We start from the raw sequence: 114131 nt of genomic DNA on the forward strand, positions 1-114131 counted from the left end.
AATAATGAAACGCCGGTGCAGGCGATGAAGAAATGGCAGGCGGAAAAGCCGGAATTATTCGTTAAACGCGTTTATAACCAAGCGGGTCTTGACAGTTAAATTCCCATAGCCGCCTGCACACTTTCTGAATCCGCCAGAGTCGACAAGTGTCAAAATATCGTCTCCTTCCTCACCTCCTTCTATTCCAATAGCGTGATGAACAAGATCGCTTCCAGCTCCTGCACTCAATCTGTGCATATACACACGCCCAGCGCCAGTAACTGAAAAAATATCGTTACTCCATGCACTCGATCCGGTGTCGTATGCTCTCAGATGCAGTTTGTAGCCCTCTTTTACCAAAGAGCCATTCGCAGCTGAGGATAGAAACCCGAAGCACCCCTCATAAGCTCGCCCCTCAATACCTCCCACACCCAAGCGCAAGACTTCTTTAGCAACTCCTGGTGCGGATTCATTTAACTTTGCCCCAGCGCTCAGGAGCGAATCGCTAATCCTTCCATTGCCAACACCGATTCCTTTATTAAATAGCGCGGCAATGCTGCTATCGCCATGTCCTCGCCAGCGCGGGGCAATATATGAAGATTGCCCCGGCACGGCTGACGTGTCGAATACCACAGTACCTTCCGGCCCCAGACCACTTACCGGTTCTGGTGTGGCATACGTCGCCACATTTACCCCGGCAAGATCAAATGATGCATTTGCAAAATCATCAAGAAAGGCATAGACGCCATAAGTCAGATCAGGGTGCTGATAGACTATGATGCGAGCATTCCCTCGTGGCACACCTTCGAGATGCCAATCCACATACAATCCATTCCTTACACCCATCAGTAGAGTAATCGCCGACGTTTGTGCTGAAAGCCATCCATCATTTAAGGTACCGCGTATGAGAAGGTTCTCTTGAGTTCCTGCATCATCCTGCGCAAAGGCTGCGAGTTTGTACCAGTTGCGGTACCCAACAGAGCTTGTAAATTGATAGCCGTACTTGGCCGTCGACCCCGAACAAATCCTGGCGTTTGATTGAATCGGCAAGTTTGGATCCAGCCAGGCTGGCGTAATGCATCCATTCGCCCCACCCAACGGCGACATGCCCATCTTGGGTGTAGTCGACGCCACTACCGCACCGCGCCCTGCCAGCTCGTTCAGGCGCTGGATCGTGTCCTTCTGGCCATAGTAAAAAAATTCACTCATTACAGCTCCTCTACTTCAATGTTGGTGGCATAGGCCTGGAAAGATGGGGTGGTGATGGCGGCCAAATTAGCCAGGCGCCCGTACACCTGGTGCGCCTGCTCCAGTTCGACGTCGTCGCTGTCCGGGTACAGGCTGACGAAAAGCGGACGCGACAGACCGCTGCCGTGCACGATGCGCCACAGTTCTGCACGGTCCAGCGGCGTCATATGATCGAGCGACAGCGACAGCTTGCGATACACGGTGCCCCGCACCACTTTTTGCCCGCCGGCGTCGCTGCGGTATTGGCTGCTGGTATCGACCGGCGTAACACCAGCGCCGTACGAGGCATTCTGCTCCGGGCTCCAGTAAGCGCCAGCCACCAGGCGTGTCGCTTCGATGCAAGCCGCAGGATTGCCAGAATCCGCCAGGTCGATCACGAGCTTCTTGATACTGCGCATGGGGACCCAGCAGCGGGCGTAGGTGCCGCCGCCATAGCTGAAGGCATTCACACCCAGCGAAATCGCGCCCCAGTCCCACATGCCCAGGCGCGCGTATTCGCACGCTGGCACGATGCCGCTGTCGAAGGCAGGTGCCGTATCGAATGGCTCGATGTAGCCGCGCACGCGCATCAGTGCCAATGGCGTCAGGTTGCAAAATGGCAGCGCCACGCCGCCGATGATTTCTGGTGTAGGCCAGACGGCGGTGATAGTCAAATCCGTGCCAACGGAGCGCAGCAGCGACGATTTCCCGTCGCGCTGCAAGTTGGCCGGCCCCAGCGCGCCAGCCTGGCTCGATGCGCTCAGCACCGCGCGGTCGGCCGCGTTGTCGTAAATGATGCGTAGGTTGGGCATGTGCTCCTCTGAGTATTCGCTGTCAAAAGACAGGTTCGATAGTGCGGCAGCGGATGTGGGATCTCAGGCTCCGCCGCCAACACTACCTGGCCTACCGCATATTGCTGAAATAAAAAAAAACCGCCGAAGCGGGTTGATAGATGGTGCCGTCAACTCGGGATCAGGCAGCCGCCTCCAGTGTCGTCAGCCGGGCCTCCTGGCCAGCCGCAATAAACATGGCCAGTTCGTCGTAGCGGAAGGCGTAACGGTCGCCGGCTTCCAGGGTCACTTCTGTGTAGGCTGCGCGCGCTTCGATGGCAGGGTAGCCTGCGCTGGCGGGCTGGGCTGGCGTCACGACATTGCCAAGCGCATCCACCACCTCCGGTAGTGCCTCGGTCGCCGGCACGGCCGGCCGCGCCTCAACGGCCGCATGCTCGATGGCCTCCCGCGCCCACTCGTCGTAGCAAATAAAACCGTAATTAAAAGGATCCAGGCCGTGCGAGCGCATGATCTCGATGGCGCGTTGCACGGTCGGCCCGATGTGCTCGCGCGCGTCCGCCCCCTTGCTATGGACCGCATCACGCCAGCGATAGACACCGATGGCGCGGGCCAAGTCCTTGGCAGCAGCTATCTCTGCAGCGTTCAGATCACGGAAATTACACTTCAGGCGGACATCGGAAGTGTTGATGGCACCGGTGCGGGCATACACTACGTTATACGCCAGCGGCGCAGAGCCGAGAGAATATGCGTTATCCGTGCGTGGGAGCAGGTTTCTTGCCGTGCTCACCTTTTCCCCATCGATCAGGAACGCGGAAGTGAATCCGCCCCCACCTCCACTGTAAAATTTTATGGAATTGTTCACTGAGTCGAGTACCAAATCGTTCGCATTTCCACCTCGTAGGCCGCTCTCGTTACCAATGAAATACGTTTGAACATCCCCACGATAGCCCAATATTGCCGTCCCGTACGAGGGAACATTGGAACCTAACAGCGCTAATATTGCAGTTCCCGAACGTTGGTCAATCGTCAATTGCCCAGTGATTGTTCCGCCCACCAACGGCAGCGCGTTATACGGGCCGGCAGCGAACGCGCTATATAGCTGATTCAGCCGCTCATTAACATTGGGCATGCCGTCATAAAAATAGTCTGCCATTTAAATTCCCTCGATCTGTAGTGGTGCTGAATAGGTTTCAAAGTACGGCGTAGCCACCGCGTCGATATTGCTGGCCTTGCCATACAGCATGTGGTCCTGCTCCAGCAACGGGTCGGCATTTTCTGGAAATAGGCTGAACAGCATGGCCTTGCCCTTGCCGTTTTCACGCAGGATGCGCATCAAGCGCGCGCGGTCCATCGGCGTCAGGTGGGACAAGTTGATGCTCAGCTTGTCGCTGGTGCTGCCCCTGGCAGTTTTCAGGTCGCCAGCAGCCGTGCGGTAGTCTTCGCTGCTGTCCTGCAACAGCAATTGGGCGCCGTAGTCGGCGTTGTATTCGGGCGACCAGTAATTGCCGGCCACCAGGCGCGATATCTCCAGGTAGCCTTCAGGGCTTTGCGGGGACCATACATCAATCACCAGCTTGCGCACGCGCACCGGGGCAAACCAGGCCACGCCATCGGCGCCGCCGCCACGCCCCCAGGTATTCACGCCACCGGCCTGGTAGGCATTCCAGCCCAATGGCAGTACCCCCCACGGAAAGGAGCCGTGCACGGCGGCGCGGCAAGGGAAGACGTTGCCGGTATCGAGCACAGGATTGGTGTCGCCAGGCTGGGCATAGCCGCGCACCCGCATACGGGCGCTGCTGGTCATATTGGTGAAGATCAGCGCCACGCAGGAAATCGACTCCTGTGTCGGCCAAGTGGCGGTGATGGTTTGCGCCGTGCCGGTCGCGCGCAGCACGGCCGACTTGCCGTCGTGCTGCAGCTTGGCTGGACCAAGCGTACCGGCCTGGCTTGATGCTGTCAGTGCGGCACGGTCGGCTGCGTTGTCGTAGAGGATGCGGAGATTATTCATGCCACCTCCGACGCTGGCCATTGGATGGCGTCTGCCTGCTCAATACTAACCGTCGCAGCAATCTTCTCGCGCAAGTCACGGGCGATGGCAAACGCAACACTGAGGTGCTCGGCAAGTGCCGCGCCCACGGCGATCATGGCGGCAGCATCGAGTGTCACGACGGTGTTATCAGACAAGGTCCAGTCAATTGAATACGGCTTACCTGCGGTCTGCGCCTGCAAAGCCAGTTGCGCGGCGCAGCTAATGTTTTCCTTATTGGCCTGATAAACGCCACCATTGCAGATAAAGTCGGAGCACTCGGCCTCGGTACGCGCTTGCTTGATGCGTTCCCAGGTACTGGCCTTGACGCTAGCCAAGGTTTTCATATCAATCCAGAGATCAGCCTTGGCATCATATATGTGATGCACACTCGGCTGAGGCAGCACAATCTTTCCTGTCCGCTCATTTGTGTGGGTACCATCGCTATTACTAATGATTGTTTCCATTAAAAATTCCTTGCGATCACAATTGCCTGGCATTGTTTGACATAAAGCCTACCCATATCGGCAGCTCTTAAATATTGATTGGTACCGGAAACGCCGAACTGGATCGTCCCGCCGGGACTAATGTTCTGGGTAAGCCCGAAGCACGTGGCCGCAGGCCCATCCCCTCCCTGCCGCTCCTCAACACCGCTCATCCACACCCATGCCCCGCCGTTGAGGCGGTACCAGATGCTCAACTGGTCATCGACCACCGCAGTGCAATTGATAGAAAAGAACACAGGACCGGAACGAATACGACGCGCAGCAGGCCATGCAGGATCGTTATGTTTGAAAAGTACCTCGTTGGACGAAAACACAGTTGCTGAACTGAACGTACCCGGTTCAACATATACCCCAGCAGCGGAAGACTGCAGCGAGACAGCAGGATAATCAGGCTCAAAAAATACTGTTGCTTCCGATGAAGTACCGACAGATACGCGTGCGGCACGCAAGTCGCCCGAAAATTTCCCCCAGGCAGCTTTTAACTCTCCCGAAAATGACCCGGAGGCAGCTTTCAATTCACCAGAAAATGATCCATAAGCGGCTACCAGCTCTCCTGAAAATGTGGCTTTACCCTTTTCAATTGTGAGTCCAGGTGCATAAATATTGCCATTATCCGAAATTTGTATATAGCTGCCTGTCGAATAATTACCCAGTAACAGACCGTATGGGCCAAGGTAGTACCCGCCGCCGCCATCTGTCGGCCATGCCCAGCCGGTAATACCCCCACCCGTAATCTGGCCGCGCGCCTGAAGATTATTCACTTCCATATTACCGGCCCTGTTCAGGCGCCAACCAGCCTGTCCGGCAACGTAATTGCTGGACCAGATGTCGCCGCCTATCTTGGCGTTCGTGACCGAGGCATTCTGGATAAAGGCATTGGCGATATACACGCCGATAGGGATGGTGACGCCCTCAATCACCGTTTCCGTCGTGCGCACGATAAAGGGCACAGCCGGAGCGATACCGCTGCCTGTCGGCGCCGCGATGGAAAATGCGTTGGCGCGAACGCCAAAATTTATTTGTCCACCTCCAGCCAAAAACTCAAACCCGCCCGCGACGCCATCCGTGTCGACCTGAACGCCGTATTTTCTGGCGAGTGTGCCATCAAGTTGCAGGCCGCTGATCTGCTTAGTAAGTACTTGTAGCAGGTGTTCGACTTCAGCGTCGGAAGCGCCCAACGTACCGGTGCTATCGTTGTACGCGCCGGGAATGGCAGCACGCGACACATGGCGTATCCAGTAATAACGTACGGCCCCTGGTCCCACAGGATCAGTATATTCACTGCCCTCGGCGCGGCCAATCAAGGCTGCCTTGCTGAAATCATTCACCGGCGCGCACCATATTTCCGTATGCGACAGATTGTTGTAATTGGCGGGCGTGGCATTCCAGCGCAGCACGATGGTGCTCGGCGTGCCAGTAGTAGCCAGTCCAGTGGGAGCAGGCGGCGGCCGGAAGTCAAGCGCCTGCTGCTTGGCCACCGTCTGGCGGGCAAGGTAGGTCAGGCCATCGATCACCGTGGAGGCTGAAATCGTGACAATGCCGACATTCATGTCAGCGAATTTCAGTACCGCGTCACCGTTCGCAACAGTCAGCGGCACCGGCGGATCGCTGGAAAATACGATGTTGCCCACAGCGCCCAGCATCAGCGCTGAAAACGTGATGGCTTCCGGCGTGGGCGCACCTGCCGCCGACACTTCAAACATCGTGGCACTGGCCGTCAGCAGCAGCGCACGGTCGATGGGTGCCGCATAGCGCGGCACCGTGTTCATGATGAGCGTATCGCGCTCGCCAATCACGGCACTCATACCATCACCCCCACCGTAACACGCCCCGTCAGCCAGAAACGCGACAGCAGCACCACCACACCCGGCACGCCGTCCTGCAGGCCGAAGCGTTCATTGCGCAGCCGCACGGGCTGCCCCAGTTCCAGCATCATCATCTCGGGCTCTCCATCAAATTCATAAATCGTGCGCGGCACTTGGTTCAAGGCCAGGCGCCGCGCCGCTTCCGCCCTGGCGTCGGCACGCCTCTTGAGGCAGGTCTCGACCGGCACCGGGTCCACGTTCAAGCGGTGACGCACACGTACGGCCTCATCGACCACTGTTTCGGTCAGCCATTCGGTGGCGTACAAATCCGCATGCGCTGGCGGAATGCTGGTCGTCAAACCAGCTTGTACGGTCCAGTTGCGGTCAAAGGCGATTTTCACGGCGGCCACCACCGGCAGGCGCGCGCTCGGATGCAGCGAACGCTCCTTCATCTGCTCGGGGCCGATTTCCACCGGCACGCCGGGGGCCGGCAGCGCGATCTGCACCAGGCGCAGCTTGCCGGTGCGCGACATCAGCGCCTGCGCACCCACGCTAGCCGCCAGTTGCTGAATGGCTTGCGCCTGATTCGTACGGTCCGCAACATACAAGCCCACCGGCTGCGGGTGGGCGGCATCGAACGCCGCCAGGTTGGCCAGATCCAGATCCGCTTCCGAAAAGCGGTCTTCAAGCTTGCCGTAAGCGGTGGCGATGCGCCGCACCAGCGGTGCAATCCGCGGTGCATAAGCTCCTCCCTTATCCCCCTGCACGCTGGCCGTGATCGTGGTGGAAAACGGGTCCGTAGTGAGATTGAAACGGCCCGCCTGCTCATTCAACGCCACGGCAATCGGCTTGCCGTTGGTGCGCACCTCGAAAACCGATTCCACCGCCCCCAGAAAACCATATTCCAGCGTGACCGGATTGGTCAGCAGCGGCGCCACGTTGTGGCATTCGCCAAACGGAATCGGCAAGATCGCATCCTTGTTTTGCGTCGCGCCCCCCAGCTTTGCTTCGCTGATCGGCGTATTCAGGCGCTGCAGCTTGTCGCGCAATACCAGGTTGACCGACTCGCGCCCGGAACTGGCCACGTCGGCAATCACGCCATCGAAAACCAGCTGGAAGTCCATGCGCGGCCAAGCCGGGTCGCCCACCCAGACATGGATGGGCCGGTTCATCCAGACATCGTCCAGCCAGCCATCGAGCGCGCCGTCGGCATTATCGAGTTCGATATCGCCGCCCGACAGGCCCGCCTCGCCCGTCAGGCTGACCTGCTCGGTGAAGGCCAGGCCGCCGGTGGCCAGCGGCAGGTACTCGGTATTGGCTGGCACCTCCTGCGCGCCAGTGACATACGGCCGCGAAGCGATATAGCGCGTCACCTCGCTACCGGCCACATTCACCTGGGCCTCGATCAGCACCATGCGGATGGCCGACGCGCTTTGCAGCCATGAGATCCATTGCTCATCGCTCATGCGTATTCTCCTTTCACTGTATTGGCCCAGGCCGAAGCCCTGGCCGATTGATCGACGCCATCGACCACCATGCGCGCGGCATTGGCAGTCGATTCGACGGTGGCCTGGATGGTGGCGCCCGTCTGCGCCCGCTGATCGGCACGCAAGCCTTCCAGCTCTTCGCGCATGGCCTGGTTGTCCTGGCGCAGGCCGCGAATCTCGGTGACCAGGGCGTCGGAACCCAGGTTGGCCGCCGCCGAGTAGCGCCCGGCATCGAACGCCACCGGTGTGGCAGGACCGGCCAAGGCGGCAAGCGCCGAACCGGCAGGCGGGTTACTGAACTGCACACCCAGACCGGCCGCGCCGCCCATTGCTGCCTGCAGGTTGGCGATGGCCTGGGCCACCGTCAGCACACTGTCGTTGACAGTGATCAGCCCCGATACCTGAGCTTCCAATGCATTCAGGCTGGCCTGCTGCACGTCGACCTGCGCCGCCGCCCATTTCAAGGCATCCTGATTGGCCGCCATCACGCGGGCATAATCGGCCGCGTACCTGGCGTCCGATGCATTGACCACTTGCGACGCCGTCAGGAAGGCCTGCTCGGCGGCGGACAAGCCCGATTGCGCCGTCGTATCGCCCGCATTGGCAGCGGCCAGGGTCTTCTCGAACTGCGCACGCGCTTCAGCGTATTTCTGTTCCGGCGTCAACGTGGACTGCGCGCCCAGGACCATGCTGGCGTTCAGGCCATTCAGGGTCGTGACCCAGGATTTGGATTTTTCCAGCGCCGACCTGGCGGCCGCCGCTTCGGTCTCGTAGGCTTTGGACAGCGCGTCCTTGGCACTAGTGACCGCCTTGGCCGCCTGGACCTGGTCGAACAGGGACTTGTTGACGTCGGCAATACCCGCACGCTGGCTAGCCAGCAGCTCGGCCGAACTCTTCGTCAATTCGTTCAACTGCTGTTGCAGATCCTTGTGCTCGCTGGCGATTTCACTGGCAGTTTTGCTGACTGCAGCCAGCTCGCCCGTGGCGGCGGCCAATTGCGCCGCATAATCGGCTGCCGTCTTGAACGGTTCGGCCAGCGCCAGCAACGATGCGTACAATTCCGCCGCGCCTTCCCTGCCTGTCGCCACGCCATCGGCAGCAGACAATACAGCCGCCTTGAAGCCGTCCATGGTCGTCACGCCACCCAGCTCCAACTTGCCCATGGCATCGTGGACGGACTTGCTGATCGGCCCCATGCGTTCGGCTTCGGTGAGGAAGTTCTGCACGAAAAAGCCGGTACCACTAGTCAGCTTGTCAACGCCGCCAGCCACTTCAATCAGGTGTTCGCTCAACTTCACCGCACCCAGGCCCGTCGTATTGAACGACTTGCCCAATACCGCCAGCACGTCCGTCACCTGCATATAGTTGTTGGCAACGCGGGCCAGCGTTTCCAGATAGCCTTCGCCCACCTTCTGATACTTTTCCAGGCCGCCCACGCCAAACTTGGCCATGTCATCGCCCAGTTTTGAGAACGCGGCTTCCAGCGCTTTCTGGATTTCGTCACCCTTCAAATCTTTCAGCGAGATCTTGCCCAGGTCGACTACGAAGGTCTTCAACCGCGCATTGAATGCATCGCCGCCCAAGCCCAGCATGCCAGCCGCCGCGCTAACGGTATCGGACAGGCCAAGTATGACCTTGGTGAACTGGTCGTTCGCCTCGCGGTCAAGACCATTCAAGCCCGTTCTGTACTTATCTTTGGAGAACCAGCCGCCGGATGTCTTGGTATCCGTATATTGGCTGGCCAATACGCCACCGGTCTCAATACCACCCAGCGTAGCCTTGTTCAATAACAGGCCGGTATCGATGGTCGACGTTTTGCCACCAAAAATGGAGCCCAACACGCCGCCGGTGATTTTCCCGATCAAACCGCCAGTCAACTTATCGATTGCCAGACCGATGACGCCACCGGCGACTGCAACAACCAGCGCAGAAGAGCCAAATGTCGCCGCACCGCCTTTGCTGTCAGGAGCCGTGGCACCGGTCACACCGGAATTACGCACCAGCAGTCCACCCAAGCCACCAATGCCGGCCACCACCTGGCGCAGCGAATTGGCCATGGAAGCGGAGTAAGCCAGGCCCAGGCCGGAATTTTTCTCCATGATTTCCAGCGAATTCGAGATCGAATTGCTCTTGGCATTCGAGTCGCCCAGCACCGTGCCGGTGCCGGTGGCAGCCTGGCGATCCTTGGCGGTGGTATCGGCGCCACCACCGCCACCGGAAACAGCGACACCGATGGCCAACAGCATGCCGGCCACCATCGCAAACGCACCGATATTGGCGGGGAACGGGGCGGCCAGGGCCGATGCCAGGGCTGACACACCATAGGCGCCGGACTTGGCCGTTTCTGCGGCAGTGACTGGTCCGACCGATGCCACCGCGCCTGCAACCTCTGTCGTTGTCGCGGCCGTTTTCGCCGTCGTCACCAAAGTGATATTCGTCAGCTTTTCAAACAGGGACTTGGCATTCATGGCGAATTCGTATGCGCGAAATCCCCTTTCCACCTTTTCCATCAGCTCATAGCCGGTGGAATGCGCGGTGAAAAAGCCTTTTGCCGCCGTGGCCATGTCGTGGTATTGCTTGACCGTCGACATATGCCTTTTATCTTCTGCCTTCTTCTTGGCATCTGGATCATCCTTTGCATCCACCATATCCTTGGCAAAAGTAAAATCGATATCTTCCTGCGTCTTGCGGAAACCCAGCAAGGCCGTGGTCATTTTTCCGATGGTGCTGCCGACATTGCCGAATGCCCGCTCAAGCTTCTTGCCAAATAAGACGGCAAACTCACCCGCCTCCTTCCATTCCGCTTCGCTGTACTTGCGCTTGGGCGCTGCCGGCGCGGCTTTTTCCTTGGCCTTAGCGTCTGCTGCCGCTTTACCCGCCGTCTCAAGATTGGCATCGCTCTGCTCTTCCGATGCAAAAGAGCCATACTTTGCTGCCGCACCACCTGCAGCGAGGGCGGTGGGAGCGCCGGCGGCGCGCAGGGCCGCGAGCCGCGTGTAAGCATTTCCCAGGCCGCTGACCAGCTTGAAGGCGTCGGCCATCGACTTCGCCTCGTTTGCATTGAATGCACCGAGCGCTTTTGCGGCAGCAGTCGCATCGCGCGCCTGCTCAGCCTGGGCGCGCAACAGCAGTGCCGACGATTCCGCCTCCGTATTGGCGGCCTTGAGGCTCTCGGCGGCAACCAGACTGGCCTCACTGAGTGCCTTCAGCACTTGTACCGCGTCGACTCCCTTGCTCAAGTCGAGGCTAAGTTTTAATTCTGTTATCTCTGGCATGGTTGGCCCATAAAAAAAGCCGCGCATGGCGGCCTGGTTGGAAGATGCCAGCGTGGACGCTGGCCGCGTGCGCTAGGCTTTGGCATGCTGGTGCGACAAAAACAGCGCGTCGAGCCGGTCCAGCAGCTGGTGCTCGAAGGGCTCGATGGCGATGCCGTGGCGCGCCTGCCAGGCGAGGATTTCGGTGCTGGCGATGGGATTGACGGCCATGCCGTTCTGGCGCTTGCCATTGAGCTGCGCAAACCATTCCCATACATGGGCCAGTTCGAACGGCAGCGATGGCGCCGCCTCTTCGGGCGGCGCGCGGAACAAAGGATGGCGCCGGGCGGCATCGAGATGCTCGCCCTTGGCATGGCCGTCGGCCGCGCGCGCGCCGCGCTCGAACTGGTAGCCAGCGTAGCGCAGCAGGCTGGCCGTCAGAGTTTCAAAAAAATCGACTCGTTTTCCAGCGCATTGGTGACTTTTTCCTGCCAGGTCGGGTATTTTTCAAAGGCCGCTTCCAGCAGCGTGGCATCGAGTGGCACGGCAGCGCCGTTGCTGGTAAAGCCATACCAGCCCGTCACCACGGCCAGCGCCAGCCGTTTCTGGTTGCCGTCGATGGCTTGCACCAGCAATTCAGCGCCTTCGTCAGTCGAGGCATCGATGGCCGTCTTGCGGCGCGCCGACTTTTTGTAGCCTTCGGCGCGCACGGCATTGTTCGCCACACGGTATTGTTCGCTGTTCTTGCCGACGATGGTCAGGCCGGCAACCGCTTCGCCATCGGCGTCGAAAATGACGGGGACGTCGAAGGTGACGGGAGCGGCCACCGCGTTGATGTTGCCGATATCGAAACCTGCCTGGATTTTTTGTGCGTTGTTCATTGGTGTGATGCTTTCTGATTGAGTGAAAATAAAAAGGCCGCCACGCGGGCGGCCCTGGAGCCAAGCGTTAGATGCTTACAGGGCGCTGTCCTGGATGGTCAAGGTGGTCGCTTCGTGCTGTGCATCGATGCCCTGGTAACGCAACACATCAAAGGCGCAGGTGACGATCTTGTTTTTCTCGCCGTCGTCGATCTTGGCCGAAGTGATCTTGATGCGGCCCATGGCCAGCGCCAGTACGTCGGCGTTAGTCGCCGTGCCCGACGCCATGGCGTAAGCCAGCGGGATTTCCGTCTCGGCCTTGAAGTAGTCAAGATAGGTGGCGTCCTGCAGCAGCACCGTGAACTGGCCCGAGCCCAGCACCTTGCCGCGCGAGGCGGCCGTGGCGTACTTGGAGCCGATCACCGGATCGACCTTGACCTGGCCGTCCAGCGACACCGACATGCCGGTGCAAATCTGCGATGGAATGCCATTGACCGACAGCAGCGAGGTGGCGCCCGAGAATTTGCCGGCGCCAGGTGCGGCCACCGGCGTGGGGAAATACGGCACGGCCGTGGTCGGGCCTTCCGCCTTGCCTATCAGGGTGAAGTCCACGCTGGTGATGCCGTTCGGCTGCACCGCGATATCCATCTTGCTGACCAGCTGGTCGACGAAGCTGCGGTGTACGCCAACGCCGGGGTCCTGCACTTCGACGGTGAACCAGTCGGTGGTATGGCCTTTCAACGGGGTGAAGCTGCGCTTGCCGACAGCAGCCACGCCGACCGAATCACCGGCCGCCTTGACCACAATGGCCGAACCGTCCATGAACTGGCCATTCAGGTTGGTGGCCGTGACGGAAGTGACGAAAAAGTTCTTCGCGTTATTGACGGTGGCCGGCGCCGCCAAGCCGCTGAAACGCACCACGCTGCCGGCGCGGAAGCCGTCGGCCAGCCAGGAGCCGGCGCTGCGGGTCAGGCCGGTAGCGCCGGCGGCGATGGTGGTTTGCGCGGCAGTGACGCCGCCCGCCGTGAAGTCGCGGCGCAGCAGCGCAGCCATCAGCGGTGCGTAGGTGCCGCAAGCCGCTTCGGCCTTGATGGCGCCCGAGGTGCGGAAGTTACCCAGGCGGGTATCGCCCTGCTGCTGGCTGGCGTCGATTTCGGCGCTCGCATATTTATCTGCTTCGGTGTCGAAGGTGGCCGTGACGCGGGGATAAATCTGGCCGCCGCCGGCAGCGGCCTTGCTGCCTTCTGCTGCCTGTTTGCTGATAACGATCAAGCTGTCGATGCCGTTTGCTGTCGATGCCATAGGTAGTGCCTTTCATGGGATGAAAAAAAAGACCGCCGGGGCGGTCTTGGGATGGAACTGAAAAATAGGAAGTAAAACGAAAAAGCCCGCGCACGGTGAGGCGGCGGGCTGAAGTCTGGTCCAAGGGCGTAAGAACGCCCTATGGGACTATTTGCTGGATCAGGTTCTCCTATCGGTGTCGCGCCGGAAGCGCGTCTATTACGAGTGGAGAAGCATGTGGTGTTGCTGTGCTGCTGCGTTACTGAGACTTCATTATGGGGCTGTTTTTTTTCCTGTCCAGGCATATTGCAAAAACTTTTTCAGCGTCCCAACCGGCGCATGGCACGGGCGCCGTGGGACTGGAAGATGCTTTCCAGTTCACTGACCATATCCTTGATACGTTCCAGCTCAAAACCGCCGGAACAGTTGATGGCGGCCTCGCCGCTGCCACTGCAGGCCTTGCAGATGGCGTGCACGCCAGCGGCTTCAACACCGGTGCCGTGGCAAGTTTTACATTTGCTGTCCAGCCAATGCGCCAGCGACGCTTCGGCCACGCGGCGGTACAGGGTGTTGGCCGCCTGCGCATCCCAGGCGGTATTGGCCTTGACCCAGCGCCGCGCGCGGCCTTTTTCGGTGACAGCTGCGGTCCAGGCGCGCAGCAGCTGCGCCAGGTTGCCCGCATTGCCCTCGAACAGACGGCTGATGCTGCCATCCGCATATTTGACGCGGCACAGCAAGGCGCCCATGTCGCCGGCCAGCGCGGCCGCCGCGAGCACGTCCAGGCTGTGGTGGTGGGCATCGCCGCGCAGATTTTGCGATGACAGCGATGCGATATAGTGTTCAGCAAACCCCATGATTTCTCCTCGTTGATACTTGATTCTGCTACTAGCCGTTGCGTTTTTGCGCCGGTCCGAACAGCGCTTCCACCAGCGGATCGCGGCCCGCCGCGCCAGGCGCCCAGTTCGACGTATGGCGCACCTGGGGCGGCAGTTCGGCCCAACCGTCGCCTTCGTCGTCCAGCGCGCCCGGTCCGTACAGGGCCGGCCGCTGGCGCCCCGGTTCGGTGCAATGGCGCTGCGCCAGGTGGATCATGCCGCTGCCGCACATATGGCGCAGGTAGCGGCTCATGGTGCCCGCGTCCAGCGACAGCAAGCTGGCCAGCTGGGCGGCGCTGGCCTGGCCGTGTTCGGCGATGTATTGCACGATGCGTGCGATATGCAGCTGTGACTTCTTGCTGCGGCCTTTCAATTCGCGCGGTCCCTGTGGCGCGCTGCTCGTCCGCTTTACCCGGCTTATACTCGTAATCAACATGCTAGACCTCCCCCTTGTGCTTGCCCGGCGTGAGACGCTGTTGTGCGAATTTGCGACAGGCAACAAGTGGACTTTATCAATCGCTAATGTTAAAGTCAAGCATTTGGTAATTTATCAAACGGTAAATTTAAGGTCTAATATGGAGATGAATATGTATCAATACAGACGCGATCGCCTCCTGATGCTGATCGGGGAACGCTACGACAACACGCGCAAGAAAATTTCCGACGCCAGCGGCTGGAGCGAGGCACGCATCTCGCAAATCCTCTCGCCCACTTATCGCGACGGGCGCGCCTTCAGCGAAAAGATCGCGCGCAAACTGGAAGCCGATCTGCAGCTAGCCAGCATGTACTTCGACCAGGGCGCCGCGCCCGACCAGGCAAGCCTGGCGGCGCGTGCACTGGCCGGTGGGCAGGCGGTGGTGGTGGCTGGCGGCGCAGACGAGGAAGATGAACGCTTTTACGCCATCCGCAAGGTGAAACTGCGCCTGTCGGCCGGCATCACGGGCTTTGCCATCGAACCGGAAACGCATGATGGCAGCACCATCAGCGTGCCGCGCGGCTGGGTCGAACGCAATGGCTATCACCCGGACAAACTGGTGGCCATCAAGGTCAAGGGCGAGAGCATGGAGCCGGCCCTGTACGAGGACGATGTGGTGATCATCAACACGGCCGACAGCCGGCCCGTCGATGGCGTGGTATTTGCCGTCAACTATGAAGGTGAACCGGTGGTCAAGCGGCTGGCGCGCGATATCGGCGAGTGGTGGCTGACGTCGGATAATCCCGACCAGCGCAAATACCACCGCAAAATGTGCCGTGGCAATGAATGTCTGATCGTCGGCCGGGTCGTGCGCAAGGAAAGCGAGCGGATTTGAAGATGGAGTTTATCGAACGATAAACTCCGTTTAAACATTTTTTAAACTGCGCTACAAGACATCGCCCGGTATGCGCACCGTGCCTTCCATCAACACGCGCGCGCTGCGGCTCATGATGGCTTTGGTCACGCTCCAGTTTCCGTCGACTTGCGCCGCTTCCGCGCCCACCATCAAGGTGCCTGACGGATGGCCGAAGCGCACTGTATTGCGCGCACCGCCGCCCGCCGCCAGGTTGACCAGGGTGCCGGGAATGGCCGCCGCCGTGCCGATGGCCACCGCCGCCGTGCCCATCATGGCGTGATGCAGCTTGCCCATGGACATGGCGCGCACCAGCAAGTCGATATCGCCCGATGCCACCGGCTTGCCGCTGGACGACACATAACTGGCCGGCGGGGCGACAAACGCCACCTTCGGCGTATGCTGGCGCGTGGCTGCCTGCTCCAGATTCGTGATCAGGCCCATGCGCAGGGCGCCATGCGCGCGTATGGTTTCAAAGCGGGCCAGCGCCTGCGGGTCGCTATTGATCGCGTCCTGCAGCTCCGTGCCCGTGTAGCCGATGGCGCTTGCCTCGACAAAGATGGTCGGAATGCCGGCATTGATCAGCGTGACTTTCAGGGTGCCGATGCCGGGCACTTCCAGTTCGTCGACCAGATTCCCGGTCGGGAACATGGAACCGCCTGCGCCCTCCTCTTCGGCTGCCGGATCAAGAAATTCCAGCTTGACTTCGGCGGCCGGAAAGGTCACGCCATCGAGTTCAAAGTCGCCCGTTTCCTGCACTTCACCGTTCGTAATCGGCATGTGGGCGATGATGGTCTTGCCGATATTGGCTTGCCAGATGCGCACGGTGGCCACGCCATTGTGCGGAATGCGCCCGGCGTCCAGCAGGCCGCTGCTGATTGCAAACGAGCCGACGGCCGCCGACAGATTGCCGCAATTGCCGCTCCAGTCGACAAAGGGCTGGTCGATGGAAACCTGGCCAAACAGATAATCGACATCGTGGCCGGGCCGGCTGCTTTTGGACAGGATCACCGTCTTGCTGGTGCTGGACGTGGCCGCGCCCATGCCGTCGATCTGCTTGCCATATGGGTCGGGACTGCCGATCACGCGCAGCAGCAGCGCATCGCGCGCCGCGCCAGGAACTTGCGCACTGGCCGGCAGATCCTGCAGGCGAAAGAAGACGCCCTTGCTGGTGCCGCCACGCATATAGGTGGCGGAGATTTTGATTTGGGGGGTATGGGTCATGGAAATTCCTGACTTGAATGGCTGATTAAGCCCAACGGCGAAATACCGGGGTCGGACCCTGAGGGTCCGACCCCAGATCTTGCCTTTGGGGGAAATTGAAGTTATGCCACTGCCTTGGCCGACTTAAGGAAGTCTTGAGCAAATCGCTGAAGCACCCCTCCCGCCTCGTAGATCGACACCTCTTCCGCCGTGTCAAGGCGGCAGGTGACGGGCACTTCGACCGTCTCGCCGCTCTTGCGATGGATCAGCAGGGTCAAAGTAGAACGCGGCGTGCGCTCGCCCACCACGTCATAGGTTTCGCTGCCGTCCAGGTTCAAGGTCTTGCGATCCACACCCGGTAAAAACTCCAGTGGCAAGACGCCCATGCCCACCAGGTTGGTGCGGTGGATGCGCTCGAAACCTTCGGCCACGATGGCTTCCACGCCGGCCAGGCGCACGCCCTTGGCGGCCCAGTCGCGCGACGAACCCTGGCCATAGTCGGCGCCGGCGATGATGATCAAGGGCTGCTTGCGCTCCATATAAATCTCGATGGCTTCCCACATGCGCGAGATCGTGCCTTCCGGTTCGATACGTGTGAGCGAACCCGCTTTCACTTTGCCGTCCTCGATGACCATTTCGTTTTTCAGGGTCGGGTTGGCAAAGGTGGCGCGCTGCGCGGTCAAATGGTCGCCCCGGTGGGTAGCGTAGGAATTGAAGTCTTCCTCGGGCAAGCCCATTTTGGCGAGGTATTCGCCGGCCGCGCTATCAAGCATGATGGCGTTCGATGGCGACAGATGATCGGTGGTGATGTTATCCCCCAGGACCGCCAGCGGACGCATGCCTTTCAAGGGGCGCGCGCCAGCCAGCGCGCCTTCCCAGTACGGCGGGCGGCGGATATAGGTCGTCTGCGGACGCCAGTCATACAGCGGGCTGACCTTGATGCCATCATCGGGCTGCGCGGCAAACATGGGGATATACACCTTGCGGTACTGCTCCGGCTTGACGCTGGACGCAACGATGGCGTCGATTTCTTCGTCCGATGGCCAGATATCCTTCAGCTGGATAGGCTTGCCGTACGGGTCGTGGCCCAGCACGTCTTTTTCAATATCAAAACGGATGGTGCCGGCAATCGCATACGCCACCACCAGCGGTGGCGAAGCAAGAAAAGCCTGCTTCGCGTACGGGTGGATGCGGCCGTCGAAGTTGCGGTTACCCGACAAAACGGCCGTGGCGTACAGGTCGCGCGACACGACTTCGTCCTGGATCACCGGGTCGAGCGCGCCCGACATGCCGTTGCACGAGGTGCAGGCGAAAGCCACCACACCAAAGCCCAGTTGTTCCAGTTCCGGCATCAGGCCCGCTTCCTGCAGATACAGTTCCACCGTTTTCGAGCCGGGCGCCAGGGATGATTTCACCCACGGCTTGCGCGTCAAACCGAGGCGGTTTGCATTGCGGGCAATCAGGCCGGCGGCGATCATGTTGCGCGGATTGTTGGTGTTGGTGCAGCTGGTAATGGCGGCGATGATGACGGCGCCGTCCGGCATCTTGCCCGGCTCGTTTTCCACTACGCCGGAAATGCCGCGCGCGGCCAGTTCCGACGTCGGCACGCGGTTGTGCGGATTCGACGGACCGGCGATATTGCGCACCACGGACGACAGGTCGAAGTGCAAGACGCGCTCATACTCCGCGTCTTTCAGGCTGTCGGCCCACAAGCCCGTTTCCTTCGCATACAGTTCGACCAGTTTGACCAGTTCATCATCGCGCCCCGTCAGTTTCAGATACTTGACGGTTTGTTCGTCGATGTAGAACATGGCGGCCGTGGCGCCAAATTCCGGCGCCATATTGGAAATCGTCGCGCGGTCGCCCAGAGTCAGGTGTGAAGCGCCTTCGCCAAAGAATTCCAGGTAGGACGAGACGACTTTCTGCTTGCGCAAAAATTCCGTCAGCGCCAGCACCGTGTCGGTCGCCGTAATGCCAGGCTGCGGCTTACCGGTCAGCTTGACGCCAATGATGTCGGGCAAACGCATCCACGAGGCGCGGCCCAGCATCACGCTTTCCGCTTCCAGGCCACCGACGCCGATGGCGATCACGCCCAGCGCATCGACCATCGGCGTATGCGAATCGGTGCCGACCAGGGTGTCGGGATAAGCCACGCCGTTTTGCACCTGGATCACGGGCGACATGCGCTCAAGGTTGATCTGGTGCAAGATGCCATTGCCCGGCGGGATCACGTCAACGTTCTTGAACGCCTTCTTGGTCCAGTCGATGAAGTCGAAACGGTCTTCGTTACGGCGGTCTTCAATGGCGCGGTTCTTGGCAAAGGCGTCGGGGTCGAAACCGCCGCATTCGACGGCCAGCGAATGGTCGACCACCAGCTGGGTCGGCACGACAGGGTTGACCAGGGCCGGGTCGCCGCCCTGGGCGGCGATGGCGTCGCGCAAGCCAGCCAGGTCGACCAGGGCCGTCTGGCCCAGAATGTCGTGGCAGACCACGCGCGCCGGGAACCACGGAAAATCGAGGTCGCGGCGGCGTTCGATGAACTGGCTCAGCGAGGCGTTCAAGGTCGCAGGATCGCAGCGGCGCACCAGGTTTTCAGCCAGCACGCGCGAGGTGTAGGGCAAGGTGGCGTAGGCGCCTGGCTGGATGGCATCGACGGCGGCACGCGTGTCGAAGTAGTCTAGCTGGGTGCCAGGTAATGATTTGCGGTGCAAGGTATTCATAGTGATACTCATTAGGTACGGTCTTTGATCGGCACGAATGCCAGGTCTTCCGGGCCGACGTAATTGGCGCTCGGGCGGATGATCTTGTTGTCGATGCGCTGCTCGATGATGTGGGCAGCCCAACCCGAGGTGCGCGAAATGACGAACAGCGGTGTAAACATCGCTGTCGGCACACCCATCATGTGATACGACACGGCCGAGAACCAGTCCAGGTTCGGGAACATGTTCTTGATTTCCCACATGACCGATTCCAGGCGCTCGGCAATGTCGAACATCTTGGTGGAACCTGCTTCCAGCGACAGATTGCGCGCCACTTCCTTGATCACCACGTTGCGCGGGTCCGAGATCGTGTAGACCGGGTGGCCGAAACCGATCACCACTTCCTTGTTGGCGACGCGCTCACGGATATCCGCTTCGGCTTCGTCGGGATTGTCGTAGCGTTTTTGAATCTCCAGCGCCACTTCGTTGGCGCCGCCGTGTTTCGGGCCGCGCAGCGCGCCGATGGCGCCCGTGATGGCTGAATGGATGTCCGAACCCGTGCCGGCGATCACGCGGCTGGTAAAGGTGGAGGCGTTAAATTCGTGTTCCGCGTACAGGATCAAGGACGTGTGCATGGCTTTTTCCCACGATGCCGATGGCTTTACACCATGCAGCAGGTGCAGAAAGTGGCCGCCGATCGAGTCGTCGTCCGTTTCCACTTCGATGCGCTTGCCGTTATGGCTGTAGTGGTACCAGTACAGCAGCATGGAGCCGAACGAGGCCATCAAGCGGTCGGCGATATCGCGCGCGCCCGGTGCATTATGGTCGTCTTTTTCCGGCAGGGTGCAGCCGAGGACAGAGACGCCAGTACGCATCACGTCCATCGGATGGGCGCCAGCCGGCAGCGCTTCGAGCGCCTGCTTGACGGCGGACGGCAAGCCGCGCAGGGATTTCAGCTTGGCCTTGTAGCCTTTCAGTTCAGCGGCGGTCGGCAGCTTGCCATGCACCAGCAGGTAGGCGATTTCTTCAAACTCGCAGCTGTCGGCCACGTCCAGGATGTCATAGCCGCGGTAGTGCAAATCGTTGCCGGTCTTGCCGACCGAGCACAGGGCCGTGTTACCGGCGGTGACGCCGGACAGGGCGACGGATTTTTTAGGCTTGAAAGTGGCGGCTTGTGGTGCGGTCATGGTCTTCTCCAAAATAGTGTAATTATTTCTTCTGCGCGGCGAACAGCGCGTCGAGCTTTTGCTCGAATTCGTGGTAGTTGATCGACTCATACAGCTCCATGCGCGTCTGCATGGTATCGAGCACGTTCTTTTGCGTGCCATCGCGGCGCAGCGAGGTGTAGACGTTTTCTGCCGCCTTGTTCATGGCGCGGAAAGCCGACAAAGGATACAGCGCCAGGCCCACGTGGGCGCTGCGCAGTTCGTCCAGCGTGAACAGCGGCGTGGCGCCAAATTCGGTGATATTGGCCAGAATCGGCACGTTGACGGCCTTGGCGAAGGTGGCATACATATCGAGGTCGGTGATCGCTTCCGGGAAGATCATGTCGGCGCCCGCTTCGACGCAGGCGACGGCGCGTTCCAGCGCGGCGTCCAGGCCATCGACAGCCAGCGCATCGGTGCGCGCCATGATGACGAAGTTCGGGTCGGTGCGCGCATCGACGGCGGCCTTGATACGGTCGACCATTTCTTCCTTGCTCACGATTTCCTTGCCGGGGCGATGACCGCAGCGCTTGGCGCCCACCTGGTCTTCGATATGCAGGGCGGCCGCGCCGAACTTGATCATCGATTTCACCGTGCGCGCCACATTGAAGGCGGACGAACCGAAGCCCGTGTCGGCGTCGACCAGCAGCGGCAAGTCGCACACGTCGGTGATGCGGCGGATATCGGTCAGCACGTCGTCCAGGCTGGAAATGCCCAGGTCGGGCAAGCCCAGCGAGCCGGCCGCAACGCCGCCGCCGGACAAATAGATAGCCTTGAAGCCGGCGCGCTTGGCCAGCAAGGCGTGGTTGGCGTTGATGGCGCCGACCACTTGCAATGGGGATTCTTCCTGGACGGCCTTGCGGAACGCTGCACCTGCGGAGTATAGACTCATGTGTTCACCTATGGAATGTCGAATGTTTCATGGACTTGCTATATGGAACAGTAGTGCAATTGCCGTGCCAGCTGGCTACCGATGGGCAGACGATTGGTGCCATAGAGGGAGAATAGCGCCAACGCAGGCAAATACAAGGGCTGAGAGGCGCCATGACGGCATATCGGCCATGTGACAATTACACCTTGATATGCTTCAAAAACGTTTCATATTGAAACATTGAAACAGTCTGAAACATCGCTTGAAATAAAACAGGGAACGCAGAAAACAGCGCGGCCAGCATCGCTGCTGGCCGCGTGGCAGGACAGGCAAGCGGCAGGCGCCGCTTGCCCTGGGGTCATTGAAACCGGATCAGGCCAGCCGCACCAGCGGATTGGCGATGATATTGTCGACCTGGCGTATCGCCTCGTCGCAAGCGGCGGCGATGGCCTCGTCTTCGTCGTCGCGCACGAATTGCATGGTCGAGCCTTCGAATACTTCCACTCCGTCGGCGCCAGCGCGTTCGATGTCGCAACTGGCCGACCATTTGCCATCACCGGTCGGCACGGCCAAAGGAACGATCTCCCAGCCTTTATAGTGAATTTTGGAACTGTTGCTCATGGGGGCCTCCTTGCGGGTGAGTGACATAAACTGGCTGATTTAGCGGATAGGGGAAATCCTAGCATGAAGCACGGCCTGCCGCGATGTGTTTCAACGGGACCGTGCCATCGGGCTAAACAATTTACGCGCGTTCAAGGGCGCAGCAGATTATCCACTTCGATTTTCGCCACTTCAAAGCCGGCCACGTAGGCCGATTCCGGGTCGATATGACCGCCCAGGGTGCGGCTGCGGCTCACTTCCAGCCCATCGGACTGCCCGTCGCGCTGCAGGCGGTAGCTGAAATCCCATAAATCGTCATTGTCCTTTTGCGGCGTCACCGAAATCGTAAAACCGCGGTACTGTTCGCTGCGTGCTGTGCTGTCTGACATGGCTTTCCTCTTTCTCTTAATCTGGTACAGACGAGATTAGCACGCAGCGCACATCAGGGTGCGCACGACAGCTATCTGCCTCCTTATTTGATTTCCGCATATCAAGTGCACGTTTTTAGCATTTTCTTATCCGGCTCTGGCGATATAATGACCATCCCTGTCACGGACCCAGCTTCGCCCTGCCGCCACGATGAATCCACAAATCCAAGCTTTCTTTGATCCTGCCACCGCCACCGTGACCTATGTCGTGTATGCGGCCGATGGCGGGGAATGCGCCGTCATCGATTCCGTGCTCGACTACGACCCAAAAGCGGGCCGCACCTCGACCACCTCGGCCGACAAGGTGGTCGCCTTCGTGCGCGCACATGGCTTGCAATGCCGCTGGCTGCTGGAAACCCATGCACATGCCGACCACCTGTCGGCGGCGCCTTATCTGCAGCAGCAACTGGGCGGCGACGTGGCCATCGGCGCGGCTATCCAGACGGTGCAGCAGGCGTTCGCCCAGGTCTATCACCAGGATGGCGCGCAGGCCGACGGCTCGCAATTTGATCAATTATTTGCGCCCGATCAGGTGTTCAATATCGGCCCGCTGGAAGTACGCGCGCTGCACGTGCCTGGCCATACGCCGGCCGATCTGGCTTACCAGATCGGCGACGCCGTCTTCGTCGGCGACACCCTGTTCATGCCCGACGTGGGCTCGGCCCGCTGCGATTTTCCCGGCGGTTCGGCCACCCTGCTCTACCGCTCCGTGCAGCGCTTGCTGTCGCTGCCGCCGCAAACGCGGCTCTTCATGTGCCACGACTATCCGCCCAACGGCCGCCCGCCGCGCTGGGAAGTGACGGTGGCCGAACAGCGCGCCCACAATATCCATTTGCATGACGGTGTCACGGAAGAGCAGTTCGTGACCATGCGCACAAGCCGCGACCAGACGCTGGACATGCCGACCCTGATCCTGCCCGCCATCCAGGTCAATATCAATGCGGGCAAGCTGCCCGAGCCGGAAGAAAACGGCGTGCGCTATCTGAAGATACCGCTGAACGCGATCTGATTTTGCGGCTTCTGCCCTCTCCGCCACACTGCCCTTCTTGATTCCCCGCAATTCCCACTCCAGGCAATCCGCATACAGTGCAGATTGCCTGGGTACGCTCTGGCGCAGCTTTTCCCTGCTATCCCTTGATGGAGCGCCTGCATGTGGACAGACTACAAACCTGAGGCCGATTGCATCTTGCTGGCCGAACCGGAAGGCACGACGCTGTTCAGCCACAGCCTGCTCGATGCGGTAAAACGCTTGCCGCGCCCCGGCATCATCATCTTCGCGCATGGCGTGAACTCCGATGGCGAGTGGTACGAGCAGGCCGAACAGGGATTGTGCGCAGGACTCAATACCCGCCTCAAGCGCCGCGACGAGGATCTGAAAATCCCCGGCCCCGCAGCCGGGCAGATGAAAGCGGCGTCTTACGAGCGCGAGCTCACCGATGACGGTTTCCTCAATCCCAAACGCAACGCCGCCACTTTTTTACTGGCAGACGACGCCAATTCACCCGTGATCCGTTTTCGCTGGGGCTACAAGGCCAACGGTGAAGAGTTGCAGGAATTCGGCGAGGGCATTTATCTGAACGAAAAAAACTATTGGGGGCGGCGGCCCGTTTGCCAATGGCTGCAGCGCCTTGCCCGATTTATGGGGCAATGGCTTGTCGGAAGAGCTATTCCTGTGGATGCACATCCAGCACATGAACCCGACCAATGACCGGCAAGTGTACGCCGGCCCGCCGCGCCCGTATTTTGTGTTCGCCGCCTGGCGCCTGGCGCCTGGCGCGGCTGGTGCAATCCATACGCGCTTGCCAGAAGGACGCGCCCGTCACCATCGTTTGCCATAGCCAGGGCAATATGGTCTCCATGGCCGCCGCCTTTTTGGGAGAAACCCTGGGGCCGTCCGCCGTGGCGGACAGCTATGTGCTGTGCAATCCGCCGTACAGCCTGCTGGACAGGAATTTTACGGAAAACTGGGTCAGTGGCAATCTGAAAGACGAACATGGCAATACGGGCCGGCAAAAATATACGGCGCGCACGCAAACCCTGAAGGCCTTCTTTGACATCCTGCGCACGCGCCTAGCCTTGCAGCAAAACGCCGCCTTTGTCGACGAATTCTCCGCCAATCAAAAACCTGACCCCAAGCACAGTTACACGGCGGCGCTGGACCGCGCAGCGTACGGCTTGCATGGTTCCAGCTATGGGCGGGTCACCTTGTATTTCAATCCGCACGACCAGGTGATTTCCGCCACGCCCGTGCAAGGCATAGGCTGGCGCGGCATGTCGGCCCAGGAAATTGCGGATACGGGCGGCGACGGCGTGTTTACCCAGCGCGTGTTTGCGCAAAACCACGACGTGGGGCAAAAAAATGAAGCGGACTACGATATCTGGCAGCGCAATGGCCAACCCTTGACGCCTGGCAGCCTGGATTTCTGGCTTCCGCTGTCGCAGGTGGCCGAATATTTTATCCAGAAGGGTTTGCGGGCCAGCAAAGGTTTCGGCCGCAAGATCCTGACCTTTCTGTTCGCGCCCATCGTGATCGTCGGCAGCAAACTTGCAGGCACGCGCATCAACGCCCTGCCACCCAAGGATTGGAAGCTGCCGATGAAGGCGCCCGAACTGCCCGAGAAATTCTCGCCGCAATCGCAGCGCTTTGGCAATATCAGTGAGCAGTTTGACGAAGGCTGCGACTCGCCAGCCGACTCCCTGCACAGCGCGCGCGCTTTTGATGCCGATGATGTGTATGCGCCCTACCGTGCCCAGGGCAAAGGCAGTGCACAGGACGAAGCCGCCCTGCGTTACGAACTGAACGGCATGCTGCGCATGCAAGCCAGGCGCGATGAACTGGCGGAAAAAGACGGCTCTGTGACCGGGGTGGACAAGCCGGAAGCGGCGTCAGACAAATTCAAGGCCTGGCGCACGAAAGAGATACACAACTACCTGGCCGCCAATGTCGACACCCACGCCACTGACCACTCGACCATCATGAGCAACGCCATGCATGCGGAAAAGGCGCTGGCGTATGACGTGGCGGTGGGGGTGTGCACGATCAGGCAGGAGGAGTTGCGCAAATTAAGAGTTGTGGCGGACTGGTGCTTATTAAAGAGATTGGATGACACTGAAGACAGCAAAGAATTTTTTGAGTATTACGACAAAGGAAAATTCAAACGTGTACCACTATACGAGTGGGCAAATAATAAAGACAGTCCAGCCAAGAAACCTCAAAAAATAATGGATGAACGTCAGAATGTGGTGGTGCGTGCGGCACCGACTGGCATCTCTGCATTGGGGACTGACGATGCGTGATTTGAGCTCGCAACCAGGCAAACGCCTTCTATTTAGTCTGATCTTTGCCTTATTAGTCCTAGCCCTGCTTTGGCTGATATGGAATCCCGAGAATGGGCACGCCGATACCTTATCGAATGGAGGCATCATGAAACGCTTTATTGCTATCCCAGTGTTTGCCGGTGTGGCATTTTTCGCCTTCCTGACAGCATGCACAACGACGGACTCACGTAATGCGGTAACAGCCACGCCGCCAGCAAGCAGTCCCCAACCCGCATTCATGGCGCAAGTGGTCGGCTTGCAATGGCTTAATCCCCTTCAGCGGCGCGACTATCCAACCGAATGGCAGCTGTTATGGACTTTGGGGCTGGCAAACCCCAATAAGAACGACGATATGGTGAGAACAGATCCCCGAGGCTTCAGTACCTTGCAAGCGGTGTCACCGATTGCCTTTGATCTTGAAGGCAAGGAAACCTTTAAAGGCTATCATCGTAAATATTTGCAAGAATTGATGACCAATTTTCACGACATCTATTTTTCCAGCCCCACTTACTTTTACCACGTCTATCCCCGTGACGATAAGAAAAACTGGCGCGAGCTGGCCGGCATACGCGTGGAATATGCTCTGCCTGAAAGCAAATTCGATGCCGTGGCTGTGCACCAGACTATACAACAGGAAATTATCGATAATTTCGACATCGGCAATACGCATTTCCCCACCCTCTGGACCCGCGCTACCCCGCCCGACGTGCGCATCACCATGGGTGGCAATAACGCCGGTTTCGTTTCTTTAAAGGCGGCGCTCGGCTACCTGGAAGCGCATCCGAATGAAACCGTGTGGGTCATGAACTGGGATGCTCCCAGCCGGCCCAAAGACATGCAGATCAATGAAAACCTGGTGCTGCTGGTGCTGGCCGGCCCGCACTACAAGACCGAACGGGCGGCGCTGGCGTGGATAGGCTATCCGGCTACCCAAAATATCGGCGACTTTGAGCTGGCCAAGGGCAAGCCGCCACGCGCCGTGCAGGCATGGCAAGCGGCATTTGCGCAAGCGGCGCGCAATGGGGGCAAGACGGAAACCGATATCAGTTATGTCATCCATGACGCCAACAAGACCTTGCCCACCTCGTCGGACCGCCTGGCCCACCTGGCCCACGCGCTGACGCTGGAAGTGCCGGAATTCGACTTTATACCGCAAAGCTTCAATACGCCGGCGCTGCTGGGCGAAATGGGCGCCGGCACGGCCTTGACCAATGTGGCGCTAGCCATCGCGCAGGCGAACCATTTTGGCAAACAGGTACTGGTGGCGGGCACCAGCGACGCCCTCAGCGTCACCGGCGTGCTGGTGTCGCCACCGGCCAGGGTACGTCCCATCGACCACGACAAACCGTGGTTCCGTGCGCGCGGCGAAAATCACGCTTACCTGCCCTGGTGGGGTATCCGCCATGATGCGGCCGATGATATGCAGGGCTACTCGAAATAGTGCAGCCCTGCCCGTACAAGTTACTCCGATTGCACCGGCGCGCGGCCGATTTCGCCATCGATATTGGCCAGGAACCAGGCCAGCGAAGACATCAGCGCCACGTTGCGTTTCAGGTTATCGGGGTCGACCTTGTCCAGCGTGTCGGCTGGCGTGTGGTGGTAATTGAAATAACTGTGGCTGTCGACCAGCGGCTCGAAGCTCGGTACGCCGCCCGTTTCCAGGTGGTGCAAATCGCCCGTTTCCAGCGCATCGCGGCGCGTAAAGGCGTTGGCGCCCATCGGTTGCAAGGAGGCCAGCAAAGGCGCGAACAGTTTTTCAGCTTTCGGGCCCACGCTGGCCTTGATGCCGAACGGACGACCCGCGCCGCTATCCATTTCGATGGCCGCATATTGTTTACCGAGCGCCTGCTTGTGGGCTTCATAGTAGGCCTGGCCGCCGCGGCCGCCGTTTTCCTCGTTCATCCAGGCGATCACGCGGATGGTGCGGCGTGGATGGTAATCGAGTTTTTTCAGGGTTTCCAGTACGCCCATGGCAGACATGATGCCGGCGCCATCATCATTGGCGCCGGTGGCCAGGTCCCAGGAATCGAGGTGGCCCGACACGACCACCACTTCATCGGCCTTGTCCGTGCCTGGCCAGTCGGCGATCACGTTGTAGCTGTCGGCGTCGGGCAAGGTTTGCGGCGTCAGGGTCAGGTGCATTTTCATGGGGCCGCGCGCAGCCAGGCGGCCGATCAGCAAGGCGTCTTCGACGGTGACGGCGGCAGCCGGAATGCGCTTGCCGTCTTCCAGCCCGGTGGCGCCAGTGTGCGGAATGCGGAAGTTGGCGCCGCCGATGGAGCGCACCAGCGCGGCGGCGGCGCCCAGTTCAGCGGCCGCTTTCGGACCATTGAAGCGGAAGCGCGAACCCTGGCCATAGCTGACGCCAGCCAGTCCCCGTTCCGCCATTTCCTGGTCGAACGGCGTATCGATCAGGACGATGGCGCCCTTCACTTCGGCCGCGCGCGCCTTGAGTTCCTCGAAGCTTTTTACGATCAGCAGCGGCGCCGTCAGCCCGGCGGCTGGCGTGGCGCCCGAACCACCGAGGGCCGTCAAGACCACGCGCTGGCTGAGGCCTTGCGGACGGCCGGCGTAGTCGACGATTTCAGCTGTTTCCACGCCGCGCACCCAGTGCGGCACCTTGACCGGCTGCAGGGTAACGGTGGCGCCCAGCTTGCGCATGGTGTCCGCCACTTGCTGCACCGCGGCGGCAGCGCCGGCGGAACCGGACAGGCGCGGGCCAATCAGGTCCGTCAGGTCGGTCAAATGGGTGTAGGCCCAGTCGCTTTGCAAGGCGGTGTCGCGGATTTTCGCCAGCGCTTGCGAGTCATTGCCCGGCGCTGCGGCAAAGGCGCTGGCGCTGACCATGCAGCCGAGGACGATGGAGGAAATAGAACGGGACAGGATGGAGCGCGGCGCGCCAGACAGGACGGTATGCATAGAGATAGGGTTCCAGTATCGAAGGGGAAACAATTGCGGTGCAGCCTGCCACGATAGCGTATTTATTCTGTCATTGCAGCAACTTTTAGCCTGCATCGCCATTGCTTGCAACATCTTGTTTGGATTACCATGAAGTTCGTCTTCGCCACCGGAAACAGCCATGCTCAAGGGAACACTTTGCACCGTCCGGCATCTGCTTGCAGCCGACCTCAATGACTATATTGCGAAGGTCAATGACCTGCCCTCGCGCGGGGAGTTCTTTTCCATGCAGTTCAAGTCGCCCGAAGCGATGCGGCGCGATTTCATGCAAACGGGCTTTGTCAGCGAAGACAGCGAGCTGTTTCTGATCGAGGACTTGCACCAGAACATCATCGGCACCATCACCCACTTTAAAAGCCGCACACCGGCCGGGCGCGAAATCGGCTACCGCCTGTTCGACCAGCAAAGGAGCGGACGCGGCTACACCACTGAAGCGACGCGCTTGCTGGTCAATTATCTGTTCATGGCCTATCCCTACCATAGGCTGGAATTGCTGATGGATCCGTTCAACACGGCGTCCGAACGCATCGCGCAAAAATGCGGTTTTACGCAGGAAGGCCTGATGCGGCAGGCGTTCTTCATCAACGGCGCCATGCACGATGTCAAAATGTACAGCCTGCTGCGCCATGAGTGGCAGGCTAATTTGGCTGCGCTTCAAAGCTGAGATGTTACAAGCTTGCCTAGTATGTAATAAGTTGTATTAGACGTGGAACAAGCACGTGCGTGCGGATATAGTCCAACTCATGCAGATCACTGTGATCTCGCCGAAATGGAAGGAAATGCCATGTTGAACAAGAAACTCCTGGGTGCAGTAATGGTAGCGGCAGTGGCTGTTTCGTCGGCCGCAGTAGCCGATGACCGCGACTTCAATACTGTTGCAGGCGCCGTAGTCGGAGCGGCCATCGGCCACAGCACTGGCGGCCGTAACGGCGCGATCGTGGGTGGCGTCATTGGCGCCGCCGTCGGCAACAGCATCAGAACGAATGACGGTTACTACAACGGTGGCGGCTACCGTGGCAGCTATTACCAGCCAGCACCGCAGCCTGTGTATTACCAGCAGGCGCCGCAACCGGTTTATTACCAGCCTGCGCCGCAGCCCGTGTATTACGCGCCGGCCCCACGCTACTACGGCCCGCCAGCCGTGATTTACGTGCAGCCACGCGGCTACTACCATGATCGCGGCCGCTGGGAAGGCCGTGGCGGCTACGGCTGGCGCCGTTAATCAGGTCCCCGTCTTCAGAAAAACCTGCGCAGCCTGGCTGCCGCAGGTTTTTTTTCATCCAGATACAGTTGCTTTTACTATATCGCCTGCGGGCAATATCGGCTAAGCTCTCCCCATGATCAATAGTGATGCCCATGCATTTAATTCATGTATTTAATTAAGGATGGCCTGGATTTCGGCCCCTGGGTCGATGCTGCTGCTGGCAGCAGCATCGGTGCAGGCCCGGCACCGCGACGAGAAAACCAGGATAACTTGCTGCTGATCGACGGTAGCGGCAATGCCGTGTACCTGTCGCAGCAAGCACCGCTACGCTGCCGGGTAGACAACTGGCCAGCCGGCCATGTGCGGGCAGCCGTGCTCGATGGCATGGGCGGTCATGGGCATGGCCGTGAAGCAGCCGAAGCAGCCGTGCACGGCTTGTTGCAGCTACCCGCCTGCCGTGATGTGGCCACCCTGGCGTCCAGCCTTGATGCTCTGCATACCCGCCTGCAAACCAGTTTCGAGCTACCGCCGCTGGTGGTGGCTCGCCCGCCCGGCACCACCCTGACCCTGCTGGAAATCGCGCCGGGCCAGGCGCCGCTGCTGTATCACGTGGGCGATTCTCGGCTCTACGAAGTCATTGCAGGAAACGAAGACGCCGATGGCACCGTGCATAGCCTTACTGTGGACCACGTGCCAGCCACCGTGCACGCCATGCACGGCAGGCTGAACGAAGCGCAGTGGCGCTTGCGCGTGCATGGCGAGCACCATCCGCAAATCTCGCAAGCCTTTATATTGGGCAACGCCATCGGCGACACGCAGCAGCTCGACAAACCTTTGCGCGCGCTAGACGCCGGCAATTTGCCGCCCTTCCTTGCCCATCTGCCCGACCGCCGGGTGCTGCAGGTGCGCAGCGATGCGCTATACCTGCTGGCCAGCGATGGTTTCTGGGCCTGCGCCGATCCGCTGGCCGCCGTGGGCCGCTGGCCAGGCTTGTGCGCAGGCAAAACCGCCGTGCAAGCGCTCGCCGCCGTGTTCGACGACTTTCTGGCCCAGCCGCCCTTGGGCATGCACAGCGATAACCTGACCATGCTGGCCCTGCGTTTTACACCACCACCGGGCTCAACTGCCTGAGCCCGGTGCAGCCTTCAGCCGGCTGGCCGCCAGCCATGCGGCCACAGCGCTGATACCAGACAACACGGCGCCCCAGGCAATATCGATCAAGGTCAAGGGGAGCGGCCATCCTTGCAAGGTAGAGTAATTGCTCAAGTCGTAAGTGCCATAGGCCACCAGTCCCAGCAGCGCAGCCAGCCGCGCCACCATGCGCCAGTTGCCTGCCCGCAAACCCGGCACGATGGCAAACACCAGCAAGCCCAGGGCATACAAGAGGTAGAACAGGATCGCCGGCAACCAGCGAGGCTGCTCCAGCAGCAGATCGCCCAGATAGCGGGCGTACATCGGGCCCATCAGCAAACCCAGCCATAAACCATCGACCAGCAGCAGCACGCACAGCGCGCTGCAATAGGCGACGGCCAGCTGGGGCAAGCGGATGGCAGGCGGAATATTCGGCATCATGGTTTTCCCAAGCAAGAAAATCGGAGGCGTACGGATGTCAGGCCAGCATACACCGGCTTGCCCGCGCTTGCCGTCTTGCTGGCGTTCTGCGGAGGATCGAGCAGACAAGCACGAAGTTGTTTAAAATAGGTATCTGTAAATCCACAATATATGATTTAAAGCAATAGTTTCCGAGATGGTACAAGGCAGGGCGAAATTCGCTGACGTTTTTATCCACAAAACAGGGCGCGGCTTGCTGTGCTGGTTGCCAAGCGCGCCCAAAAGCGCGTAAGCTCTCAGGTATAACAGAGGGCGTCATGCCCCCACTCGGTTCGAGTCAGAATGTCATGAAAAAATGCAGTAATCCGGAGCACCCGCACTGTACGTTCTGGGTCTTGCCTGGTGACAGCGTCTGCGCGGGTAATCACCCGCAAACAGCCGCTCCCGTCAGCAGCTATGACTTGTTGAACGCAGCGCGCAGCGCCCGTTCCGAGCAATCGGCAACGGCGCCTGTCCGTGCGCCCGTACCGGACATGACGCCAGCAATCACAGCGGCGCAAACTACGCTCCTCCCCTCTGCTACGCCTGCCAAAGTGGCTTACCAGCCGGTGCAAGCCCATTTGCATATCAGCGGTTTCGACCCGCGTGCCGCTGGCGGCCGGCAAACCCTGAAAATGGAATTGCGCGGCATGGCGGCCAACTGCGCGCCGCAACTGACCTTGCGCCTGCGCTCGGACCTGATCCCGCGTGGTCAAGTGCAACATGATTTCGTGCGCACCACGCGCGGCGACTGGCGCCCCGTCTTCGTCGAGTTCTCTTCCCGCAACAAGGAGCACGGGCAATACCAGATCGAGGTGGAAGTACAGAGCCACCTCGATGGCGCCGCCGCCCAAAAATGGGTGTGCACCTTTGTCATCCTGGTGCCGCGCCGCGACGCCACTCTGACGGAAATCCACCAGATCTTCCTCAGCACGCATAAAAATGTGCGCGTGATGGCCGATGACGCATCGATTGCCCGCGTGCGCGGCGGCGATGGCTACAATCTCGATGTGACCGCCCGCAATGCCGGCATCGCTCACGTGGACTTGACCGCGCCGCAAGGCAAGATCGACATGGGCTTTACCACCATTGCCTGGGATGAAGAACTGATCGAAGTCGACTTGCCCACCGACAGCCATGTCCACCCGCATCCCAGCGATGCAGCCTGCCTGGTCAACGCGGCGCCGGAAGCGGGCGCACAGCGCCAGATACGTTTGTTTGCACTGGAAGCATGCACCCTGGGCCGTTTTGAGCTGGTCGATCCGGAAGCCGATGTGCTGCTCAGCCATTTCAGTCTTGATGGCCAGGACAACAATGGCTTGACGCGCCGCCTGTCCGGGCGCCACGCTGTTATCCGGCGCGGCCAGCAAGGCTTTGAAATCGAGGATGTCTCGCGTTATGGCTTGCTGCTCGACGGCGTCTGGCCCGGCAAGCACAAGCCCGTGCCGCTGCGCCTGGGCATGCGCATCGAAATGAGCGCCAGCATCAAGGGTATCGTGGTGCTCAGCGTGACCGCCATGCTGCATCACGGCGTGATTCTGCACCGCATCGACCAGGGTGCGCATGCGGAATGTTTTTACCTGCTGACACCGGAAACGCAGCCTGTTTCGCTGCCGCAGGCTAACGCCGCCGCACCGAACGCGGCCGCCCTGCCCGTCCTATTCCACCGCGATGGCGGCTTCTGGCATCTGGACCCTGCCAGCGGCAAGGAAACGCCCTTGGCGCCCACCACGGCGCTCGACAAGCTCAGTGGTTTTGCCAGGCATAACCGTTTCGCCAGCGAACCGTATCCGGAATGCTGGATCATCCGCACCGAAGGCGCCGGCCTGTGCGACAGCAGCAACGCCCTGTTGACGGCATAGACACACCTCTCTGCTGGCATGCCTAGCGCGGCGCCAGTATCAAAAACACCAGTGACAGGCCAATAATAAAGACCGCTTCCAGCGAAAAAACGATGGCCGGTATCTGCAATTCGCGCGGGATTTTCATGATGTCCCCCTTACACTCAGAATAGACCTTCAGTATAGGACGCGGCACGAAAAATAAATCGATATTTTAATCAATGCCGATACATGGAACCAGGCACAGTCCACATATCGGCACTATCGACGACAGGTTTTATTAATTTAATACGTATGACTTAGTACATGTGGCTTAGTACATGTGACTTAGTACATGTGACGATTAAAAATTGTATTGCACACCCAGCAGATAGGTATTGACTTTCGTCTTGGTAAAACGCGTGGCTTCCAGATTAATGCTCCAGGCAGGACTGAATGCATAACGCACACCCAGACCCAGCGAGGGATCCGTCTCGCTATAGTCCTTTTTCGCTTTGCGGCCAGACTTCATTTCGGTGCGTCCAACACCCAGGCGGCCATAAAGGCTGAAATCATTGGACAGCGGAATAGTTCCCAGGACGGCCACGCCTACGTGGGTGTCGGGGTAATAGCTGCTGTCACCGGCAAGACCATCGAACAGGCGAAAACTCAGGCTGCGCGCGAAGACTTCAGCAGAAAAATTCTGGTTAAAGCGATAGCCGACGTCGACATTCAGGGATGGATCATTATCGCTATCGACGGCGTGCGAAGAAACTGAGGAGCTACCAACACCAGCACCGACATAAACGCCACTGCCATTCTGCGCATAAGCGGCATGCGCACACAACAAGGAAAATCCAATACCGGCAATCAGTTTTTTATGCAAAGTCATAGCTAACTACTTTCAATTCATAATTGTTAAAATAACGGGGTTTTTATATTGCCAGAATTGATTACACATAAGCAGAAAATATTCATTAATGACAATATTTTCAGCGCCAATGCAACAAACCACTGTTATCAAAAAATTCAAGCAGGATTTTTTGGTGCATCCATCGCATGCTGATCCACTCCCCTGCCTGATGATCTATCCCTCACGGGCTCTTTCTGCAAACCCGAATGACGGCTGCCACCTCAAAAAAACGGGCAGCAGCGCATTCCCCAGCGATGCGACCGCCCCATCGGCAAGACACATAATTTAACAATTCTCTTGCATATACTATCGCATTATGCCCCACGATACTGTATATTCATCCAGCTTATCTCCCCGACGTTTTACAATACGCCAGTCTGGCGTTTTACATTTCTATGGCTTCCAATAAAGCGCATCACGCGACTGGCTGGGCTGCCGGCGTGATTGCCGCAGCCGTGGTCGCGCACGCTGGCGCTGGCGGCCCTTATCAAGTACTGAGCGTGCTTGCTTTTCTGATGGGCGCACTGGGCGGTACGGCGCCCGACTGGATGGAAGTGGCCTGGTGGGCGCGCACGCACAAACTGTGGATCACGCACCGCACCTGGACCCACTGGGGCCTGGCCTGGATCGCCCTGCTCGCCTACAGCTACCTGCAATTAGCGCACCATCCGTGGGCGCCGCCCCTGTTCGGCTTTGCCGCCGGCGGCATCATGCATTTGCTGGCCGACTGGCCCAATCCGCTGGGCGTGCCATGGATCTTCCGCCGCCATTCGCTGCGCTGGTGGAAAAGCGGCCGCCACGACCTGATCGTCATCATCGCCGCCTGGCTGGCTGCCACCGTGGTGGCCGACCACGTCTTTTTCGATGGCATCCACCTGCACTACGCCACCGGCGCCCTGGACAGCCTGTTGCATGGCGCCAAATCCGCGCTGCATGAGGGCTGGGCATATCTGCAACAGTGGCTGCTGGATTGGCGCCAGGGCGCCTGAGGTCAATTGACGCGCCAGCCTGGTCAATGTGATAATGAGTATCATTCTCACATATCATCTTAACCTGCCCAGCCAGCCGGCACGCCACGTTCCGTCAGCCCAGCTATCCACCTATCTGGAGAACGCAGTGAGCACCGTCAGCCACGTCCATGCCGCGCACCTGAAGACTTTGTATAGCGAACACCACGGCTGGCTGTATGGCTGGCTGCGCGGCAAGCTCGGTAACACGGGCGACGCGGCCGACCTGGCGCAAGACACCTTTGTGCGCCTCTTGGGCAAGCGTGATGCAGCGCCCCTGCGCGAACCACGCGGCTACCTGGCGACCATCGCGCGCGGCTTGCTGGTCGACCGCTACCGCCGCCAGGCGCTGGAACAAGCCTACCTGGAAGCGCTGGCCCAACAAGCGGAGCCGCAATCGATTTCCGCTGAAACGCACGCCATCATCATCGAAACCCTGCTGGCCATCGACCGCCTGCTCGACAGCCTGGGGGCGCGCACACGTGCCATCTTCTTGCTGGCGCAAATCGAGGAACTGAGCTACGTGGACATCAGCACACGCCTCGGTGTATCGCTGCCCACCGTCAAAAAACACCTGGTGCGCGCCTACACGGAATGCCTGGTGCTGGCTGCCGCCTGATGTTTGCCCAGCGCGCCAGCCTTCCCCGCATCGACCGGGCCATCCTGGCCGCCGCCGCGCACTGGCATGTGGAATGCAAAAGCGGCACGGCCGACCCGGCCGCCTTGCAAACCTGGCTGGCCGCCAGCGCCGAACACGCACGCGCCTGGGCGCTGCTGCAGCGCATGGATGGCCAACTGGGCGAGATTCCCGCCACCTTGGCCCTGCCCGCGCTACAGGCAGCCCAGGTGCGCCGCCGCGCCGCCGCCAAAGTGCTGGCGCTGCTGGTGACAGCCGGCGGTGGCGTCTGGCTGGGCCAGGCCGGCCTGCATTCGACGCCGTGGCAAAGCTGGAATGCAGCGCTGCGTACGGCGCCCGGCCAGCGCCGCCATGTGCGTCTGGCCGATGGCGGCAGCATGGAACTCAATACCGGCAGCGCCGCCGACATCGATTACACGGCCAGCAGTCGCCGCATCCGCCTGCACGAAGGCGAAATCATGCTGGCGACGGCGCCCGATCCGCGCCCCTTCCTGGTCGAGACCAGACACGGCGTGATCCGCGCGCTGGGCACGCGCTTTGGCGTGCGCTGCGATGGCGCCAGCAGCACCGTCAGCGTGTTCGACCATGCGGTGGAAGTACGCTGCGCCGCCTCAAGCACTGCGGTGAGCCGCGTCGAAGCAGGCCAGCAGCTGCGTTTCTTCGCCAGCGGCGCGCAGGGTGTCGCGACCCTGCCTGTCCACCAGGATAGCTGGCTGCAAGGCATGCTGGTAGCTGTCGACTGGCCCTTGCAGCGCCTGCTCGATGAACTGTCGCGCTACCGGCGCGGCCACCTGGCCTGCGACCCTGGCGTGGCGCAGCGGCCCGTGACGGGCACGTATCGCCTGGACGATATCGACGCCGCTCTGCAAAGCCTGTGCGCCTCGCACGGCCTGCAAGTGCAGTATTTCACGCGCTACTGGGCCACCGTGTCCGCCAGGCGAGCATAATTTTTTGAGTTTTTTTGCATTCGGGGTTGGTGTTTCGGCGCCCTGCTTCGGCTTACACAATAAGAAGCCGACATCAAGAAGCCGAAATACTTCGCCATACCACCACCGAGAACAGAAAGACCGACCATGCACCTGAACTACCCCGTCCTGTCCGCCATCGCCGTGGCTTGCGCCGCCGTCACCGCCGCGCCCGTGCTGGCGCAAAGCCAGGCTGCCACCATCCATACCTATGCCATCAACGCCGGCCCGCTGGCGAGCGCCCTGAACGACTTCGCTATCGCCGCCGGCGTCAACCTGTCGACCGACCCGGCGCAAACGCGGGGCTTGCAATCACATGGCTTGCGCGGCCCCTACTCCGTGCCACAGGGTTTCGCCCTGCTGCTGGCCGGCAGCGGCCTGGAAGCGCTGCAATTGCCGAACGGCGCTTATGTGCTGCGCCAGGCGACAGCGCCGCAGGCGAGCGGTGAAAAAATCATGGCGCCCGTGCTGGTCAGCGCCAGCATGGAGCGCGATCCCGTCAGTGAACACAGCAACTCGTATGCGGCGCGCGCCGTCACCGTCGGCAAGGGCGTGCAAACCCTGCGCGAAATTGCGCAATCGGTCAGCGTCATCACGCGCCAGAAAATGGACGATCAAAACCTCAATACCATCGACGCGGTGCTGGCCAACACCACCGGCATCACCATGTATGACAGCCCGATGGGCGGGCGCTATGTGTATTCGCGCGGCTTCATGGTCGACACTTACCAGTTCGACGGCGTCAACCGCGCCATGTATTACCCGCAGGCGAACAGCTTTACCAGCAACACGGCGATACTGGACCGGGTGGAAGTGGTGCGCGGCGCCACCGGTCTGCTGCAGGGCACCGGTGCGCCAGGCGCCGCCGTCAACATGGTGCGCAAACGCCCGCTGGCGGAAAAGCAGTTGCTGCTGTCCGCCAGTGCCGGTCGCTGGAAGGACATGCGCGGCGAGATCGACGTCACCGGCCCCTTGAACGAATCGGGCAGCATCCGTGGCCGCGCCGTGGCCGCACACGAACAGCGCGATTATTTTTATGACGTGGCCGACAGCCGCACCGACGTGCTGTATGGCGTGCTGGAATTCGACCTGGCGCCTGGCAGCAAGCTGACGACCGGCGCCAGCCATGAAAAACTGCAATCGACACCCTTCTTCTCGGGCCTGCCCCTGTACAGCGACGGCAGCGATCCGCATTTGCCGCGTTCGACCTTCATCGGCGCCAACTGGAACCGCTGGAACAGCCGGCAGACGGCTGTCTTCGCCGAATTCGAGCACCGCTTCGACGCCGACTGGTCGCTGAAAGCCACGGCCAACTATACCCACGAGCGGCATGACGTGAAATACATGTTCAACCTGGGCGCGATCAACCCCGTCACTCTGGCCGGCATGATGCGTTATGACGGCGTGTTCGATTACGGCACCACCAACAAGGGCATCGACATTTCGCTCGATGGCAAATTCAATGCCTTGGGCCGGCGCCATGGCTTCAGCGCAGGCGTGAACACCAACCGCATGGAAAGCGATAGTGACTTCAGCCTGGCCATGCTCAAGCAGGGTATCAACCCCTGGCAGCCCGACCACGGCGTGGCCGAACCGAGCGACGCCTGGCTGCGCGAACATAGCTACCGCGGCGCCCCCAGCCTGACCAGCATGCGGCAAACAGGCGCCTATGGCGTGGCCCGCTTCAGCGTCAGCGACTCGCTCACGGTGGTGGCCGGTGCCCGCGTCACGAATTACCAATCGAGCAGCATCTACCGCGACACGGGCGCGCCATACAGCGATCCGTATCGCGAAAACGGCGTGGTCACACCGTATGGTGGCCTGATCTATGCGCTGGACCGGCAGTGGTCTGCTTACGCCAGCGTGTCCGATATCTTCCAGCCACAAAGCCTGCGCGACGCCGCTGGCGCCCTGATCGACCCACTGAAAGGCCGCAACCTGGAAACGGGGATCAAGGGCGAACTGTTCGACGGCAAGGTCAATGCCTCGCTGGCGCTGTTCCGCATCGAGCAAAGCAACCGCGCGGAACTCGACATGGTGAATGTCTGCTCATCGGGTTCGGAGTGTTATATCTCGACGGGCAAGGTGCGCAGCGAGGGTATCGATGCGGAAATCAGCGGCGAAGTGGCCCGCGGCTGGCAGCTGTTCGCCGGCTACACGCTGAACAATTTTAAGTACCTGGACCAGACTTCGAACGCGGGCGTGCAGTTTGCCAGCACCTTTTCACCGCGCAACATGCTGCGCGCGTGGAGCGATTACCGCCTGCCAGGCGCCTTGCAGGCGTGGAGCGTAGGCGGCGGCGTGAACTTCCAGACCGAGAGCTCGCGCGTAACGCAAGCCATCACGGTGGCGCAAAAATCGTATGCGCTGTGGACGGCGCGCGCCGCCTACCAGATCGACCGTAACTGGACCGCCTCGGTCAATGTGACAAACCTGTTCGACAAGCGCTACTACCAGACGGTGGGCGCGCCATCGTGGGGCAATTTTTATGGCGAGCCGCGCAAGGCCAGCCTGACCCTGCGCGCGCGTTTCTAGCCGCCTAGGCGGGACGGATAGCTGCCTTCGGCAGTGGAATAAACTCCGTCTCGCCCGGCACCTGCCCCATGCGCTGGGCGCTCCAGTCATCGGCTGCCTGCGACAGGCGCTCCTTGCTGGACGAGACGAAATTCCAGAACAGGAAACGGTGGCCGTCGAGCGGCTCGCCGCCGATCACCACGAACTGCACCGGCCAGCTGCCCGCCGTCACGACGGGTACAGTGCCCGTTTCCAGCAAGGCCATGGTGTGCGGCGCCAGGGCCACGCCATCGACCAGCACGTCTCCGCTGACCGGGTAAATCGCCGCTTCGGCCGGCAAGCCGTCCAGGCGCAAAGTGCTCCCCGATTGCAGCGCCACGTCGAAATACACCGTCTCCATATAGGTGCGCACAGGCGAAGTCTGGCCGAAGGCCGTGCCGATCAAGACCTTCACCACGGCGCCATCGAGCGATACGACAGGAATATCGGCTTGCGGCGTGTGCGTAAAACTCGGTTCATCCTCTTCATGCGCCTTCGGCAGCGCAGCCCACAGCTGCAAGCCATGCGTGCGGTGCGGCTGGCCCACCAGGTCGGGCGGCGTGCGCTCGGAATGCACGATGCCACGCCCGGCCGTCATCCAGTTGATGGCGCCCGGTGCGATACGTTGATACGAGCCGATGCTGTCGCGATGGTCAATCGCGCCTTCGAACAGATAAGTGACGGTGGCCAGGCCGATATGCGGGTGGGGACGCACATCATGGTTGGCGTCGGGCGCCACGTCGATGGGGCCGAAGTGGTCAAAGAAAATGAAGGGACCCACGGCCTGCTTGGCGGCCGATGGCAGCAAGCGCCGCACGACAAAGCCGCCGCCCAGGTCTTTTTCGTGGCTTTTCAGGATGGCCGCGCTCATGCCAGCACCGTCGTCACTTCGGTCGTCACGCTGGTCATCAGCTTGTGCAGCGGGCATTTGCCAGCCGCCGCCAGTAACTCCTGGCGCTGGGCCTCGCTCAAGTCGCCCGTCAGATGCAAGGTGGCGGCCAGGCGATACACACCCTTGCGCTCTTCGCTGGCGTCGCGCTCGGTCGACACTTCCACGTGCTGCAGCGGGATACCCTTGTGTTTGGCATACCACAGCACCGTCAGCGCCTTGCAGGCTGACAGGGCTGCGTCATACAGGTCATGCGGCGAGGGGCCGGAGTCGCCGCCGCCCTCTTCGACCGAAGCATCGGCCGAGAGGATGTGATCGCGGATGTGCACGATGTGGCGCATAGGCTGCGACTGGTCGCGGATGGCGGTGATGGTCATGGCTGTCCCTGGGGTGTTTTAAAAGCCACAATTTACACCGTTTGTTCGCTTTGCGCAGCTACGCGCCTGTTGCCGCAACCGTGTTATTTGATGCGAAACAGCGCATCGACCGATAACAAGCCGTATCCGGAAACAAGATACTAATCCAGGCTGCGCGCCACGCGAAAGCCCACGATATCATTCGACAGCACGATGGAAAAACCGTTGCGCAGGGCCGAGCGCAGGTAGCGCGGGTGGTACAGCCATGAACCGCCGCGCAAGATGCGCCGGCCGGTGTCGCCGCCCTCTTCCCAGGCGCTGCCATCGACGGGCGCGCCCTCGTAATTGTCGTGCACGATGTCCTGCACCCACTCCCATACATTGCCATGCATGTCGTACAAGCCCCAGGCATTCGGCGCAAATGCGCCCTGCGGGCTGGTGCCGCCCCGGTAGCTGCCGCGCGGGCCGCCGTTGTAGACATACAGGCCATCGTAATTGGCTTGCTCGGTGCTGATGGTGTCGCCCACATTGAAGGGCGTGCGCGTGCCGGCGCGGCAGGCGTATTCCCATTCCGCTTCGCTGGGCAAGCGATATGCCTGGCCGGTTTTTTCCGTCAGCCAGGCGATATACAGCTGTGCATCCTTCCAGCTGACGCCCACCACCGGGTGCAAATCGGTTTGCACGAAACCCGGATTGTCCCAGTCCGTTTCGGCGCCGCCTTCCCAGCCGGTCGCCTTGACGAAAGCGCGCCATTCGCCCACGCTGACCGGATGGCGGGCCAGTGCGAACGGCTGCGTGATACCCACCCAGTGCTGCGGCGTTTCGCGTTCCAGCCAGGTCTTTTGCGAGCCCGCCTTGATGGCCACCTGGTGTTCGGTCTCGTGCGCGCCCATCTGGAAACGGCCGCTGGGTATGCTCACCAGTTCCGGCCCCTGGCCCGAGCCATCGAGAAAATCATCGCGCAGCATGCCTTCGGCATTGACCAACGGCTCCACCACGGCGCCTTGCGGCGGCGGCGCTTCGCTGGCAGCAGGATTGACTGGCTTGGCTTGCTCCTTGCGGGCCCGTTCCTGCTCGGCGCGGTACGCCGCTTCCGCTTTCGCCTGGATCGCCTTGCGCTGCAATTCCTGGTGCGCCTGCAGGGCGGTGGCCGCATCGGCTTCGCGCCGCGCACGCAACTGGCCACGCAGCGCTTCCTTGCGCAGCTTGCGCGCTTCTTCCGCCTCGATTGCCCGCTGCGCTTCCTGTTCGCGGCGCAGCTTGTCGTGGCGCTGCTTTTCCACGGCCGCTGCCTGGGCTTCCACCTTGCGGCGCTGCTCCAGTTCTTCTTCGCGCCGGCGCGCTTCTTTGCGTGCTTCCTCGGCTGCCAGCGCGGCCTGTTTTTGCTGCGCCACCAGGCGCGACTGCTCCTGGCGCGCCAGTTCGGCCAGTTCTTCGGGCGATGGTCCGGCTGCCCGCTCCAGCGATTCCAGCAAGGCTTGCACCGATTGCGGGCGCAGTTCCGGCGTCAGCGAAAACCCATTCTGCAGCACTTGCCATTGCGCCGCGTTGAGCGCCTGCGGTGCCGACGGCAAATGGCCATCGGCGCGCGCATCGTCAAACGGCATGCGCCCTTCGAGCATCTGGTAAATCATCACCGCCACTGCATACACGTCCAGGCGCGGGCTGGGCTGGCGCTGGTGCGTGCCCGCCTCGGGCGGGCGATAACCTTGCGTACCCGCGTTCGGCGTTTCCAGTCCCAGGCTGCTGCCCGCATTGCGCACGCGCGAAGCGATGCCGTAATCGAGCAGCTTGACGTCGCCCCTGGCGGTCAGGAAGACATTCCCCGGCTTGATATCGCGGTGCACCAGCTTGTGTTTTTCCCAGGCATACGACAGGGCGTCGGCCACCGGATGCAGCAGTTCCTGCACGGTCGCCAGCGGCAGCCGTCCCTCGCGCGCCAGATAATGCTCCAGGTCTTCGCCGTCCAGGCATTCCATGATGATGAAATAACTGGCCGTGGCCGGGTCCTGCGCCCATTCATACACGCGCACGATGTTTTCATGCGCGAGTTTTCTTGCCTGCGTGGCTTCCTCGATCAGCAGCCGGGCGTGCGTGGCGCTCTGCGTCAGTTGCGGCGGCAAAATCTTCAGGGCCACCATTTCACTGCTGCCCAGTTCCGCATGCGTGGCCAGGTCGGTTGCCTGCCACACCTGCCCCATGCCGCCCGTGGCGATCAGCCTTTCAAGCCGGTAGCGGCGGTTTTGCGGGCCGATTTCCTGGCCTGTCATGAAGCCCAGCTCCGTGCCCAGGCGCACAGGTACAGACGCGGCCGCGCCACCCGGCGGCGCGTACTCGGCGTCGAGAATGGCGTTCTTGCGGTGTTCAAATTCCTGCTCGCTGAGCAGCCCATCGTCGTGCAGGGCGCGCAGTTCTCGCAGTTTGTCTCGTGCTTTTTGCATCATCTCAGGTGAAAGGCTTCCTTCAAGGCTGCAGGGCTACGCCGCAGCTGGCGCAAAATTTGTCTTCCGGGTGGCCGGTCCGCTGCGCATGGCCGTTCTTGCAGCGCGCCGTGATTGCGGCCACGTCCGGCAACGGGCGCCGTTCGCGCTCGGCCTGGCCGTCACGATAGGCGCGCTCCTGGGCCACGCTGTCTTGCACCATGCGCATGGCGTCCAGCGGCGCGACACTGTTCTCGGCCGCCGCCAGCGCCGCCAGCGCGTGGATCTGCTCGGCGCTCATGCCCGCCTGCAGCTGCGCCTTGAGCACCTGCGCCAGCGCGCTCGCATTCGGCCCGGCCGCCATCGCCACCTTGCCCGTGTCGCTCAGGGTGCCGATTTTTTCAATCCGGTCGATGTCGATGCGCGCCAGTTCGGCGGCATGCGCCTGCTGCGCCAGCAAGGCTTCGTATTCCCCCTTCCAGCGCGCATAATCGCTGTCGCGCTGCTGCGCCATGCCCAGCAGTTCACGCTGCCATTGCGCTTCGTGTTCCAGCTGGCGCAATTGCTGGCGCTGTTCTTCGACGGCCAGCGCGTCGAGCTGCGCCAGGTGCGCCTGCTGCTGCAGCTGGCGCGCATGCACGCCGTCCGCCTCGATAGTACGCAGCAGTTTTTCCTGCTGCGCGATGGCTTCCTCGCGCGCGCCGCCACGGCGCAGGGCTGCGACTTTTTCCGCCACTTCGGCCGCCTGCACCTGGGCCGCTTCATCCTTGTGCGCTTCGGCGCGCAGCAGTTCGCGCTGGCGCGCCAGCTGCATCTGCTCTTCCCATTCCTGCACCCGCTGCGCTTCGCGCTGGCGCGCCGCGTTGGCCAGAACGGCGCCTTGCCAGACGGCCTTGTGCTGCTCTGCCTCCAGCTGCGCTTCGCGCTGGGCGGCGTCCGCCTCGGCCTGGCGCAAGCGCGCCAGTTGCGCGCGGCGGCCCGCCTCGTCATCGATCAGCAGCGCGCTTTCCACCTGCTGCGCGATCGACTGCAAATGCACCTGGTGCGTAAAACGCTGCTGCGCCAGCTGGATCTGCTCACGCCCGTTCAGCTGCGACAATTCCAGTTCGCTGCACATCTTGATGGCGGCCAGCGCGCGCACATGTTCCCAGTGCGCCGCCTCGTCGGCGCGCTGCGCGCCCTTTTTCGCCAAGGCCTGTTCCAGCTCGCCCAGCGTTTCTGCTGCGCCATGGTCGAGCGCATGGCGCCGCGATTTGGCTTCCAGGATGCGGCCATACAGGTCGATCTGACGCCCGCGCAGCGCTTGCAGGCGCTCCGCCTGCTGGTGCGCCAGCTCGGCCGCTTCCACGCTCGCGTCCTGCCGCAGTTCGGCGCGGCGGTGCGCATGGCGCGCCTTTTGTTCTTCGCTGCGGATATGCTGCCATTCCTGTTCGTCGTACAGCTGGCCGGCCCGCTGCATCTCTTCCACGCTGTGCCCGGGCGCACCACCCAGCCACAAGGTGCCGATGGTGGCAGCGCCATCATTGCTGCCAGCGCGTTTGTCGTGGCGCAAAGCCAGCGTTTCCACGCGCGCCACGGCCAGGCCCGACTGGGCCAGGCGCTGCGTCAATGACGATTGCAGGCGTTCACTCAATTGCGGGCGCAGGTCGGCGTTGGCATCCATCTCGCCCAGTGCGCGGCTGGCCGTGAATTCCAGCGCGATCTGGCGCACGGACGGCAGCAGCAAGGCGTGCAAATGGGCGCGCGTGACGGCGCCCGGCGCGCGCATGAACTGGCGCGCGAACGCGTCGGGCTGGCCCAGCGTGATATCGATACGCAAGCTGGCGGCAATGCTCAGCAGTTCCGTGCTGGCCAGGTCCGGCAAGTCGAATTCGAGCGGCAAGGCATCCGCGCGCGCGATCAGCACTTCGGCCGGGCGCGCCGGCAGCAGGGCCGGCAGGCGCGCAAAAAAGGCCGCGCTGTCGTAGTCACCAGCGGGTATCAAGCTAAAAGCGTCGGACTGCACGATCCAGGCGCGCGATTCGGCAGGCACTTGCAAGCGCTTGGCCGCAGCGCCAAACAGCGAAGACAATTCGCGCACGCCGAAAAACAGCGCCAGCTGATCGTCTGCCAGGCGCCACTGGTTGGCGTGCAGCACGGCCTCGCTGCCGGGCGCGCCCAGCGACAAACCGCATTGCGCGCAATAACCGGCGGCAGCGCCGTTCTTGTGTTCGCAGCGCGGACAGCGGGCGCCGCCAAAACCAAACAGTTGGAACATGTGTGACTCCCGAAGATATTGTGACGCCCACCTGACCAGGCTGCCATGCCGATTCTAGCAGGCTGGCCGGTCAAACACCGCCTTGCACCTTTGACATGCAGCTTTAAATAATGCCATACAGCAATTGCATTCATATGTACGGATACAGGGCTATTTAGCCCTCAATTCGGACGGTGGCGCCACTTGTCAGCCTTGCAAGCGTTTCAACGCCGTTTTTTTGCAGGCTATCCCGCCAAAACCACGGCTGGTCACAAGTCCATGGCGCCACGGGCGGCACTGGCCTACAGTGCATCCATACCCACCCGCCACCCGCAAGGAGCGATCATGAAAACCCTGAAAAACGCCCTGAAAAACATGGAAATCATCTTCACCGTCGCCGTGGCCATCGCCTGCTCGGCCAGTTACGTGAGTTTCATGCAGCCGCAAGCAGCCAGCCCTGCGAATATTGCCCAGGCCGCTTCCCCTGCCGCCATGCCTGTCGTCACCATCAGCGCCAGGCGCATGACAGCGCAGGAAAAACACATCTCGCTGATGCAGGAACGCCAGGCGCTGCTGGCCAAGCCCGCTGTGCACACGCTGTAAGACTTTTTGTATCGGCAACGGATACATCGCTGGCAAGCATTGTGTCAGATGTAATAAGTTGCTTCAAAGACGAAATTACGGCGGGCAAATCGCTATAGTCCATTTCATGCCACCACCGAAATGGAGTAAATGATGAAAAGCCTCACGCAACCCCTCGCCGTCTACGCAGCAGCTGTACTTGCCATCAGCGCTTGCGCCTTCCTGCCTGCGCAAGCCATGGCGCAAAGCCGGGTTGACGTCAGCATCGTCGTCAATAACGCCCCTCCTCCGCCACGCTTCGAAAGCGTGCCGGCGCCGCGCCGCGGTTATGTCTGGGCGCCCGGCTACTGGAACTGGGATGGCCACCACCATGTCTGGAACGGCGGCGTATGGGTGCGCGAACGGGGTGGCAACCAATACCGCAGCCCCGTCTGGGTACAGCAAGGCAATGGCTGGCGCCTGGACCGTGGCGGCTGGGTGACGGTACAGCCGCAACCTGTCGTCTACGAAGAAATCGCCGTCGCCCCGCCACCGCCGCGCTTTGAGCGCACACCGCATCCGCGCTATGGCTATGTGTGGGCGCCAGGCCACTGGGAATGGCGTGCCCGCAGCTACGCCTGGTCGCCAGGCGTATGGATCGCCGAACGCCCCGGCTATGTGTATGCGGCGCCGGTGTGGAACCAGCGCGGCGGACACTGGCGCATGGAAGAAGGTCGCTGGTCGCCACGCGGCTGACAGTAGTGCGTACTCTTCGGTCGGACCAGCTTGCCAAGCTTGCCCGACCCTGCCTCTATCTGCAAGGCTTCGCTCAAGATCCGCCAAACCAGTTATAGCCCTGGTTTTCCCAGTAACCACCGGGGTAGTCATTCGTCACGCTGATCGCCACGATATGCTTGGGATTCTTGTAGCCGAGTTTGGTTGGGATGCGTAATTTCATGGGAAAACCATATCTGGACGGCAATACCTCACCGTCATAGCTGAGTGCCAGCAAGGTCTGCGCATGCAGTGCCGTGGGCATATCGATGCTGGTCCAGTAATTGTCTGCGCAGTGCAGCGCCACGTACTTTGCGCTCATGTCGGCGCCCGCATACTGCAGGAAATCGGCAAAGCGCACGCCGCCCCAACTGCCGATCGCGCTCCACCCTTCGATGCAGATATGGCGCGTGATTTGATTTTGCTGTGGTAGCGCCCGCAGCTCTTCCAGTGTCCAGACCCGTTTGCCGCTTAGCCGGCCACTCATCCGCAAACGGTAATTGCCGGCATCGATGTCGGGCACCTCATCAATGCCGTAAAACGCGTTGAAGGGAAACGGCCGCGTGATCATCGCAGCGGGATAAACAGGCGCCATCTGCCGGGCATCAAATAACAGGGCTTGCGCCTGGTCATTGAAGGCCGACATCTTGCGCAACATGCTATTGACAGATTGATCATTGGATAAATCGCAGCCCGACAGCATGGCCAGTCCGCCCAGGCTCAAGATTTGCTTGCCCAGCAGCCGGCGCGCCGGATCTTTCAATTGCTTGCGTGCATCCTGGATAATGCCGGCGGCATGTGTGGACATCGGCGTGCCGGGGAGCAGGATTTTTTGATGAGGCATGATGTTTACCGTCCCCGTATCATCAACAGCAGCGACCTGGGCACCAATGCCACCATGATCACATGCACGGTAAAAAATGCCAGCAAGACACTCATGGCCACAAAATGCACTATGCACGCCTGCTTATAACCACCCAGCAGGCTGCGCAGCAGCGGCAGTTGCACCGATTTCCATATCGCCAGACCCGACAGGATCAGCAATGCGGTATCCATGATGGCGATGAGATAAGCCACTTTTTGCAGCGCATTGTAGCTACTGAGGTCTGCATGCTCCAGCCTGCCGCGCAGCGCGGCGCGCATATCGCTGGAAAATGACTGCAAGCTGAGCGGCAACAGTTTGCGCCGCAGGCGCCCGGAAATGACATTGAGTCCGATGTAGAGCATGAAATTTGCCGTCAATACCCACATCACGGCAAAATGCCATTGCAAGGCGCCGCCCAGCCAGCCGCCCAGACTGATGGCGGGAGAAAAATGCAGCGCCGGAAAAATCGGCGATGCATCATAAATCTGCCAGCCGCTACTTGCCATCAAACCGACAGCGCAGGCATTCATCCAGTGCGTCATGCGGACCCAGCCGGGCTGTATGATTGTATGCTTCAAGGCGGCCTCGCGATGGGAATCAGAACTGCGGCACGACGCCGTCTTTTTCAACGAACAGCACCTGCGCCTCATAGGCGTTTTTTGCTACTGGCGTGGCCACCACAAACACTTTTTTACCCACCGTCAAATCTGTCTTGCTGGCCGGCACTGGCGTCACGACAGGCACGTTTTCGGGCACGGTCACCTTGCTGCTGCCGCCCTTGTAGGACAGATTGAGTTCATGGCCATGGGCGCCTGTCACCATCGAGACGATGCTGGCGTTTGTCATCGTACTCTGAGGCCCGAAATCATAGGCAAAATGCCCTTCGGCAGTACCGCGCGCCGCTTCGGGAAAGACGATCATCGAAGTCGCAGTCAACTTCCCATCGCTGCCCGTCATCGCCGGCGTGCCCACGTAAGTGCCGACTTTTGCATCGGACATCTTGGCCGGTATGAAAGCGGACACGCCCAACGCAGGTTTCAGATGCACCGTCACGGTGTCCCCGCTCTTCCTGTGTACGGTTAATGTATCGCCCTTGAACGACACAATATCGCCCCGTACGCGCTCTACCTTGGCTTCAGGCATTTGCGCAAAGGACACACTCGAAAACACCATGGCGGCGCACAAAGCGCCCAGTTTGTAATAAGTCGACACGAGTTACTCCATTTATATCAAGACAATTGAACAGGGATGCCGCCTTGTAGCGGCAATATTGCTAAATGACACAGGCACGGCTGTATCAGGCCAGTTGATTCTTCATGGCGAGAACATCAAGGGCTTCAATAGAAGGCGGCTGCAGCAGCAGCTCTTCGACGCGCGCCATCAGGGCTGCCGCCATGCTGCCGTGCAGATGCGCCTGACGATCTTCCTCGCTGGCAAAAGCATCAAATACGCCAAACGTCGTCGCCGACAACTTAAGCGCGAACCAGACAGGCGTACCGGCTTCCCGATTCGTCAGTTCCAGGCCAGCGCGCAGGAAGTCTGCCACTGCCTGCTCTTTTCCCGGTTTCGCTTCCAGACGGACAAATAAAGCATGCTTGATCATCATTGTTCTCCTTTGTGTGCATGTGGATACATGCGGTAGGGAGCACTATACGAACAGTTCGCGCTGCGGTATATTGTCGCAATCGACAATTATGGTATTGATCCAGCCATGCGCATTTTTATTCTTGCACTCGAAGGCGTATTCGACACAGGTCTGACCACGGTGTTCGATAGCTTGAGCATGGCAAACGGCCTGGCCAGCACGCTGGGCATTGCTGCAGAGACATTCGACATACGCATAGTGGGCGTGCGGCCGCAAGTACGTACAGCGATGGGCATGCAAGTGCCCGTCTGCGAGATACACGATGGCCCTGCGCCTGATTGGGTAGTCGTGCCGGCACTCAACCATATGAATGCCGAAGCCTTGCTGCCGGTGCTGGGGCGTGACGATGTGATCGACGCCATGGCTGCCTTGCGTACCTGGCACAACGCCGGCGCCAGCGTTGCCGCAGCCTGTACCGGTACCTTTGTACTGGCGGAAAGCGGCTTGCTGAACGGCCATGCAGCCACCACCACCTGGTGGCTCTCGGCGCTATTTCGCCAGCGTTATCCGCAAGTGCATCTCGACGCCCATCGCATCATCGTTCCCAGCGGCGGCGCACTGACGGCAGGTGCGGCACTGAGCCACCTCGACCTTGCGCTATGCCTGATACGCAACAGCAATCCCGAACTGGCCACGCTGGTTGCCCAATACCTGGTCTACGATACGCGGCTGTCGCAATCCGTATATGCCATCTCGGACCACATTGCCCATGCCGACCCGCTGGTCGAGCGCTTCGACCGCTGGGTGCGTGAACACCTGGGCATGCCGATTTCGCTCGATGACGCGGCCGATGCCCTGGCCACCAGCAAGCGCACACTGACGCGCCGGCTCAATGCTGTCTTCGGCAAAACGCCGGTTGAATATATCCAGGATTTACGAGTGGAACGGGCGGTGCACCTGCTGCGTACCAGCAAACTGGCCGTTGACCGCATCGCAGAGCAAGTTGGTTATGCCGATGGCGTTACCTTGCGTACCTTGCTGCGGCGGCGCATAGGCAAGGGCATACGGGAATTACGGGCCGCGTAATTAACAATCAACACTGGTATTCACTTGAAATCACCCACATTAATAACATGGTGTAACGACTGATTATCCTCTGTCTGTATTTATTCCACCGCTACTCCAGCGTACAGTAAGCCTGACCGATCCATGGAGATCGAATTGAGGCAATCACTTACTCTGGAGTTCAATATGTCACAGCAGCAAAAAACCATCATCGTTACTGGCGCATCGCAAGGCATAGGTGCAGGCGTCGTCGAAGCCTTCCTTGCGCGCGGCTATCAGGTCGTGGCCACTTCGCGCAGCATCAGCAAGAGCGCCGCGTTTGTACCATCGGAACGGCTGGCGCTGGTCGATGGCGATATCGCCGACATGGCAACGGCTGCCACGGTGGTGCAGACGGCGATACAAAAATTTGGCGGCATCGATGGCCTGGTCAACAACGCCGGCATCTTTATCGCCAAATCCTTCCTGGACTATAGCAAGGACGATTTCGCTGCCCTGGTGCGTACCAACCTGGAAGGCTATCTCTACATCAGCCAGCTGGTCATCAGGCAAATGCTGGTCCAGCAGCGCGGCGGCAGCATCGTCGGCATCAGCAGCACCCTGGTGGAAGCACCGAACAGCGCTCTGACTGCGGCCGTGCCGATGTTCACCAAGGGTGGCATCGAAGCCATCAGCCGTAGCCTGGCATCGGAATTTGCCAAGGATGGCATCCGCGTCAACGTGGTCGCGCCAGGCTCGGTCGACACGCCGCTGCTGCATGGCGTACCGCAAGATTTCCTGAAGTCCTTGCACCCCATGGGTACGATTTCCAGCGTGGCCGACATCGCCGACGCCGTGCTCTATCTGACGGAAGCGAAACAAGTCACCGGTGAAGTATTGCGCGTCGACGGTGGCGCACATAACGGCAAATGGTAATCAAGCAGGCAAGGTAGAAAGCAAAGTACTAGCCAGAAACCCGTGTGCGTTGCAGTAATACACACGGGCCATCCGGTCAGTACGGTACATCAATCACCGAGGAAGTCGAGCATGAGCAGCAGCGCCAGCAGTCCTCTGGCAAAAACGGACAGTCATAGTTATGCCCAACGCAACGCAGCTTATTGGCGGCGCAATCTGGCCATCTGCGTGTTTGGCTCGTTTACCACCCTGGTCAGCCTGACCTTGCTACTGCCCTTTTTGCCGATTTATGTGGAGCAATTGGGCGTGCACGACAAGGCCGCCATCGTGGTCTGGTCCGGCATTGCCTTTGGCGCAACATTCCTCGGCACGGGCCTGACAGCGCCATTATGGGGTTATCTGAGCGACCGCTACGGGCGCCGGCCCATGCTGATACGGGCAGCCGTCGGCATGGCCTTGCTGATGCCATTGATAGGACTGGCCCACAATGTGTGGCAATTGGTGTTGCTGCGCCTGGCGGCAGGCTTGATTGGCGGCTACGCGTCTTCCGCGACCGTGCTGGTGGCAACCCAGACGCCGCGCGAACAGGCCGGCTGGGCACTGGGCATACTGTCGACCGGCTCTCTGTCTGGCGGCCTGATCGGTCCCTTGATCGGTGGACTGTTACCGGGCCTGATAGGCATACGCCAGACTTTTTTCCTCGGCGGCGGCGTGATCGCGCTGGCTGCACTGGTCACTATCGTGTTTGTCCGCGAAGACTTCCAGGCCGCGCCGGCAAGCGCAAGGCGCGCCGAACCGGTAAGGCTGGGCAGTGCCTTGTGGCTGGTGGTTGCCCCCATGTTCGCTACCGCGATGCTGGTGCTGTTTTCGAATATGTCGATCGAACCCATCATCACTGTCTACCTGGCTGAAATCGGCGTAGGCCGCAGCCAGGTAGTGCTGTTCGCTGGCATCGTGATGGCCGCGTCTGCCCTGGGCAGCTTGCTGATGGCGGCACGTCTTGGACGCCTGGCGGACCGTATCGGCGGCGGGAAAGTGATTATTTATTGCTTGCTGGCAGCCGGGGGCTTGCTGATACCACAAGCTTTCGTCACGCAATGGTGGCAACTGGTGGGCTTGCGTTTCCTGATGGGCATGGCCCTGGCTGGCTTGCTACCGTCGATCGCCAAAGTCATCCGTCTATCAGTACCGGAAAAAGCGCTGGGCAAGGTACTCGGTTATGCGCAATCGTCGCAATACGCAGGCCAGGTGCTGGGCCCACTACTCGGTGGCGCCCTGGGCGGCACCAGCGGCATGCGTTCCGTATTTTTTCTCACCAGTGCGCTGCTGCTGGCAGGTGCTGGCTTGAATTATCTGTTGATGAACAAAGCCCGGGCGGCTTTGCATCCCTTGCAATAAATCTGGGAGTATCTGTATGCAAAAGCAACACAACGATGGATCGCGCACCTGGCTGATCACCGGTGTCAGCTCGGGCCTGGGCCTGGCGTTTGCCCGCGCCGCCCTGGCAGCCGGCCATACCGTGATCGGTACCGTGCGCCAGGATAGTGACGGTGCGCAATTTGAAAAACTGGGCGCCGGACGTGCCCATGCCCTGCTGCTCGATATCAGCGACTTGGCGGCTATCGGGCCAGCGCTAGCGCAAGCGGAGCAGGCACTGGGCCCGATTGATGTGCTGGTCAACAATGCCGGTTACGGCCATGAAGGCACGCTGGAAGAATCGCCATTGGAAGAGTTGCAGCATCAGTTTGCAGTCAATGTATACGGTCCGGTAGCGATGATCAAGGCCGTCTTGCCGCAAATGCGGCAGCGCCGTAGCGGCTGCATCGTCAATGTTACGTCAATGGCGGGCCTGGCTGCGCTGCCGGGCATCGCTTACTACAGTGGCAGCAAGTTTGCGCTGGAAGGCATCAGCGCCTCGCTGGCGCAGGAAGTCGCGCCATTCGGCATCCGGGTCATTGCGCTGGCGCCGGGCTCCTTCCGTACTGACTGGGCCGGACGCTCCATGGTGCGGACCCAGCGCCAGATTAGCGACTATGACGATTTGTTCGAGCCCATCCGCAATGCGCGCAAGGCAAAAAGCGGCATCCAGGCTGGCGACCCCGAAAAAGCGGCCCAAGTCTTGCTAGCTATTGTGGCGGCAGAGCAGGCCCCACGCCAGTTGCTGCTGGGCAGTGACGCCTTGACACTGGTACGTGCCCGCATCAAGGCGCTCAGTGCCGAGCTGGATCAATGGGAGGCACTGACACAAGCGACGGATTATTTGCCTCCCGCAGACCAGATCTGAGGTGCATGGCTGTTCGTTGCCCTGCTCGCCCGCGATTGTGACAAGGCCGCCACACTGGGCGGCCTTGTCATTTTCCTGTCATCTGGCTGTCATATAATTGCTGCAAGAACGCTTTGCGCAGAAAGTCAATCACGATGGCGATGGAAACTGCCGGTTTTACCTACGGCTCCGATACCTCAGGCCTGGTCTGGGGTTTTTTGTTTGGCCGGACGGCGCAGCCGCTGGCGCTCGATTCAAACGCGGCGCAAGCCTGGCTGGACAACAACGCGAGCCACCCGCCCCAGGAATTCGTCTGGCTGCATTTCAACCTGTCGCATGCGGCCTGCGAGCGCTGGCTGCAAACGCATACCAGCCTGGCCGCGGAATTCTATGAAACCCTGCACCAGGGTTCACGCTCGACGCGCATCGAGCAGGCTGAAAACACCCTGATCGCGGTGGTCAACGATGTGGTGCACAATTTTTCCTTCGAGGTCTCCGACATCGCCACCATGTGGTCCAGCGTGGCGCAAAACCTGGTCATCACGGCGCGCCGCGCACCGCTGCAATCGATAGAGCGCTTGCGCCAGGCCGTGCTCAAGAATCACGAGCCGATACGCTCGTCGGTGGAATTGCTGATCCATCTGCTGCGCGACCAGGCCGATGTGCTGGTCAATATCGTGCGCGACGCGGTGGCCCGCGTCGACGATATCGAAGACCATTTATTGTCTGGCCGTTTGACGCCCAAACGCAGCGACCTGGGCGCCATGCGGCGGGTGCTGGTGCGGCTGCAGCGCCTGCTGGCGCCTGAACCGGCCGCCCTGTTTCGCCTGCTGCAACGGCCGCCTTCATGGATTTCGGAACTCGATAGCCTGGAATTGCGCCAATCGACAGAGGAATTTTCGGTGGTGCTGAGCGATATGTCATCGCTGCAGGAGCGCATCAAGCTGCTGCAGGAAGAAATCGCCGCCAGCGTCAACGAGGGCAATAACCGCAGCCTGTTCGTGCTGACCATCGTCACGGTGCTGGCCCTGCCGATCAACATCATCGCCGGCATGCTGGGCATGAACGTGGGCGGCATCCCGCTGGCCCAGCATCCGCAAGGCTTCTGGATCATCGTCGCCATCATCGTGACATTCACGGTGGCGGCGGGATGGCTGGTCGCCCACGTACAAAAGAATAATTGAGCATGCGGCGAACGGCAAACGCCGTTCGCCCTTCTTGCTTAACGGTGGAATTCGCCAGCGCGCTCGGGCTGGTAGACGATTTCCTCGATCTTCACCTTGACCACGCCGCCCGGCATCGGCCAGGCGATGCTGTCGCCCACCGATAATCCCAACAATGCGCTGCCAACTGGCGCCAGCACGGAGATGCGGTCGGCCTGGCCATCGACGTCTTTCGGGTACACCAGGGTCAGGCAAAACTCTTCCCTGTTTTCCACCGTGAAGCGCACGGTCGAATTCATCGTCACCACGGTCGGCGGAATCTCTTGCGGCTCCAGCACGTCGGCACGCCCCAGCTCATCGAGCAAGGCGGCCTTGTCGGGCGACAAGTTATTTCCCAAGGCATACAACAATGTTTCCAGTCGTTCCACGTCTTGTGACGACAACGTTATTTTTGGTTTCTTTTCCAAGATATCCTCACTAATCAATATTTACACCGCGATGTAGCCGCGATTCAAAGACAATTCAAGCGGCGTCCGGTTTTGCGGGCGTCAAGGCGCACACGGCAAAACAATGGGTATCAGAACGCCCATTGTCGAAGGATTATGGACGAACTCGCCGGGCAAGGCCATAGTGTTTGCCTATTCATTCTTAATATTTATTAGAATCAATGACTTGCATGATGCGATTGACACAGAAAATGAAAATAAAGCCGGAGTATGCGGCCCGAGGCGCTATTTCCCTGACGCTAGCTGCCGATTTTATTTACTGGAGGCATGTCTTGACACAAGAAAAAACAGGCAAAACAAAAGAGATTAGAATTGCCAGTGAATATTATTTAAAAGATATGTCTAAAATTTTTGTGCCGTGGTGACAGAAACTTGAGGCCTCACGACGGTGACACCAAACTGGAATGACAACATGGCAGGGCAAGCCCATATCGAACCAGGCGGCGGCACGCCGTCCCGAGAAGGTCACGACAGGATGGCGCCGTGGCGTGGCGACCGGGTCGCCAGACAAAACCTGCTGCTCGCCGGCGCCACGCTGCTGGCCGCCAGCCTGTCGCTGATACTGTTCCAGGCCGTGGCGCTGCACGCGGAGCTGCGGCGCGAGCTGACGGTGCAAGCCGACATGCTGGCGCCTGCCGCCAGCCAGGCGCTGCGCCAGTCCAGCCACCTGGGCGCCGAACAGGTGCTGGCGCCGCTGGCCGCCGCGCCCGACATCGAACAGGCGCTGATTTACAGCCAGAATGGCCTGCCCTACGCCCGCTACGCGCGCAGCAGCGCCGAGGCCACGCCCGCAGCACCGCAAGCCGGCATGCACACGGATGGGCTGGCCGGCAGCGCGAGCATGTTGAAGCCGCTGCCGGGCGGCGGCGCACTGCTGCTGCGAACCAGCCTGGCGCCGCTCTACCGCAGCCTGGCGCAATTTGCCGCCTTCACGCTGGCCATCGGCCTGTGCGCATTCGGCATCACCTTGCTGATGGTGCGCCGCACGCGCGCCGCCGCCGAACAGGCGGAAAACCATTTTCACTACCTGGCCCATGTCGATCCCGTCACCGCGCTACCAAACCGGCATGAATTCAACGATGCGCTGGCGTATGCGCTGGCACGCGCCGACCGCCAGGACAGCAGCGTGGGCTTGCTGCTGCTGGACCTGGATAACTTCAAGGTCGTCAACGACACCCTCGGCCACCATCACGGCGACCAGCTGCTCAAACTGGTGGCCGGGCGCCTGGTCCACATCCTGCGCACCACCGACATCATCTGCCGCATGGGCGGCGACGAATTCGTGGTCATCATCGAACCGGCCGACGACGCCCTGGAGCTGGCCAGCGTGGCGCGCAAGATCCTGTCCATGCTGGCCACGCCGTTCACGCTCGATGGCCACCAGTCATACCTGGGCGCCAGCATCGGGGTCAGCCTGTATCCATTCGACGCGCGCGATGCGGCGACCCTGACGCGCAACGCCGATACGGCCATGTATCACGCCAAGCAACGGGGCAAGAACCGCTACGCCATCTTCCAGTCCGACATGGCACTGCGCGCCCAGCGCCGCCTGCGCGTGGAAGCGAACCTGCGCAAGGCCTTGCAGGACGGCGACCTGTTCTTGCATTACCAGCCGCAAATCGATTTGCGCAGCGGCCGCATCGTCGGCGTGGAAGCGCTGATACGCTGGCGCTGCAGCGAAATGGGCGATGTCAGTCCCGGCGAATTCATCCCCGTCGCCGAGGAAAGCGGCATCATCGTCGAACTGGGCCGCTGGGTGCTGCACAGCGCCTGCCGGCAAGCAGCCGCCTGGCACAAGGCGGGCTTGCTCGACACCCTGGAACACGTGGCCGTCAACCTGTCCGCCTGCCAGGCGCGCGATGCAGAACTGATGAACGACATCCGCGCCATCCTGCACGAAACGCAGCTGCCGCATGGCTTGCTGGAGCTGGAAATCACGGAAGGCGTCATGATGGACAATGTGCAGACCAATGTGGAACTGATGCAGCGGCTGCAGGAAACCGGCATCCACCTGTCGATCGACGATTTCGGCACCGGCTATTCCTCGATGTCTTACCTGAAGCGCCTGCCGATCGACCAGCTGAAAATCGACCGCAGCTTCGTGCACGACCTGCCCGGCGACGGCGAAGCCATCGTCACGGCCATCATCGCCATGGCGCACAGCCTGAAGTTGAAAGTGGTGGCCGAAGGCGTGGAAACCCTGCGGCAAGTGGAGTTTTTAAGAAAGGCCGGCTGCGACAATGCGCAGGGCTTTTTCTTCGCGCGCCCGATGACGGCGGCGCAGTTGACGGCGCTGCTGCTGGAGCGGCGCGACTGGAGCAGCCGCACCGCTTTGCAGGCCTAGAATCAGGCTAACTTGGCCGAGTGTTCACGCGTGGCGTGGAACTTCAGCTTGGGCCAGCGCTCTTCCGTCAAACGCAGGTTCACGCCCGACGTGGCCAGGTAAGCCATGTTGCCGGCCGCATCGTAGGCCACGTTGTGGCCCAGCGCGTTTTCGAAGTCCTGCAGGATGCGCTTGTCGTCGCAGCTGACCCAGCGGGCGCTGCTGATGCTGGTGCCTTCGAACACGGCGTCGACGCCATATTCGTTGAGCAGACGGCTGGCGACTACTTCAAACTGCAGCACACCGACGGCGCCCAGTACCAGCTCGCCACCCAGCACCGGCTTGAAGACCTGTACCGCGCCCTCTTCGCCCAACTGCTGCAAGCCTTTGTGCAATTGCTTGATTTTCAAGGGGTTACGGATGCGCACCGAACGGAAGAAGTCTGGCGCAAAGTACGGGATGCCGGTAAACGTCAGCATCTCGCCTTCGGAAAAACTGTCGCCGATCTGCATGTTACCGTGGTTGGGCAAGCCGATGATGTCGCCTGCGTACGCTTCTTCCACCTGTTCGCGCGAGGACGCCATGAAGGTCACCACGTTCGACACCTTGATCTCGCGGCCCAGGCGCAAATGCTTGACCTTCATGCCGCGCTCGAAACGTCCCGAACACACGCGCAAGAAGGCGATGCGGTCGCGGTGGGCCGGGTCCATATTCGCCTGGATCTTGAACACGAAGCCGGTGAACGGCTGTTCGGCCGGCGCCACGGCGCGCACGGTGGCATCGCGTTCACGCGGCGCAGGCGCCCAGTCGACCAGCGCCGACAGAATCTCGCGCACGCCAAAGTTGTTGATGGCCGAACCGAAAAACACCGGCGTCTGCACGCCGGACAGGAATTCTTCCAGCTTGAATGGATGCGAAGCGCCATGCACCAGTTCGACTTCCATGCGCAATTGATCCATCTCCAGCGGGAACATCTCTTGCAGGCGCGGGTTGTCGATACCCTTGATGATTTCAAAAGCGCCGTCGGCTTTTTCTTCGCCGGCCTTGAACAGCATGATCTCGTCGTTGATCAGGTGATACACGCCGCGGAAGTTCTTGCCCATGCCGATAGGCCAGGTGACAGGCGCGCACTGGATCTTCAGCACCGATTCGAGTTCGTCGAGCAGTTCCAGCGGATCGCGCGTCTCGCGGTCCATCTTGTTCATGAAGGTGACGATGGGCGTATTGCGCATGCGGCACACCGCCAGCAGCTTGATCGTCTGCGCTTCCACGCCCTTAGCCGCATCGATCACCATCAGCGCCGAGTCGACAGCCGTCAGCACGCGGTAGGTATCTTCCGAGAAGTCCTGGTGGCCTGGCGTGTCGAGCAGGTTGACGACGTGGTCGCGAAATTCGAACTGCATCACCGAGGAAGCCACGGAAATGCCGCGCTGCTTCTCGATCTCCATCCAGTCCGAGGTCGCGTGGCGGCCCGATTTACGCGCCTTGACGGTACCGGCCATCTGGATCGCGCCCGAGAACAGCAGCAGTTTTTCCGTCAGGGTGGTCTTGCCCGCATCCGGGTGGGAAATGATGCCGAAAGTGCGGCGGCGCTGTACTTCACGCGCGATCACGGCGGGCGCCTTGCTGCTGGTCGCCGCTGCCGGTGACTGTTCATTATCGATGGTATCGTCGGATGTCATGTCGTTCTCGTTGGCCATATTGGTGACCATGATATGGCCCTCGCAAAAAACCCTCGATTTTACAGACTCCCGGGCATTCCGTGTGAACTGTTCCACTCTTGCGCCCTGGCAGCCTTGCCTTTGCGACATTGTTAAATCAGTACTTCATCAAGGTGTCACAATTCACAGGCAACATTGCAATGCAGAAACATTGTGACCCTTCCTGGAAATCTGATGAAAATCCTTTTGACGCCTGCCATCCGACTCATGCAGCAATTGCGCCTGCTGCCCAAATTCATGCTCGTCTGCCTGGTCTTCCTGCTGCCGCTGGCGCTGGTGACGAGCTTGCTGATTGCCGAGCTGGGCAAGTCATTGTCGCAGGCACAGCAGGCGCAGCGGGGCGTCAGTTATGTGCAGCAGTTGCAGGAAACCACGCATTTGCTGCAGCGCCGGCGCGGCGAAGAACATTTGCGCCTGAGCATAAAGCGCGCAGTCGATGGCCCAGCGACGGCGCTCAACGCGAAGATCAGCACCGCCTTGCAAACCCTGCAAGCATCGCCCTCGGGGGCCGGCCTGCCGCAGGTGGCTGAGCTGCTCAAGCAATGGCAGGCGCTGCTGGCGGGCCAGGCCAGCCTGGGCGCCAAGGAAAGTTATAGCACCCACACGGCGCTGATACGCCAGGCCGGCAAGCTGGTGCAACTGGTGGCCGACCGCTCGCACCTGGGCCTCGATGGCGAAGCGGGCGCGGGCCACTTGAGCAATGTCATCATCGGCACCCTGCCCGACCTGGCCGAAAGCCTGTCCGACATCGCCGGCCGGGGCGGCGCCTATATCGACACGGGCTTGTTTGAAGCCAACGAAGACCAGCTGGTCAACGCCACCGCCCAGATCGCCCGCCATGAACTGGAACGCTTGCCGGCCCGCTACGATGAAATCAGCAGCAGCCAGCCCACGCTGCGCGCGCCGCTGGAACCGGCGCTGAAAGCGCTGCCGGTGGCGCTGGCCTTTTTGGAGCGCACGAAAAATGAAGTCACCAATTCCTACGACCAGAGCTCGGGGCCGGCCTTCCACAAGGCGGGCATGCAAGCCATCGATGGCCTGTACGCGCTGGCGACGGCTTCGGGCAATGCGCTGCAAGCCGTGCTGGCCGAACGCATCGCCCGCGACCAGGCCAGGCGCGCGCTGATCCTGGCCGCCATGCTGCTGGTGCTGGCGATTGCCGCTTATCTATGCGCCGGCTTCTACGCCTCGTTCTCCCGCGACGTGGCGCAATTGCGCCTGGCCGTGGGCGCGGCAGCAGCCGGTGATTTGTCGCAGCGCATCGATAGCGCTGCACGCGATGAAATCGGCGACCTGGTGCGCGACTTTGGCGCCATGACGCGTAGCCTGGCCACCCTGGTACAGGAAATCCGCAGCGGCGCCGCCGTCATCGCGGCCGCTGGCGCCGACATGGCGCAAGGCAACCAGGCTTTGTCCGGCCACACCGCCACCCAGTCCGAGGCGCTGGGCGCTACCGTGGACTCGATGCGCGAACTGACGGCGACCGTAGGCCGCAACGAAGCCCACCTCGCCCAGGGCAGCACCTTGGTCGCCTCGGCTGCCGACGTGGCGCGGTGCGGCGGCGAGACCGTCACCGCCGTGGTCGACACCATGGCCTCGATCAAGGCCAGCTCGCACAAGATCGTCGACATCATCGGCGTCATCAACGGCATCGCCTTCCAGACCAATATCCTGGCCCTGAATGCCGCCGTGGAGGCGGCGCGGGCCGGCGAGCAGGGACGCGGTTTCGCCGTGGTAGCGGCCGAAGTACGCAGCCTGGCGCAGCGCTCGAACGAGGCGGCGCTGGAAATCAAGCGCCTGATCGGCGATTCGGTGGCCACGGTGGACGCGGGTGGCGAGCTGGTGAACGCGGCCGGCAGCACCATGCGGCAAGTAGTCGAGGCGGTGCAGCAGGTGGCGCTGGTGATCGCCCGCATCAGCAGCGCCGGCGCCGAACAGAATGGCGAAATCACCCAGATCAATGGCGCGCTGGCGCAGATCGACGACATGACGCGCCAGAACGCGGCCCTGGTCGAAGAAGCGCGCATCGGTTCGCAGCGCCTGCATGAAGAGGGCGACGCGCTGACGCAGGCCGTCAGCCGCTTCCGCCTGGAAGAGGCAGCGCAAGCCGAGTCCACCGCCCCGCGCGCCAGCTTGCCCAGCGTGCGCCAGGCCGGTTCCTGGAGCGCCAACAAGCCGCGCGTCATATCACAAAACCACGTACAACGGCGCAAGGCTTGATGTCTATAGAACCAACGTAGGACTGGGACTACAATTCTGCCTCAATAGAGACTACAAAATGGCGACTGCTAATCTTATGTTCGCCAATGACATAAGCTTTTAAAGTAACTACATCGTGATCTGCGCGATAAGCCTGGCAAAAAATCCATGACCAGCAGCGCAGCCATCGCACTCCGATGTAAAAAAGCCTGTGAGGAATTATATGAACCATACCCAACTTAGCGCTCCGCTCCAGAAAAACCAGTTGCTGCCGCATGTAATGCCAGCGGCTGGCCGGGAAATCAAGCTTGCGTCGCGGGTTAGCCTCAGTAGCGCACAACAAAATGAGTTGCTGGCCGCCCTGCCCCGCGCCGCGCTCGAATCGCTGTTTGAACACCTGGAACTGGTGGAACTACCATTCGGCAAAGAACTCTACGCTTACGGCAATCACCTCGACTACAGCTACTTCCCGACCACCGCCATCGTCTCGCTGCTGTATGTGATGGAAGACGGCGCCACCACCGAAATCGCCGTAGTCGGCCATGAAGGCGTGGTGGGCGCCTCGCTGGTGGTGGGCGAACGGGCCATGTGCACGGCCGTGGTGCAAAGCGCCGGCTACGGCTACCGTTTAAAAACGCAATGCCTGCGCGATGCCTTCAATGAAGGCGGCGCGCTGCCGCAACTGCTGATGCGCTACACCAATGCCCTGTTTGCCCAGATGGCGCAAAACGCCGTGGGCGGCCGCCACAGCTCGATAGAACAAAAACTGTGCCGCTGGCTGCTCGACCGTCTGGACCGCTCGCCATCGAATGAATTGAAAGTCACCCAGGAACTCATTTCCATCATGCTGGGCGTGCGCCGCGAAAGCATCACGGCCGCCGCCGGCAAGCTGCAGGAAGAAGGCTTGATACACTATCGCCGTGGCAATATCACGGTACTCGACCGCCTGGGCCTGGAAGCCTACGCCGGCGAATGCTACAAAGTGGCGAAGACAGAATACGACCGCTTGCTGCGCGACGTGGCGCGCTGCTAAACAGCTTCAGTCCACAAAAAAATGGCCGGGCATCATGCCCGGCCATTTTTTATGGGCGCTTATTGTTGCTGATGCAATGCTAGGCGTCGAGTTTCTCGCCAGCGTAGGCAACTTCCTCCGCACCAGACTGCTCTGGCGCCAAAGCCATCGGAATCAATGCCTCCACGCAAGTGCCCTTGCCATTCGGCCCAGGCCGCACGGTCAGGGTTCCACCCAGCAGCAAGGCCCGTTCGCGCATGCCCAGCAAGCCATGCGACATCGGCTTTTGCAGCGCATCTTCGGCAATCCCGATACCGTCGTCGACCACGCGCAGCACCAAACCGCGTTCATTGCGCTTCAGGGTCACGCTGACCATGCCGGCGCGTGCATATTTCAGGATATTGGTCAGCGATTCCTGCACGATACGGAACAGCGCAATCGTCAAGGTCGCTTCGCGGTTATCGATATTGATGGCCACATCCGTGTCACAGCGCACCTGGCTCATGCGCGCAAAATCTTCGCAATAGCTCTCGATGGCGGCACACAAGCCCAGGTTGTCGAGCAAACTGGGGCGTAGATCCTCGACGATGCGGCGCTTCAGCTCCACCGTTTCCAGCAGAGTCGCCTTGGCGCGACGCAATTGCGCGGCCAGCTCGGGCGCCGTATGCGTCAATTGCTGCGTGACGGCGCCCAGGTCCATGCTGATGGAGGTCAGGTTGGCGCCCAGCTCATCGTGCAGTTCGCGCGCCAGCCTTGCCTTTTCCACTTCATTGACGCTGATCAAATGCCGCGACAGCACGGATAATTGCTCGGTACGCTTGTTGACGGTCGATTCCAGGGTGTCATTGGCGTTTTGCAGCGCAAACTCCACTGCGGTGCGGTTCTGGAAGCTGCGCCGCACCAGTTGGTAAAACATCACCAGCACCAGGATGGCCAGCGCATTGATACCGATGCCCAGCATCACGGCTTTCTGGTACTCATGGTAAAACGCGGCACTACCGGCGGCCAGTGCCTCGTTCTGTTCACGCGTCATGATCACCACCTGCAAACGGATTTCATCCATGGTGGAGCGTTCGTCGGTCACGCGCGAGATATTGACGATATCGGCCAGGCCGCCCTGCCGGTAGACTTCGATCGACTGTTGCAGCATCGACATCTTGCGTCGGATCAGGCTCTTGAGCTGGGCCAGGTTTTTCAGCTGGCTGGGGCTGGACGCCAGCAGGGTTTGCAACTCATTGAATTCGTTTTCAATTTCGGCGTTGACCGTCTTCGACGGCCCCAGATAGGTTTCCGAGCCGGAAATGTAATAGCCGCGCAAGCTGCTCTCGGTATCGAGTACCAGGACATTGAGGTATTCCAGGCGGTCGGCGACGCGCGCGCTCTTGGTCAGCAAGGCATTCGTGCCCTTCAAGGATTCCAGGTTATGGTAAAGACTGAAACCATTGAGTATCAGCAGCAATGCACAGGTGACGCAAAGGATCGTCTTGTACAGAGGCAAGGGCTGATTCGGGGCCGGTTCAACGGTGAAGTACATCCTGATGTGCATCCTTAGCAAGATTCGGCGCAGGAAGCAAGACCAGCGCCGGCCAATTATAGTCCGCGCCACACACTGCAGCACCGCACAACATCAAGATTGTGCCTGACGTAGCGGACAGTTGGGCGATCATGGCTGCATGATCGCACCGCCCGGCTAGTCAAGCAAATTGTTTTTCATTGCGTAATAGGTCAAGTCGCTGTTCGATTGCAAGCCCATTTTTTCCATGATGCGGGTGCGGTAAGTGCTGACCGTCTTGATGCTCAGCGACAAGGCCACACCGATATCGGACACGGTGGCGCCGCGCGCCAGCCGCAGAAAGACCTGGAATTCGCGGTCCGACAGCTCCGTATGCAGGGCCGCCGTCGTGTCGCGGTCGAACGATTGCGCCAGCAATTCGCCCACGGTGGAGCTGACATAGCGGCGTCCCTGGAACACGGTGCGCACGGCCGTCATCAGCTCGTCCGCCTCGCACTCCTTGTTCAGATAGCCGTTAGCGCCCATCTTGAACAGATTGAGCGCGTATTGCTGGGCGGGATAGCCGCTCAGTATCAACACGGGCAATTCGGGCTGGCCCTGGCGTATCGTGCGCAAGGTATCGATGCCGCTCTGATCGGGCATGGCTATATCGAGCAACAGCACATCGCATATCTCGCGGCGGGCGATATCGAGCGCTTCGCGCCCCGTACCGGCTTCCGCCACGACACTAAAATCGTCTGAGGACGAAAAAATCTGCTTGAATCCAGCTCGTACTATTTGGTGGTCATCACAAATGGCAACGCGTATCATTGTTTCCCCTTATATTTTCCTGGCCTGGGAAAGACTACCGGTGCCTGAACACAGCACTGGCTCAGCGTCACTGACAAAAACGCAACATTAACATTATATTTAAAACACGGCACGCCGCACGATATCGGCTGGGCGTCATCGCATTTTAGTCAAAAAAGCAGTAGTACTGCTATATTGGTGCAAATCTTATTTTAGCAAGTTTAAAATCGCGATTAATTCCTCGCGTATCCAGGCGCGATCCAAGGGCGCCTCTTGCGGCGTGGCAGCTATCACGGGCAAGGCGGGCTGCAGCACATCCTCATCCAGTGGCAGATGCACCGCACCACGGCTGTCGAGTTTGTTGCGCGCACCGCTGATGGTAAAACCTTGCTCATACAGCAATTCACGGATACGCCGTATCAGCAGCACTTCATGGTGCTGATAATAACGGCGGTTACCTCGTCGTTTGACGGGTTTGAGCTGGGAAAATTCCTGCTCCCAGTAACGCAGCACATGCGGTTTGACACCGCACAATTCGCTGACCTCGCCGATCGTGAAATAGCGCTTGGCCGGGATGGGCGGCAAAACGATCAACTCGGTTTTACTGATGCGCTCGTTCATCGCCACTCACTCAGGCAGCACGTGCCAGCGGACTGGTCTCTTCGACCATGCTTTTCAGCTTCTGGCTGGCGTGGAAGGTCACGACACGGCGTGCCGTGATAGGGATCTCTTCGCCTGTCTTGGGATTGCGCCCCGGCCGCTGCGGCTTGTCGCGCAGCTGGAAATTGCCGAAACCCGACAGTTTGACGGCCTCGCCCCGTTCGAGCGCATTGCGGATTTCATCGAAAAAGGTTTCGACCATATCTTTCGCTTCGCGCTTGTTCAGGCCCACTTGCTCGAACAACAGTTCGGCCAGTTCCGCCTTGGTCAAGGTGGGTAAATCTTTTTCCGCTTCCTGGCGCACTTTGGCAACCAGCATGGCCCGATGCAAATCGGCAGCCAATGCGGACTGCAGTACGGCGGAATCAACGTCGCTATTATTAATTTTGCTGCCCTGCCTTTTCTGTGCGCCCGAACCCGCCGCATGGCGGATCCGTACCCGGTTTTCGGCGAACCAACCACCACCCGCAAGCGGTGGCTGGCCCGACTATTACGAACGCAGTTTAGCGTCGTGTCCCTGCTTGGCCGCGTCGATCAGCACAGCCATCAGGCCATCGACCACATCGTCTTGCAGGGTGTTTTGAGTATCTTGCAAGCTAATCCGGAAAGCAAGGCTTTTTTCATCCGTTTCCAGACCTTTGCCCCGATATTCATCAAATAAAACAATGGCTTGCACGATACGCGCTGCAGGGCTAGCCTTGGCGGCAGCGTGCAAGGAATCGAGCACATCCTGCACCGCCACCGATTGCTTGACGACTACCGCCAGATCGCGGCTGGCGCCCGGGAATTTCGAAATTTCCGCGTACACCGGCAAAGGACGCTGCTCCAGCGCGGCTGCATCGACTTCAAACAGCACTGGCGCTTGCGGCAAGTCATACTTTTGCATCCAGCGCGGGTGCAATTCACCGATGAAACCGATGACTTTACCGTCCAGTTCCACATGAGCCGAACGGCCCGGATGCAGGGCTGGGTGTTCCGCCTTGGTGAAACGCAATACCAGCGGCGCGAACAGCGCTTCCAGGTCCGCCTTGACGTCGAAGAAATCGACGCTGCGCGCTGGCTGGCCCCACTGCTCATCAGCGACCGGGCCATAGGCCATGGCACCGACACGCTTGGGTTGGTCGTAGCCGGCCACCGTCACGGCGCCATTTTCCACGGACGCATCGCGCTTGTAGATGGCGCCCACTTCAAAGATGCGGATGCGGTTGGTTTTGCGGTTCAGGTTGTACCGCACCACCGACACCAGGCTGCCGATCAGCGAGGTGCGCATCACGCTCATCTGGCTGGCGATCGGATTTTGCAAGGTGATCGGGTTGGTATTGCCCGAAAAATCACGCTCCCACGCTGCGTCGACAAAACTCATGTTGACCACTTCCTGGTACGCCAGGTCAGCCAGTTCATGACGCACTGCAAACAGCGAACGCGTGTTTTCCGGCGCGATCTGCATCACATTGGCCGCCACCGGCGGACGGGTCGGGATATTTTCAAAGCCGTAGACGCGCGCCACTTCCTCGATCAGGTCTTCCTCGATCTCGATATCGAAACGATAGCTGGGCGAAGTGACCGAGAACACGCCGTCGGCCAGCGTGTATGGCAGGGCCAGACGGGTGAAGATGTCGGCGACCAGCGCATCCGTCAACGGCACGCCGATGACTTTTTGCGCGCGCGCCGTGCGCATCGTCACCGGTGCGCGCTGCGGCAGGTTGACGATATGATCATCGACCGGGCCGACGGTGGTCGCTGTGGTGCCGCAGATTTCCACGATCAGGGCCGTGATGCGCTCGATGTGTTCCACATTGGTGGCGAAATCCACGCCGCGCTCGAAGCGGTGCGCCGCATCGGTCGAGAAATTGAAATGGCGGGCGCGGCCACGGATGGCATCCGGCCACCAGAAGGCTGCTTCCAGGTAAATACTGTCGGTATCGTCCGATACCGCGCTGGCGTCGCCGCCCATGATGCCGGCCAGCGATTCGATTTCCTGCTCGTCGGCAATCACACCGAACCACTCGTTGACGGCGACGGTGTTGCCATTCAACAGTTTCACGCTTTCGCCAGCCTTGCCCCAACGCACTTCGAGGCCGCCATGGATCTTGGCCAGGTCAAACACGTGGCTAGGGCGGCCCAGTTCCAGCATGACATAGTTGGAAATATCGACCAGGGCCGACACAGGACGCTGGCCGCTACGCTCGAGGCGCTGCTTCATCCAGTCCGGCGTGACCGCCCTGGTATTCAAGCCACGGATCACGCGGCCCGTGAAACGGCCGCACAGGTCCGGTGCGCTGATCTTGACTGGCAGCACTTCATCGCTGGAGACGGCAATGGTGCGGAATTGCGGTGGCGTCAGCGGCACACCCGTCAAGGCCGACACTTCACGCGCCACGCCCAGCACGGACAGGCAATCGGCCTTGTTCGGCGTCAGCTTGATCGTGAATTTCAGATCGTTCAAGGCATAGTAGTCGCGGAAATTCTGGCCGATAGGCGCATCGTCCGGCAATTCCATCAAGCCAGCGTTTTCTTCCGACAATTTCAATTCGCGCGCGGAGCACAACATGCCTTGCGACTCGACGCCTCGCAGCTGGCCCACCTTGATTTCAAACGGCTTGCCATCGGCGCCAGGCGGCAGCACGGCGCCAGCCTTGGCGCACACCACTTTCAAGCCGGGGCGCACGTTCGGCGCGCCGCACACGATATTGAGCATGGTGCCGGTGCCGACATCGACCTGGCACACGTTCAGGCGGTCGGCGTTCGGATGTTTCTCCATCGCCAGGACCAGGCCCACCACCACGTTCGAGAACGGTGGAGCGACAGCTTCGACGTCCTCCACTTCCAGACCGGACATGGTCAGCAGGTGGGACAGTTCGTCCGAAGTCATCTTCGGATCGACCATGGTACGGAGCCAGTTTTCGGAAAATTGCATAATCAAGCCTTCAAAGGGTCAAAGCTCGCCGCGCGAGCACAATGGATGCTGGGCGCTCAAGCGCGGCAAATCAAACGGAACAACGCTTAGTTGAATTGCTTCAGGAACCGCAGGTCGCCTTCATAAAAGAGACGCAGGTCGCTGATGCCGTAACGCAGCATCGTCAGGCGCTCCAGGCCGGAGCCGAAAGCAAAGCCGATGAATTTCTCTGGATCGAGGCCAAAGTTGCGCACCACATTAGGGTGCACCTGGCCCGCGCCCGATACTTCCAGCCAGCGGCCCTTCAATGGGCCGGAACCGAAGGCGATGTCGATCTCGGCCGAAGGCTCGGTGAATGGGAAGTAGGATGGACGGAAACGCACTTGCAGGTCGTCGGTCTCGAAGAAAGCCTTGATGAAGTTCAGGTAAACGCCCTTCAGGTCGGCAAAGCTGATGTCTTCGGCGATCCACAGGCCTTCGACCTGATGGAACATCGGCGAATGGGTGGCATCGCTGTCGACGCGGTAGGTGCGGCCGGGCGCGATCACCTTGATCGGCGGCGTATGCGTGCGCGCATAGCGCACCTGCATCGGGCTGGTATGCGTGCGCAGCAGCAAAGGCTTGCCATCGCTGTCATTGCCATCGATGTAGAAAGTATCTTGCATGGAACGGGCCGGATGGTTTTCCGGGCTGTTCAGGGCAGAGAAGTTGGTCCAGTCGGTTTCGATCTCGGGGCCGTCAGCCACGTCGAAGCCGATCGAACGGAAAATTTCCTCGACGCGCTCCCAGGTGCGCATCACTGGATGGATGCCGCCTGGCATGCGGCCACGGCCTGGCAGGGTCACGTCGATCGCTTCGGCGTTCAGTCGGCCTTGCAGCTGGGCATCGGCCAGTGCATCACGGCGCGCCGTCAGCGCGTCTTCGATCTGCACCTTGACGGCATTGATCAGGGCGCCTTGCGCCTTGCGCGCGTCCGGGTCCAGTTTGCCCAGGCCCTTCATCATTTCAGTAATCTGGCCAGTCTTGCCCAGGTAGCGGGCTTTGGCGTTTTCAAGTGCGGCAGCGTCTGCGGCGGCGATAAAGTCAGCCTGGGCCGAGACGACGAGTTCTTCTAGGGAGTTCATGCGGCTTTTCCTGTTTTGGAAATCAATCCTGGATTCAGTAATCGAGAGCCCAACAATCAAAAACGGAAACGGGGCATAGGGTTCACACCCCTGCCCCGCTCTTTATAACGTCACCCTACGGATGACGCTGTGCAATGACCGTGCTTACGCAGCGATTTTTGCTTTAACTGCGTTGACAATCGCAGCGAACGCTGGCTTGTCCATCACAGCCATATCGGCCAGGACTTTACGGTCCAGTTCGATACTTGCTTTTTTCAAGCCGTTCATGAATACGCTGTACGTTACGCCATGCTCACGGGAAGCGGCGTTGATACGGGCGATCCACAGGCGGCGGAAAACGCGTTTCTTGTTGCGGCGATCGCGGTATGCGTATTGGCCAGCGCGCATAACTGCTTGCTTGGCAACACGGTATACACGGCTGCGGCGACCACGGTAGCCTTTAGCTTGAACAAGAATCTTTTTATGACGGGCACGAGCTGTAACCCCACGTTTTACTCTAGGCATAGTAACTCCTTATATTGAGTGTGAGATTAAGCAGTCGGCATCATGCGGTAGACGGATTGCACGTCAGACGCAGCGACATTGGTGGTACCGCGCAGAGCGCGTTTCAGCTTGGTGGTTTTTTTGGTCAAGATGTGGCGTTTGAACGCATGACCACATTTAACGGTACCACCTGGACGCACGCGAAAACGTTTTTTCGCGGAGCTTTTGGTCTTCATTTTAGGCATAGCAATCTGTCCTTTTACGGACAGCTCCATTTATAACAGGATTGCAGGTGGCAACACGACGTCGCGCTTAGATGCCTGCTTTCACATGTCGTGCAGCGGATGCGAGTCCGCTACAGTTTTGAGCGGCCCGGACATTGCTGGCCGGGCCGCTCAAATTCTGCCTGGGGCAGAGTGCCGCATCAATAGTGATGCGCGTCATTTCCACCCACAGTAAAACGCTATTGTATCTTACTTTTTCTTCTTAGGCGAAAGGACCATGATCATCTGGCGGCCTTCCATCTTCGGAAATTGCTCAACCTGGCCAAACGGCTCCAGATCGGCTTTCAGACGTTCCAGCATACGGAAGCCAATATCCTGATGCGCCATCTCACGGCCGCGGAAACGCAGCGTGATCTTGGTTTTATCGCCATCCTCGAGGAACTTGATGAGGTTACGCAACTTGATATTGTAGTCACCATCATCAGTCCCCGGACGGAATTTGACTTCCTTCACGAGGATGATCTTTTGCTTCAATTTGGCTTCGTGAGCTTTCTTCTGCTCCGAATACTTAAATTTGCCGTAGTCCATCAAACGGCATACCGGTGGCTGCGCAGTAGGCGCAATTTCCACCAGATCAACGTTTGCCTCTTCCGCCAGGCGGAAGGCTTCAGCCAAACTTACGATACCGAGTGGCTCGTTATCGACCCCACTTAAACGCATTTCAGGGGCAGTGATTTCGCCATTGATGCGATGTGACTTGTCAGTAGCTATTGTAATTTCCTTTAAAAATCTTATAAAACGGTCGTGCTGCGAGTTTCCTCGTCAGGCCTTGGTGTCGACTTCAAGTTTGAGTCGCTCTATCAGGGCATCGACGGACATCACGCCCAGATCGACATTGCCCCGCGCCCGCACGGCCACCGTATTTGCATCCCGCTCTTTATCGCCAATCACCAGGATATAAGGCAATTTTTGTACGGAATGTTCACGTATTTTATAGGTAATCTTCTCGTTACGCAAATCAGCTTGTACGCGCAGTCCCGCTTTGCGCAGTTTTGTTGTAACTTCTTGTACGTAATCAGCCTGGGCATCGGAGATGTTCAATACCGACACTTGCACCGGCGACAACCACAACGGCATGGCGCCCGCATAGTGTTCGATCAGGATGCCAATGAAACGTTCCAGCGAACCGACAATCGCGCGATGCAGCATGATGGGAACCTGGCGCGTATTGTCCACCGCCACATATTCGGCGCCCAGACGGCCCGGCATCGATGGGTCGATCTGCACCGTGCCCACTTGCCATGCGCGGCCCAAGCTATCTTTCAGGTGGTACTCGATCTTCGGACCATAGAAGGCGCCCTCGCCCGGCAATTCCGTCCATTCCACGCCACAGGCGCGCAGGGCCGAACGCAGGGATTCCTCCGCCTTGTCCCACGACTCTTCCGTGCCGATGCGGCTATCCGGACGCAAGGCCAGCTTGACATCGATATTCGTAAAGCCGAAAGCCGTATAGACATCCATCGCCTGCTGATGGAAAGCCGTCACTTCCGCCGAAATCTGCTCTTCCGTGCAGAAAATGTGACCGTCATCCTGCGTAAAGCCGCGCACGCGCATCATGCCGTGCAAGGCGCCCGATGGCTCATTGCGGTGACATTGACCGAACTCGCCGTAGCGCAGCGGCAAGTCGCGGTAGCTGCGCATGCCGCTGTTATAAATCTGCACGTGGCCAGGGCAATTCATCGGCTTCAGGGCGTAGGAACGGTTTTCCGATTCCGTGATGAACATGTTTTCACGGTAGTTATCCCAGTGACCGGTCTTTTCCCACAGGCCGCGATCGAGGATTTGCGGCGCCTTGACTTCCTGATAGCCATTGACCTGGTACACATTGCGCATGTATTGCTCGACTTGCTGCCAGATCGTCCAGCCTTTTGGATGCCAGAAGATCAGGCCCGGCGCCTCTTCCTGGAAATGGAAGAAATCGAGCTGCTTGCCCAGTTTGCGGTGATCGCGCTTTTCCGCCTCTTCCAGGTTGTGCAGGTATTGCTCCTGATCTTCCTTCCTGGCCCAGGCCGTGCCATAGATACGCTGCAGCATCTCGTTTTTCGAGTCGCCGCGCCAGTAGGCGCCCGCCAGCTTCATCAGCTTGAAGACTTTCAGCTTGCCCGTCGACGGCACGTGCGGGCCGCGGCACAAGTCGGTAAACTTGCCTTCGGAATACAGCGACACTTCCTGATCGGCAGGAATCGAGCCGATCAGCTCAGCCTTGTAGGCTTCGCCTATGCCCTTGAAATACTCGATGGCTTCATCGCGCGCCACCACTTTGCGCGTGACTTGCTCATCTTTCTTGGCCAGTTCAGCCATTTTCTTTTCGATCGCCACCAGATCTTCCGGCGTGAACGGGCGCTTGTAGGCAAAATCGTAATAGAACCCGTTGTCGATCACAGGACCGATGGTCACTTGCGCTTCAGGAAACAATTCCTTGACGGCATAGGCCAGCAAGTGAGCGGTCGAGTGGCGTATCACTTCCAGGCCATCGGCATCCTTGTCCGTGATGATCGCCAGCTCGGCATCCTGCTCGATCAAATGCGAGGTATCGACCAGTTTGCCATCGACCTTGCCGGCCAGCGCGGCCTTGGCCAGGCCAGTACCAATATTGGCCGCAACCTGGGCCACGGTGACCGGGCCGTCAAATTGACGGGCGGAACCATCGGGAAGTCGGATTGTAAGCATATTGATCTCCATGTCGGCGCTGGCGCCAGGTAAAACTGCAATGTGTGGAATGGACTGAAAAACCGGGAGGAAAACGCAGACGCAAAAAAACGCGGACTAGCCGCGTTTTTCACTTTTTTGAGACAAAGGAAACCCGTTCGACTAGCGTCACTCCCAAAGCTTGGTAGTAGTTCGCGGTGTCATAACCGGTTGACCCTTTCTTTCTCTCTAACTGCATTCTGGTGGGCGGTGAGGAATTCGAATCCCCGACCCCTTGGATGTCGACCAAGTATTCTAACCAGCTGAACTAACCGCCCGTAAAACTGTGTTGATCATCTTATTTCAAATGACCGCTTGCGGCTTGCGCCAGCTTAAAAACTATTTACTGCCAAATTCTGGTGGGCGGTGAGGAATTCGAATCCCCGACCCCTTGGATGTCGACCAAGTATTCTAACCAGCTGAACTAACCGCCCCGAAGACCAGCATTATAGAGAGGCTTTCCCGTAAATACAAGGGCTGTTTTACAGGAAACTTTAATCATTTCCCCGGGCGTCAGCCCTCTTTATATAGAGCAGGTCCGCCATGCATGGAATGCAGCTAGAATCGCAACATGAATTCCTCTTTATTACGTTGGTTAAAAACCCTGAGCCGCGTTTGCGGCTTCGAAACGGCAGACTCCTTCCCACCCGGCCACCCCTATGCGCGCACGCACTGGCAAGCCGCCTATTTCGATATCGCCTCCGACGTGAAGCCGGACGAGATCGAACGGCGCATCTGCGCGGCGATTACCAACACGCCGACGGTATTTGCCTACATCAGCAATCCCACGCCGCGCATGCAGCGCGCCTTGTTAAATACCATCCATGAACGGCTGCGCCGCCAGCCAGGCGCCGGCGCCACCGATCTGGTGCTACTGCTGATCAAGGCCTACCAAAGCCCGCACATCAGCGAAGCCGTCCCCGGCCTGCGCAACTTGATACGCGAAACGCAGCATGACGATAGCAATCTGCGCGTGCATGCGGTGCTGGAACTATTAATAGGTACGCCACGCGGGCTGGATGTGATCGACATGTAAGCTTAAGCGTGATTGGAAGGCACGTAACGCGCCCGCAAACGCATGAACGGCGTTTCCACCAGCATATATAAGAGCCAGCCTGCAGCGATGCTCAGCACCATGCTGGCCAGTATCGCCGGTATGCTGTCCGGCCCATAACCCATGCCCTGCCAGACGGGCTTGAGCAAGATGCACAGTTGTTTGTGCAACAGATAAATCGCATACGACCACAAGGCCAGGCTGGCCGCGCCGGGCACGCGTACTTTATACAGCACACTGCCGGGACTGAGCGCGGCGATCAGCAGCAGGGTAAAACTGGCCGCCAGGGCGGGATAAGCAAATACCGTCACCCAGTAAGCATAATGGTTGGTGAAAAACACAAACAGCATCAGCGCCGCGCCAGCCAGGCCAGCGAACAGGGTGCGGTTGCCATAGGAAGTGATGCGCGACCAGGCGGCTGGATGATAATTTTTCAGCAGCGCCAGCGCCACGCCCAATACCAGCTCGTCGAAGCGGCACCACGAAGCGTAATAAATGTATTTGTAATAGCCAAGGCCGCCGTGCGGCACATGCACATATTCATCCCACAAATAGGCCCGCACCAGCATGCCGGCAATCACACTGGCAGCTACGGCTATCCACGCCCACAACAGTGATTTGCGGCATGCAGCGATCAGCATCGCCACAGCTGGCAGCAGCACATAAAATTGCTCTTCCACGCAGAGCGACCAGGCATGTGAAAAAGCCGTTCCTGGCGTCAGATTGATGTTTTGCGTAAAAGTCAGGAACTTCCAGATGGGCAGCAGCGCGCTGTCGCCGCGAAATGCTGGCCAGCAATAAAACAGCGCCAGCACAACATAAAAGTTGGGCAAAGTGCGCAAGAAGCGCCGCGCATAAAAATGCCGCAGCGAAAAGCCCTGCTCGCTGCGCAAGGCGGCAAAAATCTGGTTACCGATCAGATAGCCGCTCAGGGCAAAGAACAGGTCCACCCCCGTCCAGCCTATTTCCCCCCAGAAAGCAAAAGCCTCGCCATCGCTGACGAACAGCAGATAATGGTTCATGAAGACCAGCACGATGGCCAGTGCGCGCAAGGTGTCGAGGCCGTACAAACGGGAAGCAGGAGAATGGCTGGACATGGAAATCAAGAGGGAAAACAAGGCTGGCGCCGATCATGCCACGCCGCACGCTGCCATGGCCAGATTTTTACGGCAGGGACAAGGAATGCCGCTAAAATATGCCGACCCCGCCCTCCCTTTCGACACAGCATAGGATATGACCCGCATGAGCAGCGCACTCCACTTCAAATCCATCAACTACACGGGCCAGGGCAGCGGCCCGCGCCTGATCGTCACGGGCGCCGTGCACGGCAATGAAACCTGCGGCACCAAGGGCATACAGCGCGTGATGGCCGAGATCGACAGCGGCGCCCTGCCCATCTTGGCCGGCAGCGTCACTTTCGTGCCTATCACCAACCCGCTGGCCTACGCCAAGGGCGTGCGCAGCGGCGACCGCAACCTGAACCGCAACCTGTTCCCAAATAACAATCCGCAAGACTTCGAAGACCGTATCGCCAACTGGCTGTGTCCGCTACTGGGACAGCACGACGTGCTGCTGGACTTGCACTCGTTCAATGCCGACAGCCAGCCGTTCGTGATGGTCGGCCCGCGCAACAACGATGGCCCGCTGCAAGCTTTCCAACATGAAGAAAAAGAACGCGCACTGGCGCGCCGCTTGGGCGTGCGCCGCTTCGTCGATGGCTGGCTGCAAACCTATGGTTCCGGTGTGCAACGCCGCCTGGGCAGCAGCGACCAGGTCGGCATGGTCTTGCGTTATGGCGTGGGCACCACCGAATACATGCGCTCGACAGGCGGCTACGCCCTGACCCTGGAATGCGGCCAGCATGCAGACCCGGCCGCACCGGACGTGGCTTACCGCGCCATCATCAACACCCTCACCTTTTTAGGCTTGATCGATGCACCACAACCGCAACCGATCGCGGATGCCGACATGGAAGCATTAAACATGGTGGTGGTGCACGACAAGCTGCACGCCGGCGACCGCTTCATCAAGACCTGGTCCAGCTTTGACAAACTCAAGCAAGGTGATCAGATCGGCGTACGCGCCGACGGCACGCCCGTCACCGCCGAGTTCGACGCCTATATATTATTCCCGGACGTCAATGCAGCCGCCAATGCAGAGTGGTATTACCTGGCGCGGGTGAGCAGCAGCTTCTGATCAATGCCCCACTGACTTTGAAAACAAATTAATCACCAGCACGCCGGCAATGATCAGGCCCAGGCCGATCAGCGCCGGCAGGTCCAGGCTTTGCTTGAACCAGAACCAGCCGACGGCGGAAATGAGCACGATGCCTACGCCGGACCAGATCGCATACACGATGCCGGTGGGTATCACCCTGATGGTCAGCGACAAACACCAGAAGGCGATGCAATAGCCGGCCACGGTCAGCAGGCTGGGCCACAAACGGCTGAAACCGTCGGATGCCTTCAGCGCGCTGGTGGCGATCACTTCGGCGACGATGGCGATTGCCAGATAAAGGTAAGTCATGGCCAGGCTCATTGTGGGCTCAATAATTTCAAACCGAGGATGCCAGCCACGATCAGCGCGATGCAAGCGATGCGCGCGGCGCTGGCCGGCTCGCCCAACATCATGATGCCGAAAATGGCCGTGCCTACCGTGCCGATGCCGGTCCAGATGGCGTACGCCGTGCCTAGCGGCAAGTTGCGCAAGGCCATGCCCAGCAAGACCACGCTGCCCAGCATGGCAATCGCCGTCAGCACGGAAGGAATGGGACGGGTGAAGCCGGCGCTATATTTCAAGCCTATCGCCCAGCCGACTTCCAGCAAGCCGGCCAATACAAGGATGATCCAAGACATGTACTCTCCTGATGGGCGGGGTCGTCCCCGCCTGCAGCCCCATCTATCTAGCGGGGTCGTCCCCACAGGAGCAAAAGGCGGCGAGTATAGCATCGGCTAAAAAAGCTTGCCGGATACACACCTTTCCTGGTGCTTAGTGCCCACGCTCTAATCAAAAAACTGCCGAAAATCATCGACTGGCCTGATAATTACTGTATCTATATCAACTATATCAACTATTTTCCAGGAGACACAATGCTGATATTGGCCCAGGCACTGACCGCGATTATCTTGCTGTTGCACGTATATATCGTTTTGCTTGAAACGGTGCTGTTCGACGCGCGCGGGCGCAAGGTATTTGGCCTCAGCAAGGAAAAAGCCGACATCGTACGCCCCGCCATGTCCAACCAGGGTTGCTATAACGGTTTCCTGGTGGCGGCGCTGGCCCTGGGCTTCTTTTATCCGGACGCAGCCATCGCCCATGCCTTCACCGTATTCGGGCTGGTATGCATTGCCGTGGCCGGCATCTGGGGCGCAGCCACTGTCATGACGCGCATCCTGTATCTGCAAACGGTGCCTGCCGTGCTGGCCTTGCTGCTGTTCCACTTCGCCTGACGTCTCTCACGGGCGGCCAACCGGGCCGCCCTGCCCCCTCACTTTCTGCAAAATACGAACCAGCCAGCAGACTTTTTATTTATATCGTATTATGACGATATTAGATTTCAAAAAACCCGATATACAGTTCGTCTGCAGGCGAACAACAGCGAGGCAAACAATATGGACATCGACGCTATCCACAAGGCGCTGGCCAATCCGGTACGGCGGCAAATCTTGCAATGGCTCAAAGAGCCCGAGCAGCATTTTATCGAGCAAGACCATCCGCTCGATTTCGGCGTGTGCGCCGGCTTGATCGGCGGGCGCCTGGAACTGTCGCAGTCCACTGTCTCGGCCCATCTGGCCACCTTGCAAAAGGCTGGCCTGATTTCGCCCAGAAAAGTGGGGCAATGGAGCTTCTTCAAGCGCAATGAAGCCACCATCCAGGCTTTTCTGGAACAGATGCAGCAAGGTTTGTAATCGCAGTCACAGCAGCAAGCAGCACTTCCCCCATACTCGACAGGAAAGACATTTATATCATGGCAACATTATTCGACCCTATCACCATCGGCAGCCTGCAACTGAAAAACCGCATCATCATGGCCCCGCTGACGCGTTCGCGCGCCACCAATCCCGGCCGCGTGCCAAATACCCTGATGGCCGAGTACTACGCCCAGCGCGCTACGGCCGGCCTGATCATTTCGGAAGCAACCGCCGTCACGCCACAAGGCGTGGGTTATGCCCACACGCCAGGCATCTGGTCCGATGAGCAGGTAGACGGCTGGAAACAGGTCACCAAGGCGGTGCACGACGCCGGCGGCAAGATCGTTTTGCAACTGTGGCATGTGGGCCGCATTTCCGCGCCCATGTTCCTCAATGGCGACCTGCCTGTCGCGCCTAGCGCCATCAAGCCAGCCGGCCACGTCAGCCTGGTGCGTCCGGAGCAGGAATTCGTGACGCCACGCGCTTTGGACACAGAAGAAATCCCGGGCATCGTCGCCGCTTACCGCCTGGGCGCGGAAAACGCGAAAAAAGCCGGCTTCGATGGCGTGGAAATCCATGGCGCCAACGGTTATCTGCTGGACCAGTTCCTGCAAGACAGCACCAACAAGCGTACCGACATCTACGGCGGTTCGATAGAAAACCGCGCCCGTTTGATGCTGGAAGTCACCGATGCCTGTATCGCCGTCTGGGGCGCCGACAAGGTCGGCATGCACCTGGCGCCACGCCGCGATTCGCACGACATGGGTGACTCGACCCCGCGCGACACTTTCGGCTATGTAGCGCGCGAGCTGGGCAAGCGCAAAATTGCCTTCATCTTCACGCGCGAAGCCAAGGGCGAAGACAGCCTGAGCCCGTACCTGAAACAGGAATTTGGTGGCGTATTTATTGCCAATGAAAAAGTGGACCGTGCCGCCGCCGACGCACTGCTGGCCAGCGGCGCAGCCGACGCCATTGCCTTTGGCCTGTGGTTCATCGCCAATCCGGACTTGCCAGGCCGCTTGCACAGCGATGCAGCGCTGAACCCACTAAACCCGGCAACGATCTATTCGCCTGACGCGACAGGCTACACGGACTATCCCGCACTGGCATAAGCAGGTCTCTCCCCACCAGCGGCGGGCGCAAGGATGCATTGCAGGCAACTGCGGATAGTCTTTGCACCCGCCGCTCTTTATGGCGTTTCCTTCAATACCATCAACGCCATCGCCGCCGTGCCGGCCGCGCAGGACGGCGCGCCTGGGCGCTGCTGAATACACGGCAGATCACGTCTGCCGGCACGGCGTTTTCCCGCAGATAGGCGGTCGCCACCGTCCGCCCCAAAGTATGATGAAACGCCACGCCACGTTCTACCAGATTGGCCATGGCCTGATCCGTTCTGGCATTGCCGCTGCCGGATTGAGTATTGTTTTTCATGCATTGCCCCCTGTCAGATAAAGTCATACCAGCGGTTTGATCCCGGCAATGAGTTCCGTGACTAGCCCATGCAAATCAAGCCGCATGCAAATAAGACAGCAGCCGTCATCATTAGTGCCCGCCTAACAGCAAAGCATCGCTAAAATAACAATAAACCTCCCCTCGATACCGCATGGATGGTAGAACTGGCATCAATGGCAATACTTGTCGCCGCCGCCAGCCCCGTATAGAATGCCTGCGCATATTTTTTGCCGCATGAATAACTTTTGCGGCGCCATCGCATAAAACAGCGTCAAGCACACGAGAGGGTATTCATGGACGATTTATTTGTACAGCCGCGCGACCTGCCGACCTGGCACCAGCGCAGCGCCATGCGCGTGCTGCAGCTGTTTGGCTGGCGCATGCGCTTCCGGCCCCTGCCCGGTCCGCGTGGCATCGCCGTGGTCTATCCGCATACCTCGAACTGGGATTTCATGGTCGGCCTGTTTGGCAAATGGGCGCTGGCCCTGCCCTTCCGCTGGCTGGCCAAGGACTCGCTGTTTCGCGGACCATTAGGAAAAGTCTTGCGCTACCTGGGCGGCGAACCGGTCGACCGCAGCACTACTTGCGGCACGATACAGCGCCAGGCCGAGCGCATGCTGGCGGCCGACTGGTACTGGCTGGCGATCACGCCCGAAGCGACGCGCAGCTACCGCCCCAGCTGGAAGAGCGGCTTTTATCACCTGGCGCTGGAAGCCAGAGTGCCCTTGCTGCTGGTCTACATCGATTACCCGAACAAGATACTGGGCGTGGTCGACCATCTCTACCTGACGGGCGACAAGGAAGCCGACATGGCCGCCATCGCCGCCGCCTATGCGGGCCATCAGGGCTTGCATCCGGAAAACGCCGCCCCGATCATCCTGTCAGACAGGCGCCCCAACTAAGTCAGTTCATCCCCATCAGCACCAGTCCCACGGCCGTAATGGCCGCACCAGCCACGCGCACGACACGTTCGGCCATCACCTGGCCGATCACCCGCCCGCTCAAGAGCAAAATGGCCGAGGCCAGCATGAAACCGCAGGTGGCGGGAAAGGCGGACAATTCCTGTCCATGCGCATTGCCGTGCGCCAACGCAAACACGCCCACCAGGCCCATCGCCAGCCAGCCTGGCATGCTCAGGGCCAGGGCGATGGCCAGGCCCGTCAGCGCCACGGTGGCGGCGATGCCCATTTCCAGGCCCGGCAACCCCAGTCCCGCCATGCCGGCCAGCGCGCCTATCAGCATCATGCCCAGGAAAGTCAAAGGCTGCTCCAGGCCACGGCGCTGCTGGGCGCCCCAGATGCCCACGCCCAGCATGGCCAGCAAATGGTCGATGCCCGTGAAGGGATGGATGAAGCCGGCCAAAAATCCCGTGCCGTTGTCGTGGCCAGGGTGGGCCATGGCCGGCAAGCTGACCAGCGCCAGCGCCGCCAGCACACCCAGTTGTTTCAATCGTACGGTCATGCCATCTCCTTGCTGTGTTGATCGAGCAAACCCTGCTCGCGGATAAAATCGATCACTGCCTGCACGCCATCGCCGCTGCGCAGGTTGGTGAATACAAAAGGCCGCTCGCCACGCATGCGTTTTGCGTCGTGCGCCATCACGTCCAGATTGGCGCCCACATAGGGAGCCAGATCCGTCTTGTTGATGATCAGCAGGTCGGAGCGCGTGATGCCGGGCCCGCCCTTGCGCGGAATCTTTTCGCCGCCGGCCACGTCGATCACATAGATCGTCAGGTCCGACAATTCGGGACTGAAAGTGGCGGCCAGGTTGTCGCCGCCCGACTCCACCAGGATCAGATCAAGGTTCGGAAAATCGGCCTGCATGCGGGCGATCGCTTCGAGGTTGATCGAGGCGTCTTCGCGGATCGCCGTGTGCGGGCAGCCGCCAGTTTCCACGCCCATCAGCCGCTCGGCCGGCAAGGCGCCGGCGCGCAGCAGGATTTCCATGTCTTCCCGGGTATAGATGTCGTTCGTGATGACGGCCATGTCATAGCGTTCGCGCATGCCCTTGCACAGCATTTCGCACAGGGCCGTCTTGCCCGAGCCTACCGGCCCGCCTATGCCCACGCGCAGTGGGTTCGATGTGATGGATGTCATGTCATGCCTCTTTCAAATGTCAGGAACGGTAAAGGCGGCTGTATTGCAGCTCGTGCCGCATCGACAGCAGCGACAAGCCCGGCGTCCAGTTGCCGATCTCGTCGTCGACCAGGGTGCGCGCCATCAGCGCCGCCGCTTCAATCTCGGGGCGCAGCGACAGCAGCAAACGCTGGCCCGCCACCTGCCCCAGCGGCACCGATTTCACGCACACCAGCACCTGGTTTTCAGCCCAGGCAAACAGCATGGCCAGCAGCGCTTCTTCGTGCGGTATGGCCAGCGCCACCACGGCGCAGGCGTAAGCCGTCGGCAAAGCGACTTCCGGCTCGCCCTGCAGCATATCGAGCAGCACGCCATCGGCCACGCCCAGCTCGGCCAGCAGCTTGCTCAGGGAATAACCCATCTGGATAGTCTCGGCGCGGAACTCCGCCGTGTCGCGCGAGGCGATGAAACGTTCGCTCCACAGCCGCACGGCCGATAGATTCTGCTGTTCAAACGCCTGCATCAAGCGCCAGCACACGGGGGCTTCCCAGCGCGCCACCACTTCAAGCAAATGGCCGGCGATCCAGCTGCGCGCCGTGGCCGCGTCGCGCACCAGCCCTTCTTCCAGCGCCGCTTCCAGGCCCTGCGAATAACTGTAGGCGCCGATCGGCAAGGCCGGGCTGGCGAACTGCAGCAGATGCAGCAGGGCCGCGGCCTGCATCATGGCGCGTCGCCAGGGCGGTGTATCTTCTGGCGCAAGGGTACGGGCGCCAGCAAATGCTGGCCGTCGTGGTGGCCGTGGCCGCCGCCGTAGGCGCCCGCTTCCGGCTCGAACGGGGCGCTTTCCCCGGTGACCGTGGCCTGCAAACCTTCCAGCATGTCCTTCAATACCGGATCGCGGCGTATGCGCAGATAGCCATCGCCCAGCTGCGCCTGCGTATGCCGGTTCCCCAGGTGAAAGGCGCAGCGTAATAAAGTGTGGGCGTCGGGACAGCGCACCAGATAAGTCGGTTCAGGCGCGGCCACGATCTGCACCACGATCCCGTCCGGCCCGGTCATCAGGTCGCCATCGCGCAGCACCGTGCCGCGCACGGTAAAAATGGCCGCCTCTTCGCCGGTCGACAGGGTGGCGCGCAGGCGGCATTTTTCACGCTGGTCGTAGGGCAGCACCAGTTGCGCGGCGATGGGGCGGCTATCGCCTGGCCCCAGTTTGGTATGCAGTGTCAGCATGGTGTCTCCTGCTTAAAATAGAAAATAGCGCTGCGCCATCGGCAGCACGACAGCCGCCTCGCACACCAGCAGCTGGCCATCAGCGCGCACAGCATAGGTTTCCGGGTCCACTTCCATATGCGGCGTGGCGCCGTTGTGCACCATGTCGTGCTTGCGCAAGCCGCGCATCTGGCGCACCGGGATCAAGGTCTTGTTCAGCTTGAGCTGGTGGCCGATATCGAGGTCGTAGGCGGCCTGCGAGACAAAGGTAAACGACTTTTTCAGGCCGCCGCCAAAGGCGCCGAACATCATGCGGTAGTGCACGGGCTGCGGCGTGGGAATCGACGCATTCGGGTCGCCCATCTGCGCGGCGGCGATCATGCCGCCTTTTAAGATCATCGATGGCTTGACGCCGAAAAAGGCCGGCTTCCACAGCACCAGGTCGGCGATCTTGCCCGCCTCGATGGACCCCACCACATGCGAAATACCATGCGTGATGGCCGGGTTGATCGTGTATTTGGCGATATAGCGCTTGGCGCGGAAGTTGTCGCTGCGGGCCGTGTCGGGCGCCAGCGGACCACGCTGCACCTTCATCTTGTGCGCCGTCTGCCAGGTGCGCAGTATCACTTCGCCCACTCTTCCCATGGCTTGCGAGTCGGACGACATCATGGAAATGGCGCCGATATCGTGCAAAATATCTTCAGCAGCGATGGTTTCGCGGCGGATGCGCGATTCGGCAAAGGCCACGTCTTCGGCGATCGCCGGATCGAGGTGGTGGCACACCATCAGCATGTCCAGGTGCTCGTCGAGCGTATTGACGGTGAACGGGCGGGTCGGATTGGTCGACGAGGGCAGCACATTCGATTGGCCCACGGCCGCGATGATGTCGGGCGCATGGCCGCCGCCCGCCCCTTCCGTATGAAAGGTGTGGATGGTGCGGTCCTTGAAGGCGGCCAGCGTGTGTTCCAGGAAGCCGCCCTCGTTCAGCGTGTCGCTGTGCAGCGCCACCTGGATATCCATGCGATCGGCGACCGACAAACAATTGTCGATGGCGGCCGGCGTGCTGCCCCAGTCTTCGTGCAGCTTCAAGCCGATGGCGCCCGCGCGCACCTGCTCTTCCAGCGGTTCGGGCAGGCTGACATTGCCCTTGCCCATGAAGCCCAGGTTCATCGGAAAGGCGTCGGCCGCCGCCAGCATGGCGTGCAGATGCCAGGGGCCCGGCGTGCAGGTGGTGGCGGCCGTGCCGGTGGCCGGCCCGGTGCCGCCGCCCAGCATGGTGGTCACGCCGCTCATCAAGGCTTCCTCGATCTGCTGCGGGCAAATGAAATGGATGTGCGTATCGACCCCGCCGGCCGTGACGATCAAGCCTTCGCCAGCGATGATTTCGGTCGCGCCGCCGATGACCAGGGTCACGCCGGGTTGAATATCGGGGTTGCCCGCCTTGCCGATGCCGAAAATGAGGCCATTCTTCAAGCCGATATCGGCTTTCACGATGCCCCAGTGGTCGAGGATGACGGCGTTGGTGATGACGGTGTCCATTACCTCGGCGGCGCAGCGCTGCGACTGGCCCATGCCGTCGCGTATCACCTTGCCGCCGCCAAATTTCACTTCTTCGCCATAGATGGCGTAATCATGCTCGATTTCGATGAACAGTTCCGTATCGGCCAGGCGGATACGGTCGCCCGTGGTCGGGCCAAACATTTCAGCATAAGCACTGCGCGGTATGCTGGCCATCTCAGGGCTTTCCGGCCGGTTTTTCCTTCAGCTTGCCCATTACCTGGCCATTGAAACCGAATACCTTGCGGTCACCGGCCAGCGCCACCAGTTCCACCGTACGCTGCTGGCCTGGCTCGAAACGCACGGCGGTGCCAGCGGCGATATTGAGGCGCATGCCATAGGCGCGCCAGCGCTCGAAGGACAGCGCCGGATTGACTTCAAAAAAGTGGAAATGCGAACCGACCTGTATTGGCCGGTCACCCCGGTTGGCTACCACCACCGTGGCCGTTGCACGGTCGATATTGAGACCGATCTCGCCTTCTTCCAATTGATATTCACCGGGGATCATGCTGGCTCCTTATTGTTTCTTCTATCGGGTCTGAAAAACGCAGTGCGTTACGGTATTGGCTGGTGCACGGTTACCAGCTTGCTGCCATCGGGGAAGGTGGCCTCGACCTGGATATCGGGGATCATGTCGGCAACACCGTCCATGACATCGTCGCGCGTCAGCATTTGCGCGCCATCCGACATCAGCCGCGCCACCGACTTGCCATCGCGCGCGCCCTCCATGATGGCCGCGCTGATAAAAGCCACCGCTTCGGGATAATTCAGTTTCAAGCCGCGCGCCATGCGCCGTTCGGCCAGCAGCGCTGCGGTAAAAATCAACAGCTTGTCTTTTTCGCGTGGACTCAGATCCATAGTTTGTCTCTCTCTTGTCAGGTATTCCAGATACGGGGCACGACGGCCACGCGCCCCAGGATGGCCGGGCGCAGCAGCTGCCAGGCGGCCAGCATGGCCGACCGCGCGGCCTCGCTATCGGTCCCCAGCAGGCGCACCACTACCACTGTTTTCATGTGCGTCACGCCCAGGCGCGCGCCGTCCGGCACGACGATGGCCCGCAAGGCTTCGATCACGCTGTTGGGCACCGGGCCGCCGACGGCGATCAGGGTGGCGCATACGCTGCGCCCGTGCATGCCCAGCGGACCGGCCATCAAGGGACCGGCCGCCGCCAGCACGCCCTGCTCCCACCACAGCAGCTTGCCGCCGCGGCGTATCTGCGTATGCTGGCCTATGCTGCCGCTGTTGAACGATTCGCCCGAGGCGCTGCGGCCCAGGCAGATGATGTCGCAGCCGATATAGCAGGCGTCCGGCGCCAGTTCCACCTCGTGGCGCAAGCGCACGCAAGCCTGGTCAAAGAAGATGCCCTCTTGCGGCAGCCACTCGATGGCCGCGCCCGCACCGGCGCGCAGCAGAATGTGCTGGCCCGAGACATGGCCATTGGCGCGGTACCACTTGGCCGCGCCGGGCGACGTGAGAAAAGCATGGGCGCCCTCGCCCACGGTCGCTTGCACGGCCAGCTGGTCGCCGCCCACCACGCCGCCCGGTGGATGGACGATGATGGCGTGGCAGACCGTGCCGCCTTCCGGATATAAAGCTTTTTGTACGCGCAGGGGGCCGCTGTGTCGCCGCTCGACCAGCCGGCTGACGCCATCGTGCAGCGCAAAGCCCAGGCTCAGCTGCGCCTGCCAGGCGCTGTGGGCGCTGGTCTGCGGCAGTACGGCAAGGCTGGCGGTAGAGCAGTCGGGCATAAAGTCCATCGCTATAGGGCAAAGCAACAGACTTCATTAAGCAGGATGTATGCCAGAGAGAGATGGCGGGAAATCAGCGGCGCGGCCGTGAGAATGCTGCACCGTGGCGTGGCAGCTGCACTGCATTGGTGCATTTGCCACGCCATGGGTTTAATCAGGCGATCAAGGTGCAGCCAACGCCGCGTCAGGGTAAGGCCCTTTGCCGCCGGCCGCGATGAAATGGTCGATGCGGCGTTCCAGCACGGGCAGCGGTACCGAGCCCAGTTCCAGCACCGTGTCGTGGAAGGCGCGGATATCGAAGCGCTCGCCCAGCGCCGCTTCAGCCTTGCGCCGGCCTTCGAGTATGCTCATTTCGCCCAGGTAGTAAGACAAGGCCTGGCCCGGCCACGAGATATAGCGGTCGACTTCCGTCTCGATTTCATGCGGCGACAGCGCCGTATTATCGTGCAGATAAGCCTGTGCCTGCGCGCGCGTCCAGCCCTGCGCATGGATGCCCGTATCGACCACCAGCCGCGCCGCGCGCCAGGCCTGGTAGCTCAGCATGCCGAAGGTTTCATAGGCGGTTTCATAGATGCCCATCTCGGCGCCCAGGCGTTCGCAATACAGGGCCCAGCCTTCGCCATAGGCTGAAATATAGGCGCGGCGGAAGGCCGGCCGCCCTTGCTGTTCCAGCGCGATCGGCATCTGGAAAGCGTGGCCGGGCGCCGATTCGTGCAAAGTCAAGGCCGGCATGCTGTACAGGGGGCGCGATGGCAAATCGTAGGTGTTCACCAGATAAATACCGGGGCCGCCACGCGCCGAGGTGTAATGGGGCGCCTGCTCGGGCGGCACGGGGATGATGGCGAAGCGCTGGCGCGGCAGGTAGCCGAAATACTGCGCCGCCCTGGCGTCGAACTTCTTGGCGACCCAGGCCGAGCGCATCAGCAGTTCTTCCGGCGTGCGCGCATAAAACTGCGGATCGCTGCGCAAGAAGTGCAAAAAGGCGGCAAAGTCGCCCTTGAAACCCGTTTGCGCGATGGTCGATTGCATTTCGGCGCGGATCTTGCGCATTTCCTGCAAACCGATGGCATGGATCTGCGCGGCGCTCAAGGTGGTGGTGGTAAATTCCGTGATCTTCGACTGGTAATAGGCTTTACCGTCAGGCAGGCTCTCGGCCGCCAGGGTCTGGTTCGCACCCGGTATATACACGTCGCGCATGAAGGCCAGCAGTTCGGCGTAGGCCGGCATGACAGCCTCGCGTATGGCCTGCGTGGCCGCTGCCCGTAAAGCCGCCTGCTGCTGCGCCGGCATGGCGGCCGGCAGCTGGCGCAGGGACTGATAAAACAAGGTCGCTTGCGGATCCGGCGCCTGCGCCACCGCGACCAAAGCCTGTTCGCGGCCAGCCAGGGTCACTTGCGGCGGCGTAAAGCCGCGCGCCAGGCCGGCGCGCATATTGGCTATCTGTTCGTGGAAATAGCGCGGCACATCGTTCAGCTGCGCGATATAGCTGCGGTATTGCGCCTCGGTGCGGCGCGGCTTGCGGGCGATGTAGGCCAGGTCGTTCCAGAAGGCGGTATCGGCATTGAGCGGCTTTTCATATTCGCGGAAACGCTGCTCGGCCAGCAAGGCGCCCACCTGCGCGTGATAGACGGCGTAGTTGATGCCCTCTTCCTCGTCCAGGCTGGCCACGTCGAGTCCATCGAGCCGCGCCAGCACATCGGCCCAGTAGGCGCGCCGGGCTTCCTGGGTGGCCGGGTCCACGCGCGGCAACGCGGCGCTGTCATCGCCATCCTGCGCCTGGCGCCATGTCCATTCGGTGGTATAGATGTGCCGGAACTGCGTTTCGGCGGCGGAAGGTGCGGCAGTAGCGGTGGCGGCGCCGCCCAGCAGAAGGCAGGCGCAGAACAAAGCAGGAAGCAAGGCAGGAGCGAGTCTTTTCACGGTTTATCTGTCGAGTCAAAAAGAGCCAGCATAGCCGTTCAGACCAAGGCCAGCAGCCTTTTTTCGCGCAGCAGGGCCGTGAAAGCTTGCGCCGCCAAGGGCCGGCTGAAGTAATAGCCCTGCATTTCGTCACAGCCATGCGCCGCCAGGAAATCGACCTGGGCCCGCGTTTCCACGCCTTCGGCGATCACCCGCATATCCAGGTTGTGCGCCAGCGAGATGACGGAAAGGGCGATGGCCGCGTCGCTGCTGCTGGTGGTGACGTCGTCCACAAACGACTTGTCGATCTTCAGCACGTCGATGGGAAAGCGCTTCAGATAACCGAGGCTGGAGTAGCCGGTGCCAAAGTCGTCGAGCGAAATGCTCACGCCGATATCCTTCAGGCGCGTCAAGGCCGCCACCGCCTTGTCCGGGTCGCCCATCACCGTGCTTTCCGTGATCTCGATGCCCAGGCAGGCGGGCGGAATGCCGTATTTGCGCAGGGTCGCTTCGACGAACGGCACCGTATGGTCTTGCGCAAACTGCTTGCCCGACAGGTTGACGGCCACCTTGATGCGGCCCAGGCCCGCGTCGTGCCAGCTGCGGATTTGCGCGCACACGCTTTCCAGCACCCACTCGCCAATGGCGGTGATCAGGCAATACTCTTCGGCCAGCGCGATGAACAGGCCGGGCGGCACTTTGCCCAGCACCGGATTTTCCCAGCGCAGCAAGGCTTCCGCCCCCAGCATGGCCCCTGTGCGCAGGCAGATCTGCGGCTGGTAATGCACGTCGAATTCGTCGCGCGCGATGGCGCCGCGCAGCTGCTGCTGCATCGCCAGCCTGGCGCGGATATCGCTGCCCATGCGCTCCGTAAAAAAGGCATAGTGGTCGCGCCCGGTTTCCTTGGCACGCACCAGGGCCGTGTCGGCGTGGCGCAGCAAGTCGTCAAGGCTGTCGCCATCGGCCGGGTACATGGCGATGCCGATGCTGGTGGTGAGCGCCAGGCGCTCGCCATTGACGCTGAGTTCACCACGCAAGCCAGCCAGGATGGTTTGCGCCAGGGACAGCGTGCGGCCCAGCAGCGCATCGTCCTGCAGCAGTATCTGGAATTCGTCGCCGCCCTGGCGCGACACGGTATCGCCATCACGCACGCAGCCCGTGAGAAAACGCGCCACCACCTGCAGGGCCTTGTCGCCCACGGCCTGGCCATGCGAATCGTTGATGTTCTTGAAGCGGTCCAGGTCCAGGCACAGCAGCACCAGTTGCTGGCCATCGCGCTCAGCCTGCGCGCGCGCCTGCTTGAAGCGCCGGGCCATCAGTGCGCGGTTGGGCAGGCCCGTCAGCGCATCGTGATAAGACAAAAAGTCGATCAGGTGCTGTTCAGCCTTGCGCTCGCTGATATCGAGGAAGACGCCCACGTAATTGATAACGGCGCCCCCCGCTTCAGGACCGTAGACCGTCGATACGCTGAGCAGACAGGGATAGGTGTCGCCGCTCTTGCGCCGCGTCTGCACCTCGCCCGACCAGCTGCCGCTGACGCGCAAGCCCTGGCGCATGGCGTCGAGCACGCTGGACTGCGTGTCGTCGGCATGCAGCGTCAGAATATCCAGGCCCAGCACTTCCTGCGCCGTATAAGCGGTGATGCGCGTGAAGGCGGGATTGGAAGCGACGATCAGACCGGCCGGATCGGTGATCAGGATGGCGTCCTGGGTAGCGTCGAAAACTTGTGCGGACAGGCGCAGCAATTCCTCGTTGGCGCGGCGTATCTGCACTTCCTGGGCCAACTGCGCCGTACGTTCCAGCACGCGCTGTTCCAGGCTGGCCCGCTCCTGCGCCAGCTGCTTTTGCGCCCGCCCCAGACGCACATGGGCATCGGTGCGGGCCAGGATTTCCTCGGCCTGAAACGGTTTCGCAATGAAGTCGACGGCGCCCAGCGCAAAACCGCGCACCTTGTCGTCCGTGTCATGCTGGGCCGACAGGAAGATCACCGGTACCTGGCGCAGTTCGGGCGATGCTTTCAGGCGCCGGCACACTTCAAAACCATCGAGGCCGGGCATGCGCACGTCGAGCAGTATCAGTTCCGGCGGACGCGCCTGGGCCGTCCATAGTGCCAGCTCGCCGTCCGGCGCCTGCCGCACCGTATAGCCAGCGCCGCCCAGCAAATCGCCGAGCAGCTTCAGCGACGCCGGCGTGTCTTCGACGATCAGTATTTCGCCCTTCGTGTTCGCTTCCGGAAAATCGCGATGCATGTAGCAGTTCTCTCCGCTTTGGATGGGGTGCAACGGCGGACCGCCGGCCGGATAAGGCAGTACTTCACAGTGAACTACGTACTATCATCATAATCTTTATTGCAATAAAGCACCATCCATCCCTTGCACTTCAGGCAGCTTTTTCATCAATCCGATGTTGGCATCCCACACTCCCTGCGTCTCGAGCAAAGTGCACAACTGGCGGTATTGATGCTGCTCCAGCATCGCTTGCAGCGGCGCCACCAGTGGCTGTGCCGGTGGCGGCAGGGTTTCCAGCAACTGCGCCACCCTGTCCAGGTTCAGTTCGCGCAAGGCCATCAGCAGCGCCGTGCGTTGATCCGGCGTCAACACGGCCAGCTCGTGCGCCTGCAGCGGCTGACGGCTTTCCGCCGCCGGGGAGCCTGGCATCGCGGCGGGCGCAGACGCCGCCGCCTCGGCCGCCTGCACCGGGATGCTGAAGCGGAAGGTGGCGCCCTGTCCCGGCGTGGACTCCAGGGTCAGCTCGCCCTTCATCAACTGCACGAATTCGCGCGAAATGGCCAGGCCCAGTCCCGTGCCGTCTTGCGGTCCGGCGCTGTCGGCTTGCACGAAGGGTTCGAAGATGCGTTGCTGGTCGCGGGCGGCGACGCCGATGCCCGTGTCAGCGACGGCAAAGTGCAAGCGCCATGCATCGCCGGCCAGATGCTCCCCCCGCACGCGCAAGGTAATGGTGCCGCTGCCGGCAAACTTGACGGCGTTCGACATCAGGTTCAGCAGCACCTGGCGCAAGCGGGTGGCGTCCAGCCATGCAGCCGGCGGCACGCAGGCACAATCGAGGCGCAGGGCCAGTCCCTGCTGCTCGGCGCGCATGCCCAGCATGTCCATCACTTCCTGCAGCAGCGGCGCCAGCACGGCCACTTCGGCCTGCGTCGACAGCCGCCCCGCCTCGGCCTTGGACAGCTCGAGTATCTCGTTAATCAGGGTCAGCAGATGACTGCCCGAACGGTGGATGATCTCGAGCTTGCGTTTTTCATCGGCCTGCATATGGGGCGAGGCCGCCATCAGGCCTGAAAAGCCGATCACGGAATGGAGCGGCGTGCGCAATTCATGGCTCATATTGGCCAGGAAGGTGCTCTTCGCGCGGTTCGCCGCCTGCGCCTGGCTGACGGCCACCGACAGCGCGCCCGTGCGCTCGGCCACCAGCTCTTCGAGATGATGGCGATGGCGCAGCAATTCCAGCTCCGCCTCGCGATGCGCCGTGATGTCGTAATTCGAGCCCACCAGGCGCATCGCGTGGCCCGCGCCGTCGCGGAAGATCACGGCGTCTATCCTGATGTAGCGGATGCTGGCGTCGGGCCAGACGATGCGGTATTCATGCGCGAACGCCTGGCCGGAGAGCAGCGCCGCGGCGATGGCTTTTTCCGTCGCCACCACATCTTCGGGCACCATGGTGGCGCGCCAGATCGCCGATGGCCGCATGCCGCTGGCCGGGTCAGCCTTGAACTGCGCGTACATCTGCTCGTCCCATTCCAGCTCGTCGTCAATCACGTTCCAGTCCCAGATGCCGATGCTGGCCGCGCCGGTCGCCATCTGCACGCGCTCTTCGCTGCGCTGCAAGGCGCGGTAGCGGCTATCGAGCAGGGACACCATGTCGCGGATGGAGCGGTACAGGGCGCGCAGCTCGCCCAGGAACCAGGCCTTGGGCGGCATATCGGCCGCATCGCCCTGCCCCGCCTTGACGCCGGCCGCATACTGGCCGATAGCCTTCAATGGCTTGAGCAGCAAGCGCCACATCAGCAGCCAGATGCTGGCCACCAGGATCACATCGAGCGCCACGATCATGGCGGCGATGGCCAGCGCGCGCTGGCGCAGCTGTGCATGCAGCAGGGCCGGCGACGCATACACGGCCACGCCGCCGATTACCTGCCCGCCCAACGTCACCCTGCGCCGCTCGACCAGCAAGCCGGGATCATCGGGCGGCGCAGCCACGCTGTCAAAACCGCCATCGGCATTGCGGTGCAGGACTAGGGCCTCCTTGACTAGCGCCGGCGTCAGCGCGCTGGCCACCAGTTCACGGTTGCCCAGGGTGCTGCGCATGATCGCCTGCATCTGCCTGTCGTCCAGATTCCACAAGGGCAGTTCCATCGCCACGGCCAGCTGGTCGGCACTCACCGACAGGCTCTGGTACAACTGCTGCCAGCGCTGTTCCCGTTCGGACTGGTAAAACAGCACAGCAAACACCAGCAGCAGCACCGTGACGACAAACGTCAGCGCCACGCTGACAGCGAGCACGATGGACACTCCCCCCAGGCTACGTCCCCGCCTATCCGTTCCCGCCGCCATGTCCATGCTGTCCCTTGCCTGTCGCCACTCTGTTAGCCGCTCCACCGTCACGCGGCATGCGCGGCACAGATAATTATCAACATAATAATGTCAATTGCATAGGCAAGTCTATGGCTTGGAACATTTCCTCAGATCAGATCATCACTGATCCGCAGCCGCACTGATACCAAATAATTCCAGCTTCAGGCCGTGTATGCCGGACGGCACATAGATTGCAATTGCCTGGGCCTTGATCATGGCATCGTAAATGCTGCCCTTGTTTTCAATCGAAAAATAATAGGTATTGGGCCGAACCGGTACTTCGGCCGGAACTTGCGCCATATGACGCAGCTCGACGCCGGGCAGTGCCCGCGCCAGCAATAGCTCGATATTGTCTGGCGATGAAATCTTGAATTGCAACGGTACCGTGGCAACCAGCTCCAGTGCCGGCATATCGGCATTGACAGCCAGGCAAAGCTCGGTCTGTCTATCGATGCGGCTGGCCTCAAGAAAACCATGATAGTGCGTGTTTTTTTGCGCATCGTTGGACAGGGCGATCGGGAAGTAGCGCGACAGCAGCACGGTATCGATCAAGTCCCGGATGATCGCGTCGAGTTTGCCAAAACCTGGCCCCACGTCTTCATGGCGATAGGCAGGCAAATCGCCCAAGGTGTATTTTTTCGAAAAGGTCATCAAGCCGCCGGCCAGCGCCATCAGTTGTTCGAACAACTGTACCGGGTGATGGCGCCGATAAGCCGCACAATGGCTCAGTACGGCGCTGGCGGTACTCAATGTGTTCAGCATCCAGAACGAGGAAATGTCACCGCTATGGAATTCAACCGTGTTTTTACCGGCTTGCCGGTGGCGGCTGTACAGCGCTTCTATTTTTGCGCCCATGCGCTCAAGCAGGGAATCGAGCATGGTCTGCAAGGCCGGTTCCGCACTGATGCTCAAACCGGGCGGGATGAAGGAAGTATCAATGTCAAAGCTGCCATTGCCTGCGCGGCGCAAGCGTATCAAGGGGATGGCAAGGTAATCATGCAGCGGATCGAGCTGCGACAACAGGCGCACGCGTTTCTTCAGGTAGGCCACCTCGATGCTGACCGCTTCGCTGTACAGATCAGGTGTCTCAACATCGGCCTGAACGTAGCGCGCGCCAGAGGCAGATACATTTCCGCCATGCGCCTGCATGGCGGGCAAGGCCGCATAAAATGTAAAGCTATGTTCGCTTGATGGCAAGGTGGACAGGTCAACCGCGCTGGGCAGCACATCGCCGAGCGGCGCCTCGTACATCTCGCCATCCTGAAATACCAGTGACATCGTATCGGCCCGCAGACTATTGTTGGCCAGGGCATCCGAATTCCAGTTGATCGTCTGCACGCCCCACAGATGGGGATTAATCAAGGAGGCCAGGCGTTGCAGACGCGCTTCATGATAGCGGTCCAATTGCTGGAATTGCTGGGGGCCGATGGCCAATCCTTCCGACCATAATAGTTTTGATGGCAAACTCATTGCGTTCTCCGTTGTCATGGCTGGGATCTTTGCTGCCTTGCCAGTCTGAAGTTGCCAGCTTGAAAGTCTTTGATGTTGCGCAGCATCCCTATGCAATTATTTGCGCAAGCGCAATTTACCGTGGCGCAGACGCTCCGATACTGGCCTCTTCGCAGCTTTGCCGCCAGGAGCACACCATGTCCCGTTATCACGCGCCAGCAACACCCGTAGCCACGCAGCGTGATAGCAAGAACTAAGCATGGACGACTTGCTGCCATATTTCGAGCGGGAACTGGTCATGCTGCGGCGGCATTGCCGGGAATTCGCCGAACGCTATCCCAGGATTGCCGGCAAACTGCACATGTCCGGCGAATCCTGCGAAGATCCGCATGTGGAGCACCTGATCGAATCAGTGGCCATGCTGGCGGCACGTATCTCGAAACGGCTTGACGACGATTACCCGCAATTTACCGAAGCCTTGTTCGAAGCACTGTTTCCGCATTACCTAAGGCCCTTTCCATCCTGCGCCATCGTGCACCAGGATATGCCGGCGCCTGGTGCGGGCGCACGCCACCTTCCGGCCAATAGCGAGCTGGATTCGGCTGCGGTACGCGGCGTACGCTGCCGCTTCAAGACGGTCTACGACATGACAACAGGAACATCCACCCTAGAGCATGCGAGTTTCGACGCCATGATCAAGGCGCCTGCTGGCGTGCGCCTGCCCATCATGGTCAGTTCCTCGCTGAACATCGTCATCCGGCATCTTGACGCACCGCCGGCATCCCTGCGTGTTTTCATCAATGGCGAACCGTCGTTTGCGGCCGCCCTGCGCGACGCCCTGTTCATGCGCACCACCTGCGCCTTTGTGGAAGCTGAAGCAGGACCGTGGATTGCACTAGCGGCAGTACCGTTGAAGCCAGTCGGTTTTGCTGAAACAGAGGCATTGATACCGTTCGGCGCGCGTTCCCAGCCCGCCTACCGCATCCTCAGCGAATACTTTGCCTACCCGGAAAAATTCAACTTCCTTGATATCGATATCGCTGCGCTCAGCGCTTTCCTGCCGGCTGGCTGCCGGTGCTACACCCTGCATCTGGGCATGGCGGGCTTGCGCCCGGATTCCGATATTGCACGCATGCTAACGAGTATTTCCAAGGCAAATCTGCTACTGGGCTGCAGCCCGGTGGTGAACCTCTTCCGCCAAAGTGGCGTACCGATAGCCATCACCCGCCAAAAAACCGACTACGCCGTGTTGGCCCATGCCACCCACGCGCATGGCTACGAAGTGCTAGGCATCGATGCCGTCCATCTGCTGCGCCAACGCGGAGGCGATAGCACGCTGACCGAATTTCGCCCGCTGTATAGCTTGCGCCACGGCGAAGGGGCGGCACACCACTACTGGGTGTTACGCCACGACGAACATCTCGCTGAAAAAAGCCCTGGCCACGAGAAAAAAATCACGCTGGTCGATAGCGACTTCAATCCCCTGCTACACGAAAAGGCCAGCCTGTCGCTTGAGCTGACATGCAGCAACCGGGATTTGCCGCTGGCGCTCAAATACGGCCAGCCACAAGGAGATCTGCAGCCCTGCAGCGGCGGCACCGCATTGCGCCTGTTACGCCGCCCCAGCCCACCGCGCCGTTTCGCACCGGGCTTTGGGCTGCACTGGCGCCTGATTTCCCATTTGACCTTAAACCACCATGCGCTGGCACAAGAAGGCTTGCCCGCCTTGCGCGAAATGCTGACGCTGTATGACCTGGCCCAGTCAGCTACCTCACAAAGGCTGATCAACGGTATCGCCGCGCTGGCGCATCAGCCGGCCACGGCATGGCTACGCCACCAGCGCGGCACCTCGCTGGTGCACGGCGTCGAATTGCGCATGACGCTAGATGAAGCAGCCTTTGTTGGCAGCAGCATGCATTTGTTTGTCCAGGTGATCGATCACTTTCTTGGACTGTATGTCCAAATCAACAGTTTTATCGAGTTGATCGTGCTGTCACTGCAAAGCGGAGAGGAGTTGATCCGATGCAAGCCAAGAAGCGGACTGCAGAATCTGGTGTAATCCAGCACCTGCTCGCCGAACCTTACCGCTATCAGTTTGTACAAGCGGTGCGCATTGTGCTGCGCTGGCTACGCCAGCACGATGTGGCCCATGAACAAGCTTTTAGCCAGGTACTGCGTTTTGAAAACAGCCTGTCGCTGAATTTTCCCGCCAGTGAAATCGCAGGCCTCTCCCATGAGGAAAATGGGCAGATCACCGTGACGCCAGCGTTCATCGGGCTGCTAGGCGTCAGCGGCAGCTTGCCCCTGCACCATTCAGAACGCATTGCAACGTATCGGTATTTAACAAAAGATAGTGGCGTATCGGCCTTCCTCGGCATCTTTTCGCATCGCATGGTGGTGCTGTTCTGCCAGGCCTGGGGCAAATACCGCCTGGAAGATGCGCTGGACACCCAAGCCAGGGACGATCAGCTGCCATTGCTGATGGCGCTGGCAGGCGTCCAGCGCAATGCCTTGCCGGTCAGCAGCGAGGATGGCGCCGTAAGCCAGGACGTGGCGGCCTGGTATGCAGGACTGCTGCGCAGCCGCCCCGTCTCCGCGCAGGCAATTGCGCGCGTGCTGGCCGAATACTGCGGGGTCGCAGTCGAACTGGAACAATTTGTCGGCGGCTGGGACACTCTGCCAGCAAACCGGCGCAGCCTGCTAGGCAGCACAAATTTCACCCTGGCGCGCGGCGCCACCCTGGGCGTGCGCATGTGGCGCCATGACATGCGGGTACGGCTCAACATCGGCCCCTTAAGCCCGGCCGAGTTGCAACGTTTCCTGCCGCGCGGCGCTGGCGCCAGAGCACTGGCAAGAATGCTGACCCTGTTTGGCCTGCCTGACTTGCAATATGAAGTGCGGCTGGCGCTGAGTTCCCCCTGCATCACCGCCATGGTCTTGCATCCCCGCCCGTCGGAGCGATGCCGGCTGGGATGGACTACTTTCTTGCCGGACGCGCAAGGCCAGGTACGCAGCGCCAGCGTGCGTTATCTGCTGCAGCGCACTTGCACATCACCTAGCTGAAAACGAGGAAACCATGAAACATCAGGGACGCGGCGTGATCCGGCTCGGCGATCAGACCGATCACGGCGGCAAAGTCACCAGCGCATCGTCTGGCACGACCGTGATGGGACTGGCGGCGGCACTGTCCGATGACATGACCTTTTGCCCCAAGTGCAAAGGCAGTTTTGCCATCAAGCCTGACGGTGCCGGCGCAAAACACATGGGCAAGCCATACGCCTACGACGGCGACGCCACCGCTTGCGGCGCTCACCTGATCACATCGCTGTAAGGGAGGCTGGCAATGACTGTCACCACGCTCGAAGCGCTATCCGTACTGAATTTCGCTTCACAAGAGCAGCGCCTGTTGCGGCTGGACTTTCCGCGCGATGACGGCCCCGACGGCGTAATCCTGCTGGTCAATTCAATCACGGCCATGGAGGAAGTATCGCGCGATTTTCGCTTCGAGGCCGAACTGCTGTCCGACGATGCGCATGTCGCGCTCAAAGCCATGATGGGACGCATGGTCACCATTTCCATGGTGCGCGACGATGGAACGCTGCGCTACTTTAACGGTTATGTAGGCGAATTCAGTCTGCTGCGCGCCGACGGCGGTTTTGCCTGGTACCGCATTGTGCTGCAACCCTGGCTCGCCTTTGCCAGGCTACGCCAGGACAATGTTTCGTTCCATGGCCAAAGCGTGATGCAGCTGACCGAAACGACTTTTGCACACTACCAGCAGCGCGACTGGAAAACCGCCATCCACGGCGATGACCCGCAACTCACCTGCGCCAACCAGCACAACGAAACCGACTACAACCATCTGCACCGGCGCTGGGAGGCGCTGGGCCTGTATTACTGGTATGAGCACCGCGCCGATGGCCATACCCTTTGGCTGGCGGACAACAGCACCCTGGCAGACGTGATCGAGACAGCGCCAGACGACGGCGCCCTGCACTTTCATTGCGAATCGGGTTCCATGGAGGACGATGGAATCAAACAATGGCAAGCCGTGCGGCGGCTGGGATCCGGGCAGTTGACACTGGCCAGTTTCGACTACAAGAATCCGCAGCCACGCCTTGCCACCGGCCATAGCCTGAACCGCCAGGGCGACGTGTTTGGCCACGAATGGTATGAAAACACGGGCGCCTACGGTTATGCCAACACGGATGCAGGCGAGTCGCTGGCGCAGCGCCGCATGGAAGAAAGCGACCACCTGCGCCAATACTTCGAGGCGGAAGGAAATCATCGCGGTATCCAGGCGGGGCGCTGCTTCCGGCTCGACGGGCATTTCAGTGCCGAGGAAAAACGCTATCAAGCGGGACAGGAGCGCCCGGACAATATTGCCGAACGCGAGTATCTGATACTGTCAGCCGAACATATCGCCAGCAACAATTATCAGGCTGGCCACAGAGCGGCATCGCATTACGCCAACACCTTGCGCTGCGTACGCAAGGATATACGCTGGCGCCCAGGCCGCCATTACAACAGTGCGCCGTGCATCGTCGCTGGCGTACAGACGGCGCTGGTAGTCGGGCCCGCTGGCGAGGAAATCCACACTGACGCACTGGGACGTATCCGCTTGAAATTTCACTGGGACCGGCTTGGTGAATTCGATGAGCGTAGCTCACCGTGGATACGGGTCATGATGCCGATGGCCGGCCCGCAAATGGGCCATGTCGCCCTGCCCCGCATCGGCCAGGAAGTGGTCGTGCAATTCCAGGATGGCAATATCGACCACCCCATCGTGATCGGCGTGGTCTATAACAGCAGCAATATGCCGCCATGGCAGTTGCCACAGCAGCGCGCCCTGTCCGGCGTGCGCAGCCGCGAACTCGGCGCCCGCAACGCCAATCACCTGGTGCTCGACGATACCAGGGCGTCCATCCAGGCACAGCTGCGCAGCGAACACCAGGATAGCCGTCTCTCATTGGGCAACATCACGCGCATCGACGATAACGCCGGCCGCAAGGAGGCGCGTGGCGCAGGTTTTGAATTGGCCAGCAATGCCTGGGGTGCGCTGCGCGCCGCCAAAGGCATGCTGATCACGACGGAAACACAGGCCGACACCATCAAACAACTGGCGGAAACCCTGGCGCGGCTGGCGCAAGCGCGTCAGTTACAAGAAGGGCTGGCCGCCATGGCCGTGAGCGCGGGCGCCCAGGACAGCGCCGAACAGCAAGGCAGCGTCGCCGAAGCGATCAAGCGTCAGAACGCCGCCATCAAAGGCAGCGGCAAGGAATTTCCGGAATTGGCCGAGCCGCACCTGGTACTGGCCAGCCCGGCCGGGATCGAACTGAGCACGGCGCAATCGGTGCACCTGGCCGCCAGCGAACATATAGCGCTCAGCAGCGGCAAGAGCATCTCGCTTGCCAGCGGCGACAGCGTCTTTGCCAGCATTGCCAAGACCTTCAGCCTGTTCGTGCACAAGGCCGGCATGAAACTGATCGCCGCCAGCGGCAAAGTCAGCATCGAGGCACATAGTGACGAAGTGGAAGTGATTGCAAAAAAAGTCTTATCACTCATCAGTGAAGCGGACTGGGTCAACATCAAAGGCAAGAAAGGCGTACGCCTGCACGGCGCCAGCCACATGCTGGAAATCAGCGACAAAGTGCAATTCTTCACCTCATCGCCCGTGCTCTTCAACGGCAACCTGGAAACCCTGGCGCCGAAAAGCGTGTCGCAGGAATTTAATGAACGGCCGCATAGCAGTTTTGACCAGGAAGTATTGCTGATGCAAGTCGATGACCAGCCCGCTGTGGGTATCGACTTCGATGTACTTCGCGACGATAGCAATATCACAGGCAAGAGTTCGGAAAGCGGCTCCACGCAAATACAGAAATCCACCGGTATCGATAGCTATGTCATTCGTTATAAGGGAGAACTGCCATGAGCGGCGACGATGCATTGAATAAACGCGGCAATCACCCGAGAGAATTTAGCCAGGGCGTGGGCGGCTGGGCCGAATATACAGTCAGTATGACAGAAACAAAAGATACAACACGGCATGAAGTGACCGTGCCGCCAGGAAAAGTCATCCCTGTTATTTTCCTTCCAGGGGTCATGGGTAGTAATTTGCGCATGAGCAAAGCGCGTCAAACACAGTTAGAACGCCCGGACAATCGGGCATGGCGACCTGATGACATGATGGGTGTGGGAGGCAAGAAGGATGTCGTCACGGGAAGCGGCCTTGGCGGCTGGTTTAAAAACGCAACGCCAGGGCAACGCCAGCTGGTGTTTGACCCGGCCGAAACTGAGGTGGAATATTACTATTACTCGGAAAACAATGACCGCTTCGACCCGGACGGCAAGGAAACCAAGGCTGCCGATGCACGGCATCAAAATGTATCGGATACCTTTACGCCAATTCCACCGTTGATGGGGTCGAACAGGCTATCTGCAACAGCCCAGCCCAGCCGGGGCAAACCTCGCTCTTATGAAAGCCCGGCCCAGATAGCGCGCTGGCGCGGCTGGAGCGAAGTGCTGTTCGCTGGCGCCTATGGCGACATGCTGCGGACGGCGGAACTGCATCTCAACAATATGCTCAGCAATGGCAAAGTACACCCAATGTGGCGTCAGACTAGCGGCCTCGGCGCAATGCTCATGCAAGATCCATCCACTTTTGGCGCAGCATCTGGCGCTGCCATCACCAAAAGTGATCTGAAAAAAATCGCCGCATGCTGGTATCCCGTGCATGCCATGGGTTACAACTTCCTCAAGAGTAACGGGGTTTCTGCCGTCGTGATTGCCAAACGACTACGCGGCCTGCTTAAAGGTTATCAGAAACGGGGCTTCCAATGCGATGAAGTCATTATCGTTACGCACAGCATGGGCGGCCTGCTGGCGCGCGCACTGATACACCCCGACTATGGAAATATGCTCAATGACAAGGAAGTGAAAATCCTGGGCATGTATCACAATGTGATGCCGACCATCGGTGCGGCGGGTGCATACAAGCGCATGCGCTTCGGCTTTCAGGAAAAGACAGGGACTACGGCAGAGTATGAAGCGGAAGTACTCGGTAAAGATGGCATGCATGCGACCGCAATCCTGGCTAATGCACCGGCGCCGCTGGAAATGATGCCTGGAGCAGCATACGGTCAAGATTGGATCAAAGTCGTGGACATTATGGACAAAACTCTGTGGAGCTGGCCCCGGGATGGCGCGACCGCGCTTGAGAGTATTTATCTGCAGCCTGCCAACGCCTGGTGGCGGCTGATTAATCCCGGATGGGTGAATCCGGGAAGGGTTATTGAAAAAAAAGGGGGAGGCATAGATGCGGTTAAAAAAAGAATAGTGAATTCTTGTAAATTCCTTGAATCTATCGAAAAAACATTTCACCCCAACACGTACGCCAGTTACTGCGCATCGAGGAATTTTCTGAGTTATGGCGAAGTCGTATTCAAGGTAACAGAAGGCTTGGGTAACGGGACACCTGGAACTGCAGAAAAATTCAAACCACCACCTGTTGAACAATGGACACTGCTCAGTGATGACGCAAAAGGCTTGCTGAGTGTCCAGGCTGGTTCCCGCATTTTGAAAATAAAACTTATGCCAGCAAGCGCAGCAGGAGATGAAACCGTACCCTCAGAACGTTCAGCGCGGCATATCACCGGCAATCTGTTTGTGCATGGCATAAATGATCAGCCTGGTTATGAACACCAGAGCAGCTATGCCGCTCCAAACGTGCTGGCATCCATGCTGTATTCCATCGTGCAAATCGCCAAAACTGCAAAGTGGGATTGACCATGCGATATCACAAACCAAGAACACCATATTTCTTCAGCACCCTGCTCATACTGACACTACTATCCGCATGTGCCCCAAAAACCAACGCCAGGGAGAATGCTGTGCCTGAATCTGTTCAACTAAGCAAACGTCTGGAAGTGCTGTTCTTAAAAACCAAGCTGCTGTGTTTTGGCCGTTATGCCATCGAAGTGCCAGAAGAAGCGCAACTGATATTTGGCAGTATCTCTTTTTCATCCAGTATTGAGACAATTAAAGGTGGTTTGCCAGCCATGCAAGAGCGTATCGCCGAAGATGTGGCAAGAATAAAATTAGATAGAACTTCAGATATTCGTTACAACGATATTGGACCAATTTCAGGTAGTTGGCAAATAAGGTACTTTGACGATGAAACCTCAAAAAAATATAATTTATTCTTTTTTAATACCTATATAAATAAAGGAGATCTGACATTCATCCTTGGGGATTCTGCTAAAAAAAATGAAACAGAATATTCCACAGTTGAAAGACAAAGTTTCAATGCCAACAACTTACAACTAAGAGATAATAACGAAATACCAATCACTCCAGGTTATTGCCTGGACCATGGCTTCATATCCAATCACCATTATGACAGTCAAGAAATGGCCAGCGCAGGCTTGTATTTCCCCAGCCTTCCAGACGTAACCTTTTCTATTAGTTCAAACAAGGATGCCTACGGTGATTATCCACCAGCCCAGTTTGAGAAAGAAATGCGCGAAGAGTTATCTTTGCTCAAGCGCATACAAGGCGCAAAAGACATACAAGGCAGCAGCTACCCGAAGCGTACCCTGCTGCGCGAAGGCAAGCGCGACGTGCAGCACTGGCATGGTGAAGAATCGCTGATACGACGTAACGACGGCGTGCATGATTTTGAGTGGGCTCTGGTAGGCAAGCCGATGGATGTCGCCTATCCATCGGAATTCAGCGTGCATATGTACACCAAGGTTGAGCACAATATGGTCGGCGCCACCGAGGCCGCATCGCTTAGCGACGACGAGGCAGTAGCCTTATGGGACAAGCTGCTATCCGGCCTGAAATTCCGCGTCAAGGTGCCGGGAGCGCCGCCGGGTTCCTACTATATTGATCCAGACAAACCCAAGCCTGTACCAGCGTCCTGATGGCGGATCGAAGTCAATCATAGAGGAAATACTGGCAAGCAACGGCTCATACGCTGGAATGGGCCGTTGCTTGCAATCTGGTCACGATCACTTCCCGTGCTTCCCGCCAACATCGCCGTGCTGTGTAACTGGCATACGGTAGCGGTATGTGTCAGTCACGCCACGCACTATGCGAAGCAGAGTAAGTGTCAACACCCGTCTGGTTATGAACACCAGAATAGCTACGCAGACCCCAACGTACTGGCGTCCATGCTGTACTCCATCGTGCAAATTGCTAAAAAAGCAAAATGGGATTAATTCATGTTTAGGCAAAAAAAATAACATTGTTTTTTTCGTCATCGCAATTCTCAACTTAGCACCATTATCTGCTTACTCGCAAAAAAATATAATTAAGGATAATGCAATGAACAATTCAGAAAAAATGAGTAAACGTTTGGAAGTGCTATTCCTAAAAACAAAAATTTTATGTTTTGGACGCTATGCACTGGAAGTGCCTAGGGAGGCAGAATTAATATTAGGTGACGCATCCCTCCCTTCAACAATTGAGACAACAAAGGGGAAATTAGTAGAAAATGACGATAGAATTCTCAAAGCCATAAGAAAAATAGAAACAAATGACTCAAGTGCTGAAATCGTTTATAACGGAAAAGGACCTTTGGAAAACAGTTGGCAGATTCAATATTTTGATAGCAAGTTTGCCAAGGAAGATGGCGCACTGTATTTCAAGACATATGTCACCAAAGGAGACCTTACATTTATTCTGATGGGATCTATTCCAAAGGGGGGAACGATAGCAAGTGCTGCAGCCAAACAGTTGATGCGTGCAAAAAGTCTGCGCTTGCGTGATTCTGATAAGGTGCCAGCAGAACCCGGTTATTGCATCGAAGCCGGGTTCATGAGCGAAGATGATTATGACAATCAGGAAATGGTAGATGCCGGCCTGTACCTACCCAGCTTTCCAGATGTAGCATTTTCAGTCACGGCAAATAAAGATGCTTATAGCGATTATCCTCCTGAAGAATTTGAAAAAAAAGTGCGCGTCGAACTATCTTTACTCGCTCGTACTCAGCAGGCAAAAGACCAGCAAGGCAAAACTACCCGGAGCGTACCCTGCTGCGTGAAGGCAAGCGCGACGTGCAGCACTGGCATGGCGAAGAGTCATTGATACGGCGCACCGATGGCGTCCATGATTTTGAATGGGCGCTGGTAGGCAAGCCGGGGAGTATTGCCTATCCATCGGTACTTGAAGCGAGTATGTACACCAAGGTCGAGCACAATATGGTCGGCGCCGCCGAGGCCGCATCGCTTAGCGACGAGGAAGCGATCGCCTTATGGGACAAGCTGCTATCCGGCCTGAAATTCCGCGTCAAGGTACCGGGGGCGCCGCCGGGTTCCTACTATATTGATCCAGACAAGCCGCAGCCAGCACCTTGAACACCCGATATAGGGCAAGGCGCTAGCCGGCAGCGCTCTACCGCGCTACCATGGGGTTTTGCATGAAAAACATCATGATCGCTTTGCGCCCCGCCCTTGTTTCTGACATCGATACCCTGTGGGCCTTGCGCACGGTGGCGGTGCGCCTCAGCTGCGCCACGCACTATGCGCCAGAGCAGATCACCGCATGGACGGCCTCACCCGTGCCGGCTGCCTATGCAACCATGCTGGCCGAGGGTGGCGGCATCGTGGCGATGCTCGATGAGATAATTGTGGGCTACGCCATGCTGGACCTACATAAACACGAGCTCGATGCGGTATTTGTCGATCCGGCCCGCGCAGGATTGGGCATCGGCAAGCGCTTGCTGGCGGCGCTGGAATTGTTGGCGCGCGAGCGCGGCATAACGCGCCTGCATTTGTCTGCATCGCTGAACGCCGTGCCGTTTTACCGGGCGGCCGGTTTTATCGCCTTGCGCGAGGAAGCGTATGCGCATCCCAGCGGAATCAATTTAGCCAGCGTGGTGATGGAGAAAATATTGCCACCAGCTTGAAGACAAGTCCCTCAGTCAGCTTCCCAAGCGATGGCTGAAGGCAGGTCGCCACCGGTTTCAAAAAACTGCAGCAGCGCCTGGTAAGCCAGCTCCACGTCCACACACCAGGCAGATGGATACTCATCAACTTGCCCATTGGCCAGCCAGTAACTGCACGCGCCGTCGTCCTCTTGATCGCCTAGCGAGTGCAAACTGGCATCGTCCTGGCCGGACAGATACATCAGACTGGCATTGCCGCCATTGCGCAGCAGGCACAGGGCCGGGCCCTGTTCCGGATCGATCGCCCTGGTCAGCCACAGTTCGCATTGCGCCAGGGTGCGCGCCTGTTTCAGCGCCAGCTTCAGGTCGGCGATGGTCGCCACGGCATGCGGCGTGCCATGCAGATTGAGTTCCATCGTCATGCCTTGTTTCCGCTCAAGTCCGCCGTCGCCAGTGCCGTGCTCAGATACAACTTGCCGCTGAGTTCCTGCAGCAGGCTGCTCTGGCGCAAGCGGTCCATCACGGGGCCTTTCACTTCGGCAAGATTGAAGCTGATGCCGCGTTGGGCCAAGGCCTTGTTCAGTTCGCCCAGGCCCAGCAGGGCCGTGCTGTCGATCTGGTTGACGGCCGACAGCACCAGCACCAGATGGCGCGCCGTCGGGTGGCCGCGCAATTCTTCTTCGATGCGCTCCGTGACGGCTTCGACATTGCCGAAAAACAGGCCGGCGTCTATGCGCAGCAGTAACAGATCGGGCAAAGTGTGCGCCTCATAGCGTTCCACGTTACGGAAGTGCTCGCTGTTCGGAATGCGGCCCAGCACGGCAATATGCGGGCGGCTGGCGCGCCAGATCAGCGTGCCCATCGACAGCAATACGCCAATCACCACGCCCGCTTCCACGCCCAGCACCAGCACGCCGGCGGTGGTGGCCAGCAGCGCTAGCGCATCGCTGCGGTCATAGCGCCAGGCCAGTCTCAAGGTGCCCCAGTCCAGCAGGCCGGCCACGGCAAAGATGATGGTGGCGGCCAATACGGGCAGCGGCATCAGCGCCAGCCAGCCGGTAGGCGCCACCAATGCCAGCGCCAGCAGGCTGGCCGTGATGATGCTGGCCAGCGGCGTGTTGGCGCCGGCCTGGAAGTTGACGGCCGAACGCGAAATGGAACCCGTGACAGGGAAACCGCCCGACAGCGCGCTGGCCACATTGGCTGCGCCCAGGCCCAGCAGTTCGCGGTTGGTCTGCAGCTTTTCGCCGCGCTTTTGCGCCAGCGTCTGCGCGGCCGACATGCTCATCAGGAAGACGATGAAGGCGATCAGCAAGGCTGGCGACAGCAGCATGCGCCAATGTGCGCCGGAGGTGGCCAGGTTGAGCGATGGCAAGCCGTTCGGCACATGGCCCGTGGTTTGCACGCCCATGTGGTCGAGGCCGCAATAGCGCACCAGCACGATGCCGGTGAGCACCAGCAACATCGGCGCCAGGCGCGCGCCCACGTCGGACGCCGTCGCCCCCAGGCCGCAGCGGCGCAATACTGCCGACAGATAACGTTTCGCCAGCCACAAAAAGCCCAGGCTGCACAGGCCCAGCACCAGACTGGGCAAATGCCAGTGCGGCACGGTGGCGCCTAGCAAGGGCGTCAGCTGGCCCCAGATAATCAGGATGGCAGCGCCATTGCTGAAGCCGCTGATCACCGGGCGCGAGAGGAAACTTGCCATGAAGCCCAGGCGCAGCACGCCGCACAGCAGCAGCACCAGGCCGCTGATAAAAGCCAGTTGCGCGGCCAGCACCACATATAAAGAGGAGCCGGGATCGGCCAGCGGCGCCAGCGCGGCGGCCGTCATCAAGGAAACGATGGCCATCGGCCCCACCGATTGCGTCATGCTGCTGCCAAAGACGGCATACAGCACGGGCGGCAAGATGCTGGCATAAATGCCTACGACGGGCGGCAGCCCCGCCACCAGGGCATAGGCCATGCCTTGCGGCACCATCATCATGGCCACCACGATACCGGCGGTGATATCCCCGGCCAACAGAGGACGCCGGTATTGCCTGAGCCAGAGCAGCATGATGTGATCCCAAAATCTGAAAACCGAAGCCTATCATGTGCAGCGTCCGGCTGACAGGGTAATCAGCTTGCCAACAACTGTGTCCGTACGGCTTCCATGATTTCTTCCGAAAAAGCGGCGTCATCGGTCGAGCGGGCCAGCACCATGGCGCCCACCAGTGCTGAAAAGGTGGTGATCGCCTGCCGGCGTTTTTCTTCAGGTGTGCCTTCCGGCATCAGTCCTTCCAGCAAGTCAAACTGCTGGCGCGTGGCGGCTGTAAAAGCGGGCCGCGCGCTGGGCGAGCTGCGCGCCGCATCGACACCCATGGTGGGCGCCGGGCAAGCCACGCCGGGGGTATCGCGCGATTGCGTGCTCAGGTAGTGATTGATAAGCTTGGGCAAGGCTTGCTGCGGGTCTTGCTCTATCCTGGTTTTCCAGCTTTCCAGGGATTTCTTCAAGGCAAGCTCGCACGCCTCGATCATCAAGTCTTCCTTGGAGGCGAAATGGCCATAAAAGCCGCCATGCGTGAGACCCGCATTCTTCATCAAATCGGCCACGCCGATGCCGTCATAACCCTTTTCGCGGAATAGCTTCGCCGCCACCTCGACGATGCGCTCGCGGTTGAGCGCCGCCTGTTCTCTGCTCACTTTCATGACTGCCCCCGTAATAATGTCACTCATCATATATCTTTTCGGCCAATTTTTCCACTCTGTTAGCAGGCGCACCGTAGGCAGCCGGTCCCGCCGCGATACTGGCTTTTCACATGAAAGGAGGCCAGCATGAGCGATAACAGAAACGACAGTAAAAACGAATCTGTCGGCAATCTGCAGCGCAGCATCCAGCATGAACAGGATCACAAGGACCAGCAAAGCGCGGGTAGCAAGCACGCGGACAAGCCCGCCGTGCAGACCAGCGCGCGCAGCCAGCCTGGTGCGCCGCTGCCCGCGCAGCATCTTGCCAAACCGGGCAGCGAGGCGCAGATGCAGCTCAAGCCGCGCTTCCTGGCCCCTGATTACAGCGGCAGCGGCAAGCTGGCCGGCATGGTGGCCATCGTCACGGGTGGCGATTCGGGCATAGGCCGCGCGGTGGCCGTGCTGTATGCGCGCGAAGGCGCCGACGTGGCCATCATCTACCTCAATGAGCACGAGGACGCCAACGAAACCAGGCGTTATGTGGAGGCCGAAGGCCAGAGCTGTCTGCTGATACCCGGCGATGTGCGCGAACAGCGTTTTTGCGAAGAAGCCGTCAGCCAGGTGATGGCCAAGTTCAACCATATCGACGTGCTGGTGAATAACGCCGCCTTCCAGGAACATGCGGCCTCCTTGCTGGACTTGAGCGAAGAACGTTTCGATCTCACCATGAAAACCAATGTGTATGGCTATTTTCATATGGCCAAGGCCGTGCTGCCCCATTTGCAGCGGGGCGCGTCCATCATCAACACGGGTTCGGTGACGGGCTTGAAAGGCTCGAAACACTTGCTCGACTATTCCACCACCAAGGGCGCCATCCACGCTTTCACCATGGCGCTGGCCGGCAACCTGCTGGAAAAAGGCATACGCGTGAACGCCGTCGCGCCCGGCCCCGTCTGGACGCCGCTCAATCCGGCCGACCAGCCGCCCGAAAAAATCAGCACTTTCGGCCAGGACACCAGCATGCACCGTCCGGCCCAGCCTGAGGAATTGTCGCCAGCCTATGTTTTCCTGGCCTCGCCCGCCTGTTCCAGCTATATCACGGGCATCGTGCTGCCCGTCACCGGCAGCGTGGGGGAATAGACCATGGCGCGTGCATTGTGGAAAGGCGCGATCAGCTTTGGCCTGGTGCACATCCCTGTCGAGCTGATTTCTGCCAGCCTGGACCATGAACTGGAATTGTCCATGCTGGACAAGCGCGACTTTGCCCCGGTAGGCTACAAGCGTTATAACAAGCGGACGGGCAAGGAAGTGGCCTGGGACAACATCATCAAGGGTTATGAATACAAGACGGATGAATACGTGGTGCTGTCCGATGAAGACTTGAAACGGGCCAACGTGAAGGCCACACAGACCATCGATATCCTGACCTTTGTCGATGCCAGCGAAGTGCCTTTGACCTTTTACGAGCACCCGTACTACTTGCTGCCGGCCAAGGGCGGCGAAAAAGTCTATGCGCTGCTGCGCGAAACCTTGCGCAAGGCGGGCAAGGTGGGCGTGGCCACCATGGTCATGCGCACCAAGCAGCATTTGTGCGCGCTGGTCTGCATAGGCGACGCCATCGTGCTCAATACTCTGCGTTATGCCGATGAAATCCGCGCCACCGATGAGCTGGACTTGCCCGGCAGCACCTTGAAAGCGGCGGGCATTTCCGACAAGGAATTGAAAATGGCGCTGTCGCTGGTGGAAGGCATGAGCGAAGCCTGGCAACCCCAGCAATACCATGACAGTTACCGCGAGGACGTGCTGGCGCTGGTGAAAAAGAAAATCAAGGCCAAGCAAACCAAGACCATCACGGCGCCGGAAGCGGACAGCGAAGAACCAGCACCAGCCAGCAATGTGATCGACCTGGTGGCCTTGCTGCAGCAAAGCCTGGGCAAGAAAGCAGCCAAATCCAAGCCTGCAGCACGCAAGGCGGCGCCCAAGACAGCTTCATCCCGGCGCAAGACAGGCTGATCAATCAGCCTGCGCTCTCTTCCGCTATCAAGGCATGGTGGACGCCCACGGCCGCCATCACGCCATCGCCCATGGCAAAGGTGATATTGGCCATGGCGCGGGCCGCGTCGCCCGCCGCATACACACCGGCCACGGAACTCATTTTCATGGCATCGGTCTGCAGCACCGGCCCCATCATGCCTTCCTCGAAAACGCAGCCCAGCTGCGCCGCCAGCGGGCTGGCCTGCTCTATGGGTGCGGCCAGGAACAAGGCGCGCAAGGGCAGCAAGCGGCCATCGTGCAAGCGCATACCTTCGATGGCGGGCGCCGTGCCCTCGATGGCCGTCACGGCCACGGGCTCGATGGCGACCTTGCGCCGCGCCAGCAATTGCAGCGCGTCATCATCCAATGGCGGCATGCCGGCCGTAAACAGGGTCACATCGCCCCAGTCCGCGATCAGGCTGGCCTGGTGCACGGAGGCAGGCAAGCGTCCCAGCACGCCGATGGCCTGGCCACCTGCCCCGCCGCCAATTTCATAACCATGGCAATACGGGCAATGCAAGACCGTCTGGCCCCAGCGTTCAGCCACGCCCGGCAAGGCGGGCAGCATGTCGCGCACGCCGGTGGCCAGCAGCAAACGCCGGCCCTGCGCCTGGCGGCCATCATCCAGGCTGACGTTGAAAGCAATCTTTTTGGACGGCAAAGGCTGCGCCTGGCTCACCTTGCCCTGCCACAACGTCACATTCGGATAGCTGGCCAGTTGCGCCCGCGCGTCGCTCAGGATGGCGCTGCCGGGGCGGCCATCCTGCGCCAGCACGCCGTGCGCGTGCGATGCAAAGCGATTACGCGGCGTACCAAAGTCGATCACCAGCACGGGGCGCCGCGTGCGCGCCAGTTGCAAGGCGGCGGACAGGCCGGCAAAGCTGCCGCCGATAACGATCAAGTCAAACATGGTGGAGTCCTTCGATAAGTTTTCATGTAACTATTGTAGTTACATATGTAGATTAACGCAAATTCTTTGCATTAAGCCACCTCCACCGGCACCCATCACGCCACATAATCAAGCCAGATAGCCGCCGTCGATGGTCAGCGCGGCGCCATTGATGAAGGCCGCCTGCGGCCCTGCCAGGAAAGCCACAAAGTCGGCGATTTCACTGTCCTGGCCCATGCGGCCCACGGGTATGATGGTGCGCAAAAACGCTTTCGTGGCTTCCTCGCTGACGATTTCCGTCTCGACAGGGCCAGGTTGCACCGTATTGGCCGTGATGCCGCGCGGACCCAGGTCACGCGCCATGCCGCGCATCAAGCCAGCCACTGCCGACTTCGTCATGCTGTACAGGGCGGCGCCTTCGAAACCGGCCCGGTCGCCATTCACGCTGCCAATCGTAATCACGCGCCCGCCTCGCCCCATATGCTGCACGGCCGCCTGCGAAGCGACGAAGACGCCGCGCACATTGACGCCGACGATGCGGTCAAAGTCGGCCACGCTGGCGTCCGCGCCACGTATCAAAATGCCGGCATTGTTGACCAGGATATCGATGCGGCCATGCTGCTCGGCGCAGGCGGCGATAGCGGCGCTCAAGGCTGGCGCATCGGCGTTATCGGCATGCACAGCTTGCACGTTGCCGCCAGCAGCGGCCACTTCCGCCACCAGGGCCAAGGCCCGCTCTTCCGAGGCGGCATACGTAAACACGACTACCGCGCCATCGGCCGCCAGGCGGCGCACGATGGCGGCACCGATACCACGCGAACCACCGGTAACAAAAGCAATTTTTTTATTCAACAACATGACGAACACCTTTCTGGATCAATCAGTCCAAAATACTGCAAAAAAAAGCACCGGCAATACCGGCGCATCGTAAAAAACTAGTGCAGCGCGCGCAGGGCCAGGCTGGCGATGCCGCGCAAAGTCGCTTCAGGCGCGCCGCTGCGGGCCGCCAATTTTATCCCCGACAAGGTGGCGCGCAGGTATTGCCCCGCCATCACGATATCGGTGCCAGCCGCGATGGCGCCAGCTTCTTTCGCCCGAACCAGACTGTCTTCCAGCGCCTTGCCCAGCGCCGCGCCCGACCGGTCCGTCAGCGCCGTGATTTCCGGGTCGGTGCGGCCAAATTCGCAAATCGCGCTGATGCCCAGGCAACGGGGATTCGGATCGGCCAGCGCTTGTGCTATCGCTGCGTCAAACAAGCTCTCCAGCGCCACGGCTGGCGATGCAGCACCGGACAGCGCGCGCTGCAAACCGCCCACATTGTCGCTCGTGTAACGCTGCAACGCTTCCAGATACAGCTGGCGCTTGTCGCCAAAAGTGTCGTACAGGCTTTGGCGGCTGATGCCCATGCCTTCAAGCAAGACGCCCGTCGACGAGCCTTCATAGCCGTGCTCTGAAAAAATACCGATGGCTTGCTGCAAGGCTTGCTCGCGTTCAAATTGTTTTGGTCGTCCCATGCTTGCAGTGTAGCATTCTGGACTAATCTGTCAAATACTTTTATTCAGTAAAGCCCAGTTTTTTCATAGCCTGGGCCAGGCCCTTGGCACTGCGCGCATAACCGTCCCAGGGCGTATTGCCCACATCGAGACGGCTGTGCACATTGCTGACATGCCATGCGTCGCCCGATTTCAGCTGGTCCAGTTCTTCCCATGCCAGCGGCACGGAAATGCCCAGCCCTGAACGCGTGCGTGCCGACCAGGCGCAGACCGTGGTGGCGCCACGTCCATTGCGCAGGTAGTCGATATAAATCTTGCCGACCCGGTTAGCGGGGCCACTCTTGAGCACGAAGCGTTGCGGTATCAATTGCGCCATATGGGCCACGATGGCTTGCGAAAATGCTTTCACCGTATCCCAGTCATGCTGCGGGCGGATCGGCACTACCACATGCAAGCCCTTGCCGCCGCTGGTTTTCAGCCAGGCGGGCAGTCCCAGTTCCGCCAGGAAAGCCCGCAGCAACACGGCCGCTTCCTGGATGGCGGGCCAGGCCACGCCCTTGCCGGGGTCCAGGTCGAATACCAGCCGGTTGGGCGTATCGTAGGCGCTGGCCAAGGCGTTTTGTGTATGGAATTCCACCACATTCCACTGCGCGGCCGACAACAGCCCTTGCGCCGTTGCCACTTCCAGCATGGGCGGGTGATCCGGGTCCAAGGCTGGCGATAATTGCTTCAGACCCGGCATTTTCGATGTATCGGCATGCTTCTGGAAAAACAGTTCGCCACCCACGCCAGACGGCGCGCGCACCAGCGACACGGGCCGCCCCCGCAAGTGCACCAGCATCAGCTTGCTGACCAGCGCGTAATAACGCACCAGGTCGATCTTGGTGGCACCGCTTTCCTGGTCGATCACGCGCTCCGCATGGCTGACCTTGAAACTGGCTGGCAAGCTACTTTTCATCGGCGATGGCACGGTTTTCTCCTGGTCGATTTTCCCTGCGCGCTCACGCACGACAGCCTTGGCCTGCTTGTCGCTGCGCAAACCATGAAAAACGGCATGGCGCACGGCGCCGCCACTGGTCCATTGCGCAAAGCTGATCTCCGCCACCAGCCTGGGCTGTACCCACAGGGGCTGGCGCACACCTCCTACTTTGCCTGCAAACGGACTGCTCTCCATATGCAGGGCGTCTAGCTGTTGCCGCAGCGCCAGCAATGCTTGCTGATCAAAGCCGCTGCCGACCTTGCCTGCATAGTGCAGCGCGCCCTGTTCGTCATGAACGCCCAGCAAGAGCGAACCGATGCCCTGGCGCGCGCCCTGCGGCTCCGTATAGCCGCCAATCACGAATTCCTGGCGCAGACCACACTTGAGCTTGATCCAGTCGCTGGAACGGCGCGTCACATAGGTCGAACCGCGCCGCTTGCCGATCACGCCTTCCAGCCCCAGCTTGCAGGCGGCCGCGATTATCTTCTGCGGCGCTGCGTCCAGCTCGGCGCTGAAACGCACCAGCGGCGACGCTGGCAAGCTGGCCAGCAACTGTTCCAGCAACGCCCGCCGTGCTTCGACCGGCTGGCTACGTATATCGTGGCCATCGAAATACGGCAGGTCGAACAGGTAATACACGATCTGGCTGGTGGCCGCCTGGTCGAAAGCCAGTTGCAAGGCGCCGAAATCGGGGTGGCCCTGCTCATCGTTGACGACGATCTCGCCGTCATACCAGCCTGGCGGCAATCCCAGTTCCTGCAATGCTTGCACCAGCCTGGGCAGCTTGTGCGTCCAGTCCTTGCCATTGCGCGTGATCAATACGACGTGCTTGCCATCGCAGCGGGCCAGGATACGGTAGCCGTCGAATTTCAGCTCGAAGATCCATTCCCGTACATTGACAGGCGGAGCATCGGCCAGGGTCGCCAGCTGGGGCGACAAGTGTGCCGGCAAGGCCGCCTTGGGCGCGGCTGGCTGCTGCGTGGCACGAGCCTGCTTCGGCATGGGCTTGCCCTTGACGCTGTCGGGCATCTCGTCCACCACGGAAAACTCGCTGGCTGGCCGCGCAAACGCATCTTTTTCCTTGATCAACAGCCAGGCCGGCTGCTTTTCGCCCTTGCCTTTCATGCGCACCAGCACCCAGTTGCCTTGCAGCTTGTGGCCAAACAAAGTGAATTTGAGGTTGCCGTCGACCAGCGCCTTCGCTGCATCCGGCGTGGCTGCTTGCGGCTGCCAGGTCCCCTGGTCCCAGATAATGACTTTGCCCGCGCCATATTGTTTGGCCGGGATGGTGCCTTCAAAGCTGGAATAGGCAATCGGATGATCTTCTACCTGCACCGCCATGCGCTTGTCTTTCGTATCGTAACTGGGGCCTTTGGGCACGGCCCAGCTCTTCATCGTGCCATCGACTTCCAGCCGAAAATCGTAGTGCAATCGGCTGGCCCAGTGTTTCTGCACCACGAAGGTAAGGGCCTCGCCCGCCACTTCGCCACCACCGGCCGGCTCGGGAGTGAGGGCAAAGTTGCGTTTGGCCTGGTAGGTTTTCAGGGCAGCCTTCATGGCGGACTCATGTAGT

General features: G+C 60.1%; 107 protein-coding genes and 2 tRNA genes. 42 read left to right on the forward strand and 67 right to left on the reverse strand.

Going from position 1 to position 114131, the window contains the following annotated elements; all coding sequences use genetic code 11:
* Window positions 1-54 precede the first annotated feature (54 nt).
* The 13 genes from HDE72_RS21510 to HDE72_RS21570 form a co-directional block, all read right to left on the reverse strand.
* Complete coding sequence (locus tag HDE72_RS21510; RefSeq protein ID WP_183745398.1) at window positions 55-1188, reverse strand: hypothetical protein; 1134 nt, start codon at window positions 1186-1188, stop codon at window positions 55-57.
* Complete coding sequence (locus HDE72_RS21515) at window positions 1188-2018, reverse strand: hypothetical protein (RefSeq protein ID WP_183745403.1); 831 nt, start codon at window positions 2016-2018, stop codon at window positions 1188-1190. Before HDE72_RS21515 ends, HDE72_RS21510 begins: the two co-directional genes overlap by 1 nt.
* Window positions 2019-2178: 160 nt before the next feature.
* Window positions 2179-3150, reverse strand: coding sequence for a tail fiber domain-containing protein (locus tag HDE72_RS21520; RefSeq protein WP_183745406.1), 972 nt, complete (start codon window positions 3148-3150; stop codon window positions 2179-2181).
* Window positions 3151-4005: a hypothetical protein gene (locus HDE72_RS21525; protein WP_183745409.1), complete on the reverse strand. Its 855-nt coding sequence runs from the start codon at window positions 4003-4005 to the stop codon at window positions 3151-3153.
* On the reverse strand, window positions 4002-4490 hold the full coding sequence (locus HDE72_RS21530) for a DUF4376 domain-containing protein (RefSeq protein WP_183745412.1): 489 nt from the start codon (window positions 4488-4490) through the stop codon (window positions 4002-4004). The genes HDE72_RS21525 and HDE72_RS21530 overlap by 4 nt, the downstream gene beginning before the upstream one ends.
* A complete protein-coding gene (locus HDE72_RS21535) occupies window positions 4490-6334 on the reverse strand; it encodes a phage tail tip fiber protein (RefSeq protein ID WP_183745415.1) in 1845 nt (614 codons plus the stop codon). Before HDE72_RS21535 ends, HDE72_RS21530 begins: the two co-directional genes overlap by 1 nt.
* The gene (locus tag HDE72_RS21540) at window positions 6331-7800 is read right to left on the reverse strand and encodes a hypothetical protein (protein WP_183745418.1); all 1470 of its coding nucleotides are present in this window, start codon (window positions 7798-7800) and stop codon (window positions 6331-6333) included. The genes HDE72_RS21535 and HDE72_RS21540 overlap by 4 nt, the downstream gene beginning before the upstream one ends.
* Complete coding sequence (locus tag HDE72_RS21545) at window positions 7797-11096, reverse strand: PspA/IM30 family protein (RefSeq protein WP_183745421.1); 3300 nt, start codon at window positions 11094-11096, stop codon at window positions 7797-7799. The genes HDE72_RS21540 and HDE72_RS21545 overlap by 4 nt, the downstream gene beginning before the upstream one ends.
* A 72-nt stretch (window positions 11097-11168) precedes the next feature.
* On the reverse strand, window positions 11169-11408 hold the full coding sequence (locus tag HDE72_RS21550) for a phage tail assembly chaperone (protein WP_183745424.1): 240 nt from the start codon (window positions 11406-11408) through the stop codon (window positions 11169-11171).
* Window positions 11409-11512: 104 nt separating this feature from the next.
* On the reverse strand, window positions 11513-11956 hold the full coding sequence (locus tag HDE72_RS21555) for a hypothetical protein (protein WP_183745427.1): 444 nt from the start codon (window positions 11954-11956) through the stop codon (window positions 11513-11515).
* Window positions 11957-12031: 75 nt separating this feature from the next.
* Complete coding sequence (locus HDE72_RS21560) at window positions 12032-13237, reverse strand: phage tail tube protein (RefSeq protein ID WP_183745430.1); 1206 nt, start codon at window positions 13235-13237, stop codon at window positions 12032-12034.
* A 299-nt stretch (window positions 13238-13536) separates the two neighbouring features.
* Window positions 13537-14070 (reverse strand): hypothetical protein, encoded by a 534-nt coding sequence (locus HDE72_RS21565; protein ID WP_183745433.1) that lies wholly within the window; start codon window positions 14068-14070, stop codon window positions 13537-13539.
* A gap of 31 nt (window positions 14071-14101) precedes the next feature.
* On the reverse strand, window positions 14102-14527 hold the full coding sequence (locus HDE72_RS21570) for a MarR family transcriptional regulator (RefSeq protein WP_183745436.1): 426 nt from the start codon (window positions 14525-14527) through the stop codon (window positions 14102-14104).
* 151 nt (window positions 14528-14678) lie between these two features.
* Here HDE72_RS21570 and HDE72_RS21575 point away from each other — a divergent pair, with 151 nt between their 5' ends.
* Entirely contained in the window at window positions 14679-15401 is a 723-nt protein-coding gene (locus HDE72_RS21575) for a S24 family peptidase (protein WP_183745439.1), read from the forward strand.
* A 51-nt stretch (window positions 15402-15452) separates the two neighbouring features.
* Here the strand turns inward: HDE72_RS21575 and prpF are convergent, their stop codons facing one another.
* The 6 genes from prpF to HDE72_RS21605 all read right to left on the reverse strand — a co-directional run bounded on the left by prpF (window position 15453) and on the right by HDE72_RS21605 (window position 22386).
* A complete protein-coding gene (prpF, locus tag HDE72_RS21580) occupies window positions 15453-16643 on the reverse strand; it encodes a 2-methylaconitate cis-trans isomerase PrpF (protein WP_183745442.1) in 1191 nt (396 codons plus the stop codon).
* 101 nt (window positions 16644-16744) lie between these two features.
* Window positions 16745-19342, reverse strand: a complete 2598-nt coding sequence (gene acnD, locus HDE72_RS21585; RefSeq protein WP_183745444.1) for a Fe/S-dependent 2-methylisocitrate dehydratase AcnD — start codon at window positions 19340-19342, stop codon at window positions 16745-16747.
* Window positions 19343-19353: 11 nt separating this feature from the next.
* Window positions 19354-20508, reverse strand: coding sequence for a bifunctional 2-methylcitrate synthase/citrate synthase (gene prpC, locus HDE72_RS21590; RefSeq protein WP_183745447.1), 1155 nt, complete (start codon window positions 20506-20508; stop codon window positions 19354-19356).
* A gap of 22 nt (window positions 20509-20530) precedes the next feature.
* Entirely contained in the window at window positions 20531-21418 is an 888-nt protein-coding gene (gene prpB, locus HDE72_RS21595) for a methylisocitrate lyase (protein ID WP_183677313.1), read from the reverse strand.
* Between the two features lie 351 nt (window positions 21419-21769).
* Window positions 21770-22018 (reverse strand): hypothetical protein, encoded by a 249-nt coding sequence (locus tag HDE72_RS21600; protein WP_183745449.1) that lies wholly within the window; start codon window positions 22016-22018, stop codon window positions 21770-21772.
* 131 nt (window positions 22019-22149) lie between these two features.
* A complete protein-coding gene (locus HDE72_RS21605; RefSeq protein WP_183745453.1) occupies window positions 22150-22386 on the reverse strand; it encodes a hypothetical protein in 237 nt (78 codons plus the stop codon).
* 190 nt (window positions 22387-22576) lie between these two features.
* On the opposite strand from HDE72_RS21605, the gene HDE72_RS21610 reads away from it, so the two are divergent.
* The 5 genes from HDE72_RS21610 (at window position 22577) to HDE72_RS21625 (ending at window position 27184) form a co-directional block, all read left to right on the forward strand.
* On the forward strand, window positions 22577-23434 hold the full coding sequence (locus HDE72_RS21610; RefSeq protein ID WP_183745457.1) for an MBL fold metallo-hydrolase: 858 nt from the start codon (window positions 22577-22579) through the stop codon (window positions 23432-23434).
* A gap of 141 nt (window positions 23435-23575) precedes the next feature.
* Window positions 23576-24133 carry a T6SS effector phospholipase Tle3 domain-containing protein gene (locus HDE72_RS21615; RefSeq protein WP_183745460.1) on the forward strand — a complete coding sequence of 186 codons (558 nt, stop codon included), beginning with the start codon at window positions 23576-23578 and terminating at the stop codon, window positions 24131-24133.
* Window positions 24054-24263: a T6SS effector phospholipase Tle3 domain-containing protein gene (locus HDE72_RS28135; protein WP_465053039.1), complete on the forward strand. Its 210-nt coding sequence runs from the start codon at window positions 24054-24056 to the stop codon at window positions 24261-24263. Before HDE72_RS21615 ends, HDE72_RS28135 begins: the two co-directional genes overlap by 80 nt.
* Window positions 24208-25722, forward strand: a complete 1515-nt coding sequence (locus HDE72_RS21620; protein ID WP_465053040.1) for a T6SS effector phospholipase Tle3 domain-containing protein — start codon at window positions 24208-24210, stop codon at window positions 25720-25722. Before HDE72_RS28135 ends, HDE72_RS21620 begins: the two co-directional genes overlap by 56 nt.
* Complete coding sequence (locus tag HDE72_RS21625) at window positions 25715-27184, forward strand: virulence factor (RefSeq protein ID WP_183745466.1); 1470 nt, start codon at window positions 25715-25717, stop codon at window positions 27182-27184. Before HDE72_RS21620 ends, HDE72_RS21625 begins: the two co-directional genes overlap by 8 nt.
* Before the next feature lie 20 nt (window positions 27185-27204).
* Here the strand turns inward: HDE72_RS21625 and HDE72_RS21630 are convergent, their stop codons facing one another.
* Window positions 27205-28662, reverse strand: coding sequence for a M20/M25/M40 family metallo-hydrolase (locus tag HDE72_RS21630; RefSeq protein ID WP_183745469.1), 1458 nt, complete (start codon window positions 28660-28662; stop codon window positions 27205-27207).
* Between the two features lie 160 nt (window positions 28663-28822).
* Here HDE72_RS21630 and HDE72_RS21635 point away from each other — a divergent pair, with 160 nt between their 5' ends.
* The 3 genes from HDE72_RS21635 (at window position 28823) to HDE72_RS21645 (ending at window position 31036) form a co-directional block, all read left to right on the forward strand.
* Window positions 28823-29365, forward strand: coding sequence for a GNAT family N-acetyltransferase (locus HDE72_RS21635; protein ID WP_183745472.1), 543 nt, complete (start codon window positions 28823-28825; stop codon window positions 29363-29365).
* A 120-nt stretch (window positions 29366-29485) separates the two neighbouring features.
* The gene (locus tag HDE72_RS21640; protein ID WP_183745475.1) at window positions 29486-29923 is read left to right on the forward strand and encodes a glycine zipper 2TM domain-containing protein; all 438 of its coding nucleotides are present in this window, start codon (window positions 29486-29488) and stop codon (window positions 29921-29923) included.
* A gap of 147 nt (window positions 29924-30070) precedes the next feature.
* Window positions 30071-31036 (forward strand): PP2C family protein-serine/threonine phosphatase, encoded by a 966-nt coding sequence (locus tag HDE72_RS21645; RefSeq protein ID WP_183745479.1) that lies wholly within the window; start codon window positions 30071-30073, stop codon window positions 31034-31036.
* On the opposite strand, the gene HDE72_RS21650 is transcribed toward HDE72_RS21645, so the two are convergent.
* Window positions 31025-31477, reverse strand: coding sequence for a DUF2177 family protein (locus tag HDE72_RS21650; protein WP_260176853.1), 453 nt, complete (start codon window positions 31475-31477; stop codon window positions 31025-31027). The genes HDE72_RS21645 and HDE72_RS21650 overlap by 12 nt on opposite strands.
* Before the next feature lie 326 nt (window positions 31478-31803).
* On the opposite strand from HDE72_RS21650, the gene HDE72_RS21655 reads away from it, so the two are divergent.
* Window positions 31804-33357, forward strand: a complete 1554-nt coding sequence (locus HDE72_RS21655; protein WP_183745482.1) for an FHA domain-containing protein — start codon at window positions 31804-31806, stop codon at window positions 33355-33357.
* Between the two features lie 322 nt (window positions 33358-33679).
* Here the strand turns inward: HDE72_RS21655 and HDE72_RS21660 are convergent, their stop codons facing one another.
* On the reverse strand, window positions 33680-34207 hold the full coding sequence (locus HDE72_RS21660; protein WP_183745485.1) for a porin family protein: 528 nt from the start codon (window positions 34205-34207) through the stop codon (window positions 33680-33682).
* Window positions 34208-34623: 416 nt separating this feature from the next.
* On the opposite strand from HDE72_RS21660, the gene HDE72_RS21665 reads away from it, so the two are divergent.
* The 4 genes from HDE72_RS21665 to HDE72_RS21680 all read left to right on the forward strand — a co-directional run bounded on the left by HDE72_RS21665 (window position 34624) and on the right by HDE72_RS21680 (window position 39372).
* Window positions 34624-35217, forward strand: a complete 594-nt coding sequence (locus HDE72_RS21665) for a metal-dependent hydrolase (RefSeq protein ID WP_183745488.1) — start codon at window positions 34624-34626, stop codon at window positions 35215-35217.
* A 127-nt stretch (window positions 35218-35344) separates the two neighbouring features.
* The gene (locus tag HDE72_RS21670) at window positions 35345-35854 is read left to right on the forward strand and encodes a sigma-70 family RNA polymerase sigma factor (protein WP_311735270.1); all 510 of its coding nucleotides are present in this window, start codon (window positions 35345-35347) and stop codon (window positions 35852-35854) included.
* Window positions 35854-36819: a FecR domain-containing protein gene (locus HDE72_RS21675; RefSeq protein ID WP_183745494.1), complete on the forward strand. Its 966-nt coding sequence runs from the start codon at window positions 35854-35856 to the stop codon at window positions 36817-36819. Before HDE72_RS21670 ends, HDE72_RS21675 begins: the two co-directional genes overlap by 1 nt.
* 126 nt (window positions 36820-36945) lie before the next feature.
* The gene (locus HDE72_RS21680; RefSeq protein ID WP_183745498.1) at window positions 36946-39372 is read left to right on the forward strand and encodes a TonB-dependent siderophore receptor; all 2427 of its coding nucleotides are present in this window, start codon (window positions 36946-36948) and stop codon (window positions 39370-39372) included.
* A gap of 4 nt (window positions 39373-39376) precedes the next feature.
* On the opposite strand, the gene HDE72_RS21685 is transcribed toward HDE72_RS21680, so the two are convergent.
* From HDE72_RS21685 to HDE72_RS21700, 4 genes are all read right to left on the reverse strand, one after another.
* Entirely contained in the window at window positions 39377-40261 is an 885-nt protein-coding gene (locus HDE72_RS21685; protein ID WP_183745501.1) for a pirin family protein, read from the reverse strand.
* Window positions 40258-40656 carry an OsmC family protein gene (locus HDE72_RS21690; RefSeq protein WP_183745504.1) on the reverse strand — a complete coding sequence of 133 codons (399 nt, stop codon included), beginning with the start codon at window positions 40654-40656 and terminating at the stop codon, window positions 40258-40260. Before HDE72_RS21690 ends, HDE72_RS21685 begins: the two co-directional genes overlap by 4 nt.
* A gap of 140 nt (window positions 40657-40796) precedes the next feature.
* Window positions 40797-43079, reverse strand: a complete 2283-nt coding sequence (locus HDE72_RS21695) for a bifunctional serine/threonine-protein kinase/formylglycine-generating enzyme family protein (RefSeq protein ID WP_183745520.1) — start codon at window positions 43077-43079, stop codon at window positions 40797-40799.
* A 19-nt stretch (window positions 43080-43098) separates the two neighbouring features.
* Window positions 43099-45312 carry a hypothetical protein gene (locus tag HDE72_RS21700; protein ID WP_183745522.1) on the reverse strand — a complete coding sequence of 738 codons (2214 nt, stop codon included), beginning with the start codon at window positions 45310-45312 and terminating at the stop codon, window positions 43099-43101.
* Between the two features lie 324 nt (window positions 45313-45636).
* Here HDE72_RS21700 and HDE72_RS21705 point away from each other — a divergent pair, with 324 nt between their 5' ends.
* The gene (locus HDE72_RS21705) at window positions 45637-45894 is read left to right on the forward strand and encodes a hypothetical protein (RefSeq protein WP_183745525.1); all 258 of its coding nucleotides are present in this window, start codon (window positions 45637-45639) and stop codon (window positions 45892-45894) included.
* 129 nt (window positions 45895-46023) lie between these two features.
* Complete coding sequence (locus tag HDE72_RS21710; RefSeq protein ID WP_260176854.1) at window positions 46024-46608, forward strand: YXWGXW repeat-containing protein; 585 nt, start codon at window positions 46024-46026, stop codon at window positions 46606-46608.
* 73 nt (window positions 46609-46681) lie between these two features.
* Here HDE72_RS21710 and HDE72_RS21715 read toward each other — a convergent pair whose 3' ends face one another.
* From HDE72_RS21715 to HDE72_RS21730, 4 genes are all read right to left on the reverse strand, one after another.
* A complete protein-coding gene (locus HDE72_RS21715; protein WP_183745528.1) occupies window positions 46682-47470 on the reverse strand; it encodes a molybdopterin-dependent oxidoreductase in 789 nt (262 codons plus the stop codon).
* 5 nt (window positions 47471-47475) lie between these two features.
* Window positions 47476-48069, reverse strand: coding sequence for a cytochrome b/b6 domain-containing protein (locus tag HDE72_RS21720; protein ID WP_260176855.1), 594 nt, complete (start codon window positions 48067-48069; stop codon window positions 47476-47478).
* 19 nt (window positions 48070-48088) lie between these two features.
* Window positions 48089-48703, reverse strand: a complete 615-nt coding sequence (locus tag HDE72_RS21725) for a hypothetical protein (protein WP_183745534.1) — start codon at window positions 48701-48703, stop codon at window positions 48089-48091.
* Between the two features lie 85 nt (window positions 48704-48788).
* Window positions 48789-49094, reverse strand: a complete 306-nt coding sequence (locus HDE72_RS21730) for a putative quinol monooxygenase (RefSeq protein WP_183745753.1) — start codon at window positions 49092-49094, stop codon at window positions 48789-48791.
* A 108-nt stretch (window positions 49095-49202) separates the two neighbouring features.
* Here HDE72_RS21730 and HDE72_RS21735 point away from each other — a divergent pair, with 108 nt between their 5' ends.
* The 5 genes from HDE72_RS21735 (at window position 49203) to HDE72_RS21755 (ending at window position 54482) form a co-directional block, all read left to right on the forward strand.
* Window positions 49203-50162 carry a GlxA family transcriptional regulator gene (locus tag HDE72_RS21735; protein WP_183745536.1) on the forward strand — a complete coding sequence of 320 codons (960 nt, stop codon included), beginning with the start codon at window positions 49203-49205 and terminating at the stop codon, window positions 50160-50162.
* 165 nt (window positions 50163-50327) lie between these two features.
* Window positions 50328-51056: an SDR family NAD(P)-dependent oxidoreductase gene (locus tag HDE72_RS21740; RefSeq protein WP_183745539.1), complete on the forward strand. Its 729-nt coding sequence runs from the start codon at window positions 50328-50330 to the stop codon at window positions 51054-51056.
* 111 nt (window positions 51057-51167) lie between these two features.
* On the forward strand, window positions 51168-52433 hold the full coding sequence (locus HDE72_RS21745) for an MFS transporter (RefSeq protein ID WP_183745542.1): 1266 nt from the start codon (window positions 51168-51170) through the stop codon (window positions 52431-52433).
* Between the two features lie 16 nt (window positions 52434-52449).
* Window positions 52450-53319: an oxidoreductase gene (locus tag HDE72_RS21750; RefSeq protein WP_183745545.1), complete on the forward strand. Its 870-nt coding sequence runs from the start codon at window positions 52450-52452 to the stop codon at window positions 53317-53319.
* Window positions 53320-53459: 140 nt separating this feature from the next.
* A complete protein-coding gene (locus HDE72_RS21755; protein ID WP_183745756.1) occupies window positions 53460-54482 on the forward strand; it encodes a transporter in 1023 nt (340 codons plus the stop codon).
* 38 nt (window positions 54483-54520) lie between these two features.
* Here HDE72_RS21755 and rnk read toward each other — a convergent pair whose 3' ends face one another.
* Window positions 54521-54928: a nucleoside diphosphate kinase regulator gene (gene rnk, locus HDE72_RS21760; protein WP_183745548.1), complete on the reverse strand. Its 408-nt coding sequence runs from the start codon at window positions 54926-54928 to the stop codon at window positions 54521-54523.
* Between the two features lie 209 nt (window positions 54929-55137).
* On the opposite strand from rnk, the gene HDE72_RS21765 reads away from it, so the two are divergent.
* Together HDE72_RS21765 and HDE72_RS21770 are read left to right on the forward strand one after the other, a co-directional pair.
* Window positions 55138-55332 carry a hypothetical protein gene (locus HDE72_RS21765; protein WP_183745551.1) on the forward strand — a complete coding sequence of 65 codons (195 nt, stop codon included), beginning with the start codon at window positions 55138-55140 and terminating at the stop codon, window positions 55330-55332.
* A gap of 47 nt (window positions 55333-55379) precedes the next feature.
* On the forward strand, window positions 55380-57311 hold the full coding sequence (locus HDE72_RS21770; RefSeq protein WP_260176857.1) for a putative bifunctional diguanylate cyclase/phosphodiesterase: 1932 nt from the start codon (window positions 55380-55382) through the stop codon (window positions 57309-57311).
* Between the two features lie 2 nt (window positions 57312-57313).
* On the opposite strand, the gene HDE72_RS21775 is transcribed toward HDE72_RS21770, so the two are convergent.
* Window positions 57314-58972 carry a peptide chain release factor 3 gene (locus tag HDE72_RS21775; protein WP_183745762.1) on the reverse strand — a complete coding sequence of 553 codons (1659 nt, stop codon included), beginning with the start codon at window positions 58970-58972 and terminating at the stop codon, window positions 57314-57316.
* Window positions 58973-59185: 213 nt separating this feature from the next.
* On the opposite strand from HDE72_RS21775, the gene HDE72_RS21780 reads away from it, so the two are divergent.
* Both HDE72_RS21780 and HDE72_RS21785 read left to right on the forward strand, forming a co-directional pair.
* Entirely contained in the window at window positions 59186-61231 is a 2046-nt protein-coding gene (locus HDE72_RS21780) for a methyl-accepting chemotaxis protein (RefSeq protein WP_183745554.1), read from the forward strand.
* A gap of 202 nt (window positions 61232-61433) precedes the next feature.
* The gene (locus HDE72_RS21785) at window positions 61434-62243 is read left to right on the forward strand and encodes a Crp/Fnr family transcriptional regulator (RefSeq protein ID WP_183745557.1); all 810 of its coding nucleotides are present in this window, start codon (window positions 61434-61436) and stop codon (window positions 62241-62243) included.
* A 79-nt stretch (window positions 62244-62322) separates the two neighbouring features.
* On the opposite strand, the gene HDE72_RS21790 is transcribed toward HDE72_RS21785, so the two are convergent.
* From HDE72_RS21790 to HDE72_RS21845, 12 genes are all read right to left on the reverse strand, one after another.
* A complete protein-coding gene (locus HDE72_RS21790) occupies window positions 62323-63756 on the reverse strand; it encodes a sensor histidine kinase (RefSeq protein WP_183745560.1) in 1434 nt (477 codons plus the stop codon).
* 156 nt (window positions 63757-63912) lie between these two features.
* A complete protein-coding gene (locus tag HDE72_RS21795) occupies window positions 63913-64545 on the reverse strand; it encodes a response regulator (protein ID WP_183745563.1) in 633 nt (210 codons plus the stop codon).
* Between the two features lie 186 nt (window positions 64546-64731).
* Window positions 64732-65145, reverse strand: coding sequence for a MerR family transcriptional regulator (locus tag HDE72_RS21800; RefSeq protein ID WP_183745566.1), 414 nt, complete (start codon window positions 65143-65145; stop codon window positions 64732-64734).
* Window positions 65146-65155: 10 nt separating this feature from the next.
* A complete protein-coding gene (locus HDE72_RS21805) occupies window positions 65156-65503 on the reverse strand; it encodes an integration host factor subunit alpha (protein ID WP_010399205.1) in 348 nt (115 codons plus the stop codon).
* A gap of 171 nt (window positions 65504-65674) precedes the next feature.
* Entirely contained in the window at window positions 65675-68101 is a 2427-nt protein-coding gene (pheT, locus tag HDE72_RS21810; RefSeq protein WP_183745569.1) for a phenylalanine--tRNA ligase subunit beta, read from the reverse strand.
* Window positions 68102-68187: 86 nt separating this feature from the next.
* Window positions 68188-69204 (reverse strand): phenylalanine--tRNA ligase subunit alpha, encoded by a 1017-nt coding sequence (pheS, locus tag HDE72_RS21815; RefSeq protein ID WP_183745572.1) that lies wholly within the window; start codon window positions 69202-69204, stop codon window positions 68188-68190.
* Between the two features lie 144 nt (window positions 69205-69348).
* The gene (gene rplT, locus HDE72_RS21820; protein ID WP_183745576.1) at window positions 69349-69708 is read right to left on the reverse strand and encodes a 50S ribosomal protein L20; all 360 of its coding nucleotides are present in this window, start codon (window positions 69706-69708) and stop codon (window positions 69349-69351) included.
* Between the two features lie 26 nt (window positions 69709-69734).
* A complete protein-coding gene (rpmI, locus tag HDE72_RS21825) occupies window positions 69735-69932 on the reverse strand; it encodes a 50S ribosomal protein L35 (protein WP_183745765.1) in 198 nt (65 codons plus the stop codon).
* 228 nt (window positions 69933-70160) lie between these two features.
* Complete coding sequence (infC, locus tag HDE72_RS21830; protein WP_254926743.1) at window positions 70161-70706, reverse strand: translation initiation factor IF-3; 546 nt, start codon at window positions 70704-70706, stop codon at window positions 70161-70163.
* Window positions 70707-70733: 27 nt separating this feature from the next.
* Complete coding sequence (thrS, locus tag HDE72_RS21835) at window positions 70734-72641, reverse strand: threonine--tRNA ligase (RefSeq protein WP_183745579.1); 1908 nt, start codon at window positions 72639-72641, stop codon at window positions 70734-70736.
* A 219-nt stretch (window positions 72642-72860) separates the two neighbouring features.
* A tRNA-Val gene (locus HDE72_RS21840) sits at window positions 72861-72937 on the reverse strand.
* A gap of 79 nt (window positions 72938-73016) precedes the next feature.
* Window positions 73017-73093: transfer RNA gene (locus tag HDE72_RS21845), tRNA-Val, on the reverse strand.
* 137 nt (window positions 73094-73230) lie between these two features.
* Here HDE72_RS21845 and HDE72_RS21850 point away from each other — a divergent pair.
* Window positions 73231-73695: a hypothetical protein gene (locus HDE72_RS21850; protein ID WP_183745582.1), complete on the forward strand. Its 465-nt coding sequence runs from the start codon at window positions 73231-73233 to the stop codon at window positions 73693-73695.
* Window positions 73696-73697: 2 nt separating this feature from the next.
* On the opposite strand, the gene HDE72_RS21855 is transcribed toward HDE72_RS21850, so the two are convergent.
* Window positions 73698-74810 carry an acyltransferase family protein gene (locus HDE72_RS21855; protein ID WP_183745585.1) on the reverse strand — a complete coding sequence of 371 codons (1113 nt, stop codon included), beginning with the start codon at window positions 74808-74810 and terminating at the stop codon, window positions 73698-73700.
* Between the two features lie 136 nt (window positions 74811-74946).
* On the opposite strand from HDE72_RS21855, the gene HDE72_RS21860 reads away from it, so the two are divergent.
* Entirely contained in the window at window positions 74947-75909 is a 963-nt protein-coding gene (locus tag HDE72_RS21860) for a M14 family metallopeptidase (protein ID WP_183745588.1), read from the forward strand.
* Here the strand turns inward: HDE72_RS21860 and HDE72_RS21865 are convergent, their stop codons facing one another.
* Together HDE72_RS21865 and sugE are read right to left on the reverse strand one after the other, a co-directional pair.
* Window positions 75910-76239 (reverse strand): SMR family transporter, encoded by a 330-nt coding sequence (locus tag HDE72_RS21865; protein ID WP_221291354.1) that lies wholly within the window; start codon window positions 76237-76239, stop codon window positions 75910-75912. It abuts the gene before it with no gap.
* 8 nt (window positions 76240-76247) lie between these two features.
* Entirely contained in the window at window positions 76248-76568 is a 321-nt protein-coding gene (gene sugE, locus HDE72_RS21870; RefSeq protein ID WP_183745594.1) for a quaternary ammonium compound efflux SMR transporter SugE, read from the reverse strand.
* A 234-nt stretch (window positions 76569-76802) separates the two neighbouring features.
* On the opposite strand from sugE, the gene HDE72_RS21875 reads away from it, so the two are divergent.
* The 3 genes from HDE72_RS21875 (at window position 76803) to HDE72_RS21885 (ending at window position 78736) form a co-directional block, all read left to right on the forward strand.
* Window positions 76803-77162, forward strand: a complete 360-nt coding sequence (locus tag HDE72_RS21875) for a DUF1304 domain-containing protein (protein ID WP_183745597.1) — start codon at window positions 76803-76805, stop codon at window positions 77160-77162.
* A 162-nt stretch (window positions 77163-77324) separates the two neighbouring features.
* A complete protein-coding gene (locus HDE72_RS21880; protein WP_183745601.1) occupies window positions 77325-77621 on the forward strand; it encodes an ArsR/SmtB family transcription factor in 297 nt (98 codons plus the stop codon).
* A 59-nt stretch (window positions 77622-77680) separates the two neighbouring features.
* Window positions 77681-78736 carry an alkene reductase gene (locus HDE72_RS21885; RefSeq protein WP_183745605.1) on the forward strand — a complete coding sequence of 352 codons (1056 nt, stop codon included), beginning with the start codon at window positions 77681-77683 and terminating at the stop codon, window positions 78734-78736.
* A gap of 100 nt (window positions 78737-78836) precedes the next feature.
* On the opposite strand, the gene HDE72_RS21890 is transcribed toward HDE72_RS21885, so the two are convergent.
* Window positions 78837-79055 carry a hypothetical protein gene (locus HDE72_RS21890; protein WP_183745608.1) on the reverse strand — a complete coding sequence of 73 codons (219 nt, stop codon included), beginning with the start codon at window positions 79053-79055 and terminating at the stop codon, window positions 78837-78839.
* 314 nt (window positions 79056-79369) lie between these two features.
* Between HDE72_RS21890 and HDE72_RS21895 the strand changes: the two genes are divergently transcribed.
* The gene (locus HDE72_RS21895; RefSeq protein ID WP_183745611.1) at window positions 79370-79978 is read left to right on the forward strand and encodes a 1-acyl-sn-glycerol-3-phosphate acyltransferase; all 609 of its coding nucleotides are present in this window, start codon (window positions 79370-79372) and stop codon (window positions 79976-79978) included.
* A gap of 1 nt (window position 79979) precedes the next feature.
* Here the strand turns inward: HDE72_RS21895 and HDE72_RS21900 are convergent, their stop codons facing one another.
* The 12 genes from HDE72_RS21900 to tssK all read right to left on the reverse strand — a co-directional run bounded on the left by HDE72_RS21900 (window position 79980) and on the right by tssK (window position 93626).
* The gene (locus HDE72_RS21900; protein ID WP_183745613.1) at window positions 79980-80537 is read right to left on the reverse strand and encodes a HupE/UreJ family protein; all 558 of its coding nucleotides are present in this window, start codon (window positions 80535-80537) and stop codon (window positions 79980-79982) included.
* Window positions 80534-81172, reverse strand: a complete 639-nt coding sequence (gene ureG, locus HDE72_RS21905; protein WP_183745616.1) for an urease accessory protein UreG — start codon at window positions 81170-81172, stop codon at window positions 80534-80536. The genes HDE72_RS21900 and ureG overlap by 4 nt, the downstream gene beginning before the upstream one ends.
* A 19-nt stretch (window positions 81173-81191) precedes the next feature.
* The gene (locus HDE72_RS21910) at window positions 81192-81872 is read right to left on the reverse strand and encodes an urease accessory protein UreF (RefSeq protein ID WP_183745768.1); all 681 of its coding nucleotides are present in this window, start codon (window positions 81870-81872) and stop codon (window positions 81192-81194) included.
* Window positions 81872-82381 carry an urease accessory protein UreE gene (ureE, locus tag HDE72_RS21915; protein ID WP_183745619.1) on the reverse strand — a complete coding sequence of 170 codons (510 nt, stop codon included), beginning with the start codon at window positions 82379-82381 and terminating at the stop codon, window positions 81872-81874. Before ureE ends, HDE72_RS21910 begins: the two co-directional genes overlap by 1 nt.
* A 12-nt stretch (window positions 82382-82393) precedes the next feature.
* A complete protein-coding gene (ureC, locus tag HDE72_RS21920) occupies window positions 82394-84094 on the reverse strand; it encodes an urease subunit alpha (RefSeq protein WP_183745622.1) in 1701 nt (566 codons plus the stop codon).
* Window position 84095: 1 nt separating this feature from the next.
* The gene (locus HDE72_RS21925) at window positions 84096-84425 is read right to left on the reverse strand and encodes an urease subunit beta (protein WP_183745637.1); all 330 of its coding nucleotides are present in this window, start codon (window positions 84423-84425) and stop codon (window positions 84096-84098) included.
* Between the two features lie 47 nt (window positions 84426-84472).
* Entirely contained in the window at window positions 84473-84775 is a 303-nt protein-coding gene (locus HDE72_RS21930; RefSeq protein ID WP_183745641.1) for an urease subunit gamma, read from the reverse strand.
* 17 nt (window positions 84776-84792) lie between these two features.
* Window positions 84793-85665, reverse strand: coding sequence for an urease accessory protein UreD (locus tag HDE72_RS21935; RefSeq protein WP_183745644.1), 873 nt, complete (start codon window positions 85663-85665; stop codon window positions 84793-84795).
* Between the two features lie 162 nt (window positions 85666-85827).
* Window positions 85828-87585 (reverse strand): DUF885 domain-containing protein, encoded by a 1758-nt coding sequence (locus HDE72_RS21940; protein WP_183745647.1) that lies wholly within the window; start codon window positions 87583-87585, stop codon window positions 85828-85830.
* 38 nt (window positions 87586-87623) lie between these two features.
* The gene (locus HDE72_RS21945; RefSeq protein WP_183745650.1) at window positions 87624-89813 is read right to left on the reverse strand and encodes an EAL domain-containing response regulator; all 2190 of its coding nucleotides are present in this window, start codon (window positions 89811-89813) and stop codon (window positions 87624-87626) included.
* Between the two features lie 96 nt (window positions 89814-89909).
* A complete protein-coding gene (locus tag HDE72_RS21950; RefSeq protein ID WP_311735271.1) occupies window positions 89910-92084 on the reverse strand; it encodes a sensor histidine kinase in 2175 nt (724 codons plus the stop codon).
* A 192-nt stretch (window positions 92085-92276) separates the two neighbouring features.
* Window positions 92277-93626: a type VI secretion system baseplate subunit TssK gene (gene tssK / locus HDE72_RS21955; protein ID WP_183745686.1), complete on the reverse strand. Its 1350-nt coding sequence runs from the start codon at window positions 93624-93626 to the stop codon at window positions 92277-92279.
* A gap of 238 nt (window positions 93627-93864) precedes the next feature.
* Between tssK and tssF the strand changes: the two genes are divergently transcribed.
* From tssF to HDE72_RS22000, 9 genes are all read left to right on the forward strand, one after another.
* Window positions 93865-95664 carry a type VI secretion system baseplate subunit TssF gene (gene tssF, locus HDE72_RS21960; protein WP_183745690.1) on the forward strand — a complete coding sequence of 600 codons (1800 nt, stop codon included), beginning with the start codon at window positions 93865-93867 and terminating at the stop codon, window positions 95662-95664.
* Window positions 95628-96668 carry a type VI secretion system baseplate subunit TssG gene (tssG, locus tag HDE72_RS21965; RefSeq protein WP_183745693.1) on the forward strand — a complete coding sequence of 347 codons (1041 nt, stop codon included), beginning with the start codon at window positions 95628-95630 and terminating at the stop codon, window positions 96666-96668. Before tssF ends, tssG begins: the two co-directional genes overlap by 37 nt.
* A 13-nt stretch (window positions 96669-96681) precedes the next feature.
* Entirely contained in the window at window positions 96682-96936 is a 255-nt protein-coding gene (locus tag HDE72_RS21970) for a PAAR domain-containing protein (protein WP_183745696.1), read from the forward strand.
* A 12-nt stretch (window positions 96937-96948) separates the two neighbouring features.
* Window positions 96949-99537, forward strand: coding sequence for a type VI secretion system Vgr family protein (locus HDE72_RS21975; RefSeq protein ID WP_183745699.1), 2589 nt, complete (start codon window positions 96949-96951; stop codon window positions 99535-99537).
* On the forward strand, window positions 99534-101390 hold the full coding sequence (locus tag HDE72_RS21980; RefSeq protein WP_183745702.1) for an esterase/lipase family protein: 1857 nt from the start codon (window positions 99534-99536) through the stop codon (window positions 101388-101390). The genes HDE72_RS21975 and HDE72_RS21980 overlap by 4 nt, the downstream gene beginning before the upstream one ends.
* A 2-nt stretch (window positions 101391-101392) precedes the next feature.
* The gene (locus HDE72_RS21985; protein ID WP_221291355.1) at window positions 101393-102529 is read left to right on the forward strand and encodes a T6SS immunity protein Tli4 family protein; all 1137 of its coding nucleotides are present in this window, start codon (window positions 101393-101395) and stop codon (window positions 102527-102529) included.
* A 403-nt stretch (window positions 102530-102932) separates the two neighbouring features.
* Window positions 102933-103694: a T6SS immunity protein Tli4 family protein gene (locus tag HDE72_RS21990; RefSeq protein WP_183745705.1), complete on the forward strand. Its 762-nt coding sequence runs from the start codon at window positions 102933-102935 to the stop codon at window positions 103692-103694.
* A complete protein-coding gene (locus HDE72_RS21995) occupies window positions 103577-103963 on the forward strand; it encodes a T6SS immunity protein Tli4 family protein (protein ID WP_183745774.1) in 387 nt (128 codons plus the stop codon). The genes HDE72_RS21990 and HDE72_RS21995 overlap by 118 nt, the downstream gene beginning before the upstream one ends.
* Before the next feature lie 62 nt (window positions 103964-104025).
* Window positions 104026-104514, forward strand: coding sequence for a GNAT family N-acetyltransferase (locus HDE72_RS22000; protein WP_260176859.1), 489 nt, complete (start codon window positions 104026-104028; stop codon window positions 104512-104514).
* A gap of 11 nt (window positions 104515-104525) precedes the next feature.
* Here the strand turns inward: HDE72_RS22000 and HDE72_RS22005 are convergent, their stop codons facing one another.
* The 3 genes from HDE72_RS22005 to HDE72_RS22015 all read right to left on the reverse strand — a co-directional run bounded on the left by HDE72_RS22005 (window position 104526) and on the right by HDE72_RS22015 (window position 107184).
* Window positions 104526-104915: an Imm1 family immunity protein gene (locus HDE72_RS22005; protein WP_183745708.1), complete on the reverse strand. Its 390-nt coding sequence runs from the start codon at window positions 104913-104915 to the stop codon at window positions 104526-104528.
* Entirely contained in the window at window positions 104912-106552 is a 1641-nt protein-coding gene (locus tag HDE72_RS22010; protein WP_183745711.1) for a SulP family inorganic anion transporter, read from the reverse strand. The genes HDE72_RS22005 and HDE72_RS22010 overlap by 4 nt, the downstream gene beginning before the upstream one ends.
* Before the next feature lie 62 nt (window positions 106553-106614).
* Window positions 106615-107184 (reverse strand): TetR/AcrR family transcriptional regulator, encoded by a 570-nt coding sequence (locus HDE72_RS22015; RefSeq protein WP_183745714.1) that lies wholly within the window; start codon window positions 107182-107184, stop codon window positions 106615-106617.
* 126 nt (window positions 107185-107310) lie between these two features.
* Here HDE72_RS22015 and HDE72_RS22020 point away from each other — a divergent pair, with 126 nt between their 5' ends.
* Both HDE72_RS22020 and ku read left to right on the forward strand, forming a co-directional pair.
* A complete protein-coding gene (locus HDE72_RS22020; protein WP_183745717.1) occupies window positions 107311-108303 on the forward strand; it encodes an SDR family oxidoreductase in 993 nt (330 codons plus the stop codon).
* A gap of 3 nt (window positions 108304-108306) precedes the next feature.
* Window positions 108307-109176 (forward strand): non-homologous end joining protein Ku, encoded by an 870-nt coding sequence (gene ku / locus HDE72_RS22025; protein WP_183745729.1) that lies wholly within the window; start codon window positions 108307-108309, stop codon window positions 109174-109176.
* A gap of 4 nt (window positions 109177-109180) precedes the next feature.
* Here ku and HDE72_RS22030 read toward each other — a convergent pair whose 3' ends face one another.
* From HDE72_RS22030 to ligD, 4 genes are all read right to left on the reverse strand, one after another.
* A complete protein-coding gene (locus HDE72_RS22030) occupies window positions 109181-110107 on the reverse strand; it encodes an FAD-dependent oxidoreductase (RefSeq protein WP_183745732.1) in 927 nt (308 codons plus the stop codon).
* Between the two features lie 108 nt (window positions 110108-110215).
* Complete coding sequence (locus HDE72_RS22035) at window positions 110216-110944, reverse strand: SDR family oxidoreductase (protein ID WP_183745735.1); 729 nt, start codon at window positions 110942-110944, stop codon at window positions 110216-110218.
* 77 nt (window positions 110945-111021) lie between these two features.
* A complete protein-coding gene (locus HDE72_RS22040; RefSeq protein WP_183745738.1) occupies window positions 111022-111600 on the reverse strand; it encodes a TetR/AcrR family transcriptional regulator in 579 nt (192 codons plus the stop codon).
* A gap of 40 nt (window positions 111601-111640) precedes the next feature.
* A complete protein-coding gene (gene ligD, locus HDE72_RS22045; RefSeq protein ID WP_183745741.1) occupies window positions 111641-114115 on the reverse strand; it encodes a DNA ligase D in 2475 nt (824 codons plus the stop codon).
* Window positions 114116-114131: the final 16 nt, after the last annotated feature.

It is taken from the genome of Janthinobacterium saanense (assembly GCF_014200675.1).
Taxonomy (GTDB): domain Bacteria; phylum Pseudomonadota; class Gammaproteobacteria; order Burkholderiales; family Burkholderiaceae_D; genus Janthinobacterium.

What these genes read in the sequence shown, in the direction of transcription:
- HDE72_RS21745 (WP_183745542.1), top strand. Translation starts at nt 51,168, where the DNA reads ATGAGCAGCAGCGCCAGCAGTCCTCTGGCAAAAACGGACAGTCATAGT.
- sugE (WP_183745594.1), bottom strand. Translation starts at nt 76,568, where the DNA reads ATGTCTTGGATCATCCTTGTATTGGCCGGCTTGCTGGAAGTCGGCTGG.
- HDE72_RS22015 (WP_183745714.1), bottom strand. Translation starts at nt 107,184, where the DNA reads ATGAAAGTGAGCAGAGAACAGGCGGCGCTCAACCGCGAGCGCATCGTC.
- HDE72_RS21735 (WP_183745536.1), top strand. Translation starts at nt 49,203, where the DNA reads ATGCGCATTTTTATTCTTGCACTCGAAGGCGTATTCGACACAGGTCTG.
- tssG (WP_183745693.1), top strand. Translation starts at nt 95,628, where the DNA reads ATGCAAGCCAAGAAGCGGACTGCAGAATCTGGTGTAATCCAGCACCTG.
- HDE72_RS21655 (WP_183745482.1), top strand. Translation starts at nt 31,804, where the DNA reads ATGAAAAAATGCAGTAATCCGGAGCACCCGCACTGTACGTTCTGGGTC.
- HDE72_RS21705 (WP_183745525.1), top strand. Translation starts at nt 45,637, where the DNA reads ATGAAAACCCTGAAAAACGCCCTGAAAAACATGGAAATCATCTTCACC.
- HDE72_RS21520 (WP_183745406.1), bottom strand. Translation starts at nt 3,150, where the DNA reads ATGGCAGACTATTTTTATGACGGCATGCCCAATGTTAATGAGCGGCTG.
- HDE72_RS22020 (WP_183745717.1), top strand. Translation starts at nt 107,311, where the DNA reads ATGAGCGATAACAGAAACGACAGTAAAAACGAATCTGTCGGCAATCTG.
- HDE72_RS21730 (WP_183745753.1), bottom strand. Translation starts at nt 49,094, where the DNA reads ATGATCAAGCATGCTTTATTTGTCCGTCTGGAAGCGAAACCGGGAAAA.
- HDE72_RS21785 (WP_183745557.1), top strand. Translation starts at nt 61,434, where the DNA reads ATGAACCATACCCAACTTAGCGCTCCGCTCCAGAAAAACCAGTTGCTG.
- HDE72_RS21600 (WP_183745449.1), bottom strand. Translation starts at nt 22,018, where the DNA reads ATGAGCAACAGTTCCAAAATTCACTATAAAGGCTGGGAGATCGTTCCT.
- HDE72_RS21675 (WP_183745494.1), top strand. Translation starts at nt 35,854, where the DNA reads ATGTTTGCCCAGCGCGCCAGCCTTCCCCGCATCGACCGGGCCATCCTG.
- HDE72_RS21605 (WP_183745453.1), bottom strand. Translation starts at nt 22,386, where the DNA reads ATGTCAGACAGCACAGCACGCAGCGAACAGTACCGCGGTTTTACGATT.
- HDE72_RS21615 (WP_183745460.1), top strand. Translation starts at nt 23,576, where the DNA reads ATGTGGACAGACTACAAACCTGAGGCCGATTGCATCTTGCTGGCCGAA.
- HDE72_RS21975 (WP_183745699.1), top strand. Translation starts at nt 96,949, where the DNA reads ATGACTGTCACCACGCTCGAAGCGCTATCCGTACTGAATTTCGCTTCA.
- tssK (WP_183745686.1), bottom strand. Translation starts at nt 93,626, where the DNA reads ATGAGTTTGCCATCAAAACTATTATGGTCGGAAGGATTGGCCATCGGC.
- HDE72_RS21690 (WP_183745504.1), bottom strand. Translation starts at nt 40,656, where the DNA reads ATGACCATCACCGCCATCCGCGACCAGTCGCAGCCTATGCGCCACATC.
- HDE72_RS21635 (WP_183745472.1), top strand. Translation starts at nt 28,823, where the DNA reads ATGCTCAAGGGAACACTTTGCACCGTCCGGCATCTGCTTGCAGCCGAC.
- HDE72_RS21610 (WP_183745457.1), top strand. Translation starts at nt 22,577, where the DNA reads ATGAATCCACAAATCCAAGCTTTCTTTGATCCTGCCACCGCCACCGTG.
- HDE72_RS21630 (WP_183745469.1), bottom strand. Translation starts at nt 28,662, where the DNA reads ATGCATACCGTCCTGTCTGGCGCGCCGCGCTCCATCCTGTCCCGTTCT.
- HDE72_RS21780 (WP_183745554.1), top strand. Translation starts at nt 59,186, where the DNA reads ATGAAAATCCTTTTGACGCCTGCCATCCGACTCATGCAGCAATTGCGC.
- HDE72_RS21515 (WP_183745403.1), bottom strand. Translation starts at nt 2,018, where the DNA reads ATGCCCAACCTACGCATCATTTACGACAACGCGGCCGACCGCGCGGTG.
- HDE72_RS21560 (WP_183745430.1), bottom strand. Translation starts at nt 13,237, where the DNA reads ATGGCATCGACAGCAAACGGCATCGACAGCTTGATCGTTATCAGCAAA.
- ureE (WP_183745619.1), bottom strand. Translation starts at nt 82,381, where the DNA reads ATGCTGACACTGCATACCAAACTGGGGCCAGGCGATAGCCGCCCCATC.
- HDE72_RS21525 (WP_183745409.1), bottom strand. Translation starts at nt 4,005, where the DNA reads ATGAATAATCTCCGCATCCTCTACGACAACGCAGCCGACCGTGCCGCA.
- HDE72_RS21925 (WP_183745637.1), bottom strand. Translation starts at nt 84,425, where the DNA reads ATGATCCCCGGTGAATATCAATTGGAAGAAGGCGAGATCGGTCTCAAT.
- HDE72_RS21530 (WP_183745412.1), bottom strand. Translation starts at nt 4,490, where the DNA reads ATGGAAACAATCATTAGTAATAGCGATGGTACCCACACAAATGAGCGG.
- HDE72_RS21935 (WP_183745644.1), bottom strand. Translation starts at nt 85,665, where the DNA reads ATGCCCGACTGCTCTACCGCCAGCCTTGCCGTACTGCCGCAGACCAGC.
- HDE72_RS21565 (WP_183745433.1), bottom strand. Translation starts at nt 14,070, where the DNA reads ATGGGGTTTGCTGAACACTATATCGCATCGCTGTCATCGCAAAATCTG.
- HDE72_RS21555 (WP_183745427.1), bottom strand. Translation starts at nt 11,956, where the DNA reads ATGAACAACGCACAAAAAATCCAGGCAGGTTTCGATATCGGCAACATC.
- prpF (WP_183745442.1), bottom strand. Translation starts at nt 16,643, where the DNA reads ATGACCCATACCCCCCAAATCAAAATCTCCGCCACCTATATGCGTGGC.
- HDE72_RS21695 (WP_183745520.1), bottom strand. Translation starts at nt 43,079, where the DNA reads ATGATGCAAAAAGCACGAGACAAACTGCGAGAACTGCGCGCCCTGCAC.
- HDE72_RS21715 (WP_183745528.1), bottom strand. Translation starts at nt 47,470, where the DNA reads ATGCCTCATCAAAAAATCCTGCTCCCCGGCACGCCGATGTCCACACAT.
- HDE72_RS21625 (WP_183745466.1), top strand. Translation starts at nt 25,715, where the DNA reads ATGCGTGATTTGAGCTCGCAACCAGGCAAACGCCTTCTATTTAGTCTG.
- pheS (WP_183745572.1), bottom strand. Translation starts at nt 69,204, where the DNA reads ATGAACTCCCTAGAAGAACTCGTCGTCTCGGCCCAGGCTGACTTTATC.
- HDE72_RS22010 (WP_183745711.1), bottom strand. Translation starts at nt 106,552, where the DNA reads ATGCTGCTCTGGCTCAGGCAATACCGGCGTCCTCTGTTGGCCGGGGAT.
- HDE72_RS21575 (WP_183745439.1), top strand. Translation starts at nt 14,679, where the DNA reads ATGTATCAATACAGACGCGATCGCCTCCTGATGCTGATCGGGGAACGC.
- rplT (WP_183745576.1), bottom strand. Translation starts at nt 69,708, where the DNA reads ATGCCTAGAGTAAAACGTGGGGTTACAGCTCGTGCCCGTCATAAAAAG.
- HDE72_RS21895 (WP_183745611.1), top strand. Translation starts at nt 79,370, where the DNA reads ATGGACGATTTATTTGTACAGCCGCGCGACCTGCCGACCTGGCACCAG.
- HDE72_RS21865 (WP_221291354.1), bottom strand. Translation starts at nt 76,239, where the DNA reads ATGACTTACCTTTATCTGGCAATCGCCATCGTCGCCGAAGTGATCGCC.
- HDE72_RS21910 (WP_183745768.1), bottom strand. Translation starts at nt 81,872, where the DNA reads ATGCAGGCCGCGGCCCTGCTGCATCTGCTGCAGTTCGCCAGCCCGGCC.
- HDE72_RS21970 (WP_183745696.1), top strand. Translation starts at nt 96,682, where the DNA reads ATGAAACATCAGGGACGCGGCGTGATCCGGCTCGGCGATCAGACCGAT.
- HDE72_RS21765 (WP_183745551.1), top strand. Translation starts at nt 55,138, where the DNA reads ATGATGCGATTGACACAGAAAATGAAAATAAAGCCGGAGTATGCGGCC.
- rpmI (WP_183745765.1), bottom strand. Translation starts at nt 69,932, where the DNA reads ATGCCTAAAATGAAGACCAAAAGCTCCGCGAAAAAACGTTTTCGCGTG.
- HDE72_RS21535 (WP_183745415.1), bottom strand. Translation starts at nt 6,334, where the DNA reads ATGAGTGCCGTGATTGGCGAGCGCGATACGCTCATCATGAACACGGTG.
- HDE72_RS21640 (WP_183745475.1), top strand. Translation starts at nt 29,486, where the DNA reads ATGTTGAACAAGAAACTCCTGGGTGCAGTAATGGTAGCGGCAGTGGCT.
- ligD (WP_183745741.1), bottom strand. Translation starts at nt 114,115, where the DNA reads ATGAAGGCTGCCCTGAAAACCTACCAGGCCAAACGCAACTTTGCCCTC.
- prpC (WP_183745447.1), bottom strand. Translation starts at nt 20,508, where the DNA reads ATGACCGCACCACAAGCCGCCACTTTCAAGCCTAAAAAATCCGTCGCC.
- HDE72_RS21510 (WP_183745398.1), bottom strand. Translation starts at nt 1,188, where the DNA reads ATGAGTGAATTTTTTTACTATGGCCAGAAGGACACGATCCAGCGCCTG.
- acnD (WP_183745444.1), bottom strand. Translation starts at nt 19,342, where the DNA reads ATGAATACCTTGCACCGCAAATCATTACCTGGCACCCAGCTAGACTAC.
- HDE72_RS21930 (WP_183745641.1), bottom strand. Translation starts at nt 84,775, where the DNA reads ATGGATCTGAGTCCACGCGAAAAAGACAAGCTGTTGATTTTTACCGCA.
- HDE72_RS21645 (WP_183745479.1), top strand. Translation starts at nt 30,071, where the DNA reads ATGTATTTAATTAAGGATGGCCTGGATTTCGGCCCCTGGGTCGATGCT.
- HDE72_RS21900 (WP_183745613.1), bottom strand. Translation starts at nt 80,537, where the DNA reads ATGACCGTACGATTGAAACAACTGGGTGTGCTGGCGGCGCTGGCGCTG.
- HDE72_RS21750 (WP_183745545.1), top strand. Translation starts at nt 52,450, where the DNA reads ATGCAAAAGCAACACAACGATGGATCGCGCACCTGGCTGATCACCGGT.
- HDE72_RS21775 (WP_183745762.1), bottom strand. Translation starts at nt 58,972, where the DNA reads ATGACATCCGACGATACCATCGATAATGAACAGTCACCGGCAGCGGCG.
- HDE72_RS21685 (WP_183745501.1), bottom strand. Translation starts at nt 40,261, where the DNA reads ATGAGCGCGGCCATCCTGAAAAGCCACGAAAAAGACCTGGGCGGCGGC.
- HDE72_RS22035 (WP_183745735.1), bottom strand. Translation starts at nt 110,944, where the DNA reads ATGTTGTTGAATAAAAAAATTGCTTTTGTTACCGGTGGTTCGCGTGGT.
- prpB (WP_183677313.1), bottom strand. Translation starts at nt 21,418, where the DNA reads ATGAGTCTATACTCCGCAGGTGCAGCGTTCCGCAAGGCCGTCCAGGAA.
- HDE72_RS21665 (WP_183745488.1), top strand. Translation starts at nt 34,624, where the DNA reads ATGGCTTCCAATAAAGCGCATCACGCGACTGGCTGGGCTGCCGGCGTG.
- HDE72_RS21875 (WP_183745597.1), top strand. Translation starts at nt 76,803, where the DNA reads ATGCTGATATTGGCCCAGGCACTGACCGCGATTATCTTGCTGTTGCAC.
- HDE72_RS21855 (WP_183745585.1), bottom strand. Translation starts at nt 74,810, where the DNA reads ATGTCCAGCCATTCTCCTGCTTCCCGTTTGTACGGCCTCGACACCTTG.
- HDE72_RS21860 (WP_183745588.1), top strand. Translation starts at nt 74,947, where the DNA reads ATGACCCGCATGAGCAGCGCACTCCACTTCAAATCCATCAACTACACG.
- HDE72_RS21680 (WP_183745498.1), top strand. Translation starts at nt 36,946, where the DNA reads ATGCACCTGAACTACCCCGTCCTGTCCGCCATCGCCGTGGCTTGCGCC.
- thrS (WP_183745579.1), bottom strand. Translation starts at nt 72,641, where the DNA reads ATGCTTACAATCCGACTTCCCGATGGTTCCGCCCGTCAATTTGACGGC.
- HDE72_RS21880 (WP_183745601.1), top strand. Translation starts at nt 77,325, where the DNA reads ATGGACATCGACGCTATCCACAAGGCGCTGGCCAATCCGGTACGGCGG.
- HDE72_RS21790 (WP_183745560.1), bottom strand. Translation starts at nt 63,756, where the DNA reads ATGTACTTCACCGTTGAACCGGCCCCGAATCAGCCCTTGCCTCTGTAC.
- HDE72_RS21770 (WP_260176857.1), top strand. Translation starts at nt 55,380, where the DNA reads ATGGCAGGGCAAGCCCATATCGAACCAGGCGGCGGCACGCCGTCCCGA.
- ureG (WP_183745616.1), bottom strand. Translation starts at nt 81,172, where the DNA reads ATGACATCCATCACATCGAACCCACTGCGCGTGGGCATAGGCGGGCCG.
- HDE72_RS21805 (WP_010399205.1), bottom strand. Translation starts at nt 65,503, where the DNA reads ATGCTGGTTGCCAAAGTGCGCCAGGAAGCGGAAAAAGATTTACCCACC.
- HDE72_RS22040 (WP_183745738.1), bottom strand. Translation starts at nt 111,600, where the DNA reads ATGGGACGACCAAAACAATTTGAACGCGAGCAAGCCTTGCAGCAAGCC.
- HDE72_RS21570 (WP_183745436.1), bottom strand. Translation starts at nt 14,527, where the DNA reads ATGTTGATTACGAGTATAAGCCGGGTAAAGCGGACGAGCAGCGCGCCA.
- HDE72_RS21990 (WP_183745705.1), top strand. Translation starts at nt 102,933, where the DNA reads ATGAACAATTCAGAAAAAATGAGTAAACGTTTGGAAGTGCTATTCCTA.
- HDE72_RS21945 (WP_183745650.1), bottom strand. Translation starts at nt 89,813, where the DNA reads ATGCATCGCGATTTTCCGGAAGCGAACACGAAGGGCGAAATACTGATC.
- HDE72_RS21890 (WP_183745608.1), bottom strand. Translation starts at nt 79,055, where the DNA reads ATGAAAAACAATACTCAATCCGGCAGCGGCAATGCCAGAACGGATCAG.
- HDE72_RS21850 (WP_183745582.1), top strand. Translation starts at nt 73,231, where the DNA reads ATGAATTCCTCTTTATTACGTTGGTTAAAAACCCTGAGCCGCGTTTGC.
- HDE72_RS21540 (WP_183745418.1), bottom strand. Translation starts at nt 7,800, where the DNA reads ATGAGCGATGAGCAATGGATCTCATGGCTGCAAAGCGCGTCGGCCATC.
- ku (WP_183745729.1), top strand. Translation starts at nt 108,307, where the DNA reads ATGGCGCGTGCATTGTGGAAAGGCGCGATCAGCTTTGGCCTGGTGCAC.
- HDE72_RS21700 (WP_183745522.1), bottom strand. Translation starts at nt 45,312, where the DNA reads ATGTTCCAACTGTTTGGTTTTGGCGGCGCCCGCTGTCCGCGCTGCGAA.
- HDE72_RS21795 (WP_183745563.1), bottom strand. Translation starts at nt 64,545, where the DNA reads ATGATACGCGTTGCCATTTGTGATGACCACCAAATAGTACGAGCTGGA.
- pheT (WP_183745569.1), bottom strand. Translation starts at nt 68,101, where the DNA reads ATGCAATTTTCCGAAAACTGGCTCCGTACCATGGTCGATCCGAAGATG.
- HDE72_RS21800 (WP_183745566.1), bottom strand. Translation starts at nt 65,145, where the DNA reads ATGAACGAGCGCATCAGTAAAACCGAGTTGATCGTTTTGCCGCCCATC.
- HDE72_RS21545 (WP_183745421.1), bottom strand. Translation starts at nt 11,096, where the DNA reads ATGCCAGAGATAACAGAATTAAAACTTAGCCTCGACTTGAGCAAGGGA.
- HDE72_RS21985 (WP_221291355.1), top strand. Translation starts at nt 101,393, where the DNA reads ATGCGATATCACAAACCAAGAACACCATATTTCTTCAGCACCCTGCTC.
- tssF (WP_183745690.1), top strand. Translation starts at nt 93,865, where the DNA reads ATGGACGACTTGCTGCCATATTTCGAGCGGGAACTGGTCATGCTGCGG.
- HDE72_RS21980 (WP_183745702.1), top strand. Translation starts at nt 99,534, where the DNA reads ATGAGCGGCGACGATGCATTGAATAAACGCGGCAATCACCCGAGAGAA.
- HDE72_RS22030 (WP_183745732.1), bottom strand. Translation starts at nt 110,107, where the DNA reads ATGTTTGACTTGATCGTTATCGGCGGCAGCTTTGCCGGCCTGTCCGCC.
- HDE72_RS22005 (WP_183745708.1), bottom strand. Translation starts at nt 104,915, where the DNA reads ATGACGATGGAACTCAATCTGCATGGCACGCCGCATGCCGTGGCGACC.
- HDE72_RS21650 (WP_260176853.1), bottom strand. Translation starts at nt 31,477, where the DNA reads ATGATGCCGAATATTCCGCCTGCCATCCGCTTGCCCCAGCTGGCCGTC.
- HDE72_RS21660 (WP_183745485.1), bottom strand. Translation starts at nt 34,207, where the DNA reads ATGACTTTGCATAAAAAACTGATTGCCGGTATTGGATTTTCCTTGTTG.
- HDE72_RS21755 (WP_183745756.1), top strand. Translation starts at nt 53,460, where the DNA reads ATGGAAACTGCCGGTTTTACCTACGGCTCCGATACCTCAGGCCTGGTC.
- HDE72_RS21710 (WP_260176854.1), top strand. Translation starts at nt 46,024, where the DNA reads ATGATGAAAAGCCTCACGCAACCCCTCGCCGTCTACGCAGCAGCTGTA.
- HDE72_RS22000 (WP_260176859.1), top strand. Translation starts at nt 104,026, where the DNA reads ATGAAAAACATCATGATCGCTTTGCGCCCCGCCCTTGTTTCTGACATC.
- HDE72_RS21885 (WP_183745605.1), top strand. Translation starts at nt 77,681, where the DNA reads ATGGCAACATTATTCGACCCTATCACCATCGGCAGCCTGCAACTGAAA.
- HDE72_RS21740 (WP_183745539.1), top strand. Translation starts at nt 50,328, where the DNA reads ATGTCACAGCAGCAAAAAACCATCATCGTTACTGGCGCATCGCAAGGC.
- ureC (WP_183745622.1), bottom strand. Translation starts at nt 84,094, where the DNA reads ATGGCCAGCATACCGCGCAGTGCTTATGCTGAAATGTTTGGCCCGACC.